This is a genomic window from Bacillus sp. PPSBB_2 (genome assembly GCF_045291115.1).
GTDB classification, from domain to species: domain Bacteria; phylum Bacillota; class Bacilli; order Bacillales; family Bacillaceae_G; genus Bacillus_A; species Bacillus_A cereus.
Map to the genome: position 1 here is coordinate 2,202,751 of NZ_CP147983.1, position 115,343 is coordinate 2,318,093.

The following is a 115,343-nucleotide window of genomic DNA, read 5'->3' on the forward strand; positions in this document are numbered from 1 at the left end:
CCCTTTTCACGAAACCAAGTACCTACACGTGAAAAAGTAGAAACGTGAGGAACGAAATATAAACCACAAGATACACGAAATGAAGGATATTGATGCAAAAAACGTGTTAATTTGCGTAAAGAGTCAATTTGAAATACAGTTTTCAAGAAAAAGCATTTCAGTAAGGCTTTTCTACAGATTGGTGGGCGACCTGTTACAGGCGGAACGCCTTCAATAGTTAAACTGTCTACGTATGCAAATAAAATCTGTAAAATGGATTGATTTTCATCAAATTTGGTTATCATACTAGTAAATCCGTCCTTTCTGGAGATAGTTTCGGTTACTATCATTTTTCCAGGAAAACGGATTTTTTTATGCATTCATTTTTGGATATTTATGAGTTTTGCAACACCCTCAATATGGAATATTTAGCACAGCTTTCAGTAGATATGAATCTTCAGGAAGAATTGCTGACTGAACTAGAACAATTAGCGGACGAAGTACCTGAAATATGGCGTTTAGATGCGATTGCATATGTGTACGGAGCGATGAATGAAATAGATAAAGAACAAGCACAGGTTGAATACGCACTACAATTAGATGGTGAGCATATAGAAGTTCTATATCATTATGCAAAAGTATTAGTGAAAAAAAGAAATGTAAAAGCAATTGAAGTTGCAATGAAAGTAATACAAAAAGATTTTGATAATGAACGTATATTTGATGTTTATGTAAAAGCAGTAGAGCAACATAAAAAATTGTCTAACATACGAGATTTTCTTCATACGTTAAAGGTGAAAAAAGCAGAAAGGAGTACAGCATTCATGTATGCTGCAGCTGCGGTTACGGAAATATGGATTGAACGCCAGCTGCATGAACAGCCAAAACGATCTATCATTACGAGAGCTTTTTATCGTATGAAAAATCGTGCGAAAGAAATTTCAATGGTTACTATGATAATTGATTTATATGAAATCTCTTTAAAGTTAAATCCGAAAAATAGTATGGCAGCACAGCGATTTGCGCTATTTTATGAGAATGTAGAGATGGATAAAGAAACAATAGAGATTCTGCACACGTCACTAGAAAATAAATGGGATTATGACGTAGCGAAGCAACTTGTAAATCTTTTCGTTGAGTGCGAGGAAGAAGATATGTTAAGAGATGCTTTGGAATTAACGAAACAAATGGTTCGAGAACTACCAGATGATTATGATACTCTTCTTCTGCAAGCACAAGTATTCTTTAAAGCAGGGGAAGAAAGAAAAGCAGAAAAGATTATCTTACAATTAACAGAGCAAACACCGTTTGTAAGTAGAGCATTTCTTGCTTTAGGAGAAATATATCAAAGTCAAGAAAGGTTTGAAGAGGCAATTCATGTATTAGAAAATGCTTCTATACATCATCCAAATGAAACAGCAATTCTTCTTTCTTTAGCATCTTCATATCATGGTGCCGGCCAAACGATACAGGCAGAAAAAATAACAAATGAAGTATTAATAATTGACGCGAGTGATTTGTTAGCAAGATATGATCGTGCTTGTTATTTAGCGCAGTTAAATAGAAATGAAGAGGCGAAGGAAGAGCTTGAATTTGTCCTTCGTGAGGATGAATCGGGATTCTTTGCTGAACTTATTGAGGATGATGAAAATTTAGCAGCATTGCGAGAATTTGAAAAGTAATTGTATAAGAATAGGGAAAAAAGATAAGGATATATTTTGAATTAGTTGACAATTAGTTGCTAAATGGCATAAAATAACTCTTAACAAAGTATACAAATCTGAAGACGAGAAAGAGTAAAATAGTGAGCTGTTCTCCAGAGAGCCGGTATATTGCTGAAAGCCGGTGTGCAGACGTTATTTGAAAATCATCTCCGAGGAGCCGAGGCTGAAAGTAAGTAAGCCCGGACGGATGTCTACCGTTACAAAGAACACGTATGATAGTACGTTGCTAAGTGCTATTAGTGAAAATGCTAATAGAATTAGGGTGGTATCGCGGGTAAACCCGTCCCTACTTTATAGGGACGGGTTTTTTGTGTGCTTTAAAATATTCAAAGGAGTGATTGTATATGGAAAAAGTAGATGTAAAAGAATCAGCTGTAGGAAGAGAAATGCGAATTCGCAAACAGTGGAACGAACAAAATATTTTCGAACAATCAATTCAGAATCGAGAAAGCGCACAGTCTTTCGTATTTTATGAAGGACCACCAACGGCGAACGGACTACCGCATGTAGGTCATGCACTTGGACGAACAATTAAAGATTTAGTAGCAAGATATAAAACGATGGCTGGTTATAAAGTGTTAAGAAAAGCGGGATGGGATACACATGGTTTACCTGTAGAATTAGGCGTTGAGAAGCAACTTGGTATTTCTGGTAAACATGAGATCGAAGAATATGGTATTGAACCATTTATTCAAAAGTGTAAAGAGAGTGTTTTCACATATGAGAAGCAGTGGCGTGAATTCACTGAAAGTATTGGTTATTGGGTAGATATGGATGATCCATATGTAACTTTAAAGAATCCATATATCGAAAGTGTATGGCATATTTTGGGGACAATCCATGAAAAAGGATTGTTATATAAAGGACATAGAGTTTCACCATACTGCCCAAGCTGCCAAACCTCATTGAGCTCACATGAGGTTGCACAAGGGTATAAAACAGTAAAAGATTTAAGTGCAACTGTGAAGTTTAAAGTGAAAGATAGTGAAAATGAGTATTTCTTAGGTTGGACCACAACACCTTGGACACTTCCAGCAAACGTTGCGCTTGCTGTCCATCCAAATATGGAATACGTTAAAGCAAAACAAGAAAGTCATGTATACATTGTTGCGAAAGAACGTGTACAAGAAGTATTAAAAGAGAACTATGAAGTATTATCTGTTCATAAAGGCGAAGAATTATTAAACACATCTTATACAGCGCCATTTCCGATGAAAGAAGTTACAAATGGTTACCGCGTTATTGCAGCAGATTTTGTAACGGGAGATAGTGGTACAGGACTTGTTCATATTGCTCCAGCATATGGAGAGGACGATTATAGAGTTGTTCAAAGTGAAGGATTGTCATTCTTGCACGTTGTAGATGAAAAAGGTGAGTATACAGAGGCAGTACCATTTTTGAAAGGGAAATTTGTAAAAGATTGTGACGTGGATATCGTTCGTTATTTAGCGAAGGAAGGTTTACTGTATCATAAAGAAAAATATGAACATAGCTATCCGCATTGCTGGCGTTGTGATTCACCACTACTTTATTATGCAGGAGAAAGTTGGTTAATCCGAACAACTGCAATTAAAGATACATTTTTACAAAATAATGATTCTGTTACTTGGTATCCGGATCATATGAAACATGGGCGCTTTGGTAAGTTTTTAGAAAATATGGTGGACTGGAATATTAGCCGAAATAGATATTGGGGAACGCCATTAAACGTGTGGAAATGTGAAAGTTGTGATCATCAGTTCGCACCGAAAAGCATTGCCGAATTAAGAAAGCATAGTACGAAAGAAACACCGGAAGATTTGGAATTGCATAAGCCGTATGTAGATGAAGTGCAAGTCTGCTGCGAGAAATGCGGAGGCACAATGAATCGTACACCAGAAGTAATTGATGTTTGGTTTGATAGTGGTTCTATGCCATTTGCACAATATCATTACCCATTTGAAAATAAAGAGTTATTTGAAGAGCAGTTTCCAGCGGATGTTATTGCAGAAGGAATTGATCAAACACGCGGCTGGTTTTATAGTTTATTAGCAGTCTCAGCACTATATACAGGAAAAGTACCGTATAAACGAGTGTTATCATTAGGGCATGTCTTAGATGAAGAAGGACAGAAAATGTCTAAAAGTAAAGGGAATGCACTAGACCCAGTTGATTTAGTAGATAAGTTTGGTGCAGATGCGCTAAGATGGGCTTTACTTGTTGATAGTGCCCCGTGGAATGCGAAGCGTTTTTCTGAAAGAACAGTACTGGAAGCGAAATCTAAATTTGTAGATACATTAGTCAATGTGTATAGCTTCTACGTTTTATATGCAAATTTAGATGAATATAATCCGAAAGAAACGTATGATGTAAGGCTTACAAAATTAGACGAATGGGTATTATCAAGATTGCATAGTACAACGAAAAAAGTAAGAACTGCACTTGATGATTATCAATTTACGAATGCAGCTCGTGAAATTGCAGCACTTGTAGATGAAGTGAGTAACTGGTATGTAAGACGCTCACGTAATCGTTTCTGGGAATCTGGTATGAACGCTGAGAAAGCAGCTGCGTATGAGACACTTCATGAAGTGCTTGTAACAATTAGTAAATTAATTGCACCATTTACACCGTTTGTCGCGGAAGACATTCATCTAAATTTAGAAGGAGGCAGCGTTCATTTAGCTGATTATCCAGTTGTAAATGAATCACTACTTCAACCGAAATTAGAAGCGGAAATGGATGCTGTTTTACAAGTTGTTGAACTTGGAAGAAGTAACCGTAATCAGCATTCTTTAAAAGTAAAACAGCCGCTAGCAGAACTTGTATTACTTGAGCATAACGAGAATGATATGGATTGGGAATCTTATCGTGATATCGTTATGGATGAGTTAAATGTAAAAGCATTCCATGTTGAACTCGATGAAACAAAATACACATCATATCAATTGAAGCTTAATTTTAAAACAGCGGGGCCGAAATTCGGTAAAAATGTGAATGCAGTGAATGGTTGGCTAAAACAATTATCACAAGAAGAAGTACAAAACTTTGTATCAACAGGAAGAGCAGTTTACGAAGCAACGCCAGGAGAAGAAGTAGTTGTAACTGCTGAAGATGTGTTAGTTGAGAAAGTTGCAAAATCAGGATTCTCTAATACGACTAACGGACAATATACGGTTATGTTAGATACGAATGTAACGGAAGAATTGTTGCAAGAAGGAGTAGCGCGTGAATTCATTCGTGCGGTTCAAGAATATCGTAAACAGTTGAATTTACCAGTTAATTTACGAGTGGATGTTATTCTTGATACAGAAGTAGAGCTACAGCGAACGTTAACGAACCATAAAGATTTATTGGAAGAAAACTTACTCGTTAAACAATTTACATTTGGTCACTTAACGAACGAAGACGATGAACTTTCTTTAGGTGAAACGAAAGTTCGAATTAAATTAAGCGCGGCTCATTAAAGGAGAAGGAAGTTGGAATGATTCCAACTTCCTTTTTGTATGATGGAAATTTATCCGGCTAATTTCCTCATAATCCATTCGATAGGACCTCTAGAAAATTTCTTTCTCCATAACACACTAATTAAAATGCTGAAAATGAAAAATGCAGTAGCAAATAATAAAACGAATAGTAGTGATTGATTTTCCATTCTATTTAATAGAATTAATGTCCCAATACCGATAAATACATGACTGACATAATGAGTTAATGTTAATTGTCCTGTTTGTACAATGGAAGTGACAAACCAATTATTTCTATATTTTTCAGCGATATAGAGGCAAATGATTAATATAGCAATAGAGGATCCTGTAGCAGATAAAATATATAATACATTTGGTAAGATGGGTCCTGTATTAAATAAAAATGTGGCGGCCTCTCTGCCGATGTATGGAATAAAAAAGTGTGTAAGTCCTTTTGATAAAAGTTCTGTCAATATTGTGATTGTAATACCGAGTAAGAGTAATCTTTTTTTTATTTTTTTATTATGAAGATCTAACCTGCCAATTAACATACCGATTAAGAAGAACGAGAACCAAGGGAAAATAGGGTGATAGCCATTAAAGAATAAGTTGCGAAGAAAACCCTTTATTGTCCAGAAGTCTACATAATTTATAAATGGAGTTGGACCTACCCAACCCTCGAAAGTATTGAAAGTAAGCTGAAGAGATTGTGCGAACAATAAAATAATGATAGAAAGAAAAAGTAATAGTTTTTTGCGTACTGTCATGAGTAATGCAGCAACGAAAAGGTAAACACCATAGTAGTGTAATATATCCCCAGTCCACTCCATTACATATAGTAGTAATCCTAAAATAAATAAGAAAAGTGATCGTTTCCATATGGTCTTTCGGCTATTAGAAATTTTTATTTGTTCATTGCTAGCAACGGCTGACCTAGTCATTAAAGTTATACCGATTCCAGCAAGTATAACAAACAAAGCAGAGGCTCTACCTTCAAATAGTGACATGAAGGTTATTAAAAAAGGGGGACCATTTCCTTCTGCACCTGTTATCACCATGAAATTAACAAGTAGCATACCAAACATCGCCCAAGCTCTAGCAAAATCTAAGCCGATAATGCGTTTTTTTATATTCACTTCAACCCCTTCTTTCAAAAATGTTATTTACAGCTTCAATCCAAATTTGTTTATAATCTATCTTTGCATCAATCATCATAAAATTTCCGATATTATCAAGCACTAATGCTAACATATGAGCTTTTGAAACTAGATTTTTATTTTCAATTAATTGAAGTTCATTTGCTTTTGTAAGGAGTAATTCAAATCCATGTAAATATTCTGTTTGCACAGTTAGTAATCGATCTTTGTACATCTTGTTTCTTGAAGATAGTAATACATATTCTTGTAGCACTCGGTTAAAATAAGGGTCGTTTCGCTGTTCATCAATTATTTTAAGGCCAATTGCAATACATTTTTCAATAAAATTTGATTTTGTAAACTCTTCTGTATGGAAATACGAAGAGAACTGCATAGCTTTACATAATTCAGTAAAAATACATTCAATTAAAGCATCTTTAGACTTAAAGTAGTAATATATAGATGGTTTTGCGATACCAACCTCCTCACCAATCATTGTATAAGTTGTTTTAACAATACCGTACGTAGCAAAAAGGCGATAACTTGCTTCCATTATTGAAGAGAGTGTTTCTTCACTTTTACTCATATAGATCCTCCTAAAAAAAGGTTATTTAAATCGTATCATTTACAAGTGATTTTTTCAACCTACCGTTAGGTAAAAAATAGCCTGTTTTTTTAAACAGTAATATGAAAAGCTTTAGGGATAAGGAATGGATTTAGAAATTTCTTTCTAAAGTATTGTGTTCACTTTACACATAAATATTGAGAAAATTTCACTTACCCTAAATGGAAAGGTAATAGAAGTGTTCATAGAGAATTACTCGTAGATTCAATTTTTATCCATCCGTTTTGCGGGGAATCATTGCCTAGTGGTAATGGGATAAGGTTGAGCTACTTTATTAGGGGGAGTGGTTCTATGTTTAATAAAAAAATGGTGGCAATGGCAATGACTGTGCCGTTAGTAATGGGGACAATTTCTACGGTTTCGGCATTGGAAAAACAACAGCAAGTAAAGTTAGAAGCTTATTCGCCACAGAAAAAAGCAACTGAATATTTAAAAGAAAATGCTGCGCAGTATGGATTGAAAACAGATCTTTCAGACTTGCAATATATTTCTACAACAGAAACGTCAGTAGCTTCATATGTTAGGTTCCAACAAGTTGTTAATGGTGCACCTGTATTTTCAAAACAAATAACAGTTACGCTTAACGGAGAGGGAAAGGGAGTACTCGCTGTTTCTGATTATCAGCCTGTTACAGGTGTGAAGGAAGTAACGACAAAAATTAGTGAAAAAGATGCAATACAAAAATCAATGGCGTATGTTGGAGAAGCAAGTGAGCAAAATTTATGGGCTCCTACAGATAAAGAGTTCGGATATATTGTTGAAGAAGGAATTGCTCGTCCAGTATATAAAGTTGTAGTCCATTCTAATAATCCATTTGGTGCATGGGAAACATTTATTGATGCAGAAAATGGAAAGTTAATTAAAAAGGTTGATATAAACCGAAAAGCTGAAGGGTCAGGAAAAGTATTTTTACCTAACCCAGTCGTATCTAGCGGTAGTAAAGTAGGCTTAAAAGATAATAACGATGCAGATTCAACAGCTCTAACGAACCAACTGAAAACTGTTACGTTAAAAGGTTTAGATGGAACAGGATTTTTAATTGGAGAATATGTAACGATTTCTTCAAAAGCGAAAACAAAATCTACGAATTTACAATTTAACTATACACGCGCAAATGATAGCTTTGAAGATGTTATGTCGTACTATCATATCGACACATTGCAACGTTACATTCAAAGTCTAGGTTTTAAAAATATTAATAACCGTTCGATAAAAGTGAATGTTAATGGTACAACTGATGATAACTCATTCTATTCTCCATCAACAAAAGCTTTGACTTTCGGTACTGGCGGTGTTGATGATGCAGAAGATGCTGGTATTATCGCACATGAATATGGGCATTCGATTCAAGATAACCAAGTTCCTGGCTTTGGTAGTTCAGCAGAAGGTGGAGCGATGGGAGAAGGATTTGGCGACTTCTTAGGTGCTACATATGAAGATGCAGTATCGACTACTGGATATGGTAAAGCATGTGTTGGAGAATGGGATGCGACAGCTTATTCTAGTTCAAATCCAACATGCTTACGCCGATTAGATACGAATAAAGTATATCCGAAAGATATAACGAATGAAGTGCATGATGATGGTGAAATTTGGGCTCAAGGTCAATACGAAATGGCACAAGCTTTTGGCCGTGATGTAGCAACAAAAATCATTTTACAATCACACTGGTCATTAACACCAAACTCTAAATTCAGTGATGGAGCGAAAGCGATTAAGCAAGCGGATGCTCTTTTATATGGCGGACAACATGCTGCTGATATCGATCGCATTTGGGCAGCGAGAGGCATTAGTACGAATTAATATAAAAAGTCGTGGCATTATAAGCCACGACTTTTTAATTTGCTTACGAACTGGTACTAGTAAATAAAGCTATATCAATGATAGTGTGAATATATCCGTATCCCATTTACTTTTTAGCTTCTTTAAAAACAAAATGCTCTTTAAATTTTCTAGATTCAACTTTTTGACCATTTCGCATCGATTGGAATGGGTGTTCTTGCCATGTAATAATAACATCAACTTCATCTGCTTTTGTAGCAACGGGTAAATTAGCGTGTTCAAATCCAGTTTTTCCACTTGCCAAACGACTTTCCTTTAGGGAAAAGAGTTCATATTTCGTTTTCTTATTTGGTTCGTTGCGGAATACTTCGACGTTTACATTATATACTTCACTATTCCCGACATTCTTTACTGAAAAATGATATGTTTGAAATTCATCTTTTTTAGCTTGAAGCATATTCTTGTTTGTTTTTTTCGGTTTATCAATATTCACTTGCCATTGATCAGAGTTTTGAGAGATTGGTAAAGATTTTGGTGAATAGGCATACGTTTCGTTTACTACAATTAAGCAAAACAAAAGGAGAAAGAAACTAATTGCTTTTTGCATATACACACCTCGCTTTAAAATTTTTATTAATATGCGTAAATGAATTAGTTTTTATGTAAAAATTGGAAAATATTAAAGGTGTAATTTTGGATTTAATACATAAGAATATGTATTACAAAATTAACTTTTCACAATTTAGAAGAAGTTAGGAGTTATAAAACCAGAATGTTTCAAAAAAAGCTTGCGTTTTATAAGGTGAGGAGTTAGAATACTCTGTAAATATAAAAAGTGATGATCAGGAAAAGTACATGGTGCAAAGGTCTACAGAGAGCAGCCGATTGCTGGGAAGGTTGCGATACCGCATGATGGAAAGACACCTGTGAGTGTTGCTTTGAACGTGATTATTAGTAAAAGCAAACGGTACCTACCGTTATCAGGGCTAAGATGGTCAATATGACAATTTGGGTGGTACCGCGGAAAAAATCCGTCCCTATTTATAGGGGCGGATTTTTGTATTCTTTGAAAGGGGGTGAGTGACCGTGGATGATGACGATGACAACAATAACGTAAATAAATATAAAATTACTGGAGGGAAAAATAATGGATTCAATAATGAAGCGTTCACTCACAAAAGAATGTACAAAGCAAAGTGGAAAGGTTGTATTACTTCAAGGATGGGTAAAAAAAATTCGGCACCTTGGAAATGTTAGTTTTTTATTATTACGGGACAGAACAGGAGTAATTCAATGTGTATTAGAAAATGAATTGGCCGGATATAAAGTTGATGTAGAAAGTGTTGTCCATGTAATCGGTGAGATAGTCGAGACGTCGAAAACGGAATTGGGTGTTGAAGTACTTGCTCATGAAGTGAAAGTAATAAACGGTGCAGAGCCACTTCCATTTGAAATAAATAAAAAGAAGTTACAAGTTGGCTTAGATCAACTACTTAATGAGCGGGTAATATCATTAAGGCATGAGCGAACTGCAGCGATTTTTAAAGTGAAATCTACACTCGTTCAGAGCTTTAGTGAATTTCTAATAGAGAACGATTTCACACGTATATTTACTCCGAAAATTGTTTCGCAAGGGGCAGAAGGAGGAGCAAATGTTTTTAAGCTTCCATACTTCCAAAAAGAAGCTTATTTAGCACAATCACCACAGTTCTACAAACAAATGATGGTAGCGGGTGGACTAGAACGAGTTTTTGAAATTGCACCTGTATATAGAGCGGAACATCATAACTCTTCCCGTCATTTGAATGAATATATCTCGTTAGACGTAGAACTTGGATTTATTCATGATTTTTATGAAGTGATGCAACTAGAAACGGATGTTTTACGATATATATTTCAACAAGTAGCGAAAAAATGTGAAATAGAACTACAACTATTACAAATAGAAGTACCTGTTATTACTGAAATACCTAAAATTACATTGTTAGAAGCACAAGAAATTTTGAAAAGTAAGTATCGTAAAGAATCTCCTGTAGGGGATTTAGATACAGAAGGTGAAAAGTTACTAGGGAAATATGTAAAGGAAACATATAATAGTGAATTTGTTTTCATTACACATTATCCGAAAGAAGCGAGACCGATGTATACGATGCAAAATAAAGAGAATCCAGCTATTACTGATTCATTCGACTTATTATATAAAGGGTTAGAAATAACGTCAGGGGCACAGCGAATTCATAATTATGAAATGTTACTCGCTTCGTTTAAAGAAAAAGGATTACACCCAGAGAAATTTCAATCTTATTTAAATACATTCCGATACGGTTGTCCCCCGCATGGAGGTTTCGGAATTGGGTTAGAAAGGATTGTATATAAACTATTAGAATTAACAAATGTACGAGAGGCGAGTGCTTTTCCGAGAGATTGTACTCGTCTTATACCGTAAAAAGAATCTTCGCGATTATCGCGAAGATTTTTTTTTATAGTTCGTTTGAAAAGGTGAAAATATAGACTCTTTCTTTTTATAATAAGCTTAGTAAAAGTCAGTTGAAATATGAACCATTTCGACAAAAAAATAATATACCCCTTGACAGTTACAAATATAACAGATATACTTCATATTAATTTCAAAAGAAAATATATTCTAAATATTAAAATGTGTTGAATAGGAGTAGTAAGGTCATGTATTTGTACAGAGAGCTATGGGTTGGTGTGACATAGTCAAATGACATCCTGAACTCGCCTAGGAGCAGTAAGGTGGAACGGAATTACATTCTTAGTAAATCTTAACGGTTAACCTTCGATATTAGGTTTGTAATCAAACGATTACTACTAAGGTGGATTCATAATGGAATCAATAAGGGTGGTACCGCGTTAAGTAAATGGCTTAGCGTCTCTTTATATAGAGATGCTAGGCCATTTTTTTATTATATGGAAGAAGAAATGGAGGGTATATTTGGATAGGTCTATAAAATTTATTTATTTATATAAAAAGATTTAATTAGGAGGAAAATGAGATGAAACAGACGGAGCAATGGACTTCGAAATTAGGTTTTATAATGGCAGCAGCCGGATCAGCAATTGGACTTGGTGCGATATGGAAGTTTCCTTATATCGCTGGGAAGAGTGGGGGAGGAGCGTTCTTTTTAATCTTTATATTATTTACTGTTTTAATTGGACTACCGCTACTTATAGCTGAATTTATGATTGGACGCAGTACGCAGAAACAAGCAGTTGGAGCATTTAAAAGCATCGCACCAAATACAGGATGGCACTGGATCGGACGCCTTGGCGTTGGAACGTGTTTTATACTACTTTCGTTTTATAGTGTTGTAGGTGGATGGGTATTAATTTATTTATTCAGAGGAATAACTGGACAACTGATTACTCCAGGACAAAATTACGGTGCGTTATTTACTGAAACAATTGGGAATCCTGCTTGGGCTATTATGGGACATTTCGCTTTTATGTTCATTACGATATGGGTTGTATCAAAGGGTGTACAAAACGGAATTGAAAAAGCAAGTAAATATATGTTGCCAGCATTGTTCGTTTTATTTGTCGCTCTTATTGTTCGTTCGTTAACACTTGATGATGCAATGAAAGGTGTGAAGTTTTTCTTACAACCAGATTTCTCAAAGATTACTTCGGAAAGTATTTTGTTCGCAATGGGGCAATCATTCTTTGCAATTAGTATCGGGATTTCAATTATGGTTACGTATAGTTCCTATTTAAATAAAAAAGAAAGTTTACCAAAATCAGCAATAACAATTGTTGGATTGAATTTATTTGTTTCTTTATTTGCGGGTCTTGCCATTTTTCCGGCCGTATTTTCATTAGGAATGGAGCCGACAGAAGGACCTGGATTACTATTTATCGTATTACCATCTGTATTTAGTCAAATTCCATTTGGTGGGTTTTTCTTAACAGTATTCCTTGCACTATTTACATTTGCGACATTAACATCGGCATTTTCTCTACTAGAAACTGTTGTTTCAGCATTAGCAAATGGTGAACAAGAAAGAAGAACGAAACTATCATGGATCATTGGTTTCTGTATTTTCTTAGTAGGTATACCATCTGCGTTATCATTTGGAGTATGGAGTGATATTACGATTTTTGGAAAGAATATTTTTGATGCGGTAGACTTTTTATCTAGTAATATATTAATGCCACTTGGAGCACTATTTATTAGTATTTTCGTTTCATTCAAAATGGAGAAGAAGGTACTAGAAGCAGAGTTTTTTGTAGGTGGTAATTATGGAAAGAAAGTATTTACTTGTTGGGCATTTTTACTTCGATTTGTAGCACCACTTGCAATAATTATCGTCTTCTTAAATGTAATAGGGATTATTTAACATTAAATGTTATAATATTCAGTAAAAAAGGGGAGGTGATGATCATAAAGGCAAATTTGATAGAAGCAGGGAGATACATGAATATTAGAGGGAAAAAGCTATACGTTGAAACGCATGGAAATCCTAAAGATAAACCAGTCTTATATTTGCATGGTGGACCAGGAGAGAGTTGCTATGATTTTTCATTTCATCAAGCGGAACGTTTAAAAGATTCTCTATATGTAATTATGATAGATCAAAGGGGTGTTTGTCGCTCAGAAGAAATTACTGAGGATGAAGCTTTTGGATTAAATGATTTAATTGAAGACTGTGAGGAACTAAGAAAAGCATTACAAATTGAAAAGTGGTCTGTAATTGGACATTCTTTCGGTGGCTATTTAGCATTGTTATATGCGTCGATATATCCAAGTTCAATAGAGAAAATAATATTTGAAGGGCCAACTTTCGACTTTGCATTAACAAGTAGAGCTTTATTACAAAAGACAGGGCATTTATTAAAAAAGCATGAAAAAGAAGAAGTAGCAAAAGAGTGCTTTGCTTATTCATCTAGCTATGCTAGTTCAGAAGAGTTGTTAGAAGCCTATATAAGATTAAGCGCTGAATTAGAAGAAAAAAGAATGGAGATTTACAATTATAAGGAAGATGAGACAGACTATAGTTTATATAGCGATGAAGAGTGGGAAGTATTTTCAAATCGCTCTCAAATTCATTTTGATAGATTAAAATTAGAGGGTGCATGTCATAAATCATTATTATATAAAATAAAAGAAGTACAGAATCCAATGTTATTAATTGTAGGAAAACATGATGTAGTAACGTGTGAAGAACAAATTAAAACATTTAATAAAGATGCCCGAAACGGCAAGTATATCGTATTTGAAGAGAGCGGTCATTCACCTCATTATGAGGAAGCAGATAGGTTTGCAGAAACAGTCATACATTTTTTGAAATGAAGAAAAGGGTGCTTCTATAAATGAGAGGCACCCTTTCTATATTTCTGGATATGTGATTGTGATGTTAGGCCACTTACTTTGCCAATTCTTTTTTATAACTCTGTTTTTGTACATATGTAATCGTTCTTTCGATTCAAGAAAATGAGCTGTTGGTCTCACTTGTAAGGAAAGGACATCTTCAATACCACATGGGGCTGTTAATATGACGTTGTTTAGTTCATCAAGTGTAACTCCTAATGCCGTTGCTGTTTCAGGAAATTTAGAAATAGCATCAACAGAAGAAGAATATGGTGGCATATTATTCACTACATGCATACGAGCTTGATTTTTTACAGACCAAGGGATAGTAGCATCAATATTCATTAATTTCGTTTCTAATGATTGTTCGTATATCTCATCTTGATGTAGACTATCATAATAAATTACATCAACATCAGGCATAGCCGTTTTAGCTTCATAGTCATGTAAAGTATCCCAAATTTTAGAACGAACAAATCCGGCACAAATCCACCAATCAGGTAACTCTAGTGATTTTGCCATTTGTAATACATTCATCATCCATTCGTCGTTTTCTATTAAGCGAATGATATCTTGTTCTGTTTGTATAGTCATTTGTTATCTCACCTGCTTTTTTTTAGAGAGTAAATTTAATTCATAAGCTTTATAATCCATGTAATCCAGTAAGCACCTGGTATGAATAACAGTTGAGCAAGTAATGTACCAAAAAGTCTAGAAATCATTAGCCAAGCATACATTTTACTCATTGCTTCAGCACCTTCTTCTGATTGAAGAGCTCGCTCTGTTAAAAGAGCAATACGTGGATCTAGTAGCACTGTTAATAAAATAGTAGCAAAACCATTAATAAGACCAGAAGCTGTAGTGGCTTTTGTTGCGAAAGCTGGAATTAAAAAAGAAGCATATAGTGCGGAAAGAACTCCCGCTGTATAAATTGCAGTAGCGAACATGTTAATAAGCATTATACGCTTTGGAATACCGCCGATACGCAGTCTATGAATCATTTCTAACTTTGGAAAGCGGACATATTTTTTTGTGTACTTTAATTTTTGAATGTTATTCGTTTTCATCATTCGAATGAAAGAACCGTCTGTTTCAAAGTTTTGAATGACATATCCAAATAGTTTTGTCAAAGTTGGATACAGTATAATCGCAAGCAATGTACCGATAGAAGCAGATAATAGTACAAGACGTATAATATGCTCTAAATCAATAGAAGGATCTAGTTTTGCTTCGTCCACAATCCCGCCAAGTAAAAAGGCTTGTAGTAAGTTTGACGTTCTTGAAATGAGTAATACGATTCCTACGACGGATAATGCGACAGCAATCTTCTTTAAACGAACCCCCGCTAATCGAATACTATAAGAGCTTGTTTCAACTGCGTGGATTACAATTGTGAAAGCCATTATAAAAATTAACGTAATTGACATTTGTTTCACCAGTTTCTATTAAAATAATTGTAACTTTTTTACTGTATCATATCTATCGTATTTTGTAACTGAAAGTATGTGACATATGGAAATTGATTTTTCGAAAAAATAGATAATGATAGTATAATAGGGAGAAGTGGAAGAGATGTTAGCAGTTATTTATACAGCAAATTAAGTGGAGGAATGAAACATGTATAAAACATTTCTATTTGATTTAGATGGAACTTTAACGGATCCGAAAGAAGGGATTGTAAACTCGGTTTTATATGCGTTAAAAAAAGTAGGAATTGAAGAAGTACATGTAAGTGAGTTAGATTCATTTATAGGTCCTCCTATTCAGCAATCATTCATAGAGAGATATAATATGAGTGAAGGAGAGCTTGAACGTGCTGTTTTTTATTTCCGTGAGTATTTAAAGCAGCGTGGATTGTTTGAAAATAATGTATATGAGGGGATTCTGAAGCTCTTGCAACAATTAAAAAGTTCAGGGAATCGCATATTTGTAGCAACTTCAAAGCCCACTGTATTTGCGAAACAAGTTATAGAGCATTTTCAATTGACGAATTATTTCGAAGATATCATTGGAAGTAATTTAGATGGTACAAGAATAAAAAAAGATGAAATAATTACTCATATTTTACAAACAAATGAAGAACTAAATAAAGAAGAAATGATAATGATCGGTGATAGAAAGCACGATATAATAGGTGCGAATCAGAATGGAATTGCTTCAATTGGTGTTTTATATGGCTATGGCTGTGAGAAAGAACTGACTGAAGTTAGTGCGACTTACATAGTGAAAGATGTTGAAGAACTGTATCATTTTTGTGTAGAAAAAAGTTTAATAAATTAGTAAATATAGATTCTAGCAATCCCTTTATAACGTATGACGATGAATTCGTTTCTGTTTAAAGGGATTTTTCATATGTAATCGAATAATTATAATTAGACATTTTTAGCATAAAAATTTGTATGAATAAGAGGAGGGATGTCAGAATTAAAAGGTTAGTAGAAATTTATCAATAAAATTTAGAATATTCTGTTTAATGGAGGGGTAAAATTGGAGTTAGTTATTATATTATTAGCACTAAGTTTACTTATGTTCGTAGCATACAGAGGTTTTTCTGTTATTTTATTCGCGCCGATATTTGCATTATTTGCAGTATTTTTGACAGAACCTAGTTATGTATTACCTTTCTTTTCTAATATCTTTATGGAGAAAATGGTTGGATTTATAAAATTATATTTTCCTGTGTTTTTATTAGGAGCAATATTTGGGAAAGTAGTGGAAATGTCAGGAATTGCAGATTCTATCGCAAAAACGATTATTGAGTTAGTTGGTGAAAAACGTACTATATTAGCGATTGTATTAATGGGGGCTATTTTAACGTATAGTGGTGTTAGTGTGTATGTAGTAGTGTTTGCTGTTTATCCGTTCGCAGCTAAGTTGTTTCGACAAGCTAATATTCCAAAGCGTTTAATCCCTGGAACGATTGTTCTTGGAGCAGTAACGTTTACAATGGATGCGTTACCTGGATCACCACAAATTCAAAATGTAATACCTACAACATTTTTTAAAACGGATATTTATGCTGCACCGATACTTGGGATTGTAGGAGCAATTTTTGTTCTTACATTAGGTTTACTATATTTAGAGAGTAGACGTAAGAAGGCAAAAGCGGCAGGTGAAGGATACTTTGGTTTTAATGATGGAAATACTGAAATGGCAGCATCTTTGCAAGTAGAAAAAAAAAATATGCCATTAATTAATAACATTGAAATCACAAGAGCACAACAACTTATTGCATTTATACCACTTATTTTAGTAGGTGTAATGAATAAAGTGTTTACTATTATGATACCGAAGTGGTATCCAAGCGGTTTTGATTTTTCTGCAATTGGTATGAAAGCATTTGGAAAAGTAGAATTAAGTGCAGTAGTAGGAATTTGGTCTGTAGAATTGGCACTTATTATAGGGATCTTAACAACGTTATTATTATATTGGAAGCGAGTAGTAACAGGTTTCCAAGCTGGATTGAATACAAGTATTGGTGGAGCGCTACTTGCAACGATGAATACAGGAGCTGAGTTTGGATTCGGTGGTGTCATTGCAGCACTTCCAGGTTTCGCAATTATGAGAGATGGCATCTCTGCTACTTTCACAAATCCGTTAGTGAATGGTGCAGTAACGACGAATATTTTAGCTGGAATTACAGGCTCGGCATCAGGAGGAATGGGAATAGTATTAAGTGCAATGGGAGATAAATTTATTGCAGCGGCCAATCAATTTGATATTCCATTAGAAGTTATGCACCGTATCGTATCAATGGCATCAGGAGGAATGGATACACTACCACATAACGGGGCTATTATTACTATTCTTACAGTAACAGGATTAACACATAAACAGTCATATAAAGATATATTTGCTATTACAATTTTGAAAACGGTTGCTGTATTTTTAGTTATCGCATTCTATACTTTAACAGGACTCTATTAAAAAATTTGAATCGTAAAGATTCATCAAATCGATAATTTATGTTATAAAATATTAATTAGGATAAGAAGGGGTGGGGGACTTGCAAGAGGTTTCTGAGTTTCGTATGCCAAAGTCGGTATTATATGGAAGGAATTCGCTTGAAAAACTGGGAGAACAATCAAAAAAGTTAGGGAAAAGAGCTTTTATAGTTACTGATACAATTATGGAGAAATTAGGATATGTTGAAAAGTGTATGCAACAATTAAATAAGAAAGGTATTACTGTTAGTACATATAATAAAGTGGATGCTGAGCCTACAAATATACACGTATTAGAAGCGTTATCTCTTTGTAAAGAGGAAAAGTGCGATTTTATTATCGGTATTGGTGGTGGAAGTTGTATTGATGCTGCGAAAGCGGTAGCGGTTTTATATACAAATGGTGGAGAAGTTGAGGATTATGTCCAAAAGGATATTAAAATAGAAAACAATCCACTACCACTTATTGCAATTCCAACAACTTCTGGTACTGGATCGGAAGTTACAAGTGTAGCAGTAATTACGAATAAAAAAACAGATGTAAAAATGATGATGAAGCATCCTAGTTTTATACCGAAAGTAGCAATTATAGATCCAGTTTTGACAAGTTCGTTACCCCCACAAATTACGGCAGCAACAGGAATAGATGCGTTATGTCATGCGATTGAAGCGTATATTTCTAAAGTTTCACAACCACTTACAGATGTACTTGCTCTTTCAGCTATTGAAAGTATTATGAAATATTTACGTATAGCATATGAAGATGGACGTAATATGGAGGCAAGAGAAGCGATGATGATTGCTTCCTTACAAGCTGGAATTGCATTTTCTAATGCATCAGTTACATTAGTTCATGGAATGTCAAGGCCAGTGGGAGCATTATTTCATGTACCGCATGGAATATCAAATGCCATACTATTACCTACAGTGTTAGAGTTTACAAAAACAAGTGCAATGAAAAGGTCAGCAAAAATTGGACGTAGTTTAAATAAGGATTTGTATTCGAATTCTGATGAGGAAGTAGCAGACTACACACTTGGTGAAATAAAAAAACTTTGCTTTGATCTTCGTATTCCAAATTTAAAAGAATACGGAATCGATGAAATTGAATTTGAAAATGCTATTTCTAAAATGGCATCAGATGCAATTGAAAGTGGTAGCCCAGCTAATAACCCACGTGTTCCATCATATGATGAAATCAAAGAGTTGTATCGAGAGTGTTTTAATTATAAGTATAAAGAATTTATAAAAACATCAGATTGTTAATTTCAGAATATTCTATAAAAATTTCCTTGGAAATGAAAGTAGAATTATTCTTTATTATTCCGTTAAAACAAGACTTTATATTCCAAACTTAAAGTCTTGTTTTATTATGTATAATATACATAATAAAACATTGTTATTAGTTTTATAAAAATAGTTTAGGTAGGTGTTTGTTTATATGAAAACGATAGGTCTTATAGGTGGTATGAGTTGGGAATCAACTTCTGAATATTATCGAATTATTAATGAAGAAATAAAAGAGAGATTAGGAGGGCTACATTCAGCAAAATGTTTGATTAATAGTGTGGATTTTGAAGAGATTGAACGATGTCAGTCTAGCGGAGATTGGGATGGTGCTGGAGAAATTCTAGGGAATGCGGCATATTCATTACAAAAGGGGGGAGCAGACTTTATAATCATTTGTACAAATACAATGCATAAGGTAGTTGGAAAAATAAAGGCGAAAATTGATATTCCAGTCTTACATATTGCTGATGCAACTGCAAAAGAAATTAAAAGAAAAGACATTCAAAAGGTTGGTCTGCTTGGAACTAAATATACAATGGAGCAAGATTTCTATAAGTCACGTATTGAAGAGCATGATATAAAAATAATAGTACCATCAGGAACAAATAGAGAAAAAGTAAACGAAGTAATATATACAGAATTATGTTTAGGAAAAATAGTAGTTCAATCTAGAGAGTATTATAAAAGGGTTATAGAAGAATTAGTACAAGAAGGAGCACAAGGAATTATATTAGGTTGTACAGAAATAGGTTTATTAATAAAGCAAGAAAACGTATCAGTCCCGATATTTGATACGACCCATATACATGCAATTGAAGCAGTCAAGGTAGCTTTAGATAAATAGATTATAATTATATTATGTAAACTTAATTCGTATATCTGGAAAACATTCAGAAAATATTTTATAATGTAAGTGGTTACATTTAAGGGGGAATGCGTATGTTTTCAGTTCAACCAATCGCATTTGTACATAATGAAAGAAAGGAAATAAAAGATGATGAGTGGGGAGAAGTAAGATCCCGTATAACTTTAACTGAAATGTATGCAGAAGAAAGTATACAAGGGATTGAAGATTTTTCTCATATTGAAGTTGTTTTTTATTTTCATAAAGTAACTGACGAGCAAATTCAGTATTTTGCTAGACATCCTAGAAATAATAAGGATTATCCTGAAGTAGGTATTTTTGCACAGCGCGGGAAAAATCGCCCAAATCGCATAGGTGTAACAATTGTAAAGGTGATCAAAAGAGAAGGTAAATCAATTATTGTTGAGGGATTAGATGCTATTGATGGCACTCCTATATTGGATATAAAACCAATAATGAAAGAGTTTATGCCGAAAGAAGAAATACACCAGCCTAAATGGGCAACGGATATAATGAGACAGTATTGGAAGGGGAATGGAGTAAAATGAGAATATATGAGGCAACAATTGCAGATTTAGATGGACTAGCATCAGTTTTTAATAACTATCGCATGTTTTATAGGCAGGATTCTGATTTAGAAGGTGCAAAAGTATTTTTACGAAATCGAATTGAGAAAAAAGAGTCCGTTATTTTCGTAGCAGTTGAAGGCGGCGAATATATTGGATTCACGCAACTATATCCATCATTTTCTTCCATTTCAATGAAAGAATTATGGATTTTAAATGATTTATTTGTACAAGCGGCGAAGCGTGGAGCCGGAACAGGTAAAAAATTATTAGAAGCTGCTAAAGAATACGCATTAGAAAATGGAGCAAAAGGTGTAAAATTGCAAACAGAGATTGATAATTTATCAGCACAACGATTATACGCTGAAAATGGCTATTTGAGAGATAATCGTTATTTCCATTACGAATTAACGTTTTAAAAAATTAAGTTGAAAGAGGCATTTTCAAGAAAAAGAATTTCTTTGTAATGAGAAATTCTTTTTTATTTTTGCCTAAATTAAAAAACATGACAAAAATAAAACGATATTTATTTATTGTTAAACAATAAATGTTGTGATAAAATTATGTTGCCATTAAATAAGTGAGGTATTGTAAATGAATCTTAAACGAAGTTCAACAACGTTCTTAAAAGTAATTATTTTTCTTGCTGGAATTTCAGTACTTGCTTTATGCATATTTTTAGTGCCGGAAATGGCGAATTTCGCAGCAAATTTGTATCCTAATATTGCTCCGATGAAATATCTTGTTTTCATTGTGATGTATGGAGCAGCTGTGCCTTTTTACGTTGCTCTTTATCAGGCTTTCAATCTTTTACAGTACATTGATGAGAACACAGCGTTCTCGGAATTATCAGTAAAGGCGTTAAAGAATATAAAGCGCTGTGCAATTACAATCAGTGGTTTGTATGTATTAAGTTTGCCACTTTTTCATTTTATAGCGAAAAAAATGGACCCTCCTATTGGGCTAGTGGGACTCATTATCGTTTTTGCTTCGCTCGTTATCGCCGTTTTTGCTGCTATCCTCCAACGACTTCTACAAGAAGCAATTCACATAAAATCAGAAAATGATTTGACGGTCTGAGGTGGCGGATATGACAATCATTATTAATATTGACGTCATGTTAGCAAAACGAAAAATGAGTGTAACGGAGCTTTCGGAGAAGGTTGGAATTACGATGGCGAATCTTTCTATTTTGAAAAATGGGAAAGCAAAAGCGGTTCGTTTTTCAACATTAGAAGCGATATGTAAAGCTTTGGAGTGTCAGCCAGGGGATATTTTGGAGTATAAAAACGATGAGAATACTCAATAAAAACAGATAACAAATGTAAATAATAGAAGTCAATAAAGAAGGGATAGCCACTAAGCTATTCCTTCTTTACGTTAATTGCTGTTACTAATAAAAAATATAATTTGAATTGCAATGTTTGCGTATCAAAAGGGAACTTGCTACCTTTTGAGGTGATCTGTTTTGTGGAATACAATTATTTGCCAAAAAGGCTATTTTAACTATGTTTTAAATTATTTCGGGTGAATCAAAATTTTCATTTGTATTATAGTTGATTTAAAACCCAGTTTGTTGCATCTTCAAAGTTATCTGCAATGTAGTTTGGTTCAATATGTGCCCATTTGTCTCGGTACGTATGCAAAGCATCATACCCAGCGCCTGTTCGGACTAGAATCGTAGTCGCATTTACTTTTGCTCCTGCAACAATATCAGTCCAACGATCACCAACTACAGCACATTGTGTTAAATTAAGTCCATGTTTTTTTGCTGCTTTAAGCAGCATGCCTGTACTTGGTTTACGGCATTCACAACCATCACCATGTTTATGAGGACATACATAAATATCATCAAAACCGAAGCCTTCTAATTCTTGTACAAAATCGGCTACAGTTGCTATTCCATCTGCGATACCGGGTTGATTTGTGAAAGAGAAAATTTTTATATTTTTAGCTTTTAGTTTTTGCAAGGATGTTTTTGTGAATGGAAATAATGTAAAGGATCCTGGATAATGTATTGTAGTGTCACCACCAATTGTACCGTCACGATCAATGAAAATTGCTTTAATGTTTGTCATAGTTATAGTCCCTTCACTTTATAAAGTAGTTTAAAAATATTTTACAAATCGGTAGCCATTTACTTCATAACCTAATTTTTTGTAAAAAGGATGAGCTTCTACTCTTTTTGTTCCACTAACTAGCCATGTGCCAATGCAATTATGTTTCTTTGCTAATTGCTCGGCATAATCCATCAAAACTTGTCCAATGCCTTTCCGTCGTATGTTAGAATCAACGCTAATAATTGAAATCTCTCCATAACGTGTTACATCTTCTAAATTTTCACGTATACGAAATCCAAGTAATCCAAATATAGATTCTTCTTCCTCGTAAACATATAAAAAATCAAACGGACTCATTTGTACGAATTGTAAGCGGTTGTTCATATCTTCATAGGAAATAGAGGAACCTTTTAATTCTTTCGTTAAAGAACAAAGTGCGTCTATATCATCTATCGTTGCTTCACGAATTTGAAAAGACATATTATCAACTCCAATAAAATGTAATCAAACATTTAATATTCTGTTAAAAAATGTTTTTTCCTGCTATGAAAATAAATATTTTATAATAATATATAGATAATTATATGTTATTATTTCCCTTGATTGTATTAGAAATGGAAAGAGGGGAAATACATGTTAGAAGTAAATATCCGCTCAGCTGGATATGAAATAGGCGAAAAAACAATTCATGATATAGCTTTTTCTATCGAAAAAGGTGAACTAGTTACTCTTATTGGAGCGAATGGTGCTGGGAAAAGTACGACGATTAAAACGATACTCGGATTACTTGTAAATATGGACGGTGAAATATCATTCGGTGAAAAGAAAAATCCATATGCATACGTACCAGAACATCCAACATACTATGATTACTTGACGCTCTGGGAACATATTGAATTATTAATGGCAGCTCGTGGAAGTGAAATGGGAAGTTGGGAAGAACGAGCGGAACAATTATTACATACTTTTCGAATGAATAAGCATAAACATGAGTATTTATCAAAGTTTTCAAAAGGCATGAAACAAAAATCTATGCTAATATTGGAGTTTTTAACTGAGCCAGATTTTTATATCATTGACGAACCTTATATCGGTTTAGATCCAGTAGCTACGAAAGAGTTTTTAAATTATTTATATAAAGAAAAAGAGCGCGGGGCAGGAATTTTACTTTGTACGCACGTATTAGATACTGCTGAAAAAATTTGTGAAAGATTTTTACTCATTTCACAAGGTACATTAGTCGCAGATGGACATTTAGAATCTATTCAAATATTAGCGGAAATGCCGGGTAGTTCATTATTAGACTGCTTTGATGTAATTGTAAGGCGTGAACAACATGATTAAACAACAATTTTATAAGAGATTACGCCATGAACTCCAGCGGAAATGGAAGTCTATATGTTCGGTAACAGATTGGACAGTCGCATTATATATTATTATTCCAGCACTTATATTTATGGGAATCTATTATCGATCGCTATGGATAAATGAATTATCAACGGAAGAGACGATGTATTTCGGATTAGGATTACTCGCATTTTATTTAGTAACATATCCAAGAGGAGTTCGTTCATTTTTTGAGCAAGCGGATAGTTTATTTTTAATTTCGTATGCAACACATATGCGAAAATTAGTCCAGTATGGCATGATGTACACAGTTGTTCGAATAGCGATAACGAATATAATAGTAGTCGTTATTATGTTACCGGTGTTGATGAAAAGTATCGAAGTAACAGAGATACAAGTCCTATTATTTTGGGTATTCTTTACTATATTTCGATTTATGTTGTCGTTGTTAACGAGATTTGTTCATGTACATGTGGGGAAACGATGGATTTTATGGATTGTAAAAAATGTAGTATTTTCTATGAGCGTGTCCTTTTTTGGAATTAGTTTATTTTTTATTTATAAAAATCCGTTGTATTCAATTTTATTTATCGGTCTAGTAATTTTCTTAAGTAGTGTATTAGTAAAAGAGAAAATGAATTATAAAAAGTTCTTTTTTAAAGAAATCGAGAAAGAAAAGGAGGAAAGCATGCGCTGGACGAGCGGAATTATGCAAGTTGGTGGTCATGCGGCTAAATCGAGTAGTTCGAATAAAAAACCGTGGATGTTTCCGCGCTCTAAAAGACTTTTAGGGAAAAAAGCTGATTCTCGTACTGTCGAATCTTTTTTGAAAGAATTTTTCCGTACAAGTACTGCACGAATATTTTATATTCAAATTGTATGTATCAGTACTGCAAGTATAATTATGACTCCAAGGTGGATTGCAGCTATTGTTCTCGTATTTGCTGTAGTTGCAATTTCTCGCTATGCACGTGATTATTGGAATGAATTTACGAATAAGATGTTTCTTCGTTTATATTGTGATGAAGGGAAATTACTATTGTTAAGATGGAAGGCAGATCGTTATTTATTACTACCAGCAATACTTTTATATGGAATAGTTATACTTTCACAGTTTTATTTATTGCCAGCTGTGGTAGGCAGCGTTGTTTTTATTTTATTAATTGTATGGATTGTATTTGTACCATTAAAAAAGAGCCATTGACGGCTCTTTTTCTAGTCTGTAACACATTGATAAATAAAATATACTAAAACGAGTATACTTGCGGCGGAATACATGACATCTAAAGTCATCTGATCGCCTCCTTATTGTTGTTGTATTTTTATTGTATGAAATCTTACAATTTCATATTCAAGTGAAAAATATGTGAACGTTAACAAAAATGTAAAGTGCAAAAATTACAATCATTTTGTATAATAGAAGAAACCACCGTTATATAAAAAATAATGAGTGAAAGGGGAGGGAACATAAATGCCAAATTGGTTTAGAAAAACCTTAGTCGCATTAATTACCGTGTTTACATTTGGTTTAGTGACGCCTCCTTCCATATTACTTGATAATGCCAAAGCTGCGGACAAGCCTACGAGCACAGCTGGGCAACAAAGTTTGGAGAGCACGTCCTATACATATGAAGAAACGAATGACAGGTTAACCACCGATACTTTTATTACTTATGCAATGCAAGAAGCAGAGAAGCAGTCGATGCAAAAGTTTGGTACTAAAATTGGTCCAGTAATTGAAGATGAGTTTAAAGATGTAATATTACCGAAAATTGAAGAGGCAATTGCTGAGCTTGCTAGTGATGTACCAGAAGATTCACTACAATCATTAGCGATTTCTCAAAAACCAGCTGGTGGAAATAATGAGAAGATTTTTCACGTCTACGATACGAAATCTGGAAATGATTTATTGCGTTTCCATGTAAGAAGAGATCATCCACCGCAAGATGGTTATTATTTTAATTTCCATTACCACCGTTTTGATGATGGATACTCTGGACATCATGAGTTAGGAAATATTTATTGGAATACGAATGTACCACCGAAATGGTTGTCTTAAAAAGAACAAGAGAAAATCTTGTTCTTTTTTATTTTTATAGAAGGGACAGACAACTATGTTGTTGAATAACATAGGTTTAGAAAAAAGAAGCAAAGGGAGTATGGGAATGCAAAAATATATTGTTTTTGACTTTGATGGCACATTAGTAGATTCACAAAATATATTTGTACCGATTTATAATCAACTTGCTGAAAAACATGGGTATAAAGCAGTAAAGGAAGACGAAATTGAACATTTACGTAAATTAACGATGCCAGAGAGATGTAAACAACTTAATGTACCACTGTATAAACTACCGATATTAGCGTTGGAATTTTATAAATTATATCAGCCTACTATAAAAAATCTCGTTTTGTTCCATGGGATGAAAGAAGTATTAGATGAACTACATAAAAAAGGCTACGGAATTGCAGTCATATCATCGAACTCAGAAGAGCATATTCGGGCGTTTTTACACAAGAATGGTATCGAAAATATTCAAGAAGTGTATTGTTCTAAAAATTTGTTTGGTAAAGATAAAATGATAAAAAGATTTTTGAAATCAAAAAAAATAACAGAGAAAGATATGTTATATGTCGGTGATGAACAGCGAGACGTAGCAGCGTGTAAAAAGGCTGGAGTGAACGTAATTTGGGTATCTTGGGGATATGATGTTATTGAAACAGTGAAAAAAGATGCACCAGATTACATGGTTCATAAGCCGATGGAAATTGTGCAAGTAGTACAAGGAGCGTATTCTTAATATGAATACACTGCGAGCAGGCATTCATCATATTGAATTTTGGGTAGCAAATTTAGAGGAATCCATTTCTTTTTATAATAAGTTGTTTTCCATAATTGGGTGGAGAAAGTTAAATGAAGTAGCATATAGCACAGGAGAAAGTGAAATATACTTTAAAGAAGTAGATGAGGAAATTGTAAGGACGTTAGGGCCTAGACATATTTGTTATCAAGCTATTCATAGAGAAGTAGTTGATGAAGTAGCAGATTTTCTTTCTAGTACGAAAGTCAAGGTAATACGTGGTCCAATTGAAATGGATCATTATTCGGAAGGTTATTATACGATTGATTTTTACGATCCGAATGGATTTATTGTAGAAGTTGCCTATACACCAAATGCAGAAATGTAAGGGGAATAGATATGAAGATAATTACAGCATGGCAAAATAATATACAAATAGTAAAAGATGCAGTGGATATTAAAGAAATTTCTAAAGGTTTTTCGCCTGATAAGAAATATATAATTACGAGTACGAATAATGAAAAATATTTATTGCGGACAGGCGATATAAAAGAGTATGAAAGAAAGAAAATAGAGTTTCAAATTTTAAATGAAATGCAAAATCGTAGTGTGCAAGCACAAAAACCAATTGAAATGGGTTTGTTGGCAGAAGAAGGTTTATGCTATGGCATTTTTTCATATTTAGAAGGGGAGGATGCGAAGAAGCTATTGCCTACGTATTCACCAAAAGAACAATATGATATTGGTATAGAGGCAGGAAAAGATTTAGCAAAAATGCATACATATGAAGCTCCTAATAATATACTTCCATGGTATGAAAGAGCAATGAAAAAACATAGTAAATATTTAGAGGCATATAAAACATGTGGAATAAACATAAAAAATGATGATAAAATCATAAAGTTTATTGAAGAAAATGAAATATCTTTAAAGAACCGCCCAAATCGATTTCAACACGATGATTTTCATTTAGAAAATATAATTGTACGGGATGGAAAATATGTAGGTGTTGTTGATTTTAATGGCTACGACTGGGGCGACCCACTTCATGATTTTGTGAAAATTGCACTGTTTGCAAGGGACATTAGTATTCCGTATTCAATCGGACAAATAGAAGGATACTTTAATAGGAAAATACCAGAGGAGTTCTGGAAATTATACACAGTGTACGTTGGCATGACAGTTTTCTCCTCAGTTGTCTGGACATTACGAGCAACACCGCATATGTTAGAGGATATGTTAGAGCGTCTTACTATAGTTTTAGAGGATCATAATAACTTTGAGTTATCGAAGCCAATTTGGTTTCAACCAGATAAGATTGATATGAAATAGAAAAGGTAGGTGTGATTCGCACCTACCTTTATTTTTTACCATCAAAATACTTATTTAATTTTCTTAAATGTAAGCGGCTGAGTACTTAATGTAGCTGGTACATGTAACTGAAGGGATGGGAATTCACCACTTACATTCATTTCATAAGCGAATAATAAGCTCATTTTCATTTGGAATAAGTCAACTTTTGCAGAGAAGATGTCGTAATGATGATGCCCTAATTGAATATCCATTTCCATAAATTGTGCATATAACGAATCATCTCGTTTGTATACTTGTAATGTTCCGTATGCAGGATGTTCAAAAGTACCAGTATAATCCTCTAACTTGTGCGAAGGTGTAGTCCCTTTAATTTGTTCAGGGAGGGATTCAGTTGCTTCTTTCATCATTTCCTTCATTTTTTTAGTATCTTCTACAGCACGTTTATGCCAATCAATGGATTCTAATTCAAGTAGTTCGTCATAAATTTGATTAGCGAGATAAGTAGGAAGTAATGTTCCTCCAGCATTCGTTAAAATGACAAGGCCTATGTTTTCTGTTGGTATGAATGAAACAAGCGCTGAAAATCCATCGATATTACCGCCATGATGAATCACTTTTTTACCACGATAAGCGCTAATAAACCAACCAAGACCGTAACTATTTAATGGAGATTCAGGGAGTGATAAAACCGGTTGGTCTGGAATTGAATTGTGTGGTGTATACATTTGTTGTAATAATTCAGAGGAGATTAATTCATGATCTCCAAATTTTCCTTCATTTAAGTGGAGAAGTACCCAATGTGCCATATCTTCAATTGTGGAATTAATACACCCAGCAGCGCCAACTGTATCGATGTTACGGAATGGAACTGCTTTTATTTCACCGTCATTTTCAATGTAAGGTAAAGCATAATCATCTGTAGTTTGTGAATCGTTAACAGAGAAGTTTGTATGTCTCATATTTAAAGGTTCTAAAATATGTTCTGTAGTGTACTGCTCCCACGTTTGATTTGTAATGTTTTCAACAATGTAGCTAATTGTTGCATACATTAAGTTGTTATATAGAAATGCAGTCCGGAACGGTGCATCAAGTGGTAAATGTTTTATTTTTTCAACGAGATCTTTTCGAGATAAGGAAGAACTGTACCAAAGAGCCTCATGACGACTCACTCCAGTTCGATGAGAAGCTAAATCCCGTCCTGTAACTTGTGAGCTAGCAAGTAGTTCAGATAAAGTAAAGTTAGGTATATAAGACTGGATAGGGGTATCCCAATTAAACTTTTTTTGCTGTGCTAACAAGCTTAATGAAAGTGTGCCAAATGCTTTCGTTGAGGAACCGATTGCGAATCGAGTATTCGGTGTAACAGCCTCTTTTGTTTCTATATTACGATAGCCAAAACCTTCTGAAATAATAACTTCACCGTCTTTTATAACAGCGACAGCAGCACCAGGAACATTTAAATCCTTCATCAGTTTTTCAACCGTTGTTTGTAAAGAAGTCATAACAGGCGTTTCAATTTTAGACATACTTCTAACCTCCAAATATAAATTTTGTTCTACCGCACTATACTTTCGGTAATAGAAAATGAAAACCTTTTTATATTCGGAAAGTTAATAATTTTGTAAGAATTAGCGCAAGAAATTTTATTAATTAGGATTATTAAATTTATCATTTTTCATGTTATGATAAATTGCATATACGATTGAAAGAAGGTTTTCCTACATATGAAACATGCTGAAAATGAATACTTAAATTTATGCCGCCATGTAATGGAACATGGTACGAAGAAAGAAGACCGTACAGGGACAGGCACTGTATCTGTATTTGGATATCAAATGCGTTTTGATCTAAGTAAAGGTTTTCCTTTATTAACAACAAAGAGAGTACCGTTTCGCCTTGTAGCAAGTGAACTGCTTTGGTTTATGAAAGGTGATACAAATATTCGCTATTTATTGCAGCATAATAATAACATTTGGAATGAATGGGCTTTTAAGAGCTGGGTAGAAAGTGATGAGTATACTGGTCCTGACATGACTGATTTTGGTCTTCGCTCACAACAAGATGAAGAATTTAAAGTACAGTACGACGAGCAAATGGAATTGTTTAAAAAGAACGTTTTAGAAGATGATGAGTTCTCAAATAAATATGGTTATTTAGGAGACGTTTATGGTAAACAGTGGCGTGCTTGGAAAACGACAGCTGGTGAGACACTTGATCAATTAAAAGATGTAATTGAAATGATTAAAAAAACACCAGACTCACGTCGTTTAATCGTTTCTGCTTGGAATCCAGAAGATGTACCAAGTATGGCCTTACCGCCTTGTCATACGCTATTCCAGTTTTATGTAGCAGATGGAAAGCTTTCTTGTCAGTTATATCAAAGAAGTGGTGACATATTCCTTGGAATTCCATTTAACATTGCAAGTTACTCACTACTAACACATTTAATTGCACATGAATGCGGACTTGAAGTGGGAGAATTTGTTCATACAATTGGTGATGCACACATTTATACAAATCATTTTGAACAAGTAGAAAAGCAATTGGCACGTGAACCACGTCCATTCCCGAAACTTACATTAAATCCAGATGTGAAATCTGTTTTCGATTTTGAAATGGAAGATTTAACGATTGAAGGATACGATCCGCATCCAGCAATTAAAGCACCGGTTGCAGTATAATTGTAGAGGAGATGAAAAAATGATTGTTTCATTTATGGTCGCTATGGACGAAAATAGAGTAATTGGTAAAGATAATAATTTACCTTGGCGTTTACCGAGTGAATTACAATACGTGAAGAAAACAACGATGGGTCACCCGCTTATTATGGGAAGAAAGAACTATGAAGCGATTGGTAGACCACTGCCTGGAAGACGTAATATTATTGTAACTCGTAATGAAGGGTATCATGTTGAAGGCTGTGAAGTTGTTCATTCTGTAGAAGAAGTGTTTGAACTATGTAAAAATGAAGAAGAGATTTTTATTTTTGGTGGAGCGCAAATTTACGATCTCTTTTTACCTTATGTAGACAAGTTATATATAACAAAAATCCATCATGCATTTGAAGGAGATACATTCTTCCCAGAAATAGATATGACAAATTGGAAAGAGATTTTTGTAGAAAAAGGTTTAACGGATGAAAAAAATCCATATACGTATTATTACCATGTATATGAGAAACAACAATAATAAAAAAGATTGATGTGAGAATTCGCATCAATCTTTTTATTTATATTCACCAATATAAGTTTATAGATGAGATTCGATAGTGCTATAATGATAGGTAGCATGTAAAAATGCTAAAATTTTCAAAAGTACTAATATAGAAAGAGGAGGAGAATCGATTGAGAAAGATATGGGGGATTCTTTTTCTTTGCTTAACATTCATGTTAGTTGGATGTGGTAAAGAAGAAAAACCACAAGAAGCGTTTGATACATATGTAAAAGCGTGGAATAAACAAAAATTTGCAGATATGTATGATCAACTATCAAAAAATGCAAAAAAAGATATTTCAAAGAAAGAGTTTACTGAGAAATATGAAAAAATTTATTCTGGTATCGAAGTGAAAGACTTAAAGGTAGAAACAGGGGAAGTAAAAGAAGATAAAAAAGATGAAGGCCCTGTTCCTTTTAAAGTAAGCATGGATACAGTTGGTGGTAAAATTACATTTGGTCATGAAGCAAAAATGGTGAAAGAAAAAGATGGAGATAAAGAATCTTGGAAAATAGATTGGACTCCTGATTTTATTTTCCCAGGCATGACGAAAGATAGTAAAGTGCGTATGCAGACAACACAGCCAAAACGTGGTGAAATATACGATCGTAATGGAAAAGGTCTTGCAACGAATGGGAAAGCTTCTGAAATCGGATTGATTCCTGAAAAGTTAGGCGATACTGCTCCGCAAACGAAAGAAACAGTAGCGAAGTTATTAAATATGTCTGTAGAAGAAATTGATCAAAAATTAGCTGCTAAATGGGTAAAACCAGGGTATCTCGTACCAATTGGAATTTTGCCTGAAGGGGCAACACAAAATACGTACATTGATTTACCAGGTGTTTCAACAAAACCTGTAAATGTTCGTACATATCCGTTAGGGGAAGCGGCAGCTCATCTGACTGGTTATATTGGAAAGGTAAATGCTGAAGATTTAAAAACGCTACAAAAGAAAGGCTATCAAGCTGATGACCCAGTTGGGAAAGCTGGTTTAGAGCAAGTATTAGAGGAAAAGTTACGCGGTAAAAAAGGTGGCCGTGTCTTTGTAGAAGATGCGCAAGGAAAAGAAATTAAAAACTTGGCAAAAACAGATGCTGTTGATGGAGAAAATGTAACTTTAACTATTGATAGTGCTGTTCAAGAAAAAACGTATAATGAAATGAAGGGTGAAGCTGGTTCAAGTGCAGCAATTAATCCGAAAAGTGGAGAAACAATTGCACTAGTAAGTAGTCCAGCATATGATCCTAATATAATTGCACGAGGGACATCGAAGGCACAACGCGAAGCTTGGAATAATGATCCGAAAAAACCAATGACAAATCGCTTTACACAATTGTCGGTACCAGGTTCTGTATTTAAACCTATTACAGCTGCAATTGGTCTTGAAACGAAAACGATTGATCCAAAAGAAGAGTTGAAAATTGAAGGATTAAAATGGACAAAAGATTCTTCTTGGGGTAATTACTATGTAACGCGTGTGAAAGATGCAAATCCGATTGATCTTGATAAGGCGATGAAATACTCGGATAATATTTACTTCGCACAAGAAGCTTTGAAAATCGGAAAAGACAAGTTTATGAGTGAAGCAAAAAAATTCGGATTCGATGAGAAACTACCAATTGAATATGGATTCCCTGCTTCTAAAATTGCAAATGACGGCATTAAAAATGATATTCAAATGGCAGATACGGGATATGGACAAGGACAAGTATTAATGACTCCTCTTCATTTAGCTTTAACGTATGCGCCAATTGTAAATGATGGAACGATTCCGTCACCGTATATTATTAAAACAGATAAACAACCAAAAGCTTGGAAAGAAAATGTAATTTCTAAAGGAAATCAGGATATATTAAAAACTGCAATGACGAAAGTAATTAATGATCCAGATGGTACAGGGAAAATTGCTAAAATTGATGGCATGACTCTTGCTGGAAAAACAGGTACAGCGGAATTAAAAGTATCAAAAGAGGCCGAAGGAAAAGAACTAGGTTGGTTCGCTGCATTTGATTTAAATTCCCCAGATATGGTCATTACAATGATGATTGAAGATGTAAAAGGTAGAGGCGGAAGTAATATTCCAGCTGAAAAAGTAAAACATGTATTTCAAAAATAATATGTAATAGTAGGCTATCTCTATAAGTTGTAGAGGTAGCCTATTTATATGAAAGAGTTTGTAATATCCGTATACTAAATTTTAAGGAAACAAAGTAAATCATTAACTTACGAAAAAAAAGTAGCTATTTTTTATTGACATTGATTAAAACTTTTTGTATTATACTTACATAAGGTAAGTCATTAACTTTTGAAAAATAAATCTTGAATTAAAGATAAAGAGAAAAAAGGGAGAGAATACAATGACAAAAGTACTATTTATCACAGCAAATCCAAATTCAGCAGAAGGTTCTTTCGGAATGGCAGTAGGGGAAGCTTTCATCGAAGCTTATAAAAACGAACATCCACAAGACGAAGTTGTAACAATTGATTTATTCAACACTACAGTACCAGCAATTGATGCAGATGTATTTGCTGCTTGGGGTAAATTTGCAGCAGGTGAAGGCTTTGAAGCTTTAACTGAAGTTCAACAACAAAAAGTAGCAGCAATGAACACAAACTTAGAAACATTTATGAATGCAGATCGTTATGTATTCGTAACTCCAATGTGGAACTTTAGCTATCCACCAGTAGTAAAAGCATACTTAGATAACGTAGCAATCGCAGGTAAAACATTCAAATATACTGAAAATGGTCCAGTCGGCTTATTAGAAGGTAAAAAAGCGCTTCACATTCAAGCAACAGGTGGCGTATATTCTGAAGGAGCATACGCAGCTGTAGACTTCGGTCGCAATCACTTAAAGACTGTATTAGGATTTGTCGGTGTAAATGATACTGAATATATTGCAGTTGAAGGTATGAATGCAAACCCTGAAAAAGCACAAGAAATTAAAGAAGCAGCAATTGCTAATGCTCGTGAATTAGCAAAACGTTTCTAATATAGAATGCTTAAAAAGTCCGAACACTTGCTGTTTGGACTTTTTTTCTTCTTTTTCCTTCGTTTGTCTAGTATAATGAAGGTCGGAATGATAATAGGTGGGGGTTCTGTATGATTCAAACGTTTTTTAAAATCTTTTATTTAATTTTAATCGTAATTGCGATTACACCGAGAATGTGGCGTCTTAAAAGACAAGTAAATACGATGGCGCCAAAAGAAAAAGACAATGCTGTGTATAAAACGACAAATTGGTTTGGTAAGAAAATGGTACGTGTAGCTGGAGGGGCAGTAGAAGTGAAAGGACTTGAAAATGTTCCGAAAGACAAGCCAGTACTAGTTGTAAGTAATCACCAAAGTAATATGGATATCCCTGTTTTACTAGGTTACTTAAATAAACCAATTGGATTCGTTTCAAAAGCAGAGATTAAAAAGTTCCCAGTTGTACCAACTTGGATGGAACTGATGAATTGTGTATTTATGGATCGTAGCGATCGTCGTCAATCTCTTCAAGCGATTAAAGATGGAATTGAACTATTAAAGAATGGACATTCTATCGTAATTTTCCCTGAAGGAACGAGAAGTAAGGGTGGCGAAGTTGGAGAGTTTAAGGCTGGTAGTTTTCATCTGGCAGTAAAGTCAGGTGCAGCAATTTTACCTGTAACATTAGATGGTACATATAAGATGTTTGAAGCGAATGGAAATCGTATGAAGCCAGCTCATGCAACAGTAACAATTTCTAAGCCGATTACACCTGAAGATTATGCGAATATGGATATTAAAGAATTAACGAAGCATACACAGGAAGTTATTGCCTCACAATTACATAAGTAATAAAAAAGGATTCAGCTTATCGTAAGCTGAATCCTTTTTTATTATGCTGTAGGTAAGACATAAAAGAGTACACAGAAGAACATCATCGCACTACCACCTAAAACGAACAGGTGCCATATGGCATGGTTGAAAGGTAGCTTTTCCCAAAGGAAGAATATAGCTCCAACAGAATATAAAATTCCACCTGCTAAAAGTAGTGAAAAACCATGTCCAGTTAGATTTTCATAAAGTGGTTTAATAGCAACGATTATGAGCCATCCCATAATGATGTAACATAAAGTTGAAGCCTTTATAAAGCGACGTACAAAGAAAATTTTGAAGACGATACCTCCGATTGCTAGTGTCCATATTATAGCAAGCAACGTCCATCCTAATGGGCCACGAAGTGTAATAAGTAGAAAAGGAGTATACGTGCCAGCAATCAATAAGTAAATGGCTGAATGATCTAAAATAGTAAATATTTTTTCTACTTTAGGATGATGAATGCTATGTAGCAATGTTGAAAACAAGTACAGTAAGAACATACTTACACCATAAACAGTAAATGCAACTACGGCTGATGCGGTACCGTGCTTAGAAGCATGAATAATCAATATGATTAAGGCAGGGATGCTTAAAATGGCACCGATACCATGTGTAATTGCATTTGCAATTTCTTCTTTTACAAATTGGGTCATTCGTGTCATTTTTTCAGTCATAATGCAAATCCTTTCTACTATCATAAAATAATATGTCATTTCCCTTACCATATCATACACAAGAGCAATAGAAAATGAAATTTGTATAATTGATTATATTTTTGAATTTTTTTGACAAAAGACAATGGATTTGTTGACGTTTTCAAACTTTTTTGACAAAATAAAATTATGTAATAGTAGGACAAGGAAACTACTAATAAAGGGGATGGGGAAATGTTTTCAAATATTGGCTTTCCAGGGTTAATTTTAATTTTAGTAGCAGTACTCATTTTATTTGGACCTAAAAAATTGCCGGAAATCGGGAAGGCTTTAGGGGAAACGTTAAAAGAGTTTAAAAAATCAACGAAAGAATTGACAGATGACGCATTTCAAGAAAAGGAAAAGAAAGAAAAAATGTAGTGTATTTTCCTTGTAATGGATAAATAAAGTGTGGTGAACGAGATGGAAAATCGGGAAATGAGCGTAGTAGAACATATTGTTGAGCTTCGAAAAAGAGTAATATATACGGTGTTATCCTTTGTACTATTTTTAATTATTGGATTTACTTTTACAAAGGATATTTATTTTTGGCTTGTAAAAGATTTACCAATGAAATTAACTGTTCTCGGTCCAAGTGATGTATTGTGGATTTTTTTCTCGATTGCTACAGTATTTGCTATCGTTTGTACAATTCCTTTTGCTGCTATACAAATTTGGTTATTTGTAAAACCGGGTTTACATCCAAATGAACAAAAGATGACAATAATGTATATACCGGTATTGTCTATATTATTTATCGCAGGTTTATGTTTTGGATACTTTATTGTAATGCCGTTTCTATTTCACTTTTTAACTACGATAGGTAATGAAATGTTTAATACGATGTTTACGACAGAAAAGTATTTTCATTTTGTACTTAATTTAACAGTTCCATTTGCTGTGATTTTTGAATTGCCAGTCGTTGTAATGTTTTTAACTAGTATTGGAATACTTACGGCGGAATTTTTAATAAAAATAAGAAGGTATGCTTACGTAGCATTAATTATCATTGCATCTTGTATATCACCGCCAGACTTTTTATCTCATAGTTTAGTTGCAGTGCCGCTTATTTGTATTTATGAAGTAAGTATTGCGTTATCAAAGGTTGTTAGTAAGAGGAAAAAGAAAAGAGAAGAAATGCAGTCGAAAAGTGCCTCGTTATAAAGGCACTTTTTTATTTATTTGTTATACTATAGCTATAAACGTATACAATATATAGAAGAAAAAAATTATAGAATCTCCAAAATTTAGACAAACTTTGCGCTTTTATAAGCTTATACTAAATGTATTAAACAATTGATGGATAATGAGATTCCCGTCTCAGAGATATTTAGAACGGGAAGGTGAATTAGGTGGAGATGAATAGAGTATAAATCTTCTAGCCATAAGGACTACAGAAATCATATAAGTCTGATTTTACTCCACTTTAAACAACGTGTTACAGCGCAAAGTAGAGGAAGTTCAAAAATCCAATGAAAAAGAGGATTGATATTGTGATTACGAAAAGTTTTTATTTCACTCATTCAACAGGGGATTGCATTAAAATATTTGAAATCCCTGTCCTACAGGCACAGCATCCATTATCGTTTCTAATTCAGTCTCGTCTTCAATTATTTATTGCAAAAATTCAAAAACAAAAACACCCAAGATTTTCGTATTCTTTCCGTGAATATTTACAAAATTGTTTGAAGTGGAATGATTATTTAAATGTATATAAAACAAATACCCTTGAAAAAAATGCATGATACGAAGTACGGACAGGGTTAGTAAACTCTGTCTTTTTCATTTTAGATATGAAAATATAATTAATTTGATGAAATTTCGTTCCAAATTGTTGAAAGCAATGGGAATACTAGTATAATAACAAGGAGAGCGTATTGGAAAGGGAAGAAGTATAGTATGCAAAAAATTAAAATTGTAACAGATTCAACGGCAGATTTATCACAAGACGTAATCGAAAAGTATGACATTCATGTTTTACCATTATCAATCTCTGTAAATGGACAAACATATTTAGATCGCGTTGATTTACAACCTGACGAATTTATTGAAGAAATGATTAAATCAGAGGAATTACCAAAAACATCACAACCAGCTATGGGTACATTTGTAGAAATGTATGACAAGCTAGGGGAAGATGGAAGCGAAGTCCTTTCTATCCATATGACAAGTGGAATGAGCGGTACTGTAGCAACTGCAAATAGCGCTGCATCAATGACTGATACAAAAGTAACAGTTGTTGATTCTCAATTTATTACACATGCTTTAGCATATCAAGTAATTGAAGCTGCAAAAATGGCAAATGACGGACGCTCACTAGAAGAAATTTTAAAACGTGTAGATGAAGTAAGAAAGAATACTCGTTTATATGTAGTAGTGGATACATTAGAAAACTTAGTGAAGGGTGGACGTATCGGTAAAGGAAAAGCGTTTATCGGTTCGCTACTTAATATAAAGCCAATTGCTAGTCTTGAAGACGGTGTTTATAATCCTGTAACGAAAGTTCGTAGCCAAGGCCAAATTGTAAAAACATTAGCTAAGTTATTTGAGCAAGATACGGCTGGAAAAGTCGTAAAAGCTGTTGCAATTCCGCATGCGAAAGCAATTCCTTTAGCTGAAAGTATGAAAGCGGCGGTTGAAAAAGTGAGTGGATTTGCTCAATCAGAAATTTTCTATACAACGCCTATTATTAGTACTCATACAGGTCCGGGCGCAATCGGATTTATGTATTTAGCAGAGTAATAAAAAAGCTACTTGAAAATATATTTCAAGTAGCTTTTTTATGTAAATAGAAAGTAAGAAATAAGAAGAGCTACACAGGCACTACCGCTAATGATATAGCGAGTCTGTAAATATTCATTCATAGAAAACACCCTTTATCCCGCTATTTGCGGACAGTAAAACTCTCTACCTCAAATTTAGCTGGAGCAAAGAGGTTAGGTAGCGGGCTGCCCGTAAAAGCTTGATTGGTGAAGGCAAATAATCAGTGGGGATGAAGAAAACCCACTAATTAAATTTTCACTATAGGATTTTCTATATTATATGTTGGATATAGAAAATCAGTCATTACGTTACACATGTAAAGTTTCAATTTTTTCGTTTATTTGCTTATTATTTGTTGCGTTACTATAAATAAAAGTTTGACCTAAAAAGAGTACATGCAGTTGTTCCCACGGTAACATGCGCAAATTCCAATTATTTCGAAGTCTAGTTATTGCTTCACGAGGTGTTTCATCGGCGAGTGCAAAAGCTCCGTAATGCATTGGTATAAAATGCGTAGCGTTTAAATCTAAATAAGCTTGCACGGCCTCTTCAGGTGAAACATGAGATACTTTCATAAACCATTCTGGTTCATAAGCGCCAATGGGCATAAGAGCAATATCAATTAAAAAGCGTTCACCAATTTCTTTGAAACCTTGGAAATAGCCACTGTCACCACAAAAATATATGGTTTCCATAGTCGTTTCATTATCAATAATCCATCCACCCCAGTGAGATGTATTCATATCAAATAAGAATCTTCTCGTCCAGTGCTGAGCAGGTACGAAGTGAAAAGAAACTTCGTTAATTATCGTACTTTCCCACCATTTATACTCTTCTACATGTTTAAATTTCTTACGAGTAAATAATTTTTTTAATCCAATAGGTACAAGATATAGAACATCATCATTCAACTGACGAAGAGTTGAAAAATCTAAATGATCATAATGACCATGTGAAATAAGGACAATATCAATTTTAGGTAGTGCTTCTATAGAGAGTCCAGGTTCTGTAAGTCTTGGAACTAGCTTTAATTTATTAGCCCATACTGGATCTGTTAATATATTAAGTCCATTCGTTTGGATAAGAAAAGTGGAATGCCCAATCCATGTGATAGTCGTTTTTTCAACATTACTTTGCAAAAATGCACTTTGTTTAACGGGTGATTGTTCTACTAAGAAAGAAAAATCTTTTTTGTTTTGCTTTCGTTCTTTACGCCAGCGTAAAAAAGAGCGAATTGATTTTTTTGTACTAACATTATCCATATTTTCATAGCGCTTTGCCATGAACATCACCTCATTTAAAATCGTTGTATTTGTATTGTACCGAAATGTTGTTAAGGAATACAGTGTAAAACATGGATTAATGTTTAAGGAATTGTTAAAAAATAGGGAGAGGTATTTACAAAAGTAACAATAAAATTAGTTTTATCACTTTTATTTATAGAAATAATAGTAAAAAAATATATTTTGTCTAGTAATTCGCTTGAAATAAAGAAGTAACATACGTAAATTCGTACGATTTCGTGAACAAATGTAGTAAACAATTTTCTCGTAGTGTTAACTTTTGTTATTATAAACATAACCTATTTAAATTTAGGATAGAGAAAAGAGGTTTATAAATGAAGCGTTATCAAAAAATAATTGGTCTTATGGTTGTATTTTGTCTCTTTGTACTTGCTGGATGTAGTGAATCAGGTTCAAAGCTTCGTAAACCATTAAATTGGGATTTAGAAACCTTCCAATTTACAAATCAAGATGGAAAGCAATTTGGTACAAAAGATTTAAAAGGGAAAGTTTGGGTTGCAGATTTTATGTTCACAAATTGTCAGACAGTTTGTCCACCAATGACTGCAAATATGGCCAAGCTTCAAAAGATGGCAAAAGAAGAGAAATTAGACGTTCAGTTTGTTTCATTTAGTGTAGATCCAGACCTTGATAAGCCAGAAAATCTGAAAGCTTTTATTCAAAAGTTTACAGAGGATACTAGTAACTGGAATTTATTAACGGGGTATTCGTTAGAAGATATTACAAAGTTTTCAAAAGATAATTTCCAATCACTTGTAGATAAGCCGGAGAACGGTCAGGTCATGCATGGTACATCATTTTATTTAATTGATCAAAACGGAAAAGTAATGAAAAAGTATAGTGGCATTAGTAATACGCCATACGAAGACATTATACGTGATATGAAGCGATTAGTGGGTTAAAAATAAGGGTGCATAGCACCCTTATTTTTTTGCATTAGTCTATCGATAAAATGTCATGTTGCTGGGGAAGTTTCGGCGCCCGAATTTCTAATACGCCGTTTTGATAAGAAGCTTTTGCCGCTTTTTTATTAATTGAATACGGCAATTTAATCAATCTTGATGCTTCTGAAATGGAACGTTCTCGGCGATAATAGTTATGGGATGTTTGTTCTTCTTCCTCTTCAAGTATCTCTTCTTTTACAGAGACTTTTAAGTATTCACTTTGTATTTCAATTTGGATTTGTTCTTTTTGTATACCTGGTAGTTCAGCTGTAACAACGAGTTCTTCACCAACTTCATATAAATCTACAGGGAATGTTAATAAACGGTTTCCTTTTTGGAAAAAATGATTTAAATCAGCGATTACATTGCGAAGAGGTGTTTGCTCGAAGAAATCATCAATTTGCTTTAAGTAATTACGAACCGGTGGGCGAGAAGAATCTTTTTTTTCTTCACTCATGGTATTCCCTCCTAGAAATCAATTTGCAATATCATATGACAAAAGCGGAGAAAGGTGAGTGCCTAGTTTTCATGTTTTCATAAAAAATTGTTAAAAATGTGAAATGGAGTGATTTTTTTATAGTTTTTGGTCGCCATATTCAGTTGATTATGCTAGTATAAATAGGGTTGATATAGTAGTATAGAGACAGAATGAAAACTGAAAGAGGGTAAGAAGTATGTGTGGTTTTGTAGGATGTTTATGTGAAAACCCTAGAGAGTTTTCAGAAACAGAAAAACATCAATTTGAAAATATGAACACGATGATTTTCCACCGTGGTCCAGATGACGAAGGATATTTTCGTGATGAACATGTACAATTTGGCTTCCGCCGTTTAAGCATCATTGACTTAGAGGCAGGACATCAGCCGCTAACTTATGAAAATGATCGATATGTAATTATTTTTAATGGTGAAATTTACAACTATGTAGAATTACGTGAAATGTTACTTGAAAAAGGTGCAACGTTTGCAACGCAATCTGATACAGAAGTTATCATTGCATTGTATGCACATATGAAAGAAAAATGTGTAGATTACCTTCGTGGTATGTTTGCATTTATGATTTGGGATCGTGAAGAAAAGAAACTTTTCGGTGCACGTGACCACTTCGGTATTAAACCTTTATACATCGCACAACAAGGTGATACTACATTCTTCGCATCTGAGAAGAAAAGTATTATGCATGTGATGGAAGATAAAGGCGTTAATCCAACGTCACTACAACATTACTTTACGTACCAATATGGTCCAGAGCCAGAAACTTTAACAATTGATGTTAATAAAATCGAGCCTGGTCATTATTTCGTAAAAGAAATCGGTAAAGAGATGGAAATCCATCGCTACTGGAAACCTTATTTCAACGCTTCAAGTGCAACGAAAGAGGAGCATATCCAAGCAATTCGTGATGTGTTATATGATTCAGTAAAAGTGCATATGCGTAGTGATGTACCAGTAGGTTCATTCTTATCTGGTGGTATCGATTCATCTATCATCGCTTCTATCGCAAGAGAAATGAATCCAAATCTTTTAACATTCTCTGTTGGTTTTGAGCAACGTGGTTTCAGTGAAGTTGATGTTGCGAAAGAAACTGCTGAGAAATTAGGCGTTAAAAACCATAACGTATTCATTTCAGCGAAAGAATTTATGGATGAGTTCCCAAAAATCATTTGGCATATGGATGATCCTTTAGCTGATCCAGCAGCTGTACCATTGTACTTCGTTGCGAAAGAAGCACGTAAACATGTAACAGTTGTTCTTTCTGGTGAAGGCGCAGACGAGCTATTTGGTGGTTATAACATTTACCGTGAGCCAAATTCACTAAAAATGTTCTCTTACATTCCTAGCCCAGGTAAGAGCGTTCTAAAAGCATTAAGTGGTGCTCTTAAAGAAGGATTTAAAGGTAAGAGCTTCCTAGAGCGTGGATGTACACCAATTGAAGAGCGTTACTATGGAAATGCTAAAATCTTCCGTGAAGAAGAAAAAGCTGAATTAATGAAGTATTACAATGAAAGTGTTAACTATATGGATATCACGAAACCATTGTATAACGAGATTAAAGATTATGATGATGTAAGTAAAATGCAGTACATTGACATGTTCACATGGTTACGCGGTGACATTTTATTAAAAGCTGATAAAATGACAATGGCAAACTCATTAGAACTTCGTGTACCGTTCTTAGATAAAGAAGTATTCGATGTTGCATCTAAAATTCCAACTGAATTTAAGATTGCTAACGGAACTACGAAAGCTATTTTACGTGAAGCAGCACGCGGAATCGTTCCAGATCACGTATTAGATCGTAAAAAACTTGGATTCCCAGTACCAATTCGTCACTGGTTAAAAGACGAAATGCATGATTGGGCTATAAATATTATAAACGAAAGTAAGACAGAGCATTTAATCGACAAACAGTATGTATTAAACTTACTGGAAGCACATTGTGCAGATAAAGGCGATTATAGCCGTAAAATTTGGACTGTACTTGCGTTTATGGTATGGCACCAAATTTATGTTGAGCATAAATACGATACGAATAAGTTCCATGAAGAAACAAAACGTGCGTATAGCTTAGTTTAATTAGAAAAACCTTAAGATCGCATACGGTCTTAAGGTTTTTTTCATAAATAGGAAGTATTATTGATACAATAATAGTAAAAGGATGGACAACATATGATTACGTTTGAGAAAGTTACTGTAGAAAATGAAAGCGTTGTTAAAGAAATGTTTAAATCGCATAGTTTAGGTGAGAAAAAGGTACAGTACTGTGTGAAAGTTGATGATACATATATTGGTGTAATAGATTATAGTGTACAAGAGGAACGGGCTGTTTTATCACAGCTAATTATTCATTTTGATTACCAAGGTTACGGTTATGGTACAAATACGTATTTTACATTTGAAGAAATGATGAAACAAAGAAATGTGAAAGAAATAAAAGTGCTACAAGAGAAATTAACAGAAAAGGCGAAGTCTTTCATAGAGAGTTTTGGTTTTACTTCAGAAGATGAAGAGTATGTAAAGAAAATATAACGATGATTATTTATGCGATACAATAAATATAAGGCAGGTGGATGTATGACGATGACTTCTGGTCTTGTATTAATTGGAGGGTGCTTTATAGTAGCAGAATTATGTCATATAATCATTCGGAAAAGAATGATTAAGAAAAAAAAGCCGTATGAATTACAATACGTCCCTGTCTTTTTCATTATGTTTTGTATGCTTAGTGCATTGCAAAATCTAACAAACTTTCCACCACTTGTAAATGTTTTTTAAAAGTTCGGTTTACTTTATAGTGGTGTTGGAATAGCACTTTTATTTATTTTATTTTGCATACGTTATGTTCACTATCAATCGTATATATTTATTTTAAATTGGTTAAAGCAAGATGATAGAAACCGCCTTACATAAGGCGGTTTTTTTATTTGCAATTGTAACAGAACTTGTACATTTCACATAAAATAGGACGAGTAGAAATGCAAACATATTACAAGAAAGGGGCGGGGCAATAAAATGAAACTTGTTATAGACGCAGGGCACGGTGGATATGATTCTGGTGCTGTTGGTAATGGTTTAGTAGAAAAAAACTTAACACTTCAAATTGCTAGACGCGTTCGAGACATTTTAACGGTAAATTACCCAATTACAATTAAAATGACACGTGATAGTGATGTGTTTATTTCTTTATCTGAACGTGCTAATATTGCTAATGCTTTCAGTGCGGATTATTTTATTTCATTTCATATTAATAGCGGCGGGGGTACAGGTTTTGAAAGTTATATTTATAATGCGTTATCCAATAGCAGCACTGCATATGCAAAGCAACAAAAAATGCATACAGCTGTCAATCCTGTATTAACAAAATATGGTCTTCGTGATCGAGGAGCAAAAAAAGAAAATTATGCGGTATTAAGAGAAACCGCAATGGATGCAATTTTAACTGAGACTGCTTTTATTGATACAGCTTTTGATGCAAATTTATTAAAAAATCCACAATTTATTGAAGATCTAAGTCAAGCGTATGCAAATGGAATAGCAGCTATTTTTGGAGTAACTCCAAATCCACAACCGGTACCTCAAACGAAGGGAATCGCTTATGTTCTTGGGAAAAATGTAAATTTAAGAAATGGTCCATCAACTTCTTCCTCAGTTATTCGTCAATTAAATTCTCCAGAATCTTACGTTGTATATCAAGAAAGTAACGGATGGCTAGATTTGGGGAATGGACAATGGGTGTATAATGATTTTTCTTACATTAATTTTGTAAAGACAAGCAATAGTGATGGAAGCCCGATTGGGGTTGCATATATACAAGGGATGAATGTAAATTTAAGAAGTGGTCCATCAACTACATCTGCAGTTATCCGCCAATTAAATTCTCCAGAATCTTATTTAGTATATATAAATGAAAATGGTTGGTTAAACCTTGGGGGAAATCAGTGGGTATATAATGACTCAGCGTATATTAAGTATACTCAATATTAGGAATTAAAATGATAGTGCAATATGGATGCGTATCCTTGTTATGTATAACAAGGGTACGCATTTTAATAACAACATTTTTTTTCATACTTATGCACTATGTTTTAAAAAGAAACATTAGAAAAGCGGATAGAATCTAAATAGTATATATTAAAAAAGTTTTCTGATATACATTGACAATGTATGTAAGATACATTAATCTTTAAATGTTAATGATAATCGATTTCATCTAGGGAGGACATATGATACATACTAAAAAACTAATTATGTTCTGCATTATGATACTCATGGTTGTAATTGCAGGATGTAGTAAAGAAGAGAAAAAAGAAAATAATATATCAGCGAAAGCAAAAGATTCATATACGGTAAAGCATGCAATGGGTGAAACGACAGTAAATGGTACACCTAAAAAAGTTGTTGTTTTAACAAATGAAGGCGCAGAGGCTCTCCTAGCTGTGGGCGTAACGCCAGTGGGGACTACGAAACCACGTGCTGGTGATGAATGGTATCCTCATTTAGCGAAAGAGTTAAAAAACACGGAAGTTGTAGGAACTGAACGTGATATTAATTTAGAGGCTGTAATGAAGCTTAAGCCAGATTTAATTATCGGAAATAAAATGCGTCATGAAAAAATATATGATCAGCTAAAAGAAATCGCACCAACTGTTTATGCAGAAACATTACGCGGTGATTGGAAAGAAAACTTTACACTTTATACAAAAGCTGTAAATAAAGAAAAAGAAGGGCAAAAAGCTCTTGATGATTATAAAAAACGCATTGAAGGAATGAAAGAGAAGTTGGGCGATAAATTGAATTCTAAAGTTTCTATTATTCGTTTCGTGCCAGGTGATGTTCGTATTTATCAAAAAAACTCATTCTCGGGCGTTGTTTTAAATGATATTGGATTTAAACGACCACCATTACAAGATAAAGATGATTTTGCGATAAAAGGAATTACAAAAGAGCAGATTCCAAATATGGACGGAGACTACTTATTCTATTTCACGTCTGATAAAGATGCAGATAAGAATAATGAAGGAAATTCGTTAGCGAAGGAATGGACAGAAGATCCACTCTTTAAGCAACTACAGGCTTCTAAAAATAATAAAGTATTCCAAGTAGATGAGGTAATTTGGAATACAGCAGGCGGTATTAAAGCTGCGAACCTTATGTTAGATGATATTGAAAAATATTTCCTTAAATAAATGATAAAATACATCACTTTTACGAAGTGATGTATTTTTAGTTTGTAAAAATACAGAAAATTCCTTCTTTCAGGGTGTCATAAGTTGTACAATAAAATCAATCATGTGATAAAGGAGTGGGGAAGAATGAAAGCTATTCATAAAGATTGGATCTTGTTTAATGGGAGAATGATTAATACGAAAGAAGAACAGCCGATGGTAGCATTAGAAGAGCGAGGCTTCCAATTTGGTGATGGGATTTATGAAGTATTTAGACTATACGATGGCAAGCCTCATTTATTAGATTTACATTTGGAACGATTCTTTAACTCTATGGCAGAAATAAAACTAATTCCACCGTTTACGAAGGAAGAATTAGTAGAAGAGTTATATCAAATGATTGAAAAAAATCAATTTCAAGAAGATGGGAATGTATATTTACAAATATCAAGAGGTGCACAACCGCGCAATCATTTATATGAATCAGATTTACAACCGACATATTTTGCAAATCTTGTTTCGTTCCCAAGACCAGTTGCTTCAATGGAGGCAGGGATTAAGGTGACAGTAGAAGAGGACATCAGGTGGAAGTTTTGCCATATAAAATCTTTAAATTTGCTTCCTAATATCATGATCAAAAACAAAATAAATGAACAAGGGTATCAAGAAGCAATATTAGTACGAGATGGTATTGTGACTGAAGGGTGTCATTCCAATTTCTTTATCGTGAAGAATAATAAGTTGATTACACATCCAGCGGATCATTTCATTTTACATGGTATTACACGTCACTATGTAATTACATTAGCGAAAGAGTTACATATCGATGTAGAGGAACGAGAGTTTTCATTACAAGAAGTATATGACGCTGAGGAGTGCTTCTTTACAGCGACGCCACTTGAAATATTCCCAGTCGTTCAAATTGGTGATGAACAGTTCGGGGCTGGTGAAAGAGGACCAATTACGAAAAAACTACAAGCTGCATACGAAGAGAGTATTCGTTTGTTGAAAGTGACAAATTAATCATGAAGAAAAAAGCTGGTATTCTTCCAGCTTTTTTTCATGATATAATTCAAGCATAGGACAAGTTTTGAAAACGCTGTAAAAAGTCTAGTGGTAATAAGTCAAGAGTAAAACAAGACTGATTTTTTCTAGGTGCGATTTTTTCAGCATACGGAAATAGACCCGACCAAAAATGAAATTTTTTCGGGCCGTTTCCAAGATTGCGTCAATAACAAAGTGTTATTTTTCTATCACGCTCCTTGGTGGCGTGTAGAGTTGATGGTTACGTAGTAGCGTATCCACCAGACGCACAAATTTTCTTGCGGTTAAGACGATGGCTCTTTTGTGTTGATGTTTGGGTGTTTCTTTGTATTTCTTTTGATAAAATGCTTGATATTCAGGCAAATATCTTCTTACTGAATTGGCAGCCTCAACTAAGTAATAGCGAAGATAACGATTGCCTTGTTTGGTTAAGGGCGTATTTTCAGACTGATAATTTCCAGATTGCTTGATTTTCCAGCTTAATCCGGCATATTTAGCTAGTTTCGTTTGGTCTTCAAATCGTTGGATTTGTCCGATCTCAGCTAGTAATCCAGCAGCATACACTTTTCCAACACCAGGAATACTCGTCAAGCATTGGTATTCTGGTAGGACCATTACGAGCTGTTCAATTGCCTTATCAAGGTCTTTGATACTGGCTTCGAGTGCACGAATTTCGCGAGCAAGAATACTCAGGATAATATTGATGGATTCTTGAGCGACTTCTCCTAAACGATAAGACATAGTAATGGCTCGTTGAATCGTTTTCGCTAATCCTTCTGGATTTTTAAACCGGCCGTTACCTTTTTCTTGAAGCAAAGAGGCGAAATCTGTTAAAGGCATTTGAGCTAATTCTTCTAACCCATAATCTTCTGTCATTAAAGCGATTAAGGTAGCTCCAAATACAGAAGAAGGAGTTTCGCTATTCTTTAACTCACGCGTGAGCGTGTTGCATTTGTAAGTTAAATTTTCGAGAAAATGTTGTTTCGTTTCTACAAGTTGTCCAATTAATTGGTAACGTGTGCGAGTTAAACGTTGAAGAGCCATATATTTCTCTTCTTTAATGGGAGACGTAGTGAATCTTTGGATTCTTAAAAAGTCAGCGATTCGCATCGCATCATTTTTATCTGTTTTATCTTCATCAAATATTCGACTGAATTGCTTGATGCGAAAAGGATTTTCGATGGTAACGACGGTATTTATACGCTTTAATTCTCGATCCTCATTAAAAAATGTAGCAGGATGAAAGCTGTACATAGAAGTTGACTCCATGCCTATGACGATTTGAGAAAACGAGTACACATTTTGAAATTCTAAAATTTTTTGTTTAATTTGATGAGCGCCTTTCACGTCATTTCCGAGACTCGCTTCAAGAAGAATTGTCAATTGGTTATCGTCTGATAAAAAGCACACATCTAGTTTCTCAGAGCTGACATCTAATCCGACAAATAAGTTCATTTGGAAGGACCTCCTTTCATTGGTTATTTGGAATATGCTTCGATACTATGGGATTTCCCAGAAGCTCATTGCGTAACCACAACCTCGCCTACGAGAATACAATGACAACTTTTGGGGGCTACCTTTTGAACTACTATCCAAAAGCCCAATCAGTTATCGAAACAGCTAGTGTGTTGGTAGTGATAGCAATGGCTCGGGTAACAGACTTTTTATCGTAGACAGAGCTACAGGGGAAATGAGCAAATTCCCGATGGATCCTTTCCATACATCCATTGTATCTGGGAAATTCAATAATATCGAAACAAATTCCGTAAGGAATCTTGTTATCTATTTTTTTTAAAATCAGGGTAATTAGAAAGCAGAAATACTGATCTAAACTATATTCTACGAGNTACTGAATTGGCAGCCTCAACTAAGTAATAGCGAAGATAACGATTGCCTTGTTTGGTTAAGGGCGTATTTTCAGACTGATAATTTCCAGATTGCTTGATTTTCCAGCTTAATCCGGCATATTTAGCTAGTTTCGTTTGGTCTTCAAATCGTTGGATTTGTCCGATCTCAGCTAGTAATCCAGCAGCATACACTTTTCCAACACCAGGAATACTCGTCAAGCATTGGTATTCTGGTAGGACCATTACGAGCTGTTCAATTGCCTTATCAAGGTCTTTGATACTGGCTTCGAGTGCACGAATTTCGCGAGCAAGAATACTCAGGATAATATTGATGGATTCTTGAGCGACTTCTCCTAAACGATAAGACATAGTAATGGCTCGTTGAATCGTTTTCGCTAATCCTTCTGGATTTTTAAACCGGCCGTTACCTTTTTCTTGAAGCAAAGAGGCGAAATCTGTTAAAGGCATTTGAGCTAATTCTTCTAACCCATAATCTTCTGTCATTAAAGCGATTAAGGTAGCTCCAAATACAGAAGAAGGAGTTTCGCTATTCTTTAACTCACGCGTGAGCGTGTTGCATTTGTAAGTTAAATTTTCGAGAAAATGTTGTTTCGTTTCTACAAGTTGTCCAATTAATTGGTAACGTGTGCGAGTTAAACGTTGAAGAGCCATATATTTCTCTTCTTTAATGGGAGACGTAGTGAATCTTTGGATTCTTAAAAAGTCAGCGATTCGCATCGCATCATTTTTATCTGTTTTATCTTCATCAAATATTCGACTGAATTGCTTGATGCGAAAAGGATTTTCGATGGTAACGACGGTATTTATACGCTTTAATTCTCGATCCTCATTAAAAAATGTAGCAGGATGAAAGCTGTACATAGAAGTTGACTCCATGCCTATGACGATTTGAGAAAACGAGTACACATTTTGAAATTCTAAAATTTTTTGTTTAATTTGATGAGCGCCTTTCACGTCATTTCCGAGACTCGCTTCAAGAAGAATTGTCAATTGGTTATCGTCTGATAAAAAGCACACATCTAGTTTCTCAGAGCTGACATCTAATCCGACAAATAAGTTCATTTGGAAGGACCTCCTTTCATTGGTTATTTGGAATATGCTTCGATACTATGGGATTTCCCAGAAGCTCATTGCGTAACCACAACCTCGCCTACGAGAATACAATGACAACTTTTGGGGGCTACCTTTTGAACTACTATCCAAAAGCCCAATCAGTTATCGAAACAGCTAGTGTGTTGGTAGTGATAGCAATGGCTCGGGTAACAGACTTTTTATCGTAGACAGAGCTACAGGGGAAATGAGCAAATTCCCGATGGATCCTTTCCATACATCCATTGTATCTGGGAAATTCAATAATATCGAAACAAATTCCGTAAGGAATCTTGTTATCTATTTTTTTTAAAATCAGGGTAATTAGAAAGCAGAAATACTGATCTAAACTATATTCTACGAGGGGATTTAATATATGAATTATGAAGATTTTAAAGAAGTAATTCACGGAAGACGAAGTGTTAGAAAGTTTACAGATCAAGAAGTATCTACTAATGATATAAAAGAAATAATTGATTGTGCTCGTTACGCACCAAGTGATACGAATTCACAAACGTGGGAATTCTTAGTTATCATGAATCGAGAGAAGATTAAAGAAATTGAACAAATGACATGGGATGCATTACATAAACTTGCGGCAAAAGCAGCAGAAAATGGAGAAGAGAAAGCAGGGAAATTACTTACACGTTCTTTCGGACCATATGCAACAGCTTTCTCGGAGGCACCAGTATTAATCGTATGTTTGGCAACACCATATGAATCAAAGTTCCGTGAAAAGATATTTGATCCAATTGCTTTTGTTCCAGATTCAGTTTGGGAAGAAGAAGGCATTAAGAGTAGCTGTTTAGCGGCACAAAACTTAATGCTAGCTGCACATGCAAAGGGACTTGGTACTTGTCCAATGACAGGGCCAGTATTGCTAGCTCAAGATGAACTGCGCCAATATTTACAAATTGAGCCTGAAAAACAAATAAATATGGTTATTTCACTCGGATTTCCGAAAGATAAACCGAAGAAACTTCCAAGAAAAGAAGTAGATGAGATTACAACGTTTGTTTTTTAATTGCTGTATAGAAAAGACATTGAATTAACAATGTCTTTTTATTTTTGAGGGTATGTAATTCATATGTTGGGCTAAAATGATAGATAAGAGGGAATTACTATTTATTTCATAAAAAAAATTAATGTTCTATTAAGGAAAGTATGATACATTAATCGTGAGCAGGATTCTATTTGTTCATGAAAGTGTTGAATGTAGTCTCAAAATTTAAAAGTTATTTTTGTATAATAAATTATAATGAAGTTACAGGGGGGATGAATTTTGAAAAAATTCATAATCACTGGATTGTCTGTATTGTTATTAGTTGGTTGCGGTGCTCCACAGGAAAAAGAGGACGCGCAATCAAAACAGGAAGAACAAGTTGTAAACGCAAGTGATGAGAATATGGTTGTATTTCCTGAAGGAGCAATGTCAATTGGAGAAGGGAAAGTAAAAGTTATTACTCCAGATGGTACTTCTGAAAACGGCAATATACCGACTGTATTCATCAAAAAGGATACGTTAATTCAGCAAGTTGAATTAGAACTTTCTAATTTTCAAAGTGATAAAGAAACATTCGTATTTGTAGATCAAATGTATACAGATAAACATCAAGTAACTAGTACAACGCAGACAACAGTGCAGTTAAAAGAAAAAACGCTGGAAACAGGTAGTCATACAATTACTGCAGTTCAGTATGAAAACAATGATCCGAAAGGAAAGGTTATTAGTTTTAATCAAGCAACATTTGAGACAAAACCTGCGTCTTAATAAGAATAAAAAGTACATTACTCAAAAAGTAGTGTGCTTTTTTGTTTGGACTAGAGTGTGCAAGAGTGAATAACTTATTTCATTTTCTAATACGATTAAATAGGAAGTAATCACTTGTTACTACTATGACAGAGAAAGAGGTTGAATACGTGAATTGGTGTATTCGTATCATTTTGATTAGCCTAATGATGGCAGTAATTTGGTTTACGATACAAGAGTTTATGCAAATAACGCTCAATTATCAAATTCATGACTTGTTAATAGGAGTTATTTGTTTTACCATTGTTTATCTATTATATGATAAACTCGGACTAAGGTAAGTTTCAGAAGAAAAATGTAGGTATTTCATTTGAAATGTCGAATAGTACATACGATGTCGTAATAACAAATTTTCTATTGTTTACTGTGAAACAGAAGAAGGAGAGATAGTGGTTATGAAACGAGCTCTTATTAATATTGATTATACATATGATTTTGTAGCGGAAAAGGGGGCTTTAACTTGCGGGAAACCAGGACAGGAAATTGAGAAGGAAATTGTACATATAACGAAGCAATATATTGAAAATGGAGATTACGTTGTCTTTGCTATTGATAAACATGAAGAAAATGATGTATATCATCCAGAATCAAAGTTATTCCCGCCCCATAATATAGCTGGTACAAGTGGAAGAGATTTGTTTGGTGAATTACAAGATGTGTACGAAATATATAAAAATGCAGAGAATGTATATTATATGGATAAAACACGGTATAGTGCATTTGCTGGAACGGATTTAGATATGAAGCTAAGAGAAAGAGGAATAGAAGAAGTTCATCTTGTAGGTGTTTGTACCGATATTTGTGTTCTTCATACAGCAGTAGATGCTTATAATAAAGGGTTTAAAATTGTTGTTTATGAAAAGGCGGTTGCATCTTTTAATGCACAAGGGCATGAATATGCACTTGGACATTTTAAGTCATGCTTACATGCAGAAGTGAAGTGAAAAAAGAGGCCTTTAAAAAAGGTCTCTTTTATTTGTCCTTGTTCATTGAAAACAGCTACAGCAACTCCTGCTAGATTGAGTGGTCTTGATCCGACAACTTTTCTAAGTTCTTCAATATATCCCATTGTATGTAACCTCCGTAAGAAAAAATAAGAGCAAATAAACTATTCGTTATTATGTAGATATATTCCTCTTTATAAGGGGAGAGATGACATATAACTTATTTGTTTTATTTGGTAAAATATACATCAAAAAAGGTCAAACAAAAACTTTGACCTTTTTTGACCAAATGTTATAATAAAGGCAGAAAGAGATAATCTTTCATTCATAAATAATAAGGAGGAAAAAATATGCGTAATTTATTTCCAGAGATAACAAAACGTCAAAATGGCATTTTTGATTTTGGGCCTTCTTTATTAGAAGGGATGACAGATGCTTTCTTTAAGCCACTGAACATGGATACTTTTAAAGTAGATGTTCATGAGCAATCTGATAAATATACTGTGAAAGCAGATTTACCAGGTTTTCAAAAAGAAAACATTCAAGTTGATTTTGAACAAGATGTATTAACGATTCAAGCAACTAACCATAATGAAGTAGAAGAAAAAAATGAGAATGGCACATATATTCGTAAAGAACGTTCTATAGGTTCTGTAACTCGACGCTTTAGTTTTAAACAAGTTGAGGAAGAAAATGTTAGAGCAAATTATAAAGATGGCGTACTGACAATTGAATTACCAAAATTGAAAGAAGAAAAGAGCAGTAAGACAACAATTAATATCGAATAAAAGAGCTGATAAATTCAGCTCTTTTTTTACGTAGTTAATGAATAAATGAGTTGAAATCGTAATGACATGAATAAAGTTTTAACGTATAAAAAAATTTCACGATTTGCTCCCCCCTTAGGTTATTAAAAAGGGTATATTTAAAGGGAAAGGAAAAAGAACACCTAGACATACTGTTTAAGGTGAATTAGTAATAGAGTCAAAATACATAGTAAGGATAGTGGCATTTTAGATTAGGATAATAGATTTTTCTGGAACAAACTTAGGCGATTATGAATTTTTTAATTAGTAAGGAAGTGGTTAAATGAGCTTATTAACGTATACTGAAGAATTTTTTAATTATGTAAGAGAGTTTTTACTTTTAAGATTTTTACTATTTGCTTTAGTTTTAATCATTATTTCTTTTGTAATAAACCGTATTATTGATTGGTTTTTTAGGAAATCAAGCTTTTTTGATGAAGAGATAGAGCAGACGATTCAAAGTGTAATTCGATCTATTTTTAGATATATCATTATCATCAGTCTTATCATATATTTAATTAGCCAATTTGTAGATATAAAAAGTATTATTGCAGGTGCAGGGATAGCTGGAGTTGTCATCGGTTTTGCTGCACAACAGATGCTAAAAGATGTTATATTAGGCTTTGCAAGATTAGCGGACAAAGAGTTTCGGGTTGGTGATTTTGTAACTTTTAACGGAACAAATTCAGGAACTATTGAAGAGATTAGTATTCGTTTTATGCAAATTCGTGAATGGTCAGGAAAACTACTTACCATCCCGCACGGAGAGATTAGAACGATACAAAATTTTAATAAAGGATGGATGCGTGTAATTGAACGCATCACGGTAAGTTATCAGGAAGATCCAACAAGAGTGAAGGAATTGTTAGAAGAAGTATGTATTATATGTAATGAAGAATTGAATCAAACTCTTTATAGAGTAGAGGATGAGGCTGTTGAACCATTTAAATACGTCGGTGTTACAGACTTAAATCCTAACTTGAAATATGTTGGCTATGAATTTTGTATTACAGGTTTAATAAAGCCAGAAGATTATTTTGAAACTTCTAGACAAGTAAGATTTGAATTAATGTCTATGTTCCATAAGAATCAAGTGCAAATGCCAGCAGCGAATATGGTTGTTACTACTGAAGGTTTACAGCATATCCATGGTGGACAATCTTTATCGGACAGCTAAAGTAGAATCGTTTGTTAACAAAAATTCTGCTTCCAACATTGGATAGAATAACAATAATAAAATGATTGATATAAAGAAAGGGCTGAAGGAATTCGGTTCTTTTTTTATTTATAGAATTTAGAAATTTCTTAATGTTATAATTGTAGTTGGTGATGAGAATGAACTTTGAAGAAAAAGAGATGCGTCGTTTAGAAGCATTAAAAGAAATTGCTGAATTATTAAATGAAGCAACAAACTTACAGCATATGTTGGAAAAAGTGTTGCATACATTGTTACAAGTAATGAATTTACAAACAGGGTGGATATTCTTTATTGATGAAAGTGGAAAGCACAGCATGCTTGTAGACGAAAATTTACCAGAGGCTCTTACGTGGCAAAAGAAGAAGCCGATGTGTGAAGGAAACTGTTGGTGTGTAGAACGTTTTGTGAATGGGAGATTGGAAAAAGCGACTAATATTATTGAATGTAAGCGAATAGAAGATGCAATTGAATGTAATTGGGGAGAGACAGAAGATGTTACACATCATGCGACAATTCCGCTTAGGTCTGGATCAGAAAAATTTGGTCTACTAAATGTGGCTGCACCTCATAAGACTCATTTTTCTGAGGAAGAGTTAGCCTTATTAGAATCAATTGCATTTCAAATTGGAACGACAATACAACGTATTCAATTAGTTGAGAAAGAACGTAAATATGTAGTGGTAGCGGAAAGAAATCGACTTGCACGTGATTTACATGATTCAGTAAAACAATTGTTATTTTCTATTATGCTAACGGCGAAAGGTACTCTGAATATGACGCAAGATAGAGAATTGCAAGAGATGTTAAGTTATATTGGGGAATTATCACAAGAAGCATTACAAGAGATGACGCTATTAATTTGGCAATTAAGACCTGAAGGATTGGAGAAAGGATTAGCAGAAGCAATTCAAAATTACGGGAAGTTATTAGGAGTTCAAGTGGAAGTTCGAATTGATGGGATGGTTTCAATTGGGGATGAAATAGAAGAAGTTTTATGGCGTATTAGCCAAGAGGCGCTACATAATTGTAAAAAGCATGCTTCGTGTGAAAAGGTACATATTCTTTTGAAAATAGAAAATAACCAGTTACATTTTTACATAGAAGACAATGGAATAGGATTTATACAAGAACAAGTAAGGGAATCAGCACTTGGCCTGAAAAGTATGAAGGAACGTATTCAGTTAATGAAGGGATCGTTTCAAATTATAACAGAGCTGAAAAAGGGTACAAAAATAGAAATTCAATTGCCGATTTGAAGGGGAGAATAAGGTTGAAGATTAAACTGCTACTAGTTGAGGATCATCATATCGTTCGAAGAGGACTTGTATTCTTTTTGAAAACGAGAGAAGAATTTGAAATTATTGGGGAAGCGGAAAATGGCGAAGAGGCATTACATTTCGTGCAAAAAGAAAGACCAGATGTCGTACTAATGGATGTATCGATGCCGAAAATGGATGGAATTGAGGCAACAAAACGTCTAAAGCAATATGATGAGACAATAAAGGTACTTATATTAAGTAGTTTTTCAGAGCAAGATTATGTTATACCAGCACTTGAAGCTGGAGCAGATGGTTATCAATTAAAAGAAGTACAACCTGAGCAACTTGTCGCTTCTATTATTGCAGTACATCAAGGAAATGCGAATTTTCACCCGAAAGTAACACCTGCATTAATGGGGCGTTCTGCAGTAAAGAAGGAAGTAGAAAATCCTTTTTCAATGTTAACGAAAAGAGAGCAAGAGGTACTTCGCGAAATTGCGAAAGGAAGAAGCAACAAGGAGATTGCAGCAGAACTTCATATTACAGAACAAACTGTGAAAACACACGTTTCAAACGTTTTAGCTAAATTGGGAGTGGATGATCGTACGCAAGCCGCATTATACGCAGTGAAACATGGAGAGAATTATTCATAAGCATGAATAATTCTGTTATATCGTATGACAGAATACATAGGAGCAATTAAAATTTATAGTAATCCCTAATATAGGTTTTTCTTCTTTCGATAATTAGGTACAATAAAGTGAAACTCTCATCAGTGGGGGACCATCCCCACTGATGATTAGTTTAACTAATCGGTTTTTACAGGATAAAGCTACGATGGAAGGGGAGGATATGCTATGCCTGGTACAAGAAGTGGGATTGGAAAGATTCAGGCTTCGTTAAATGGTTTATCACCGAAATTGCGAAGTATTGCCGAACATATTTTGAAACATCCACAAGATGTTGTACATAAATCTATTACAGAATTAGCTGAAGTTACGAATAGTTCCGAAGCTACGATATTCCGCTTATGTAAAAACCTTGGTTTGCAAGGTTTTCAAGATTTAAAGATTACATTAGCTCGTGAAATTGTACATACACCGATGCAAAATATCCATGAAGAGGTATCAGCAGAAGATAGTATGGTAACTGTTGCTAAAAAAGTTTTTCATTCGCATATTACAGGACTGCAAGATACTTTACATTTGCTTAATGAAACGGCACTTGAGCAGGCTGTACGAGCCTTACAAAAAGCAAGTCGAATTGAGTTTTATGGAAATGGTGGCTCTGGTATTATTGCAATGGATGCGTATCATAAGTTTATGAGAACGGGTATTTCTTGTATCGCCCATACTGATTCGCATTTTCAAATTATGGGAGCAGGTTTACTCTCGGAAAATTCAGTTGTTATTGGTATTTCTCATTCTGGTAGCAATAAAGGATTACTTGAAGCGTTAGAAGTAGCGAAAGCAAGAGGGGCCAAAATTATTGCGATTACGAGCTATAAGAAATCAGCATTAAGTCAACTTGCTGATATAACGTTATATACATCAACACGTGAGACTGAATTCCGCACAGAAGCAAGTTCATCACGATTAGCACAGTTAAGCTTATTAGATACTTTGTATGTAGGGTTGTCGTTGCAGCGACAAGAGGAAACTCTAAAAAATTTACAAAGTATACGTGAAACGATTTCGATGAAGCGAATATAAAAAAAGCTCTTCAAATGAAGAGCTTTCAGACTGTAGACAAACTATTTTTGGAGAGTTCAAATGCTAAAAATAGTTTGTTTCTTATTTTAGGGATAATTTATCCAATGGAATTTATATGTAGTGCTTTCTATACTATAATTTACTATAAGTGAGGAAGATGTCTTATGAAAATATCTGTTTATGTTGCAAGTGCATTTAGCAAGGATCATAAAGGCGGAAATAAAGCAGGAGTGGTATTTATTGAGAATACAAATACATTGACCACTACTCAAAAAATGGAAATAGCCAAACAACTGGGTTATGCGGAAACCGCATTTATATCAGAATCTGAACTTGCTGATTATAAATTTGAGTATTTTACTCCAAAAGAAGAAGTTGATTTATGTGGTCATGCCACAATTGGCTCTTTCGCGATACTGATGCATTTAAATAAACTTTTCAGGAATCGCTATACGATTGAAACGAACAGCGGTGTTCTTACTATTACTATAACAGATGACATCATATTCATGGAACAAAATAAACCGATATTCTATGATGTTGTATCTCCAAATGAGTTCACCGACTGTTTTGATAGTAAAGATATAGACAATAAATACCCAATTCAAATTGTCTCCACGGGCTTAAAAGATATTTTAATTCCTATAAAAAGCGAAATACAATTACATGCACTGCAACCTAATTTTGAAAAAATTAAAGAAATCAGCAAGTATTATAATGTTGTCGGGATGCATTTATATACTTTTAATGACAATCGAATTATATGCAGAAATTTTGCTCCGCTATACGACATCAATGAAGAAGCAGCGACTGGAACTTCGAACGGTGCATTAGCTTGCTACCTTTATGAACAGGACTACTTGAAAAAAGAAGTCTATGTATTTGAACAAGGTTATTCTCTACACTCGCCTTCTGAAATATTAGTTAAATTAGCAACCAATAGCAAAAATAAAATAGAAAAAGTTTATGTTGGTGGCAAAGGATATTACTGTGAAACTAAGTGTTTACATGTAGAAAATATTGAGTGAAGAGCTTTTTTATCGGTGAGAAGTTTGTTACTTTATTTTGTTTTAGAAATATGTGACTTACTTATAGTCAATGATAAACTCTCATTTTTAAAAATTTAAAATAAAGACCGATTTGTGTAATAATTCAAATATTGTTCATAATTTCACAAGTTGTTTATGAAGTGTCATGTTATGATGAAGATGTAATGATGATTGAACACTTAAATTTGGTACAATAACTAGCCAAAGTAGTGAAGAAAGTAGTTGTGAGATAAACTCATTAAAATGCTAAAACACTAAAGTCTAGTGGTAATAAGTCAAGAGTAAAACAAGACTGATTTTTTCTAGGTGCGATTTTTTCAGCATACGGAAATAGACCCGACCAAAAATGAAATTTTTTCGGGCCGTTTCCAAGATTGCGTCAATAACAAAGTGTTATTTTTCTATCACGCTCCTTGGTGGCGTGTAGAGTTGATGGTTACGTAGTAGCGTATCCACCAGACGCACAAATTTTCTTGCGGTTAAGACGATGGCTCTTTTGTGTTGATGTTTGGGTGTTTCTTTGTATTTCTTTTGATAAAATGCTTGATATTCAGGCAAATATCTTCTTACTGAATTGGCAGCCTCAACTAAGTAATAGCGAAGATAACGATTGCCTTGTTTGGTTAANTCGCCTACGAGAATACAATGACAACTTTTGGGGGCTACCTTTTGAACTACTATCCAAAAGCCCAATCAGTTATCGAAACAGCTAGTGTGTTGGTAGTGATAGCAATGGCTCGGGTAACAGACTTTTTATCGTAGACAGAGCTACAGGGGAAATGAGCAAATTCCCGATGGATCCTTTCCATACATCCATTGTATCTGGGAAATTCAATAATATCGAAACAAATTCCGTAAGGAATCTTGTTATCTATTTTTTTTAAAATCAGGGTAATTAGAAAGCAGAAATACTGATCTAAACTATATTCTACGAGGGGAGATCACATATGAAAGCAGTAGTGGTTAATAAAAACAGCAAAGCAAACATCGAAGTGATTGAAAAAGAATTACGTCCGTTACACTCAGGTGAAGCGTTAGTAGATGTAGAGTATTGTGGAGTGTGCCACACTGATTTACACGTTGCGAATCATGATTTTGGTAACACTGATGGCCGTATTCTTGGTCATGAGGGTGTAGGTATTGTTACGAAAATAGCTGATGATGTTACTTCACTAAAGATAGGTGACCGTGTAAGTATTGCATGGATGTTCCAATCTTGTGGACGTTGTGAATATTGTGTAACTGGTAGAGAAACATTTTGCCGTGAAGTTAAAAACGCTGGTTATTCAGTGGATGGTGGTATGGCTGAACAATGTATCGTTACAGCTGATTATGCGGTAAAAGTACCAGAAGGATTAGATCCTGCTCAAGCATCATCAATTACTTGTGCTGGTGTAACTACATATAAAGCTATTAAAGTATCAGATATTAAACCTAGTCAACCTATTGTAATCTATGGCTGCGGTGGATTAGGTAACTTAGCTATCCAATATGCTAAAAATGTATTTGGTGCAAAGGTAATCGCAGTAGACATTAATGACGACAAATTAGCCTTAGCGAAAGAAGTTGGTGCTGATATGACTATCAATCCAATTTCTCAAGGTCCTGCTGATAAAATTGTGCAAGAGGAGTTTGGTGGCGCTTATGCTGCGGTAGTAACAGCAGTCTCTAAAGTAGCCTTTAACTCAGCAGTTGATGCAGTACGTGCTTGCGGTAAAGTAGTTGCAGTAGGGCTACCAGTAGAAACAATGGACTTAAACATCCCACGACTTGTACTGGATGGAATTGAAGTAGTTGGTTCTCTAGTTGGTACTCGTAAAGATTTGGAAGAGGCGTTTATGTTCGGGGCAGAAGGAAAAGTAGTGCCAGTTGTTCAAACTTGTTCTCTAGATAAAGTACAAAATGTATTCGAAGAAATGGAACAAGGTAGAATTCAAGGGCGTATGGTAATTGATTTTAAAAAACATAATTGTGATTGCAAATAATTCACTTTAAATATAAAAAGCATGAGTCTAGCAAAGGACATGTAAAAAAGCTAGACAGCATAAGAAGATGATCCCTGTATTTAATAGGGATCATCTTCTTTATTTTCTACTAATATCGATGCCAATTAATACTTGATTAATGAGAAATGATTAAAGGTTTACTTTATTGGCAAACGAAAAGGAATCTTTATGTTTAACAAATTTTTTATGATCTGGAACGTTTTGAATTGCTACAATTTGCGAATCTCTTGCTTTCAGTGCATCTTGAATCCCGATGGTCATAAGCTTAATAAATAGAATCGTAATAAAGAATGAAGCGAGAGTATAAAAAATAATCCACCATGAAAGATTCATTTCATTACGATTTAATCCAATAAGACCTGCCCAATCATTAGATAGAGAAACAGGTTTGAGCACTCCGTCATAGAGTTCACGCATTTGTATGCCGCCAATTACAATGTTAAGCAGCGCTAAATGGATAACGAGTATGAGTGTTTGGACGATATGTTCCATAAATAATACAAATAAGCGGTCAAGTAATAAGACTCGTAAGTGTTTTTTAATAATATGAAAACGACTAGCCCCCAGTAATTGTGAACTTAAGATGTAATCTTGTTTCATAAATTCATCAACCTCTGAGGATATGTATAAAGAAAGTGTAGGCAGAGCGACGAAAATAAGTACGAGTACTTGATAAAACGTAAATGAAATATTTGGATCTACCCCATCAGCATTTGATGTGATTATAATATTAACGGGCGTGATGAGTATGAATGCGATAAATAGAGTTGGAATATAATAAAAAACTTCTGAGCATGACTGGAAAAATCTTTTGAGTTTTGGAGCAAATAAACTTAAGAGGATTCCTATACATGTTCCGCATAAAATTCGAAAGAAGCTAATTGCCATGGCTAATAAAATAGTGAATTTTGCTCCTTCTACAATTTGTAAGAAAACAGACTCTCCAAAACGATCAGATCCAAAAGGTGGAATTAACGATGGCGGAAAGGGGGCCTTTCCAAGTAATTCGTTATTGTCATTGTAAAGTAACTGAGGAGGTTTTGGGATGTTATCTTTAAAGAACCAACTATAAATAAAACTAGCTGAAATAAGTATGAATAGATAAGTAAAGCCGATTAAAAAGCGTTTTGATTTCCAAATAGATTTCATAATGATACTCCTTTCAATTGCTTTTTCCATCTATTCATCATGAATGAGACTATTTGGAAAATAGCATAAAATGGTAAAATAATCATAACAAGTATGATAAATGCAGCTGGAGGTGAAACAAACGCCTTATTAAATAAAAATTGAATAATGCCTTCCATATTAAAAACAAATTCTAAAATGAATAAATTAGAAAGTAAGAAAACAAAAATCGTTTTTAAATGGTGGAAGAAGTGGATAGATATATTTTTGAATAAATGAATGCATAGTATATAACTTGATGAAAGGCCTTTTCCATATGCAACCTCTACGTAATGTTTTCCTTGCTCTTCTTTTATGTATAACACCATCATCCGAAACATTTGTAATGTAGGTAAGACAGCTAATGATAAAATAGGGAGTAAATAAGCTCGATTTTCATTAAAGGAAATAATAGTGACGGGAGATTCCCCAAATTTCTGAAGTACCCATATGAAAAAAATTTGCAAACAAATCATCATCATCATATCAGGGACAGCTTCTAATATGAACACAATTCGGTTTATCCATTTTTTTATATAATCTTTTGCTAAAAAATAAAAAAATGCCATGCTAGATGATAAAAAGAGAGCAAGAAAAAAGGCTAAAAATAATATAGTAAATGAATATAGGTAAGGTTCTAAAACAGTTGGAAATAATGGTGTTTTTTTGAAATGGCCAAACTTCGGGTCTGATCCTATAATCACTAATGATTCAGGGGAAAAAACCTGTTTTAACATAGTAACGGTCTGATTAAAAAAATAAATTGGTTGAAAGGTAAATCCTTGTTGAGTAATAAATAAATAAGGTAAATTTAATAATAGTAAGAGTGATAAAAGAATTGATGAAAGCTTAATTGTGAATTGAGATATTTTATTTAACATTAAATCCCTCCGACATCTTTTTACAACATTATACAATAAATTTCGTGTTATTGTTTTTATTTTTCTGAAAAATAAAAATACTTTTCGATTTTATAGTATGCAAGATATATTTACAAGATAAAAAAGTGATAATAGGGGGTCACGCTCTATGTTTATCAAGATAAAAGACTAGTGAACCTAAAACAATAAATAAGAGTAAAATGCACAGAATTCTCATTCTGCGGTTAGTTACTTTTCTTGGTTTGATGGTGATGTTACGTGACCGCTAAAAATAAATATTGCTTTTCAACTCTTTCTTCAAGCAAATAAGTAGAACGTATGGAGGACTATGTATGTGTTGTTAATGAGAGAAAAGAGTGTATTGCGTAACGAATATAACGTAATTTTACCGCATGGAAAAGCTAAATTTAGTATATAAGTGAAATGGAATGAGGGGATTTATTTTTTGATATGAAAAAAAATTTCTTTTTATAACTTGATAAACGAAAAAATATTTTATATACTAATTCATGTAAACGGTTTACTAAATCGTATTTTGCTAGAAATGAAGGGAAGATTCGCATGGAAACAAGGGGGAGAGTAATCGGGATTGATATCGGTACCACAAGTACAAAAACGGTTGTGTTCACAGAAAAAGGAAAAGTCATTGCATCACATGCAATCGATTACCCAATTATTCAACCGAATGTAGGATGGGCTGAGCAAGATCCTGATGTAATATGTGCCGCTGTATACAAAAGTGTAAGCGTTGCCATTGAAAAAGGTAATGTATTACCAGAAGATATTTCTTCAATCGGTATTAGTACAGCTATGCACGCATTAATTGCAGTAGATGAAAATGGTGCGCCATTAACGCGTTCTATCATTTGGGCAGATAATCGAAGTACGAAGCAATCAGAAAAATTATTACAACAAATGAATGGGCATGAAATTTATAGACGTACAGGTACACCGATTCACCCAATGTCACCACTTTCTAAATTGTTATGGATGAAAGAAGAGGAACCAGAGTTATATACAAGTGCCTATAAATTCATTTCCATTAAAGAGTATGTGATTTACCAATTATTTTCACGCTACGTAGTTGATTATTCGATTGCTTCTGCTACAGGGTTATTTAATTTAGAAACATTAAACTGGGATGAAGATGTTTTAACTATGTTACATATGTCACCAGAACAATTATCAACCCCTGTACCAACTACATATATTTTATCAGGTATGAAGCCAGAATTAGCACAGAAGATGGGGATAAGTGCAGAAACACCAATTGTCATCGGAGCAAGTGATGGGGTTCTTGCAAATGTAGGAGTTGGTGCGATATCACCGGGTGCGGCTGCAATTACGATTGGAACGAGTGGTGCGGTTCGAACAATCTCATCAAATATAAATACAGATGAGAAAGGGAGAACGTTTTGTTACGCATTAACAGATGAGCACTGGGTAATCGGTGGTCCAACGAATAACGGCGGAATATTACTGAGATGGTTACGTGATGAATTTGGTAGTCCAGAGCAAGAAGTAGCAAGAAAGCTCGGCATTGATCCTTATGATTTATTAATTAAATATGCAGAAAGCGTACCAGCTGGAGCGGATGGGCTATTGTTCTTACCTTTCTTATCTGGAGAACGCGCACCTTACTGGAATGCAAATGCTCGTGGTACATTCTTTGGAATCAATCTTCAACATAAGCGAGAACATTTTATACGTGCAGTGATGGAAGGTGTTTGTATGAGTGTATATTCAGTAGCACTCGCAATCAGGGATTGTACAGGGCCACTTACTGAAATACGAGTTTCAGGAGGGTTTGCAAAATCTGCATTTTGGAGACAAATGTTGTCCGATATGATGGGAAAAGAATTGCTTGTACCTGAAAGTCATGAAGCATCTGCGCTTGGGGCAGCGGCAGTTGCTTTATATGCTGTAGGAAAAATTGATTCTCTTGAAGAGGTAAAGGATTGGATTGATATTGTCCATCACCATGTACCGAATAAAGAAAATACGGCTATATATTTAGAAATGTTTTATATGTATGAACGACTTTACAATCGCTTGAAAGAAGAATTTGATTGTATAGCTGCTTTCCAACGTAAACAATAGGGGGATTGGGAGAAATGGTAGTTGGGATCGTACTAGCGGCAGTTGTCATACTACTTTTACTTATTACGGTAGTAAAATGGCATCCATTTGTCGCATTAATTTTAACAGCAATTGGTGTAGGATTAGCAATGGGAATGCCTTTAATTGGAACTTCACCAAAAGATCCAGGGATTATTGATTCTATTAAACTAGGGCTTGGTAATACGTTAGGGTTTTTAGCAATAGTTTTAGCACTAGGAACGATGCTTGGAAAAATGATGGCCGAATCTGGTGGTGCTGAACGTATCGCTAACACATTAATTAATCGTTTTGGGAAGAAACGAGTTCACTGGGCGATGATGTTCGTTGCATTTTTAGTAGGAATTCCGGTATTTTTCCAAGTTGGATTTGTACTATTAATTCCGTTAGTATTTACAATTGCGTTAGAAACTGGGGTATCACTTATTACAATTGGTATTCCGCTAGTAGCAGGACTGTCAGTCGTACACGGACTTGTTCCACCGCATCCAGCGGCAATGGCGGCAGTTGGTATTTTTAAAGCAGATGTAGGGAAGACAATTTTATATGCGTTAATTGTCGGACTTCCAACTGCAATTATTTCAGGTCCACTTTACGGGAAATGGATTGGTGCTCGTATACATAAGGAAGTACCATTAGATATAGCGGAGCAATTTGTTGAAAAAGATAATAAAAAAGAGCTTCCTAGCTTTTGGAATACATTGTTTACAATTTTACTTCCCGTATTTCTTATGCTTGGTGCATCAATAGCAGAAGTTGCATTAAATAAAACGAGTCAACTAGCACAAGTATTACACTTTATTGGAGATCCGATTGTGGCTTTATTAATTGCAACCATTTACTCTTTCTTTAGTCTTGGATATGCAAAAGGTTTCTCAAAAGATAAAGTGTTACAATTTACAAATGATTGCCTTGGACCTATTGCAAACATATTGTTAGTGATTGGTGCAGGCGGCGCATTTAATAAAGTATTATTAGATTCTGGAATTGGAACGACAATTGCAGATATGGCGAAAGAATCACATATTTCACCGATATTATTAGGGTGGGGAATTGCGGCACTAATCCGAATTGCAACTGGATCGGCAACTGTTTCTATGATGACAGCAGCTGGTATTGTTGCGCCGATTGCAGCAAGCACACCAGGTGTAAATGTTGAATTATTAGCACTTGCAACTGGTGCAGGGTCATTAATTTTATCACACGTGAATGATTCAGGATTTTGGATGATTAAAGAGTATTTCGGAATGACTGTGAAAGAAACATTATTAACATGGACTGCAATGGAGACTATATTATCTGTAGTAGCACTTGGGCTAATTTCGATATTAAATATATTTGTATAGAATAGGAGATTGATTAATATGAAACTAGGTTTAATTGGATTAGGAAAAATGGGATTCCCATTAGCTGAACACTTATATGAAGACAAGCATGAAGTAGTTGTATACGATGTAAATAAAGAGCTTGTTGAAAAGGCAGGAAAACTAGGAATTACTGCACGTCATACATTAAAAGAAATGATTGCTGAACTAGAAGCTCCTCGTACAATTTGGGTAATGGTGCCTGCAGGAGAAGTTGTAGAGTCAGTATTAAAAGATGTGTATCCGTTATTAGATGAAGGTGATATCGTTATTGAAGGCGGAAATTCATTCTATAAAGATACGTTACGCCGTGCTGAAGAAGCAAAAAGCTTCGGATTACATTATGTAGATATCGGTACATCAGGCGGTGTAGAAGGAGCTAGATACGGTGCTTGCTTAATGGTTGGTGGAGAAAAAGAAATTTACGACCAATTAGAATCTTTATTTAAAGATTTAGCAGTAGAAAATGGCTATTCTTATGCTGGCCGTGTTGGTAGTGGTCATTTCTTAAAAATGGTTCATAACGGTATTGAGTACGGCATGATGCAAGCAATCGCTGAAGGATTTGAAGTACTAGATAAGAGTGACTTTGATTTCAATTATGAAGATGTTGCAAAAGTATGGGCGAACGGATCAGTTATCCGTGGTTGGTTAATGGACTTAACTGAAAAAGCATTTGCAGAAGATCCGAAACTAGATGGCATTAAAGGTGTAATGAACTCTTCAGGAGAAGGAAAATGGACTGTTGAAACTGCACTTGAACTTCAAGCTGCAGCACCAGTAATCGCTATGTCATTATTTATGCGCTATCGTTCTCAGGAAGATGATACATTCCATGGAAAAGTAGTTTCAGCACTACGTAATCAGTTCGGTGGACATGAAGTTGTGAAAAAATAAGGATGTTTTTGAAAAGAAACTTGTGCATAAGCGCAAGTTTCTTTTTTATAGTTTAAGAAACTACTAATTTAAAAATACCAATCAATCATCGTTTTTTTGTCACAAATGATAGCTTCAACGTTCATTGAATGAACAATATATTCTATATTTTCTTCTTTAGCTAATAATAAGGTTGTAAAGGAATCGTATATACTCATAAACGCATACTCATTATCTTCGCCAGTAATAATTAACTCATTATTGCTAATGTCCCAAATATCTAATGGAGTAGTATTATTTACCTGTAATAATCCGTTTGTATCAAGAATTGGTTCAGAGAAATATAGATTTTTTGCACCTTTAGAACCGAGGAGTTTAAGTAATTTGTGTAATAAAAATATAGACGTATAATCTTCTGTTGGATAGTAAAGATCTTTTTTTAAGTTTGAATGTAGCTTTTCAGCTAAATCCTCTCTTTTATATTCTTCTGAAAGGGCACTAATGGAAGTCAACATGGCCATTGCTAGGTCTGCGTATGAATGTAATCCACTACAAGACATCATTTCCTTCCAAGAAACGGATTTCCCATTATAAATGATTTCTTCAGCGCTAGGATAGATGTGCTCATATGGTCTTTTTCTCACAGACTTTTCCCATTCTAAAAGCATTTGGATAAAAGGATGTAGCAATATAGCTGCAAATTTAAAGTTTCTTGGTAGTTGTTCTAAAATTGGTGATTTGTCATCTAGCCAAATGTAATCCAACAAAATATAACCTCCTCTTAGACTTTGAAATGTACGGATTCCCGTATTATGTTTTTTGTATTGATTGTATCAAATATAAAGCGAAGCATGAAATATGTCCCAACATAAAAGTAAGAATAAATAAAATGAAGTTTTCATAAATAGTAAAAGGGTGCTTATGTCATCAGTATAGCTAAGAAATGTTGTTACATATGAGAAGAGCGTGTTAATAAAATATGAGGTGGTTAAATGGGAAATGAGCAAGTGAAGTCTGTAAAGGAAGAAAAAAAGTTATGTCTTTGTATGATCGTCAAAAATGAGTCTAGAATTATGGAAAGATGTTTAAATGCAACAAAATCAATTGTAGACTTTGTTTCTATTTGTGATACTGGATCGACGGATAATACGCCTGAAATTATTGAAAATTGGTGTAAGGAAAATGAGATACCTGGGACGGTTCATCATGAGCCGTTTAAAAACTTTGGTTATAACAGAAGCTTAGCTGTTTCGTTAGCGCAAAAAACATACCCAGAAGCAGATTATTTATTAATATTAGATGCGGATATGATTTTAGAGGTTGATCCGAATTTCGATAAAACGAGCTTAACGGAAGATCATTATCTTACATTACAATATGATGTTCATATTAAATATTGGCTTACACGTCTTTTGAAAGCTTCTTTACCATGGAAATCTGTCGGTGTTACTCATGAGTATTGGGATATAGATCGTTCAAAAGTTGGAGCGAATTACAATACGAGGGTAGCTCGGTTAGAGACTCTTGTCGTGAATGATCCCGGAGATGGCGGGAGCAAAGCTGATAAATTTGAAAGAGATGAGAGGTTGTTGTTACAGGGAATAAACGACCCAGAAACAACGCCAGATTTGCATATAAGATATTTATTTTATTTAGCTCAGACTTATTTTCATTTAAGCCAATTTGAGAATTCAATTAAATGGTATAAAAAACGAGTGGAAGCAGGAGGATGGGTTGAAGAGGTATTCTATTCGTTATTGCGAATAGGATTTTGTTATGAGCAGTTAGCAAATCGTTCAGCAAATAAACAAAATGAAGTGACAGATGCTGATGAAAAAGAAACTGTTAAAGGGCAAGAAGAGCAATATTTAGCATTAGCTGTTTTTTATTTTCAAAAAGCGTGGGAATATAGACCAACCCGGGCTGAACCATTATACCAACTTGCAAGGTTGTATCGATTACGATCTCAAAACAATATTGCTTTGATGTATGCTCTGCAAGGGAAGGAAATTCCTTTTCCAAAGGATGATCTACTATTTGTAGATTATCATGTGTATGATTACTTATTTGACTATGAAATTTCTATTAGTGCTTTCTATATACCTCATAAAAAACATTTAGGGGCGGTGTCGCAAAAGTATTTGGAATCGATAAAAGAAAAGATTCCATTTCATATAGCAAATATAGTAGAGAATAATGCGAAATTTTATTAAATACATTTTCGATTAAAGGAGTAGTGGAGTAATCATGGAATTAATGCGATGGGCGATTGAACTAGGAGAATCGGTGCATGGAAATACGTATGAAGAATTGATGCCACTACTAGACTATTATTATGATCGTGATCATTTAAAAGCGTACTGTATCGCAAATCTTCTTTTAAACATGGATGTATTAGATGAAGATCGGGAAAGAATCGAATTAAGAAGATGCATCGCTGCTTATTATGCTGGATTATATAAAGTAGCAAGAAAACATGCAAATGAGTTGGTACTTAAACATCCGGATGTAGATCTATATAAAAATAATTTAAGATTAATGGAAGTTTATTTGAATAAAGAATATGATTATTGTCTTTTTATATGCCCAAAGACATACGGTAGTTTCATAGATGTTGCGCGAGCTTTAAAGTGGCGGTTGGAGCAGGAGGGAAATACAGTAATTATATCAGAAACAATACTGGAAAATGTAAAGAATACAGTTGTTTTTGGAGCCCATACATACGCATATAACCCGAACCTTCTTCCGAAAGATGCAATTATTTATAATTTAGAACAGCTATACGAAGGAAGTCCATATGCGCATCCCCTTTATTTAATATTATTAAAAGATAGAGTGATTTGGGATTATAGTAAACAAAATATAGAATGGCTTAAACAAAAAGGGGTAGGAAAAGAAATAAAACATGTAGAAATGAACTATGCTCCAACTTTGGAAATAAAAAAAGATGCGTTTGAAGATGAGATTATTGAAGATATTGATATTCTGTTTATAGGTGCTCTTAATCCGAGGCGACAAGCTATTTTTGATCATCTAAAAGCGATTGCCCCGAATTTAAATATAGTTTTTAAAAATAATGCGTGGGGAATTGTTCGAAATGAATTGATTGCTAGAGCTAAAATTATATTAAATATTCATTTTTACTTATCAGGAATTCTTGAAACACCTCGCGTATCTTATGCAGTCGCAAATAAGAAATTTATTATTTCCGAAAATAGTAATCCAGAAGATGAGGTAGAGTGGCCAGGAATTGTATTTACTCCGTACGAAAAAATAATTGAAAACGTAATGAAATATATAGAATTACCAGAAGAACGGAAAAGATTAGCGGAAAAAGCATATAATCATTTTGAAGCAAATGAAAGTTTAGGTACATTGAGCATGAGAGATGAATCAAAGTAATTGTACGAAACTCATACGAAAGTATGAGTTCTTTTTTGTTTATCATACTATTTTATGAAACAAGTTAACTCTTTATATTGTGTTTTGTATAGAAATTTCTGATAATATATAAGTAGAACTTGAAAACAAAGGGGAGAAATAATCATGAAACTAGTCGTTATTAACGGTACACCAAGAAAATTTGGTAGAACTCGCGTGGTGGCAAAATATATTGCGGATCAATTTGAAGGGGAATTATATGATTTAGCAATTGAGGAGTTACCTTTATACAATGGAGAAGAGTCGCAACGTGATTTAGAGGCAGTAAAAAAATTAAAAACGTTAGTGAAAGCTGCGGATGGGGTTGTATTATGTACACCAGAATATCATAATGCGATGAGCGGTGCGCTGAAAAACTCTTTAGATTACTTAAGTAGTAGTGAATTTATTCATAAACCAGTTGCGTTGTTAGCGGTTGCTGGTGGCGGTAAAGGTGGAATAAATGCATTAAACAGCATGCGAACGGTCGCTAGAGGTGTTTATGCAAATGCAATTCCAAAACAAGTTGTGCTTGATGGATTACATGTGCAAGATGGTGAACTTGGGGAAGATGCAAAACCATTAATTCATGATGTAGTTAAAGAATTGAAAGCATATATGAGCGTATATAAAGAGGTGAAAAAACAACTAGGAGTGGAGTGATATGTCCTCACTTTATCATGATTCTCGCTTGTATTACATTCTAGGAGCCAATAGTCTATCTGCTATTGGTTCCGGAATTGTTATGATAACGATTCCTTGGCTGTTAATTAAAGAGAGTGGAGGAGAGACAACATTTGGTTATGTTTCTATCATTGCAACCCTCATTATGTTTTTATTAACACCATTCATTGGGCAAAGTATTGATCGTTTTTCAAGAAAATCTTTATTGCTATGTAACGAAGGAATCGGAATAGCCGTAATCGGAATAATGGTTATATGGGGATTTGCTGGGCAACCTTATCATTCTATTCACTATATTCTTATTTATATAGCCGGATCATTCTACTATTTATTATTTTATCCTACAATATTTGCGTTCAACCAAGAGATATTTCAAGCAGAACATTATAAAAGTTTAAGTGGAACGATGGAAATACAAGGACAGTTAACACAAGTTATTTCTGGAGCGGCCGCGAGCTTCTTAATTGAAATTGTATCTTTGAAGTGGATTTTGTTAGTAGACATGTTAACTTTTGCTGGAGCATTTTTTCTTTTCTTATGTATACCGTACGTAAAGAAAAAAGAAGTGAAAAGAAAAATAACATTTAAGAAGCAATTGTTTGAAGGAATTCACTTTATGAAAAAACGTCCTAAGCTCTTTTGGTTCTTACTGGCCACTTATATGCCGTTTATAGGTGTTATGATGGCAAATTATTTAATACCAGTTTATATTTCGGATATACTTAAAGCCAATGCCTCTGTATACGCAATAGAGGGGATGATGTACGGGGTTGGAGCGGTTGTTGCAGGAATCTGTATTCCACTCATAATGAAATATATCAAAACAGAAGTTTCAATCGTTATGACGATGTTCATTTATGTAATTTCAATTACCGCAATGATTATTGAACCTTCCGTAATTTTCTTATATGGACTTGCAATTTTTCATGCAGTTGGAAATGCGGGTACAAGAGTGGCGAGAAATGTATTGATGATGGAGGAAATTCCAAACGAAGTAATGGGACGTGTAGACAGCTTATTTCGCCTAATTGGTACTGGAATACGAATTGTATTATTAATGCTGTTTACAGCGGGTGTATCTAAAGCCGGAGTAATGCTTCCGTTTTACGTATTAAGCTGCATATTGATCTTCTCATTAGGAATCGCTATTTATTATGTACTATCACAACGTAAAGTAGCGGCGAATGTTTCTAATAAATCAATCGTTTAAAAAAACACTTCTGCCGCCCTTTCTTTTTCTGTATAATAAAAAGAAAGGGAGTGCAAACTTATTTATGAACAAATGGATCTTTCTTATCATTTTATTATTACCGCCACTATACATCATTTATATGACGTTTAGAATGAACAAAGTTGCTCGTGAAAAGTTGAGCTATCACTCTCCGTACGTTCTTATACTGGGTGCAAAGTTATTTGGAGATAGACCGTCTTTATCTCTTCAAAATCGTTTGGATGTAGCGTTGGAGTATTTATTTTCATATCCTGAAGCGAAAGTAATTGTTTCAGGTGGTCAAGGAGAAGATGAAGATATACCGGAAGCTCACAGCATGAGAAACTATTTAATGGTACACGGTATAGATGAGAGTCGTATTTTAATAGAAGATCAATCTACAAATACGTATGAAAACTTAAAGTTTAGTATGGATTTATATAATGTGAAACATGCGGTAGTTGTAAGTAATACGTATCATTTATATCGAACGAAAATAATTGCAAAGCGTTTAGGCATGAAGATGGAGGCACTAGCTGCTGAAACGCCAATTCGTTCTAAGAGAAAAATGTATGTTCGCGAATATGCTGCTATTATGAAAACAATATTGTTCGACCGTTAGAGCTCAAATGTGAGCTCTTTTTTAATTTAAAAGCGTATCATTTGAAATGAATGCCATATTCCATCAAAATAAAGGAAACAACATTAAAGGAGTTGTATTTGTGATTCAATTTAATCATGTGTCAAAATCGTATGAAGATGGCACGAAAGCAGTGGATTCATTGCATTTAGAAATTAAAAAGGGAGAATTTTTTGTTCTCATCGGTCCGAGTGGATGCGGGAAAACAACGACAATGAAGATGATTAATCGTTTAATCGAAACGACTGAAGGATCGATTTTAATCGATGGAAAAGATATTCAACAATATAATATAAACGAATTACGTTGGGATATAGGATACGTGTTGCAACAGATTGCTTTGTTTCCTCATATGACAATTGCTGAAAATATTGCAGTTGTTCCTGAAATGAGGCAATGGAGCAAAAAAGAAATTAAAGCACGCGTCGATGAATTGTTACATATGGTTGGATTAGATCCGGATATTTATCGAAATCGTATGCCTGATGAATTGTCAGGAGGACAAAAACAACGTGTCGGTGTCGTGCGAGCATTAGCTGCAAACCCGAAAATCGTTCTTATGGATGAACCATTTAGTGCGTTAGATCCATTAAGTAGGGAACAGCTTCAGAAGGATATTGTACAGTTGCAAAAAAAGATTCAAAAAACAATCGTATTCGTAACACATGATATGCAAGAAGCATTATCACTTGGAGATCGCATTTGTATTATGAAAGAAGGAAAAGTTGTTCAACTAGATACACCAGAAGGAATTATACATAATCCGAAAAATGAATTTGTAGAGGAATTCATTGGAAATCGTGGGCGAACTTGGTATGAGGGGAAAAGTATAGCAGATGTATTGCCGCTCGATCAAAGTGTGCAATTAGAAGGGCAGGCGCTATCATTACATTCTTCTTTACAAGAAGCGTTAGTTCGTGTGCGTGATGAGGAGGTCGTTCCAGTTGAAAAAAACGGTCAATATATTGGAACGTTAACAAGTCGTCATATTGTCAATTACATTGTTGAACAAATGAAGGAAAGAGGCTAAACAGTGACTAATTTTATACAAACGTTCCAAGAACGAAAAATAGAATTACTAACTGCATTAAGTGAGCATTTACAAATATCGCTTATTTCATTATTTTTTGCAGTAATTATAGCGGTGCCACTTGGCATCTTATTAACAAGAAAAGAACGAATGGCTGAATTTATAATAGGAACTTCTGCAGTAATGCAGACAGTGCCATCACTTGCATTACTCGGACTATTAATTCCATTAGTAGGAATCGGAAAACTTCCAGCGATTATCGCATTAGTTGTGTATGCACTATTACCTATTTTACGAAATACATATACAGGAATAAGGGAATTAGATGAATCTCTAATAGAAGCCGCGAAAGCTATGGGGATGAATAGTTGGAGAAGATTGTGGAAGGTAGAACTTCCTCTTGCATTGCCTATCATTATGGCTGGTATTCGTACAGCTATGGTATTAATTGTTGGAACGGCTACATTAGCAGCTCTCATTGGTGCTGGTGGGCTCGGTAAGCTTATACTATTAGGTATAGATCGAAATGATCATGCACTTATCATTTTAGGGGCCGTACCAGCCGCGTTACTCGCTTTATTCTTTGATATAGTACTTCGCATACTTGAACGACCGAAACGCTCTTCTAAGCGTGTTATATTGACGATATGTATTGTTTGTATAATGATTGCTTCTCCATTTCTTTGGAGTACAGAAAAGAAAGATATTGTTATTGCGGGCAAACTTGGATCAGAACCTGAAATTTTAATTCAAATGTATAAGCAGCTTATTGAACAAGATACAGATTTACACGTACAATTAAAACCAGGTCTTGGAAAAACAGCATTTGTATTTGAAGCGTTGAAATCAGGGGAAGTAGATATATACCCAGAATTTTCAGGAACAGCTTTATCTACTTTCGTGAAAGAAGAACCAAAGAGTACAAATCGTGATGAAGTATATGAGCAGGCTCGCATTGGAATGGAAAAGAAATATAATATGATTATGTTGAAGCCAATGGAGTATAACAATACATATGCACTAGCTATGCCGAAAAAAATAGCAGATCAAAAGAATATAAATACAATTTCTGATTTAGGGAATGTTGCGCAGGAAGCCAAAGTAGGATTTACATTGGAATTTGCTGATCGTGAAGATGGTTATAAAGGAATGCAAAAATTATATAACTATAAGTTCTCGAATGTTAAAACGATGGAGCCGAAGCTGCGTTATAGCGCAATTGAATCTGGAGATGTTAACGTAATTGATGCATATTCAACAGATAGTGAATTGGAGCAATACGGACTGAAAGTGCTGAAAGATGATAAAGGGTTATTCCCACCTTATCAAGGAGCACCATTATTAAGAAAAGAAACGTTACAGAAATATCCTGAACTTGAAAAGGTATTAAATAAATTATCTGGAAAGATTACAGATGAAGAAATGCGAAAAATGAATTATGAAGTTAACGTAAATGGTAAAAGTAGTGAAGAAGTCGCAAAACAATTTTTACAAAAAGAGAAGTTACTTCGTTAAATTTACAAGAAATATACAAATTTATATGTTTGAAATGACCGTTCATTACAAAATGAGCGGTTTTTTTGTGCATACTTATACATTTTTTCAAAAAAGTATTCCATTTTTGCTCATTTTCTTTTAGAATAAGTAATGTTTTCCTGAAAAAATATAAGAGAAACGTCTATTAGAGAAAAAGGTGACTTTAATAGTTGAACGAACATAACACCTAGAATGACAGATGGGGTGGTACAAATAGAAAAGAAGTTAGGATTTTTTCCATTAATCGCATTAGTAGTTGGAACAATGGTTGGTGGCGGTGTTTTTAGTTTACCGCATGATTTAGCAGTAGGAGCAAACAGTGGTGCAATAATAATTGGCTGGTGTATTACAGCGATGGGAATGATTCCACTTGCGCTCGTATATCAAACGTTAGCAAGACAAAAACCGGAACTTGAAGGTGGAATTTATAGTTATGCACGTGCTGGTTTCGGTGAATACATTGGATTTAATAGTGCTTGGGGATATTGGCTAGCAGGAATCTTAGGTAATGTCGCAACAATTATGTTACTGTTTAGTACATTAGGTTATTTCTTTCCAATTTTCAAAGGAGGGAATAATGTTGCGTCTATCGTTGGGGCATCACTTTTATTATGGACACTTCATTTTTTAATTTTATTTGGAATCCGTGAAGCTTCTATTATGAATGTGATCGCAACAATAGGGAAGTTAGTTCCAATCGTTTTATTTATTGTTGTAATGGTAACAGCCTTTCGCTGGGACACATTTACACATGATTTTTGGGGAGAAGGAACGATCTCACTTTCCGCTATACTTGGTCAAGTGAAAAATACAATGCTTGTAACACTTTGGGTTTTCATTGGAGTTGAAGGAGCGGTTGTATTATCTGGAAGAGCGAAGAATAGTCGAGATGTTGGTAAGGCAACAGTATTGGGACTTATTTTAGTAATGTCCATTTATATTTTAATTTCTGTCCTGTCAATGGGTGCTATGACAAGAGGCGAACTTTCTGTGTTAGAAACTCCGTCAATGGGACATGTATTAGAGCACGTTGTTGGTCCATGGGGTGCAGTTGCGATTAACATCGGATTAGTTGCTTCACTTGTCGGTACATTAATTGGCTGGTTTTTACTTGTTTCTGAAATTTCTCATGTAGCAGGAAAAGATGGCGTATTTCCGAGAGTCTTTACGAAAACAAATAAGAAGCAAACACCGCACATGGCATTATGGATTTCAAATGGTGTTGCCCAAATTATATTTATCATCGTTTTGTTTTCGGAATCAACATATCAAATTATGTATTTCATTGCATCAACATCAATTTTATTACCATATTTATTATCAGCGTTATTCCAATTTAAATTAGTCATTACAAACGAGTTAAAAGACGCTAAATTAAAAAACGGAGCGTTAGCTTTAATTGCTTCTATTTACTCTGTATGGCTTCTTTATGCAGCTGGTTTAAAGAATTTACTACTCGTTTCAATTGTGTATGGAATTGGAATTATTGTTTACACGTTTGCAAGAAAAGAACAAGGGAACCGTTGCTTTGTAGGTGCAGAGAAGTATGTGATGTGGGCAATTATTGTTGCGGCTATCACATCCATATATATGTTATTAACTGGAAATATAAAAATGTAAAAAGTCCTTTTCATTTAAAGGGCTTTTTTCTTTGTTTAGAGAATATTTACTACATAAGATATTCAGGAGGGATGAGAATGGAAGAAAAAGAACAGTTGTCTAGAATAATTGATTTAGCTAGTGAGTTAAGGAAAGTATTAGTGCAAGAATCTTTTTTTAATCATCATCCTGAACTAAGAGGAGTCATTGAAAATTTAGCAAGTTCTGTTGAAAATTTGGCGGAATTACAAATAAGTAAAGATGAAAACGCTGAAGATCGATTACGTTACGTACTTGCGAAAATGAAAATTGCTCATAATGCAATTTTACAAGAGAAAAAAGCATTTCCTTCTCATTAATATAAGTTTTTATTTTGAACCTGGCGGATAACGTCAGGTTTTTTATTTCTAGTTTTTCGTTTCTTTCATACACTAAGAATAGTATGAAAAAAGAAGGTGACTAAGGTGAAATTACATAAAGCTCTTCAGCCAAGTTTTATAAAACGAATGTACTATATGAGATTTTTAGGGAAATTTACAAAAGCTGAGAAAGAGAAGAGTGGAGAGAATTTTTTTGTACAATGCTTATCGCCAATACCATTCACTTTACAGGAACAATTTATAAATGAACCATATGTATTTGAAGGGTTATGTAGCAATAAAAAGAATGAAAAAATCTTTTCGGAATTAAAGAAGAGGAAATTAGAAAAGCAATTAGTAATGTTTCGTCTTTATTATGAAAGAGGAAATGTATACGTGGAGTTAATATGTACAGAAGAACCGAAAGAAATAGCAAGCAGCTATAAAATGATTCCGGCACCTAAAGTTACAAATCATAAAAAAAGAGAATCTTTAGAGCGAAAACTTAGCAACGGTTATTTATCATTTCTTATGCCAAAATTTCCGAAAGACTTTGAGCCTCCTGAATTATTGTGGCACGATGGAAGACTGTACGGAAACATATCCCTAAAGTCATCAATTAGCTCAATCGCCTATTTTGAACAGAAACGTGAATGTAAATATATAAACTGCAGTGACTGGACGAAGTATGTAGAAATAGCGGTAGAAGATCAATTATATTTTGTAAGTGATTATGTGTATGAGCAATTAAAAAAACGAATGCATGAAGAAGGTAAGCTAGTTGAAGTAGAGGATATAAAAATACAAAAAGATGAATGGGAATGGGATGAGCGTGAATCGTCCTTTTTACAGTATGTACAAAGTATGGTGCATAATAAAGGGTTATATTTGGATGAAACGGATATTTATAATTTCCATATAAGTGTAAAAACAAATATGTTAACGATTCTTGGTGGTATACCGGGCGTTGGAAAATCACGTTTTGTGCAAACTTATGCAGAAGCATTAGGGTTACAGTATGGGGAAGAGTTGGTTTGGATTCCAATTTCGCCATCGTATCAAGAACCACATGATTTACTTGGTTACCTTCATCCAAATGGTACTTTTATTGAATCTGAAGCGAAGTTAGTTAGGACGTTAATGAAGGCGAAAGAAAATCCAAATCAACTGTATATAATCGTTTTTGATGAAATGAACATGTCTCATATTGAGCATTGGTTTACTCCGTTTCTATCTGTTCTTGAACTTGAAACAAAAAATCGTATTTTAAACTTGTATGAGGGTGTACAGGACATAGAGAATTCAATTCCATCAACAATTGAAATTGGAGAAAATATTATATTTGTAGGTACTGTAAATTTTGATGAAACAACGAAAGAGCTCTCTGATCGATTATTAGACCGAACGAACCTAATAACGTTACAGAAAATTCCGTTTTGTGAGATGGGCATGGAACAGGGGAAAGTCGTATTACATCCACCTTTGAAAGTAACGGCGGGAGAATTTCGGATAAATTGGATGAGAAATAAAGCGATGATTGAAGTGTTTTCTGAAGAAGAATTAGAGCTATTAGATAAGTTGCATGTCGTATTGTCATCACATGACGCGTCTAAGGGAATTTCTTTCCGATGTGCAAATGCAATTGCGACTTATTTGCAAAACATACCGTTTCAAAATAACCATACCTATATGATTAGTAGAGAAGAGGGGTTTGATTTACAAATAAAGCAGCGTGTATTGACGAAAATCAGAGGGACCGAAATGATGGTTGGGCCTTTACTTTCTGAAGAAGCAAAAAGGGGGGCGACCTTAGTACCTCTTTTGCAATCTACACTTGCAAACAGAGTATCTACATTTGAACACTCTTTAGCATATATACGAGAAAAACGTAGAGAACTGGAGTTGTATGGATATGCAAAATGAAGGGCGTTATGAAACAAAAATCGTTGATACGAATGAAACGCTCCCTTTTGTATTAAAGTTAATCATTGGAAATGAAGGGAAAGGAGATTATATTTTATTAAATCGTCTTTGTACATCTACTACAGCATTAGTTCAATGTATTTATAAAGTACAAGAATTAAAACCAATAAGATTACAGTACAATTATGAAATCCCAATGAATATTACTTTTATATGGAATAAAGTATATGAGGGACAGAAAAATATAAAAGAGGCTCAATATGAAATAAATGAAAAAAAACAAAGAGTATTAATATATGAACATGGGAAAACAGAATTCTTTTATCCATGGCGCTGTGGTCTATACCATTTTGAAGTGCGTATAGAAGATACAACGTATTATGGCGCATTTCAAATCGTACCGAAAAACTTTTTTGATGATCAATTTGAAATGATTCAAGACTATGTGAAGTCAATTTTAAATGAGTTGATTTTGGATAGAGGTTACTATAAAAAGACCTTCTCTGCACTTAGCGATATTGAGGATTCTTCTTATTTAGTGTTACTTAGAAAGTTACCGCAAAAAATGAAAATGATAAAGCAAATCTTTAAGAAAATAGAATCAAGCTCAACTTTTATAAATGAATATAAATGGGAAGGAAAAGAGCGAAAGCCAACAAGAAAAGGAACTATAGTGGCAGAACGAAAACCTTATGCCAAACATTATAATCGTAAGTTTATGGAACAAAAAAATAGTAAGGAAAATGCATTTCTTAAATATAAAGCGATGCAATTTTATCATTATTTAATTGAAGCTAAAAGTTTTTTACGTCAAACAATTGAAATCTTAGAAAGAGAAAAAAAGAAAAAATCAGAAGAGTTTCAAGCTGTAAAAACGATTATACAAACAATTGAGCGTAATGGATCAGTAACCGATAGAGAGAAGCAAAAATATAAAAATATACATTTACTAAAAGAAGCCGATTTACGAAAGAGCTCAATGAAAATACAAGAATATAAAATATTGGCGCATATTGTGCATGAAAATGTACAATACTTTCAAATGTTAATGCACTCTTCATTTTGGAGGGAAGTTACTGAAACAAGTAACATGAACTTACATGATTTACCGATACCACATCAACAATTACTACATCATTTAGAAGTACTCCCGCAATATACGGATCAATCTCCATCATTATTATTTGTTTATAAGCCAACGTTTTTAGTGTATGAATATTACGCTTTTTTTATCGTTATTTCACTTTTAGAGCAAATTGGTTTTGAGGCTAGAAACTCCATCCGTGAACAAATACAAGAACATTTTTATGTAGATGGATTACAAGATGGAACGACAGTAGTTTTAGAACGAGATGATATAAAGGTGCATGTCGCATTTAATGACTTAATTGAAACACATCCTCTTATTGCATTAAGTAAAGGTAGTAATTTTTACAATGGTGAGGATACGAAGAAGCCAGATATTCGCTTAGACTGTTATGTAAAAGAAGATGGGAAATACGTATATAAATCTTCTATTATTATTGAAGTGAAGTATAGTCCAATGTACAATATTTTTCAGCACGTCGGAAATACGAAAGCAACTGAGCAAATGTATAAGTACTGGTCTATAAAGTATGTAGAAGAACAGGATGGAAAGCGAGTCTATTATCGAAGGTCAATTTATGAAGTCATTTGTGTATATCCAGGAAGCCATATGCATAGTAAAAAAATTGAGTCTGGATGCGGTGTTTTCTTGCAGTTATATCCATATAAGACGAAACAAGGGGAAGAGAAATTAGCTGGAAAACATGGGATGGTACAAATTTTTGAAAAATGGCTAAAAAGCATTAAGAAGTAAAAGAAATCCTTTTTCATAAAGGATTTCTTTAGATTAAGAAGAATTATATGCTGTATGGAAAGAAACGTAGTGTAATTTAGATTTGAAAAGTGCTACAAATGTGTTATTAAAAGGAATGTGAGCGCGGGATAAAAGTCGATTAAATTGGAATCTAATTCATTTTGCAGAATATAATAAGTCATAAATATTTTTAGTTGCATACGAAGATTTGTTCTTATATGATAGATGGTGAAAGCGTTATCAAAAAAACAGAGCGGCGATGGGAAAGGCGGTTAAATATGTTCCAGCGTGTTCAAACAAAGGAAGAACATTTTGGGTTCGAGCAACTATGGGGAGATTTTTGTGAAGAAAGAAACTTAATGTTCGTAGAACGTAATTTAAATCCATCACGATTTTTATTAATAGAAGATGAACATCCTATTGGTACAGTAGAATGTATTAAGTATACGGTACCTGAACAATCGAATTCTGAGTTTTTCTATCCGTTTTCTAAAAATGATTTAGTAAAAGATTTGAAGAATGTATATGAAATAGGAAAGTTAAGTATTTCGAAAACGTCTCGTGGAAGAGGACATTTCAAAAGGCTAACAGCTATTTTATTTATACATGCGTTAGAAACAAAAGCTGAATGGTACATTGCAGCAGTAACAAAAAGAATGTATATGTATTTACTTACACTTGGTTTTCCAATTGAACCAATAGATAATCCTTTTCAGTTTCATGATACTTTACAAGGTGTACCAGTAAGAATTCATGCTCGAAAAGGGGTTACGCATTTGTATTCTTTAAAAGAATTTCGTGATGTGATTCAAGGGAATGCTCATGCACAGGCATTAATTACAGAATACAGTAAAAATATTATGTTAACGAAATAAAGCGAAGTGAATATGTATAATAAAGAGAATAATATTTGTATAGGATATAACTCTTCATTAAAAAAGACCCTTATTATTTTAATAAGGGTCTAAAAATTATAATCCAAATATACTAAAAATCATTTTGCGGCGCTTCGGTTTCTTTTCTCGTTCATATGTTGGTTTTGAATCCGGAGTAATATAAATGGGTTCTTCTTTCGTTAGGGCAGCTTCTAACTTTTGAATTCGCTCTAACATTTCCTCCATTTCACGACGGTGTTGTAAAAGTTGGTACGTGACGACATCATTTGCCTTATCTTGCATTTGTTCTTCCATTCGATCAAGTCTTCTCGTAATAGTGTTTAATTGATTAGCTAATTGCTCAAAATCATTCGATGATATGTTTTGAACAATTGTATTAACTTGAGTTTTTAATTCCTCAACTTCATTTGAGGAAGCCTTTTGAGTAGATTGAGAATTTTGAGATTGCTCTATTTGAAATCGATGGTGTTCTAACATTTGATCGACATCCTCTTGTGTGAATATAAAGTGGCCATATTTGTTTTTCTCTATCGTAAGATTTAATTGTTGCGCGATCCGGACAACAGCCTTTGGGCTAACACCTAATTTCTTTGCGATAAATGGTGTTTTATATTCCAAAATAATCCCTCCTATATATATCCTGTTGAATGATTTCGAGCTATGAAGTAAGTTCCCTTCTAGTGCGACAAAAGAAGTGTGGAATCGGCAAAGAAAGTGTTTTTTCACGAAATTGAGTTGAGGAGAATAGTTCTTTTAAATAAAAATGTCTTATCGTAACATTTAGAATAATTTGACGAGTGTAAATGAATTAGATTATCATAATGATAAATATCTTTTTTATGTATGCATATAATATATAAAAAGGTGGTTGCTAATGTAGAATTTTGTTAGAGTATTAGAATGCTTACTTCACTTGAATAAAATTAAGTAGGAGGTGGCTTCCTTGCTTACAAAGTAAGTAAGGAAAAGTATTTGGACATATATAGTATAAGTATAGTGATTGTTTTAATTGCCTTAACGGCATTTTTCGTTGCAGCAGAATTTGCAATTGTTAAAGTGAGAAGTTCACGAATTGACTATTTAATTGCAGAAGGAAATAATCGTGCAACATCGGTCAAAACAGTCATTACAAACTTAGACGAATATTTATCTGCTTGTCAGCTAGGAATTACTGTTACAGCTTTAGGAATTGGGTGGTTTGGTAAACCTGCGTTAAAGCAAATGTTTGATACGCTTTTTGCAAATTGGAATATCTCTACTCAACTAGCAGACATTTTTGCTGTAATTTTAGTATTTTTGTTAATTACTTTTTTACATGTTGTAATAGGGGAATTGGCCCCAAAAACATTTGCAATTCAAAAATCTGAACAAGTGAGTTTGCTTGTTTCTAAACCGTTAATTTTCTTTTATCGTATTGCATTCCCATTCATTTGGCTATTAAATGGTTCAGCTCGAATCATTACGAAGCTGCTAGGGCTGAAACCGCCGAAGGGGCATGATGAGGTTCATTCAGAAGAAGAATTACGGTTGTTAGTTTCAGAAAGTTATAGAAATGGTGAGATTAATCAATCTGAATATAAATATGTGAATAAAATTTTTGAATTTGATGATCGGATTGCAAAAGAAATAATGGTACCTCGAACTGAAATGAATATTATAAGTAAAGAGATGCCTGCTGAAGAAGCTTTGCAAAAAATGTCTCGTGAAAAATATACAAGGTATCCAGTTGTTGATGGCGACAAAGACCACGTAATAGGTTTTGTGAATTTTAAAGATATTTTTACTGAATTTGTACAACATAAAGCTGTTAATAAGAAGACAGTAGAGCAATATATGAGACCAATTATTTTAGTTATCGATTCTATTCCAATTCATGATTTGTTTTTGAAAATGCAAAAAGAAAGAACACATATTGCTATATTGATAGATGAATATGGTGGAACATCTGGACTTGTTACTGTTGAAGATATTCTGGAAGAAATTGTTGGAGATATTCAGGATGAGTTTGATACGGATGAGCAGCCAGAAATTCAACAAGTTAGTGAAACGAAGACGATACTAGAGGGAAAAGTACTTGTTAGTGAAGTGAATACGTTATTTGGTTTAGGGATTGATGATGATGGTGTTGATACAATCGGTGGTTGGATTTTAACGAAGAATATAGAGATTGCTGAAGAGGATTCCATTGAAATTGAAAATTATAAGTTTTGTGTGAAAGAATTAGATGGACATTATATAAAAAGATTAGAAGTTACAAAGATAGTAGAATCGATTGTTATTTTAGAAGATGAAAAACAAATTTCGTTACAAGAGCAAATTAGCTCGTAAACTCTGCTATATAGCAGAGTTTTTTTTGAGCATAATGTTTTTTGAGGGATAAGGGCTATGATACAATGACATAAGTCAAACCTTTCACTAGGTGAAGTATTGTTGTATACATATATTCGGAAGGAGCAGAAGTATGAAAAAGCATTTATATATAAATGGAGATTGGAAATCTGTAAACACGTATAAACCATTATACGCACCATATTCTGAAGAAACATTAGCGGAAATTGCACAAGGCACGGAAGAAGATGTAAAAGAGGCTGTTACCGCTGCAAAAAATGCAATGACAAAAATGAATACATTATCTGCATATGATCGTGCGACTATTTTAGAGAAAGTTGCACAAAAAATGGATGAAAGAAGAGAAGAATTTGCAGAGATTATTGCAAAAGAAGCTGCAAAACCAATACGTGCTGCAAGGGGAGAAGTAGATCGTACTGTTCAAACATACAAATTTGCAGCTGAAGAAGCGAAGCGTATATATGGTGAGACATTGCCATTAGACGCCGCACCTGGTGCAGATGGGCGTATTGCATATACAATCCGAAAGCCGATTGGGGTTATAGGGGCTATTACACCATTTAATTTAGTAGCGCATAAAGTTGGACCAGCAATCGCTGCCGGAAATACAGTTGTATTAAAGCCAGCTGATCAAACGCCATTATCATCTTATGCATTAGTTGAGTTATTTGAAGAGGCAGGATTGCCAAATGGAGCTTTAAATATCATTTCTGGCCCTGGCTCCACGGTTGGTGAGGCAATCGTCAAAAATGATTACGTTGCTTCTATTACTTTTACCGGAAGTCCAAAAGTTGGAATCGGAATAAAACAAAAGGCTGGGCTAAAACGAGTTACGTTAGAACTAGGCTCAAATGCTGCTGTTATCATTGATGAAGATGTAGAGTTAACAGATGAAATAATTGAACGTGTAAAATGGGGAGCATTTGTTAATAATGGGCAAGTTTGTATTTCAGTACAACGTGTTTTTGTACATGAAACGAAAATGCATGAATTTCTTTCGAAGCTAAAGAAAGCGATGGAATCAGTTGTTGTTGGTGATCCACTGCTTGAGGAAACGGATGTATCAGCTTTAATTTCAAAAAGAGATGTAGAGCGAATTGATATGTGGGTTCAAGAAGCAATTAAGGAAGGAGCAACTGTTTTATGCGGTGGTAAGAAGCGGGATGCAAGAATTTTTGAACCGACTGTATTAACAAATGTTCCAGATCATGTATCTGTGCAGTGCCAAGAAGTATTCGGTCCACTCATGACAGTAAATACATTTAAAGAATTTGATGAAGCGATTGGGCAAGTAAATAATTCGCGTTACGGCTTACAGGCAGGAGTATTTACAAATAATTTATTTAAAGCAATGCGTGCAATTGATGAGCTAGAGGTTGGTGGTGTCATGATTAATGATATTCCAACGTTCAGAGTAGATCATATGCCTTATGGTGGTGTGAAAGAAAGTGGCACGGGACGCGAAGGAATTAAATATGCAATAGAAGAAATGACAGAAATGAAATTAGTATGTATTAAAAAATAAAGTGGAAAAACTTAAAACTTGCACTAAAAAACGAGTAGGAAATGTTTACGATTCCATACTCGTTTTTTACGCTTCTAGTAACTATTTAATTAAGTGTAACTTTTACTTCATTTCTTGTTTGAAAATAGTATCTTCTACATAAATTTGTTCTTTATCTATAGCAGTAGCATGAGTTAATACTAAACCGATTGGTGTTTTTGTATCTTTATTTTGAACAATTGTAAAAGGAACATTTTTTTCGTTTGCTAATTTAATGTATTTTGATAAATGTGGGTAAGCAATGCCACCATTTAGGAGGAGTTGTAATGATTGAGAAGAGCGCATGCTACCCGCTACTTCAGAGTATACATTACTTTGCATTACTTGACCGATTGTTAAAGCGATTTCCACACGCTCACGTAATGTAGTTAAATACATATTACGTTCTTCTGGTTTGTTTTGCTTTTGGCCGTAAATGCCTTCTTGGAGATAATCTTCCACATTTTTATTTACCATATTTTTCACACCTTTCATTTTCTATTGTACGCAAGAATTAAAAATGATGCAAAAAAAGTCGTTTTGATTACGGAAATAATGAAAATATGTGAAGGAAAAAGGGGATTTGTATACAATTAGTTAAATAAGAAAGAAAAAATAATTTTATCAACAGAAATTAACAAAATGTGACAAAAATCTATTAACGAATCGTATTTTTTGTGTTAATATTCAAAATATAAAGGGTATTCGTCGTATGGAAATGGAGGGAATGGAGGTTTTTCCAATCGATAAGGATATTAAAGAAATATTTTGTTCACACTTGAAAAACAATAGGCACCAATTCGTAGAGAACTGGAAAAACAAAATGATAATTTCCGAAAAAGATCCATTTAAACTAGAAGTAGTTCAAAATGGAGAGGATTTACTAGAGTTAATTATCGAACTTACTATGGAAGATAAAGATATAAATTATCTTCAACCGTTATGTGAGAAAATTGCTATTGAACGTGCTGGAGCAGATGCGAATATTGGAGATTTTGTTTATAACGCAAACGTGGGAAGAAATGAACTTTTCGAAGCGATGTGTGAATTAGATGTTAGCGCTCGTGAATTGAAACCAATTATGGCAAAAATACATACTTGTTTTGACAAATTAATTTATTATACCGTTTTAAAATACTCGGAAATTATATCGAAGAATTTAGAGGAAAAACAGCAATATATTAACGAAACACATAAAGAAAGGCTGACGATTTTAGGGCAAATGTCAGCTAGTTTTGTACATGAATTTCGTAATCCGCTTACTTCCATTATGGGGTTTGTTAAATTATTAAAGGCGGATCATCCGAGTTTATCGTATTTAGATATTATTTCGCATGAATTAGATCAATTAAATTTTCGTATTTCGCAATTTTTACTCGTATCGAAAAAAGAAATGTGGAATGAATCGGAACGGTTTTGGCTTAATGACTTGTTTCAAGACATTATACAATTCTTATATCCGAGTTTGGTCAATGCGAATGTTTTGATTGAAAAGAATTTACCGTATCCAATTCCGCTTGTTGGTTATCGGAGTGAAGTGAGGCAAGTATTTTTAAACATATTAATGAATTCAATTGATGCTCTTGAATCAATGAAAGAAGAACGAAAAATTATCATTGATGTATTTGAAGAAGATCAAGCTATTCGAATTGTGATAAAAAATAATGGACCAATGATTCCAGCTGAAAATGTAGAAACGATTTTTGAACCATTTGTAACTACTAAAAAGTTAGGAACTGGTATTGGATTATTTGTATGTAAACAAATTGTGGAAAAACATAATGGATCCATTATGTGTCGATCAGATAACGATTGGACAGAATTTCAAATTGCATTTCAAAAATAAACAGTCTACACCAAATGAATGGTGTAGACTGTTTTAATTTGTGAGTATAAGGGCTTCTAATTTAGGATCTTTAGTTGAATAACCTACTATTGAAATTGTATAAATAACATTTGGTTCAACATTGAATTTCGGTATAGTCAATAAAACGTTTTTATTATCTGCGAGTGAAATTTCAATATCTGCTGTACCAGGGCTAACTTGCAAAAAATCTGTTATTTGTTTAAAGAGTACATTTTCAAATAAATGATCCCCATCTTTTAAATCTACGTTTACAACAGGGGTATCTGGAGAGAAATGTGCAAACCGTATTTTGGCTTGACCAGCTGGTAAATGTGTATTATCAAGTATAGGCTGTAATTGTAGGTGATTATCACTATTTATTGCAGCGAGAGTATAAGTATGATTTCCCATTATTGGTACCAACGCTGAAAAGATTGGAGTTTCATTTCCGACAGGAACAATATCTATACGGTATTTACCTTGCACTAATGATAAATAAGGGCTGAATTGCTTAAATGAAATATTTTTAATAACCGTTTGTCCGTTTACTAAAATGTCAACCGCTGGTATATTTGGATCGGCATGAAAAATTCTTATATGTGACGGTAAAGCAGCTTCTTGTGAGTCTCTTGTTTCATAAGCCTGTACAAGTTTTGATAGTGCATCGTAATATTTCATATATAATTCTATATATTTTTTAGGATTACGAAACTGATAGTAACGTGCGAGTTGTTCGTATTGTGTAACTTCTTGTCCATATTTTTCGATTTCAGATTGAGACATGAACATTCCTCCTTTGTCATCATTAAAACTATATGCGAAGCAAGAAAGCGGTTATGCAAAAAAAATGATTTTATAAAGGGAAAATTAAAAATTGACAACAAATATGTTTTCATAAAGAGGTGCTGGTGCTTACGAGAATTTCGCAGAGTAAAGCAGTACATATGACTGTACGAAAGTAAAATAAATGCCAAGTTGAAAGTGCATTTCAATTAACATATTGAATACATGTCCAAAAATCGCTAGAAAACTAGGGATTTTTTTAATTATAGGCAAATACACATACAAAGTGATAATTGTCCTACATAAATTATAAAGGAAAGATACTTTGAATCTGAGGAAAGGAGTGCCACTTCGGGATAGGGATATCCCGATAGTAATTGTGAATGAAGTTATGAAAAGGTTTTGTGTTATAGGCTGTAGGATGAATTTGTAAACTTCATTTTTCTATTTATTTTAGCAATTGACAGTATTAACCCATAAGAGAGCGTCATGACGAACTGATTAGTGTGGTTAATCGGTTCTTTTTTTATAGTTTAAAACTGAAAAGTTTACATAATGAATAGGAATCTGAATTGATTAGTAAGGTGGGTGTCGAAATTTGTTTTAAAATATGCAATTTAAAGTAGGATAATAGGAAGGAGTTTAACGGGAGTTCCGTCGAAGTGTACAGAATGTCGGCATTTAAGGACAGCTGGCATTATGCTATAAAAACATTTGGTGATGTACTCATTTCATATAAAAGGGAGGGGTATTTGGGCGTATAGAAAAGGGTTGGTCTTCGTTTTTAGTTCTGAATTTTCTGTTTTATAAAAATTTTTAAGCACTCATTTGTATATTTTATAATAGTTTTTTGATAAATTCACTGCTTTTGCAGAGGATTCTTTTTTATGAAAGAAACGTCAATTTTCTTCATATATATATACAAATTGGAGAAATGGGGGAGCGCTATGCGCGATTACTTAATTAAACCACTTGTTGGTCAGCCGTATCCAATGATTTCACATGGAAAAGGTGTTTATTTGTATGATCAAAATGGCAATAAATATTTTGATGGTTCGTCAGGAGCAATTACGGCAGGTATTGGGCATGGCGTAAAGGAGATTGCAGACGTTATTAAAAAGCAAGCTGAGGAGATTGCTTTCGTTTATAGATCACAGTTTACGAGTGAACCAGCTGAAAAATTAGCGAAGAAGTTAAGTGATTTAAGTGTAGGAGATTTGAACTGGAGTTTTTTTGTAAATAGTGGTACGGAAGCGAATGAAACAGCTATGAAAATTGCAATTCAGCATTTTCAAGAGCGAGGTATTCAAGGGAAACATAAAATTTTATCAAGATGGATGAGTTATCACGGTATTACGATGGGTGCTTTATCGATGTCTGGGCATCCACTACGTAGACAACGCTTCGTATCTATTTTGGAAGATTATCCGACTATACCAGCTCCATATTGTTTCAGATGTCCTGTTCAAAAGGTATATCCAACTTGTCAGCTGGCATGTGCGACTGAACTAGAAAGATCAATTGAAAGAATTGGTGCAGAGCATATTGCTGCTTTTATTGCTGAGCCGATTATCGGAGCAGCTGGAGGCGCGGTTGTTCCGCCGAAAGACTATTATAAAGTCATTAAAGAGATTTGCGACCATTACGATATTTTATTTATTGCGGATGAAGTAATGACTGGGCTCGGTCGTACTGGAGCATGGTTTGCGATGGAGCATTGGGGCGTAGAGCCGGATATTATGACACTTGGTAAAGGGTTAGGAGCGGGATATACACCGATGGCAGCGACAGTTGTAAGTGATCGTGTTATGGAACCAATATTACGTGGATCACGTTCAGTAATGAGCGGTCATACGTTAAGTGCAAATCCATTGTCTGCAGCAACGGCTTTAGCTGTTATTGAATATATGGAGAAACATAATCTTCCTGAAAAAACAGCAGAAAAGGGAGAGTATTTAATAAAAGGCTTACAGAAAGTTCAGCAACAATCGACAATCATTGCTGATGTGCGCGGAAAAGGGTTGCTAATCGGAGTAGAATTGCAACCGTTTACAAAAGCGTCAGAGCTTATTTCAGTTGCAGCTAAAAATGGTCTGCTTTTATACCAAGCAGTTTCAGGGCAAGCAGGAAAAGAAGATAGTGCACTGCTTGTAGCACCGCCAATGACAACTACATATTCCGAGTTAGATGAATTACTTTCAATTTTCTCTAAAAGTGTGGAAGAGATGATGCAAAAAGGAGGGCATAGTATCGCATGACAACTATTACAAATACATTCGGTAAATTAAAAGAAATTGAGGAAGTAATTTCTTTGTTCCATGATGATATGACATTGATGTTTGGGGGATTTGGAGGGATTGGATCCCCTCCATCTTTAATACAGGAAATTTTAGAAAAAGGCGTTACAAATTTAAATTTAATTGGAAATGACACTGGATTTCCTGATGTAGGTATCGGTCGTCTTGTTACAAATGAAAGAGTTAAATCAATAATTACTTCTCACATTGGCTCCAATCCAAATGCAGGAAGGCAACTAAACGAGGGAAGATTACAAATTGAGTTTTCTCCGCAGGGAACATTAGCAGAGCGTATTCGCGCTGGTGGCGTTGGTCTTGGTGGTGTTTTAGTTGATGTTGGTGTTGATACGATTGTGGAAGAGGGAAAACGAACAGTTGAAATGAATGGTAAGACCTACTTAGTTGAAACAGCATTAACTGCTGAAGTTTCAATTGTATATGCGAAAAAGGCAGATCCGTTTGGTAATCTTGTATTTGACAAAAGTGCACGAAATATGAATCCCCATGTAGCTATGGCTGGGGATATAACAATTGTAGAAGCAGAAGAAATAGTCCCGCTTGGAAGTTTAGATCCAGAGGAAATTGTCGTTCCAGGTGTTTTCGTAAATTATATTGTACCGTCGGAAGGAGTGAACTGGAAATGGGTATGGGCGTAGAAGTGAGGGATAAGATTGCTAGGCGTGCGGCGAAAGAAATACAAAATGGTATGATTGTAAATTTAGGTATTGGCATACCATCGCTTGTACCAAATCATTTGCCTGACGACATAAATGTTATGTTTCATGCGGAAAATGGAATCGTCGGCATGGGACCAACGCCAAGTAAAGGGAATGAAGATGAAAATTTGTGTAATGCAGCAGGTTTACCAACTTCTCTTATAACAGGAGCGAGTTATTTCGATAGCTGCACAGCGTTTGGGATGATTCGAAAAGGTTTGCTAGACATAACGATTCTTGGTTCATTACAAGTAAGTGAAAATGGTGATTTAGCAAACTGGATTGTACCTGGAAAACGTGTTCCAGGTATTGGTGGAGCAATGGATTTAGCACAAAAAGCGAAGCGGGTCGTTGTTGTAATGAATCATGTTGATAAGTACGGAAATGCAAAAATTGTTTCAGAGTGTACATTGCCATTAACTTCAAAGAAATGTGTAGATTTAATTATTACTGATATGGCAGTCATGGAGGTAACTCCGAGTGGACTTATATTACAAGAATTAATGAGCCCATACACAGTAGAAGATATAAAACGACATACAGAAGCTGATTTTCAAATTAGTTCTAACTTACTAGTAATTGAATGAAGGGAGATGTAATATATGGAGCAATTAAAAAAGCAAGTTTGTGATTATATTGAGAGCCATGAAGAGGAAAGTGTGAAATTTTTAAAACGATTAATTCAAGAAAAGAGCGTATCTGGTGATGAAAGCGGTGCGCAGGCAATTGTGATTGAAAAATTACGTGAATTAGGTTTAGAGCTCGATATATGGGAGCCTTCTTTTTCTAAAATGAAAGATCATCCTTATTTTGTATCACCCCGTACAAGTTTTTCAGATAGCCCAAATATTGTAGCAACTTTAAAAGGAAGTGGCGACGGGAAATCTATGATATTGAATGGGCATATTGATGTAGTTCCAGAAGGGGATGTGAATCAGTGGGAACATCATCCTTATAGCGGTGAGAAAATCGGAAATCGTATATATGGCCGTGGAACGACGGATATGAAGGGCGGAAATGTCGCACTTATGCTTGCGATGGAAGCGATTATTGAATCTAACATTGAATTAAAAGGAGACATCTATTTTCAAAGTGTAATAGAAGAGGAAAGTGGCGGAGCAGGGACATTGGCAACTATATTACGAGGATATAAGGCAGATGGTGTCATTATTCCGGAGCCTACTAATATGAAGTTTTTCCCGAAACAACAAGGTTCTATGTGGTTTCGTCTACGTGTAAAAGGGAAAGCTGCACACGGTGGAACGCGCTATGAAGGGGTTAGTGCAATTGAAAAAAGTATGTTTGTTATAGAACATGTAAGAAAGCTAGAGGAGAAAAGAAATAGTCGAATTACAGATCCGTTATTTAAAGAAATTCCGATTCCAATTCCAATTAACATTGGGAAAATGGAAGGAGGGAGTTGGCCAAGTTCTGTTCCCGATGAATTAATTTTAGAAGGAAGATGCGGTGTTGCGCCGAATGAGACTATAGAGGCGGCAAAAGAAGAGTTTGAGAATTGGATTGCTGAATTAAATGATGTGGACAATTGGTTTGTTGAAAATCCAGTAGAAGTAGAATGGTTTGGAGCGAGATGGGTTCCTGGTGAACTAGAAGAGAATCATGAACTCATTACGACACTTCATCACAACTTTGTTGAAATCGAAGGGAACGAACCAATTATTGAAGCATCTCCGTGGGGGACTGATGGAGGTTTATTTACACAAATTGCAAACGTACCAACAATAGTATTTGGTCCAGGAGAGACGAAAGTAGCACACTATCCAAACGAATATATAGAAGTTGATAAAATGATAGCTGCCGCAAAAATTATTGCATGTACATTACTAGATTGGTGTGAGGTGAAAAAATGAAATACTATGAATCTTTTAGAGAACAGACGAATTGTTATACAGTAGAAGGTGTTTTAGATTATTTTAATAAGCGTATTCGGGTAGATCACTATACAGGAAATGTTGAAAGTATTATACAGACAATTGACGAACTAGCAGAGAAACATTCTTTCACTAAATGTATTATTAAAGGAAAGGGAGAGCATGTTTCAACATGGCTCTCTTTCGGTTTTTTGTTGGAAGCAACGATACCTCATTATTTTCAAGGACACGATGCATACTTTTTTGTGAAATATAATAATGATGAAAGACGAAATAGTATGCATTGGATTGAGGAAGATACTATATTAAGCGGTGTAAAAGGAAAAGAAATAAAAGAAAAAGTAGTTCCAGAGAAATTTTTGCTGAGAAAAGCGACTGAAGAAGATGCAGAAGAATTAGCAACTGTATTCGGAAAAGTATTTGAAGTGTATCCGACACCTTTAAATGAAGCGAGTTATGTATTACAGACGATGAAAGAAGACGATACAATTTACTACGTGTATGAATTTGAGGGGAAAATTATTAGTACAGCATCTGCAGAAATGAACATAAAGGAAGGGAATGCAGAATTAACGAATTGTGCTACTTTACCTGAATACCGTAAACATGGATTTATGAAAAGTTTACTAATTAAATTAGAGGAAGAACTTCAAGAAAGATCTATTTTCTGCTCCTATACAATTGCTCGATCGCTTTCTTTCGGAATGAATGCTGCCTTTCATCAATTAGGCTATACGTATACAGGAAGACTGGCGAATAATTGCTACATTTTCGATAAGTTGGAAGATATGAATATATGGGTGAAAGATCTATCTAGCTATTCGAAAGCAGTAAAACTTCCACCTCAAAATTTGGCTGTAAAGCAAAACAGTTAGGTGGAGCTGGGTGTTTGAAAAAGCCGTACTAATTAGAGTTTCGAGTTATCTAATGAAAATATAAAATTGATTAAAATTATAGAACGGAATCGTCATGCTTACAATCGCACATAGGTGTGCCGAAAATTCGGCATGTAATTGCTGGATTTTCGGCAAGAGGGGGGATGACATTGCTAGCAGTTTCGACACAAGAAGTCATTGAAGCGATTTTGGGCAGTATTGATGAGGCTATACACGCTGTAGATGAAAATGGAATTACAATATTTTATAATTCTGTAGCTGCAAAACACGATGGATCGAAGATTGAAAAAGTGTTAGGGAAACATCTGTTAGAAGCGTTCCCGTCTTTATCAAGGGAAACGAGTACATTGATGAAAGTACTAGATACAAAAAAACCTATCGTACATCAGGTACAACATTATCAAAATTTAAATGGTGAAGATGTTTGTACAGTAAATACGACGTTACCTATTTTTATAGATGGGAATATTGCTGGGGCTGTTGAAATTGCAAAGGATTACTCTACAATTCAAAAGCTTACTGACACAATTGTTGACTTACAGTCGAAAATAAAGCGATCATCTAGAAAAAAAGTGATTAAAAAGCACGCTGCATTTGAGACGATAGTGACAAATGATACGCGGTTTAAACAGACGAAAGAGTTAGCACAAAAAGTAGCACCAACAGACGCGAATGTTTTAATATATGGTGAAACAGGAACAGGAAAAGAACTGTTCGTACAAGCAATTCATGAAGCTTCTAAAAGAAAAAACAAGCCATTTATTGCACAAAATTGTGCAGCTTTACCAGAGTCGCTATTAGAAAGTTTATTGTTTGGAACGACAAAAGGAAGCTATACGGGAGCGATTGAAAGAGCTGGGCTATTTGAACTTGTTGATGGTGGTACATTATTTTTAGATGAACTGAATTCAATGCCTCTTGATTTGCAGGCAAAAATGTTACGAGTGTTAGAAGATGGAGTCATTAGAAGAATTGGTGATAATAAGACGAGAAAAGTAGATGTTCGTGTTATTACCGCGATGAACCAGCCTCCAGAAATATGTTTACGAGAGAATAAAATTCGCACTGATTTATATTATCGCTTAAACGTATTTTCATTATATATCCCACCGCTTCGTGAAAGAACTGAGGATGTACTATTATTAGCATCTTATTTTTTGAAAGAATATAATAAAAGTTATAAAAAAGGTGTACTTCAAATTGATGAGGAAGCGAAAGATAGACTGCAAGCTTATCAGTGGCCTGGAAATGTACGGGAGTTAAAACATACGATTGAACATGCTGTTATTATTGCAGAAGGGAATACATTAACAGCCAATTGTTTACCACGTACATTTCGGAAAGAGAAGTTTTCGAAGAAGAAGGGTATAATGCCACTTAGAGAAGCACTTCATCAAACAGAAAAAGAATTAATAGATCAAGCGTTGATTGAAACGGAAGGGAATATATTACAAGCCGCAAAAATGTTGGGTATCCCTCGTCAAACGCTTCAATATAAACTGAGCAAGTACGACAAAACCGCCGAATAATCGGCGGTTTTTGTGTGTTTGCACCAATAAAAGAGCGTTTACATATATAAAAAGTAATGAATATGATGTTAAGTATTGATTTCATACAACGCTTAAAAATATTTTTTCGCTTATGTAATAGGGTTCTCCGCACATTTACTTATCAACAATGTAAAGTTGGCATAACTATTGCTTATATAAAGGATGAGCGTATAAAAAGGGGGAATAGCAATGTTACATGATGTATACAAACCAAATCGTCACTGGAAGGATATCGAATTATGGAAAGATGTTACTGAAGAGCAATGGAATGATTGGGTTTGGCAATTAACGAATACGATCAAAACGTTAGATGACTTAAGAAAAGTGATTAACTTAACACCTGAAGAAGAAGAGGGCGTTAAAATTTCAACGAAAACGATCCCGTTAAACATTACACCGTACTATGCTTGGCTAATGAATCCTGATGATCCACGCTGTCCGATTCGGATGCAATCAGTACCGATTTCGGAAGAGTTATATAAAACAAAATATGATTTAGAAGACCCACTTCACGAAGACGAAGATTCACCAGTTCCAGGGCTAACACATCGTTATCCGGACCGTGTACTATTCTTAGTAACAAATCAATGTTCTATGTATTGTCGTTACTGTACACGTCGTCGTTTTAGTGGACAAATTGGAATGGGTGTACCGAAGAAACAATTAGATGATGCAATTGCTTATATTCGTGAAACGCCACAAGTACGAGATGTATTAATCTCCGGTGGTGACGGACTTCTAATTAACGATAAAATTTTAGAATATGTATTAAAAAATTTACGAGAGATTCCGCATGTTGAGATTATTCGTATCGGAACGAGAGCACCAGTAGTATTCCCACAACGTATTACAGAAAACTTATGTAACATTATTAAAAAATACCATCCAGTATGGTTAAATACACATTTCAATACATCTATTGAAATTACTGAAGAATCGAAAAAGGCATGTGAAATGTTAGCGAATGCTGGTGTTCCAGTCGGAAACCAAGCAGTAATTTTAGCTGGTATTAACGACAGCGTTCCAATTATGAAAAAACTTATGCATGACTTAGTAAAAATCCGTGTACGTCCATACTACATTTATCAATGTGACTTATCTGAAGGTATCGGTCACTTCCGTGCACCAGTATCTAAAGGTCTTGAAATTATTGAAGGTTTACGTGGACACACATCTGGTTATGCTGTTCCGACATTCGTTGTTGATGCGCCAGGTGGAGGCGGTAAAATTGCACTTCAGCCAAACTATTTAATCTCACAAAGTGCAGATAAAGTTGTACTTCGTAACTTTGAAGGTGTTATTACGACGTATCCAGAGCCAGAGAGCTATATTCCAGGAAGAGCGGAAGGATACTTTAAAGAGATTTATCCGAACTACGAAGAAAAACGTTCAGATGTTGGTATCGCAGGTCTTATGAGCGATAAGAAATTTAACCTCGTTCCAGACGACTTACAGCGTATGAACCGTCGTAAAGACTACGAAGATAATGATACTCATGCATCTTTAAAAGATAAACGTGATAAGCGCGATCAATTAAAAGATAAAAAATATCAAGCACAAATGGCTAAGTTAGAAGAAAACGACAAAAAAACTGAGGGTGATGCAGTATGAATTGTATGTGGTGTGACAGTACAGAAGCGAAAGAAAGCTTGAATACTGTATATTGGGAATTACCAGATGGTACGAAAGCCATTGAAATCCAAGAGACACCATGTATTTCTTGTTCCTCGTGCGGGATGGACTATCAATCAGACCATACAGTAAAAGAAATTGAAGATCAATTATTCTTAATTTACACGAAAGATTTACCAAAACAACTAACATATGAAGAATTAATGGGAAGACCGCGTCTATTAAAAAGAAATTATTTCGACTTTTAACCAGCTTTTATGCTGGTTTTTTTCTTTTTTGCCTTGTATAATGTACCCAAGTTAGAAAGGTAGGGAATATTTTTGAAAAAGACATTTTACCATTATATGATGAAGCATCGTGCAGCTTTATTTAGAAATGAAATTTCAGATTTAGCAGAGGCGATGTATGATGATTTAAGTTTTCCGAAGCAATCTGAAGACTATGATGAAATTAGTTCATACTTAGAGTTGAGCGGAATGCTAGAAAGTATGTCTATATTTGATGAAGCCTGGGATTTATACATACAAGATAGATAAAAACTATTTGAAAACATACAGAATACATTACTTTATTTAAAGTGAAGTATTCTGTATGTTTTTTATTATGAAATTTGTTGATTTGAAGCTAGTCTAGTTACTAGCTTTTTTTTGAGTGCAATGTAAATTTTATAAGATTATATTTTTTATTGAAAAAATTTATGAATATAAGCTTCTGTGATAAGCGTTTTTATGTAGGTTGCATATACTGATATCAAAATCACGACGTCAAAAAAAGGAGAGATAGAGATGGCAAGAAAAAAACAACCTAAATACAACGTAGGGGACATAGTCGTGATTACGCTATATGGAACCGTTGGGAAAATCACAAATATGAAGGTTTTAGATGGAGTTTATGTATACGAAGTCAATAATCATGATGGATTTTACGTAGAGCAAACATTGCAGCACGTTACAGAGCAAGATATGAAAAAGGGCGATACGGAGTGGATTGAATTAAATTATAATTTCACGTTTGGTGATCTTGTGCAAGTAACTGGATATGATAAAGATGTTTTCCGTATTGTTGGTTTTCGTACAGAAGTATGGAGATATAAGAATGACGCATGGGAAGATACAATTTATGAATTGTCACGGATTACGGATGGTGAATGGTTAGAAGCGGATGAATCAGATTTAACGTTACTCGCCAATGCTCAAACGGCAAATGCAATTTTGAAGAAAATGAAACAAGATAAAGCCGGTATGAATAAATTAGATTTAGGAAAGTTAAAGTCAATTAACAACTCGAAAAAAGTGAGTGTTAAGACGAATCGTCAAGAAATCATTGATGGATTACTTGATATTTATAACGATTATCAATTATTGTTCGATACATTTAAAGATGAAGAATATAAAATTGTAATGGATGTTGTTCATAATTATTTAGTTAAATTGACAGAGAAAAAATAGTTAACTAGAAAGAGAGAATAAATTGAACAACAACATATGCAGTATAAGGTATGCCTACAACTATTAAAAAAATAAAAAGCCACTTTATAAGAGAGTCTGCCCATTGATCTTCATGCATGAACTCTTCTTTTGTTTGTCCTACTTCATATTGATTTTCCATTATTATTTCCCCCTCGTAGAATATAGTTTAGATCAGTATTTCTGCTTTCTAATTACCCTGATTTTAAAAAAAATAGATAACAAGATTCCTTACGGAATTTGTTTCGATATTATTGAATTTCCCAGATACAATGGATGTATGGAAAGGATCCATCGGGAATTTGCTCATTTCCCCTGTAGCTCTGTCTACGATAAAAAGTCTGTTACCCGAGCCATTGCTATCACTACCAACACACTAGCTGTTTCGATAACTGATTGGGCTTTTGGATAGTAGTTCAAAAGGTAGCCCCCAAAAGTTGTCATTGNAAAATCAAGCAATCTGGAAATTATCAGTCTGAAAATACGCCCTTAACCAAACAAGGCAATCGTTATCTTCGCTATTACTTAGTTGAGGCTGCCAATTCAGTAAGAAGATATTTGCCTGAATATCAAGCATTTTATCAAAAGAAATACAAAGAAACACCCAAACATCAACACAAAAGAGCCATCGTCTTAACCGCAAGAAAATTTGTGCGTCTGGTGGATACGCTACTACGTAACCATCAACTCTACACGCCACCAAGGAGCGTGATAGAAAAATAACACTTTGTTATTGACGCAATCTTGGAAACGGCCCGAAAAAATTTCATTTTTGGTCGGGTCTATTTCCGTATGCTGAAAAAATCGCACCTAGAAAAAATCAGTCTTGTTTTACTCTTGACTTATTACCACTAGACTTTGAATAGCTTGTACTACAATCGTATGCATCTCGTCCAAAGCTTATGACCTATAAAAAAATAAAATCTATTTTTCTAATCTCATATACATAATTTTGAGATTTTTTCATAAAACAGAAATAAAGGAGTGATGCTCATGAAGGAAATTGAAGTCGTGATTGATACGGAAGAGATTGCGGAGTTTTTTTATGAGCAACTAATTGAAAGAGGGTACGTCCCAAAACGAGAAGAAATTGAAGATCTCGCAGATATTACATTTGAGTATTTATTAGAGAAATGTATGATTGATGAAGTTTTTGATGAAGAGGATGAATGAAAGTAACGACGGGCATAACTCGTCGTTTTTTACTCTTTACAAACCTGTCACAAATATAGTCAATAATTATTGGTATAATGAAAAGGAAATTTTACTCAAGAGGTGAAGGAATGTTCAAAAAAATTATTGATTCTTTATTAGGAAAGAAAAAATATCGTTCGTATTCAAGTAGTGATTATCGTCGTAGAGGGCGCTCGTATTCAAGTAGCGACTATAAACGACGTTCATCTGGTTATGGACATCAACATTATAAAAGAAAACGTAAAAGCCGTAGCTTCTTTTCAAGTAGCTGATGAAATGGTGTCGTGTACTAGCATTATTTGATAGACCACTGCGAAAAAATACAATTGTTGCAGAACGTTATAAAATTGAATCAGTAATTGGAATGGGCAGTTATGGGGTTACATACGTCGTTAATGATTTACAAACAAATAGATATAAAGTCTTAAAACAATTAAGACAAAGTAAACAAAGATATGAGTCTGGTAGAAAATCATTTGAACAAGAGAAAATGATTTTACAAACATTAAATCATTATGCAATTCCTAGTCTATATGATCATTTCATATGGGAGAAAAAGAGCTTCTTTGTGATGGAGTACATGCCTGGTGAAAATTTTGAAGATTATATTTTCATAGATGGGTATGTATATACAGAACGTGAAGTTTTTAAGATTTTATATGAAATATTAGAAATTGTATCGGTGTTTCATAGTGAAGGCATTATTCATCGAGATTTACGCATTCCAAACATACTAATGAAAGAAAATCAAATTAGTATTATTGATTTTGGATTGGCTAAATGGAAAGGTGAGGATGATGAGCGAGCTACAACTTACGAAGGTGAACAAGCTTTGATGCGAGAAGTTCACTTTCGTAGCGACTTTTATGCGCTCGGTCATTTCTCATTATTTTTATTATATGCAGGATATGAATCTAATGAAAAACAGGAAAAACCATGGTACGAAGAATTAACTTTGGAACATTATAATCGCGAAATTCTTATGCGAATGTTACAAATAAAAACGCCGTACTATGAGAATGTACAAGATTTAAAACAAGATGTAGCTTCTGCTTTAGAAAGGATGGAGACTCCATGTTTCAAAAGTTTTTAGCAAGCGTTGGTATTGGAAGTGCAAAGGTAGATACTGTTCTTGAAAAAGATGAGTATATTGTTGGGGAAGAAATAGTTGGAAAGGTTCATATAACTGGAGGTTCAGTTAGCCAACAAATTGAAAGCATTTACTTAACATTATCGACGTCGTATGTACGAGAAGTGGATGATAAAAAAGTAACAGCAACATATGATTTAGAGCGAGTACGCTTAACAGAACCTTTTTCTGTAGAACCGAATGAAAAAGTTGAAATTCCATTTTCTTTTCCAATGCCAATTGAAGCACCACTTACACTTGGTATGAAAACGGTTTGGATTCATACAGGTCTTGATATTAAACGTAGTATAGACCCAAGTGACCGCGACTACGTTCAAGTGTTACCCAATGCATTATTAAGTAGTGTTTTAGATAGTGTAAATGAATTAGGGTTTAAAGCACGTCATATAGAATGTGAAGAATTACCGCACCGATTACGTAAGCAAGTTCCATTCGCACAAGAATTTGAGTTTATTCCGGTTTCTGGAGAGCACTATGGGAAATTAGATGAATTAGAATTATTAATCTTGCCACGTGCATACGACCGACTAGAAATTATTATGGAAGTAGATAGAAAATCCCGTGGTTTAGCTGGATTATTCGCTGAGGCGCTTGATCTTGATGAGAAGGTGATTCGTTTTACCGTAACAAGAGAAGATATCCCTGAGATGAAGCGGAAAATTAATAATTATATTTTTTAATAAACTATGCATAAAAAAGAAATGGAGAGGAAAACTAAAACAACCGCTCCATTTTTTTGCATAGTGAGGTTATGTATGTGAAACGATATCGACATTTATACTTGCTAAGTTTTACGTTACTCATTTGTTTTGTCGTATTATCACTTTCGTATCATACCGCTTGTATTGAGAACTTTGACAATATAGTCGCACATTTTATTCAAAGCTTTCGAAATGATTATTTGACGACCTATTTTACTTGGGTGTCTTTTATCGGTTCCAAAAGAATATATTTTCCATTACTCATTATTCTTGTAATGTATTTTCTCGTTAGAAAAAAGTTGCTTAGTGCGTTACTTCTAACAATTAATTACTACGGATCTCGTTATTTAAACAGTATGCTTAAACTATGGTATGAACGAGCAAGACCTGATGTTACGCAGCTTGTTACTGCAACTGGATATAGTTTTCCGAGCGGTCATACGATGAATGCTACTGCTTTTTTAGGATTTATTGCATACGTCACAATTACTGAAGAGCGTATTTCGTTGCATAAAAAATTGTTAATTATTCTTATAGCAAGCTTTGTTGTATTATCTATTTCAGTTAGCCGAATATATCTTGGCGTGCACTATCCATCTGACATATTAGCAGGATGGGCAGCTGGCGGTAGCTGGCTCGTTTTATGTGTTATATTCCATAAAACGTTCATAAAAAAAGAACCTATGTCATAATAGGTTCTTTTTTCATTGGCTCAACATGAATGTGTGCATGGTAAATTCCAAATTTTTTGCGCAGCATAGCTTCGATGTTGTCGGTAATACAGTGACTTTCTCCAACATCCATGCGAGCATCTACTTCAATTGTAATATCAACGTACGTTTGATTCCCATACATACGTGCTCGAATATCTACAATGTTTTCCACACCGCCAATATGCTCAATAGCATCAGCGTATTCTTCCATTTTATCAGGATCAATTCCATCTGTTAGCATATGAGAAGATTCTACGAAAATCTCCCATGCAGTTTTACAAATAATAAGACCGACAATTAAAGCGGCAATAGGGTCTAAAATAGGCATTTGGAACTGAGAACCGACAATACCTACTACGGTACCAATACTTACGAGTGCATCTGATAAATTATCCTTTGCAGCGGCTTCTAATGATTTACTTTTTGTTCGTGCTGCAATTTTTTTCGTATACAAATACACGCAGTACATAACGACAGCAGAAAATAAAGCAACCCATGCAGCGAGTACATTAGGCGCTGCTTGTTTCGGATTTAAGAAAGATTGAATGGCACTAATAACAACTTCTAATCCGACTGTTGCCATAATGAAGGACGCAACAAGTGATGCGATTTGTTCGGCACGCGAATGCCCATACGGATGATCTGGGTCACGAGGTTTACGAGATATTTTTAGACCAATTAATATCGCTAAAGAAGCACCGATATCCGTTAAGTTATTTAAACCGTCAGCGCGTAATGCGCTAGAGAGGGTAATATAACTGATGATGATTTTCATAGAGGATAAAAATATGTAGGCCATAATGCTGACAATAGCACCTTTATCAGCTTCTTTATGAGAAAGAGTATCCATTTTAATCACTCACCTTTCTTTAAAGGAATTTCTTTCTATAAATAGAGTATCAAACGAAAGTCGTGTGGGTCTATACAAACATTGTTGACGTTTTATAGCTTTTTAAGAAGGGGATAACAAAGTTTCGTAAAGGAAAAATATGTTGAAAAGTACAAAGTCAAGGTGTGAACCTAATTGGAGTTTATTTACTAAAGAGATAGGAGGGTAGATGGATGAGGAAACGAATACTTTTCTTACTACGTATTATTCTTATCATGACAAGGTGTAATTCATTAAACGATGAAAAACTTCAAAAGATAATTGTGAAAATAGATGAAAACCCTCTGAAAAATATTTTCCAGAGGGCTTTCATTTTAGTATGCTTCTAAAAACTCAGTAACTTGCTCTTCTGTTTTTGCATTAGCACTATGTAAGTGGCCTAGCTTCTCACCGTTTTGGTATACAAGTAAACTTGGAATACCCATTACTTGATACTCTTCAGCGATACTTGGAAACTCATCTTTATTGATAGAGTACCATTCAAATTTATTGAACTCTTCCATTACATCTCCGATAAAGTTGTCCATACGTACGCAATCTGGGCACCATGTAGTAAAGAACTTAACAACTACAGGCTCCTCGCTTGCGATGATGTCTTTGAATTCTTGTTCTGTTTTAATTTCTTTCATAAGTAAAACTCCTTTCAATATCACACGAATTTATATGCAAAATTCGTATTTGCAAACATGTTGCAAACTTATTATTTGTTTTTTAGTTTTGTAGTTCGTTCACACTTATAAAATTATATGTAACATGACTGCGCTACTAAGTGTGAAAATAATGGAACCTCACTTTTCTTTATAAGCTTTTTCCAGGATTGTGTCAAACTTTTGAATTTTATACAGAAATTAAAGAAGCCCACACTTTGATTGAGTATGGGCAGAGTGACTAAAATTAATCGCTTATTAATTTCGAATAGATATTTAAATCGATAAGCTTTCCAGCTGATTTTTCGCTCTTTCTCAGAATCCCTTCTAGATTAATTAACTTTTATTATACAAGAAAATTACTACATTGAACAAAGGCGTTAATTGGAGGTAACGAAATGACAAACTCATCAATTGAATATTGCGTTCAGTGTGATTAAGAAAGTGGTGTATAAAGATGGGAAGAGATGAGAGTTACTTCCAAACTAAAAAAAGAGTAGATAATTTAAAAACATTTTACATTCATTTAACCATCTACATACTAGTCAATCTGATGCTTTTTTTACTTTTTAAGTAGTGAATTAGCTATTTTTTATTTTAATTACAAAAATTGAATAAGGTTAGAAATTATATGGTTGTAATGGGAATTGAGGGATATGAATAAAAAAATTTTATCCCGCTATTTGTCGGGCAGTAATACCCCCACCTCAAAATTCAGCGGAAGCAAAGAAGTTAGGTGGGGTCGGGCTGCCAGTAAAAGCCCGATTGGTGAGAGCTGATTAAAGTTTCACTTTATTAGGGATTTGCCTTAAACATTTATTACAGTCAAGAATATTTATAATAATATGAACTAAAAAAGGTCCAATTTTTGTAATGTTGGAGGGGATTATTGTGGACATAACTCAAAGTGTATCAAGAATAGTGGTTAATGGGAAAGACCTTTCTTTCACTTCAGTTCAAACCTCTGCATGGAATCATGGACCTGTAAATGATTTAATCGTTACGACGAATCAGAGAGTGAATGAGCTTTATCAATTCATGTGGTCGCAAGTACCGGTTACGATTTCGGTATATTTCCTTCAAGGAGCGGATTTACTGAGGTTCGTTAGGGTTGCGGGAATTAATGAGCGTGTAACAGGAGAATATGTATATCATTTCATTTGGTGATAAGAAGGAGTCAAAGTAGTCTAGCAACTACTTTTTTATTTTGTCATTTGAATATAAGCGAGCGGACTAGCTTTATAGTACCCACTGAAATAAAGAATCATAATATAATTTGTAATAAATTATACGGGAAGGGAGCTGAGAATCATGTTTTATTCATATTTTAATTCTGAAACTGGTATGCGACCAGCATATGGTACATCTATAACGTATAGTGGAGCACAAAGTACAGTCCAAGCTATTCAACAAGCATTGCAAATGCAACAACAAATGCAAATGCAGCAGCAAGGAGTACAACCATATTACTCATCCGTAGAGTATTTTTACCCAGTACATCATGTTACACCGTACGGAAGTTCTTTTCTTACTATTCCATATGGAACTATATACAACTTATAACTAGTAAGGAATGAAGTGGTGTATATAAATAAGGGTGCAGATTAATAGCGCCCTTATGAATAATAAAAATAGCTAGTCCAAACCTTATAAATCAATCTTACATAATATATAGTAATAAGTTTGAAAGGGGAATCAGTATGTCTTGTTATTACTACTGTAAGTATTGTAAGGAGTATAAAAATAAGCATCATGATTGTTGTAAGAACACTAGTAAGTGTCATGATAACAAGGACAATCTTGTTAGAGCATCGGCATTTAGAGCTAGAAATACTGTGAATCAAAATGTTCCTGCTAATACTTTTGTGAAAGTGTTATTTCAAAATGAACAATTTGATTTAGCGAATGAGTATAATCCAGCAACATCTATTTTTATGCCGAAGACTAAAGGTGTATATTCTATTATTGGAACGATTGGTTTCTTTCCAAACGATCCAACTTTAAATTATAGAGCGCGTGTAGAAATTCGTGTGAATGGAAACGCAGCGATAGCTATAGATAATGACTTTTTTGGTCCAATAAGTTTTGGAAATGTCGTAAGTGTTTCGACGATTGTTCAATTGAATGCAGGGGATGAAGTTGAGATTTATGCACAAAGTAGTATAGATGGAGTTTTAAGTCCTTTAGAAGATGGTGCACATTTTGAAGCAGCAAGATTTCCTTCTCCAACTAAATAAAACTGATCATTAAATGTTTTTTAGTAGGTTTAGTTAATTCCCTTACCAAATGGTAGGGGATTATTATTGTTTTTCTAAAATATATAAGTAAATAGGTAAAGCGTAGTTTAATTTGTAGGGGCTTCAACCTTCTTCAGATAATAAACAGAATAATAAGTAACATGCTTGTAAAAACGCATTGTTAGTAAGTTTACTAGTTTTCTTATAGAACAAGAAAGACGGAATACATAAAAAATCGTATCATTATGTTTTTTCTTTACTATATAGAAATTATATATTGAACATAGATTTGTGTAGGGAATGCTAATACACTGAAAAGAATAGCATAAAGGCGATTACACTATATAAAAACAAAATTAATCCTAAGATGAGTAGTATTGGATGCAACTTGAACATATTTGACCTCCTTGAGTATATAAAGAATTTTAATATATTGTTGGTCAATTTAGAAGGGGGACGGTTACATAAAAAAAGAGCATACATAAAAAGTACGCTCCAAAGAAAGATAGGTTTTATGAGTGGATAATCTCCATACGATAATATATGTTCTTTTCATAAAAACGTGTAAAAAATCAATGAATTATCAATGGAATATCATAACATGAGTAATTTTAGTCTAGGAATGCAGTTATTTTCTTTCTCGGTTATTTTAGGTAATAAAGTTGTGAAAATCGTGCATTATGCGGACTAACAACGGGATAGCGATCGTACTTCCGTTACATATTTCTTAAAGTCTGGGTATTGCGTGATAGTTTGACATTTAGGGGTGCATAGTTGATTAATTATAGACACATTTGTAATTACTTCGTTACAAGGACCGAAAAATGTAATTTTTAGCTTTGAATTTGGTGGGATTTTGAACACGATAGGTTTTTTTTCCATGAAATCAGCTCCTAATATTGAGTATTATAATTTAATGGATATAGAGTCGTATTAGTATAATATGAAATTTCAGTGGATTTGCTTATAATAAAGAATTTTATAGTAGTAAAAGTGCTTAAAGATGTAAAGTCTAGTGGTAATAAGTCAAGAGTAAAACAAGACTGATTTTTTCTAGGTGCGATTTTTTCAGCATACGGAAATAGACCCGACCAAAAATGAAATTTTTTCGGGCCGTTTCCAAGATTGCGTCAATAACAAAGTGTTATTTTTCTATCACGCTCCTTGGTGGCGTGTAGAGTTGATGGTTACGTAGTAGCGTATCCACCAGACGCACAAATTTTCTTGCGGTTAAGACGATGGCTCTTTTGTGTTGATGTTTGGGTGTTTCTTTGTATTTCTTTTGATAAAATGCTTGATATTCAGGCAAATATCTTCTTACTGAATTGGCAGCCTCAACTAAGTAATAGNCTCGCCTACGAGAATACAATGACAACTTTTGGGGGCTACCTTTTGAACTACTATCCAAAAGCCCAATCAGTTATCGAAACAGCTAGTGTGTTGGTAGTGATAGCAATGGCTCGGGTAACAGACTTTTTATCGTAGACAGAGCTACAGGGGAAATGAGCAAATTCCCGATGGATCCTTTCCATACATCCATTGTATCTGGGAAATTCAATAATATCGAAACAAATTCCGTAAGGAATCTTGTTATCTATTTTTTTTAAAATCAGGGTAATTAGAAAGCAGAAATACTGATCTAAACTATATTCTACGAGGGGAAATTGAGAATGGGAAATAAAATGTTTAATTAATATAATCAATAAATACGCAAATGGTTAATATAACTAATGCATTTTTTTGTTTGTTACATATTATGTTAGTAAGAATGGTATAAGGAGGTAGTATAAAATAGTGGAAGAAAATGTACAAGCTCAGCTTTCGCCACCGTGGATCACATATTTTAATGAATTAAAAAATTCAATAGGTGCTGATCCAACTGTTACAGTTGGGCCGCTTATTCCTGTTGGTGGTAATTATATTATTTTAGTGCATGCGTTAAGCAACGAAAAAGCGAGAGCATTAGCAACGCTTTTAAAATCTTTTGTACAATTTGGGAATGTAAGTGTGACAGTTATTGTAACGAATAATGAGAATGAAATTGTAAATCCATTTCCTTGTCCACTAGATGCATTTGAAATAGCTCATTTATTTCAAGTAGCACTAGAAAATAATCCTTATTTTGAACAAGTTGTGGTACAGCCTCAGTTCCCTGGCGGACCGAATGTTGTTTTTCCGGTTTTCGCTGCGGAAGTCATTCAGTTTTTCAATGACGATATTTCTAACTTATGTCAAACGTTTACAGGTGTTGCTGCCAATGTGTTTCGTGATGTAATGAATGATGAGGTTTGTGGTATCCCAATTCTATTTTCCACAAGTTGTGTTATGAGCAGTGAAAACTCACAATTACAAAATACAGATTTAGCACCAAAGTTGTTTTATTAAACTGTAAAAAGACATTTTCAGTAATAGAAAATGTCTTTTTTATGCACCAATAGTGTTCAGGTTGGAAAATAGCAATTTAATAGGAGTAAACTTCAATTAATTAAAATTTTTCTAAATCTCAAATTTCATGTAGAGGTAGTAATTTTGACTTAAGAGTATATAGAAAATGAGGGATGAAATTTTTTAGTTGAAAGGAAATCGATACTGAAAGTTATAATTTAATAATACAGGGAATTTTTTTTTAATATCTGTAAAAATGATTGATAGGACGAGATTACATAATAAATGAATAGTAGGGTATATTTCGAATGTTTTATGTGGCATACATGTTAAAGTTGATAGAAATATTTCTGAAAGAGAATATATTTTGAAAAACAGTAAAGATTCTTTTTATTTATATTATAGATAGCTAGTTTTAGAGAGAGGAGGCTTACAATAAAACAAGCTATGAATAAGACATTCAAAAGGAGCTGGAATGTATGGGGTATATTGTAGATATTTCAAAATGGAATGGAACTATTAATTGGGATATTGCAGCATCTCAGCTAGATTTAGTGATTGCTAGAGTTCAAGATGGCTCTAATACGGTGGATTTTATGTATCAAAATTATGTTAGTGAAATGAAAAAGCATAGTATCCCATTCGGTAATTATGCTTTTTGCCGTTTTATATCTATTGCTGATGCAAAGAAAGAGGCACAAGATTTTTGGAATCGTGGTGATCAATCTGCTAAGTTTTGGGTAGCGGACATAGAAGTTCAAACGATGGTAGATATGCAAGGCGGGACACAGGCATTTATTGATGAATTACGCCGTTTAGATGCGGAAAAAGTAGGATTATACGTAGGGCATCACACGTATTTATCATTTGGAGCATGTAATATTGAAGCTGATTTCATATGGATCCCTCGTTATGGAGGGAATAAGCCAGCATATCCATGCGATATGTGGCAATATACGGATTCAGGGAATGTTCCTGGTATTGGGAAATGTGATCTGAATCGATTAGTAGGAAATAAGTCACTTTCTTGGTTTATAGATTCCAACAAAGCAAATCAATCTAACATAGTGTATACACAGCAACCGAATGGCATTGGTATTGCAGTTTCGAAATATCCTGATGGATACGGAATAAATTTATATGAAACTCCCATGACCCCTCAATTTACAGGTGCACTCACTCAGAAAATTCCATATTTAATCTTAACAAGTTATTGGGGAGGCGGTGAGCAAGATATGATTTGTTTAGGGAACGATAAGCAGTGGGCATATTTAAAACATTTTAATGTGAAATGGTTTTATGGAACTTCGAAATATCCTGTCGGTTACGGAGTAAATTATTATGAAGAGCCTGAATGTATGAATTATAAAGGGAATATAGATGGATCGACATCTTTTCGAGTGTGGGGTAGAGTGGGAAATGCGATAGATATCGGGCAGAATAGTTGGATACCTGAAAAACATGTAATTATTAAGTAACTATAGCGGCAGTATTGTTTTTAAGGAGTATGTAAAGAGTCTTCTTACTATACATAATAGTAAGAAGACTCTTTACGTTTAAAAATGAAAATACATGATACATAGTCTACTCATATGAAATGAATTACATGTAGAAAACACACTGTTTTCACAATGACTGTGTATAGTTAATTTGCATAATGATAAAAGTGAGGTATTTGAATTGAAAAAGAAAAAAATATTTATTGGAACAATTATTTCATGCGTGATGCTAGCATTATCTGCATGTGGTTCCTCAGACAACGTAGTAACATCAAAAGTAGGGAATGTTACAGAGAAAGAATTAAGTAAAGAATTACGACAACAATATGGAGAAAGTACTTTATATCAAATGATGTTAAGTAAGGCATTGTTAGATAAATATAAAGTTTCAGATGAGGAAGCAAAAAAGAAAGTAGAAGAAGCAAAAGATAAAATGGGTGAGAACTTTAAATCGACTTTAGAACAACTTGGGTTGAAAAACGAAGATGAATTAAAAGAAAAAATGAAGCCAGAAATTGCATTTGAGAAAGCGATTAAAGCAACAGTTACAGATAAAGATGTGAAAAATAACTATAAACCAGAAATGAAAGTAAGTCACATTTTAGTGAAAGATGAAAAAACGGCTAAAGAAATAAAGGAGAAAGTAAATAATGGTGAAGATTTTGCTGCCTTAGCAAAACAGTATTCAGAGGATACTGGTTCAAAGGAACAGGGCGGGGAAATATCTGGTTTTGCTCCTGGGCAAACAGTGAAAGAATTTGAGGAAGCTGCGTATAAATTAGATGCAGGCCAAGTAAGTGATCCGGTTAAAACAACTTACGGTTACCATATTATTAAAGTGACGGATAAAAAAGAATTGAAGCCATTTGATGAAGTAAAGGATAAAATTCGTAAAGATATAGAACAACAAAGACTACAAGATACGACAGGTAAATGGAAACAACAAGTAGTCAATGATTTATTGAAAGATGCTGATATTAAAGTGAATAATAAAGAATTTAAAGATACATTTAAATTTCTAGAAAAGAAATAATGACTGTAATCATAATTAGAAAAGGGAACTCATATAGAGTTCCCTTTTCTAATTAGTGTGTGAGTTATAAATAGATAGTAAGACAATACAATATTACATTTAAATATTAAGAATTACAATGGAAAATTATGGTTTATAATTATTTCAACGAAAGTGGATATTCTACGGTTTTCATTATGCAAGTTTATTACATATATTTACTCTTTAATAATGAATATCGAACATAATTTAAAAAATAATACATATAATGTTTTTGAATAAATATTTAACATGGATAATTAGTAAAAAGCTGAGCATTCGATTGGAAAGGATGCTCTTTTTGTTGTGAAAATTTTAGGATAAAGAATGAATCGTTTTAAACGCATCATTTACCACATCAATAAATTAAGGTGGGGAGAATATATGAAAGTAATCTTTCAAGGAGAGGGCGGAGCGAAAATTTTTGAGTCATATGATGAAAATATAAGTGATTTATTAGCTATATTAAAAGAAACGAAAGGGATTAAAATCGGAATTGTTGAGTATAAAGTGTTAAAGTACGAACTTAATTATTTTCGTCATCCGAAAAAAGCGGATACAGAGAGAGAGTTACATATAATAGTACAACCTAAGTATATGTAATGAAATATAATAATAAAAATCACTGATTCAGTTTTGTAAAGTTCCATAGAGTATGTAAGAAAAGAGAGTGTTGTAAATGCTCTCTTTTCTTATGCTTTGTGAGTTCGTTCATCATAGTATATGTGTTCAGTTATAGATGGTTAATAAACGAAAAAATTTAAAACTTTTTTGTTTAGGCAGGGATTTTATATTTGAGTAAATAAATATACTATGAAGTATTTTTTATACGAATATTGGAGGAGTATAAAATGAGTTTAGCAAGTTACATAGGCTGTAATGTAGAAATTCCGTTAACGGAGCCCGATTCTAATGATGTAATTGTTTTTGGACCATGTTTTGCAGATGAAAGTATGCTTGAAATTGTACAAGAGTATCAATTCCAAAAAAATTACATATATGAGGTTTCAACTAGTTGGGGAATTGAACTTGTCGAGTGGCAAAACGTAAAGGAAAAAAAAGAAGCGAAAGAAAAACTTTTAACTTTATGCAAGATTATGGAAGGTTATTTGGAAGATGGAGACTATTTTGAATTATTCAGTTGTTGGGTTGGTGATGAAGATAAGGAACGAGTAGGGGAATTGAAATTAAAAATAAATCATTTTAATATAGATGAATTATGTATTCCAGAAAGAACATTAGTTAGGATAGAAAAATAAGCTTTGAATATTTTTTAGAAAAAGGCGATTTCACTTTGTATGAAGTCGCCTTTTAGTTTTTATATGCATTTTATATAAGAAATGAAAAGTTTATTTGATAAAGGAAAAAATATGGAGATAAATAAAATTATGTTTTTTGTTAAGAAATAATAAGTATAGCTCTTCTCAAAGGAACGTAAGTTCGTGTATAATAAGAACGAATGTTCTTTTAAGAGGTAACCTAATTATAGTTTAGAAGTAAATTCGAGTTTAGTAAGTATTAAAAATAACTAAGGGATAGCATGAATAAATAAATGTATAAATGATCAAGGAGATAAAAAATGAACGATGTAAAGATACAAAAAGAAGAAAGAGAGTGGGTTCCGTTTACAGTAATGTCCGAACAACTTTTAAATATGAGAAAGATTATTGGAGAGAAATTAAAAGTACAAAAACCGCTTTTAACAAATGAAGCAAAAGAGAGGATTTCTGATAAATTATTAACGTCATTACTGTCTGAGAAAGAAATATTGGTAACATATTTTGAAGATGGTTACATATTAACAAGCTACATGACTGTTGTACATATCAATCCGGTAAAACAAATTGTAATTTGTACAGACGCCTTTTATAAAACTTACGTATTTAACGCTATGGATATTATTGAAATAATGTAAAAGAAGCTGAATATTAAATGGCAGCTTTTTTTATTTCTGATTTATGAGACAAATAATATAAGAAAAAGCAGCTAGCTTTGTGCTAGCTGCTGAGCCCCAGGGAAAGGGAGAAAAAGATAGGGTACTCCAAAATCGATAAGAGCTGTCAAACAGCCTGATTATAGTATAGACAAATTAAAATTTTCTATACAAAAAGTTGAACATAAGATTAGGCTGTACCCACTTGGTTTTGATCTGCAAGGTCAGAATCAAATGTATTGGTCGCGCTAACACCGCTAAAAGTATTAACAACAAAACCAACGTTTGATGCGCCGGAACCATTATAAGCTTTCGTATTTTCTTTCGGAGAAACGTTGTAGAAATCACCTAAGTTAAATGATCCATTACTATTTTGTACAACTAAATTTCCTACAACTGATGGCATAATTTTCACCTGCTTTATAATAAGTTGTTAACATTACTATATGGAGTTATAGTCCAGATGGTTCATATAATAAAAATTGTGGAATAGTAAAACGTTTGGAGCATGGATTTCAATAAAAGTGTGTTAAAATTAATATAATAAAGTTGAGTAATTTTTTAAAAAAATTTGTATAATTGATATATATGAAAATAAAGGAGGCAAAATGTAATGAAAGATATTATGAAAAAAGTTGATTTAACAGATGCCAAATCAAGTAATCTTGTTGCACTAATTTATAGTAATGAAGTTATATTAGTTGAAGACGCATTTTGTCCAAATGAAATAAAATTAAAGTTTAATGAAATTGCAATTTTATCTGCAATTAAAACAGCTCATATTGCGAAAGTGTCTATTAGGAAAGAACTTGAAGCGCTTTTTCATGATACGGGTGTTATATTAGTGAAACAAAATGTTGATTATGGTAGTAGCCAATCTATTACCATGCATTTTGAGCAATTTAAAAAGTTGCAAGATGAGATTGAACATTTAAATAAAAGTATGTAATAAAGCAGCTAAATAAAGGTTCTATCATAAAGGTGGAATGTGTTGTGTTGAAAAAGTGGTT

At 34.0% G+C, this 115,343-nt stretch carries 114 protein-coding genes, 7 pseudogenes and 3 other annotated features (1 of these 124 running past the window's edge); of the genes and pseudogenes, 93 read left to right on the forward strand and 28 right to left on the reverse strand.

Annotation, left to right across the window (positions count from 1 at the left end):
• Nucleotides 1-284, reverse strand: a 284-nt coding sequence (locus V6946_RS11075) for a transposase (protein WP_406622057.1), incomplete at its 3' end; no start/stop codon positions are given.
• Between the two features lie 108 nt (nucleotides 285-392).
• Here V6946_RS11075 and V6946_RS11080 point away from each other — a divergent pair.
• Together V6946_RS11080 and ileS are read left to right on the forward strand one after the other, a co-directional pair.
• Nucleotides 393-1,661, forward strand: a pseudogene (locus V6946_RS11080) (tetratricopeptide repeat protein); the annotation flags it as partial.
• A gap of 92 nt (nucleotides 1,662-1,753) precedes the next feature.
• Nucleotides 1,754-1,994, forward strand: a binding site (T-box leader).
• Nucleotides 1,995-2,047: 53 nt separating this feature from the next.
• Complete coding sequence (ileS, locus tag V6946_RS11085) at nucleotides 2,048-5,149, forward strand: isoleucine--tRNA ligase (protein ID WP_366981820.1); 3,102 nt, start codon at nucleotides 2,048-2,050, stop codon at nucleotides 5,147-5,149.
• Nucleotides 5,150-5,199: 50 nt separating this feature from the next.
• Here the strand turns inward: ileS and V6946_RS11090 are convergent, their stop codons facing one another.
• Both V6946_RS11090 and V6946_RS11095 read right to left on the reverse strand, forming a co-directional pair.
• Complete coding sequence (locus V6946_RS11090) at nucleotides 5,200-6,285, reverse strand: DUF418 domain-containing protein (protein ID WP_001022158.1); 1,086 nt, start codon at nucleotides 6,283-6,285, stop codon at nucleotides 5,200-5,202.
• Nucleotide 6,286: 1 nt separating this feature from the next.
• Complete coding sequence (locus V6946_RS11095; RefSeq protein ID WP_366981821.1) at nucleotides 6,287-6,871, reverse strand: TetR/AcrR family transcriptional regulator; 585 nt, start codon at nucleotides 6,869-6,871, stop codon at nucleotides 6,287-6,289.
• A gap of 330 nt (nucleotides 6,872-7,201) precedes the next feature.
• Here V6946_RS11095 and V6946_RS11100 point away from each other — a divergent pair, with 330 nt between their 5' ends.
• Entirely contained in the window at nucleotides 7,202-8,713 is a 1,512-nt protein-coding gene (locus V6946_RS11100) for a M36 family metallopeptidase (protein WP_366981823.1), read from the forward strand.
• A gap of 106 nt (nucleotides 8,714-8,819) precedes the next feature.
• On the opposite strand, the gene V6946_RS11105 is transcribed toward V6946_RS11100, so the two are convergent.
• Complete coding sequence (locus tag V6946_RS11105; protein WP_001167910.1) at nucleotides 8,820-9,299, reverse strand: hypothetical protein; 480 nt, start codon at nucleotides 9,297-9,299, stop codon at nucleotides 8,820-8,822.
• Between the two features lie 222 nt (nucleotides 9,300-9,521).
• Nucleotides 9,522-9,734 (forward strand) — a binding site (T-box leader).
• A 105-nt stretch (nucleotides 9,735-9,839) separates the two neighbouring features.
• Between V6946_RS11105 and aspS the strand changes: the two genes are divergently transcribed.
• The 3 genes from aspS to V6946_RS11120 all read left to right on the forward strand — a co-directional run bounded on the left by aspS (nucleotide 9,840) and on the right by V6946_RS11120 (nucleotide 14,003).
• Nucleotides 9,840-11,138, forward strand: coding sequence for an aspartate--tRNA(Asn) ligase (gene aspS, locus V6946_RS11110; RefSeq protein WP_000377342.1), 1,299 nt, complete (start codon nucleotides 9,840-9,842; stop codon nucleotides 11,136-11,138).
• 206 nt (nucleotides 11,139-11,344) lie between these two features.
• Nucleotides 11,345-11,593: a binding site (T-box leader), on the forward strand.
• A 116-nt stretch (nucleotides 11,594-11,709) separates the two neighbouring features.
• On the forward strand, nucleotides 11,710-13,050 hold the full coding sequence (locus V6946_RS11115) for a sodium-dependent transporter (protein WP_366981825.1): 1,341 nt from the start codon (nucleotides 11,710-11,712) through the stop codon (nucleotides 13,048-13,050).
• Nucleotides 13,051-13,127: 77 nt separating this feature from the next.
• Nucleotides 13,128-14,003, forward strand: coding sequence for an alpha/beta fold hydrolase (locus V6946_RS11120; protein ID WP_006922720.1), 876 nt, complete (start codon nucleotides 13,128-13,130; stop codon nucleotides 14,001-14,003).
• A gap of 36 nt (nucleotides 14,004-14,039) precedes the next feature.
• Here the strand turns inward: V6946_RS11120 and V6946_RS11125 are convergent, their stop codons facing one another.
• Both V6946_RS11125 and V6946_RS11130 read right to left on the reverse strand, forming a co-directional pair.
• A complete protein-coding gene (locus V6946_RS11125; protein ID WP_006922721.1) occupies nucleotides 14,040-14,615 on the reverse strand; it encodes a nucleotidyltransferase family protein in 576 nt (191 codons plus the stop codon).
• A 35-nt stretch (nucleotides 14,616-14,650) separates the two neighbouring features.
• Nucleotides 14,651-15,448, reverse strand: coding sequence for a lipid II flippase Amj family protein (locus V6946_RS11130; RefSeq protein ID WP_000028911.1), 798 nt, complete (start codon nucleotides 15,446-15,448; stop codon nucleotides 14,651-14,653).
• A gap of 190 nt (nucleotides 15,449-15,638) precedes the next feature.
• Between V6946_RS11130 and V6946_RS11135 the strand changes: the two genes are divergently transcribed.
• From V6946_RS11135 to V6946_RS11170, 8 genes are all read left to right on the forward strand, one after another.
• Nucleotides 15,639-16,301 carry an HAD family hydrolase gene (locus V6946_RS11135; RefSeq protein WP_006922722.1) on the forward strand — a complete coding sequence of 221 codons (663 nt, stop codon included), beginning with the start codon at nucleotides 15,639-15,641 and terminating at the stop codon, nucleotides 16,299-16,301.
• Nucleotides 16,302-16,508: 207 nt separating this feature from the next.
• Nucleotides 16,509-17,948: a GntP family permease gene (locus V6946_RS11140; protein ID WP_088363739.1), complete on the forward strand. Its 1,440-nt coding sequence runs from the start codon at nucleotides 16,509-16,511 to the stop codon at nucleotides 17,946-17,948.
• A 79-nt stretch (nucleotides 17,949-18,027) separates the two neighbouring features.
• Nucleotides 18,028-19,230 carry an iron-containing alcohol dehydrogenase gene (locus V6946_RS11145; protein ID WP_366981826.1) on the forward strand — a complete coding sequence of 401 codons (1,203 nt, stop codon included), beginning with the start codon at nucleotides 18,028-18,030 and terminating at the stop codon, nucleotides 19,228-19,230.
• 175 nt (nucleotides 19,231-19,405) lie between these two features.
• On the forward strand, nucleotides 19,406-20,098 hold the full coding sequence (locus V6946_RS11150) for an aspartate/glutamate racemase family protein (protein WP_000848568.1): 693 nt from the start codon (nucleotides 19,406-19,408) through the stop codon (nucleotides 20,096-20,098).
• Nucleotides 20,099-20,193: 95 nt separating this feature from the next.
• A complete protein-coding gene (locus V6946_RS11155; protein WP_000493250.1) occupies nucleotides 20,194-20,667 on the forward strand; it encodes an SAM-dependent methyltransferase in 474 nt (157 codons plus the stop codon).
• Nucleotides 20,664-21,104 (forward strand): GNAT family N-acetyltransferase, encoded by a 441-nt coding sequence (locus tag V6946_RS11160; RefSeq protein ID WP_006925117.1) that lies wholly within the window; start codon nucleotides 20,664-20,666, stop codon nucleotides 21,102-21,104. The genes V6946_RS11155 and V6946_RS11160 overlap by 4 nt, the downstream gene beginning before the upstream one ends.
• Nucleotides 21,105-21,279: 175 nt before the next feature.
• Nucleotides 21,280-21,765 carry a DUF2975 domain-containing protein gene (locus V6946_RS11165; protein WP_006925119.1) on the forward strand — a complete coding sequence of 162 codons (486 nt, stop codon included), beginning with the start codon at nucleotides 21,280-21,282 and terminating at the stop codon, nucleotides 21,763-21,765.
• A gap of 10 nt (nucleotides 21,766-21,775) precedes the next feature.
• Entirely contained in the window at nucleotides 21,776-21,994 is a 219-nt protein-coding gene (locus V6946_RS11170; protein WP_000152534.1) for a helix-turn-helix transcriptional regulator, read from the forward strand.
• 241 nt (nucleotides 21,995-22,235) lie between these two features.
• Here the strand turns inward: V6946_RS11170 and V6946_RS11175 are convergent, their stop codons facing one another.
• Both V6946_RS11175 and V6946_RS11180 read right to left on the reverse strand, forming a co-directional pair.
• Nucleotides 22,236-22,763 carry an HAD-IIIA family hydrolase gene (locus tag V6946_RS11175; RefSeq protein WP_000181785.1) on the reverse strand — a complete coding sequence of 176 codons (528 nt, stop codon included), beginning with the start codon at nucleotides 22,761-22,763 and terminating at the stop codon, nucleotides 22,236-22,238.
• A 30-nt stretch (nucleotides 22,764-22,793) separates the two neighbouring features.
• Nucleotides 22,794-23,225, reverse strand: a complete 432-nt coding sequence (locus tag V6946_RS11180) for a GNAT family N-acetyltransferase (protein ID WP_006925122.1) — start codon at nucleotides 23,223-23,225, stop codon at nucleotides 22,794-22,796.
• Nucleotides 23,226-23,378: 153 nt separating this feature from the next.
• Here V6946_RS11180 and V6946_RS11185 point away from each other — a divergent pair, with 153 nt between their 5' ends.
• The 6 genes from V6946_RS11185 (at nucleotide 23,379) to V6946_RS11210 (ending at nucleotide 28,225) form a co-directional block, all read left to right on the forward strand.
• The gene (locus V6946_RS11185) at nucleotides 23,379-24,089 is read left to right on the forward strand and encodes an ABC transporter ATP-binding protein (RefSeq protein WP_006925123.1); all 711 of its coding nucleotides are present in this window, start codon (nucleotides 23,379-23,381) and stop codon (nucleotides 24,087-24,089) included.
• On the forward strand, nucleotides 24,082-25,296 hold the full coding sequence (locus tag V6946_RS11190; protein ID WP_366981827.1) for an ABC transporter permease: 1,215 nt from the start codon (nucleotides 24,082-24,084) through the stop codon (nucleotides 25,294-25,296). The genes V6946_RS11185 and V6946_RS11190 overlap by 8 nt, the downstream gene beginning before the upstream one ends.
• A gap of 267 nt (nucleotides 25,297-25,563) precedes the next feature.
• Nucleotides 25,564-26,151 carry a YpjP family protein gene (locus tag V6946_RS11195; protein WP_001134421.1) on the forward strand — a complete coding sequence of 196 codons (588 nt, stop codon included), beginning with the start codon at nucleotides 25,564-25,566 and terminating at the stop codon, nucleotides 26,149-26,151.
• A 106-nt stretch (nucleotides 26,152-26,257) separates the two neighbouring features.
• Nucleotides 26,258-26,893, forward strand: coding sequence for an HAD family hydrolase (locus V6946_RS11200; protein ID WP_033692691.1), 636 nt, complete (start codon nucleotides 26,258-26,260; stop codon nucleotides 26,891-26,893).
• 1 nt (nucleotide 26,894) lies between these two features.
• Nucleotides 26,895-27,281, forward strand: a complete 387-nt coding sequence (locus tag V6946_RS11205; protein WP_001094666.1) for a VOC family protein — start codon at nucleotides 26,895-26,897, stop codon at nucleotides 27,279-27,281.
• Between the two features lie 11 nt (nucleotides 27,282-27,292).
• On the forward strand, nucleotides 27,293-28,225 hold the full coding sequence (locus tag V6946_RS11210) for an aminoglycoside phosphotransferase family protein (RefSeq protein ID WP_366981828.1): 933 nt from the start codon (nucleotides 27,293-27,295) through the stop codon (nucleotides 28,223-28,225).
• Between the two features lie 50 nt (nucleotides 28,226-28,275).
• Here V6946_RS11210 and V6946_RS11215 read toward each other — a convergent pair whose 3' ends face one another.
• Complete coding sequence (locus tag V6946_RS11215) at nucleotides 28,276-29,733, reverse strand: serine hydrolase (RefSeq protein WP_006925126.1); 1,458 nt, start codon at nucleotides 29,731-29,733, stop codon at nucleotides 28,276-28,278.
• A gap of 198 nt (nucleotides 29,734-29,931) precedes the next feature.
• Here V6946_RS11215 and V6946_RS11220 point away from each other — a divergent pair, with 198 nt between their 5' ends.
• The 5 genes from V6946_RS11220 (at nucleotide 29,932) to V6946_RS11240 (ending at nucleotide 35,244) form a co-directional block, all read left to right on the forward strand.
• Nucleotides 29,932-30,888: a thymidylate synthase gene (locus V6946_RS11220; protein WP_000679609.1), complete on the forward strand. Its 957-nt coding sequence runs from the start codon at nucleotides 29,932-29,934 to the stop codon at nucleotides 30,886-30,888.
• Between the two features lie 19 nt (nucleotides 30,889-30,907).
• Complete coding sequence (locus V6946_RS11225; RefSeq protein WP_000637205.1) at nucleotides 30,908-31,396, forward strand: dihydrofolate reductase; 489 nt, start codon at nucleotides 30,908-30,910, stop codon at nucleotides 31,394-31,396.
• Between the two features lie 155 nt (nucleotides 31,397-31,551).
• Nucleotides 31,552-33,537, forward strand: a complete 1,986-nt coding sequence (pbpC, locus tag V6946_RS11230) for a penicillin-binding protein 3 (RefSeq protein ID WP_001227243.1) — start codon at nucleotides 31,552-31,554, stop codon at nucleotides 33,535-33,537.
• 241 nt (nucleotides 33,538-33,778) lie between these two features.
• On the forward strand, nucleotides 33,779-34,414 hold the full coding sequence (locus tag V6946_RS11235) for an FMN-dependent NADH-azoreductase (protein ID WP_000170025.1): 636 nt from the start codon (nucleotides 33,779-33,781) through the stop codon (nucleotides 34,412-34,414).
• Between the two features lie 110 nt (nucleotides 34,415-34,524).
• Nucleotides 34,525-35,244 (forward strand): 1-acyl-sn-glycerol-3-phosphate acyltransferase, encoded by a 720-nt coding sequence (locus V6946_RS11240; protein WP_006925127.1) that lies wholly within the window; start codon nucleotides 34,525-34,527, stop codon nucleotides 35,242-35,244.
• A 41-nt stretch (nucleotides 35,245-35,285) separates the two neighbouring features.
• Here V6946_RS11240 and V6946_RS11245 read toward each other — a convergent pair whose 3' ends face one another.
• On the reverse strand, nucleotides 35,286-35,942 hold the full coding sequence (locus V6946_RS11245) for a hemolysin III family protein (RefSeq protein WP_000136889.1): 657 nt from the start codon (nucleotides 35,940-35,942) through the stop codon (nucleotides 35,286-35,288).
• A 213-nt stretch (nucleotides 35,943-36,155) separates the two neighbouring features.
• On the opposite strand from V6946_RS11245, the gene V6946_RS11250 reads away from it, so the two are divergent.
• The 4 genes from V6946_RS11250 to V6946_RS11265 all read left to right on the forward strand — a co-directional run bounded on the left by V6946_RS11250 (nucleotide 36,156) and on the right by V6946_RS11265 (nucleotide 38,702).
• Nucleotides 36,156-36,341, forward strand: coding sequence for a twin-arginine translocase TatA/TatE family subunit (locus V6946_RS11250; RefSeq protein ID WP_000492443.1), 186 nt, complete (start codon nucleotides 36,156-36,158; stop codon nucleotides 36,339-36,341).
• Between the two features lie 42 nt (nucleotides 36,342-36,383).
• Complete coding sequence (gene tatC, locus V6946_RS11255) at nucleotides 36,384-37,124, forward strand: twin-arginine translocase subunit TatC (protein WP_000431523.1); 741 nt, start codon at nucleotides 36,384-36,386, stop codon at nucleotides 37,122-37,124.
• Nucleotides 37,125-37,453: 329 nt separating this feature from the next.
• Nucleotides 37,454-37,705 (forward strand): DUF2535 family protein, encoded by a 252-nt coding sequence (locus V6946_RS11260; protein WP_000629012.1) that lies wholly within the window; start codon nucleotides 37,454-37,456, stop codon nucleotides 37,703-37,705.
• A gap of 154 nt (nucleotides 37,706-37,859) precedes the next feature.
• Complete coding sequence (locus V6946_RS11265) at nucleotides 37,860-38,702, forward strand: DegV family protein (protein ID WP_001169470.1); 843 nt, start codon at nucleotides 37,860-37,862, stop codon at nucleotides 38,700-38,702.
• 329 nt (nucleotides 38,703-39,031) lie between these two features.
• Here V6946_RS11265 and V6946_RS11270 read toward each other — a convergent pair whose 3' ends face one another.
• Nucleotides 39,032-40,006 carry an MBL fold metallo-hydrolase gene (locus V6946_RS11270; RefSeq protein WP_001129630.1) on the reverse strand — a complete coding sequence of 325 codons (975 nt, stop codon included), beginning with the start codon at nucleotides 40,004-40,006 and terminating at the stop codon, nucleotides 39,032-39,034.
• Between the two features lie 335 nt (nucleotides 40,007-40,341).
• Here V6946_RS11270 and V6946_RS11275 point away from each other — a divergent pair, with 335 nt between their 5' ends.
• Complete coding sequence (locus V6946_RS11275; protein WP_000833335.1) at nucleotides 40,342-40,929, forward strand: SCO family protein; 588 nt, start codon at nucleotides 40,342-40,344, stop codon at nucleotides 40,927-40,929.
• A gap of 34 nt (nucleotides 40,930-40,963) precedes the next feature.
• Here V6946_RS11275 and V6946_RS11280 read toward each other — a convergent pair whose 3' ends face one another.
• Complete coding sequence (locus V6946_RS11280) at nucleotides 40,964-41,428, reverse strand: Hsp20/alpha crystallin family protein (protein WP_001288085.1); 465 nt, start codon at nucleotides 41,426-41,428, stop codon at nucleotides 40,964-40,966.
• Between the two features lie 217 nt (nucleotides 41,429-41,645).
• Between V6946_RS11280 and asnB the strand changes: the two genes are divergently transcribed.
• From asnB to dat, 6 genes and pseudogenes are all read left to right on the forward strand, one after another.
• A complete protein-coding gene (asnB, locus tag V6946_RS11285) occupies nucleotides 41,646-43,547 on the forward strand; it encodes an asparagine synthase (glutamine-hydrolyzing) (protein WP_000333816.1) in 1,902 nt (633 codons plus the stop codon).
• A gap of 93 nt (nucleotides 43,548-43,640) precedes the next feature.
• The gene (locus V6946_RS11290; protein WP_000627523.1) at nucleotides 43,641-44,000 is read left to right on the forward strand and encodes a GNAT family N-acetyltransferase; all 360 of its coding nucleotides are present in this window, start codon (nucleotides 43,641-43,643) and stop codon (nucleotides 43,998-44,000) included.
• 51 nt (nucleotides 44,001-44,051) lie between these two features.
• Nucleotides 44,052-44,381 (forward strand): annotated as a pseudogene (locus tag V6946_RS11295) (hypothetical protein).
• Nucleotides 44,382-44,483: 102 nt separating this feature from the next.
• On the forward strand, nucleotides 44,484-45,455 hold the full coding sequence (locus V6946_RS11300; protein WP_006925141.1) for an N-acetylmuramoyl-L-alanine amidase: 972 nt from the start codon (nucleotides 44,484-44,486) through the stop codon (nucleotides 45,453-45,455).
• A gap of 239 nt (nucleotides 45,456-45,694) precedes the next feature.
• Nucleotides 45,695-46,657 carry an ABC transporter substrate-binding protein gene (locus tag V6946_RS11305; RefSeq protein WP_000581989.1) on the forward strand — a complete coding sequence of 321 codons (963 nt, stop codon included), beginning with the start codon at nucleotides 45,695-45,697 and terminating at the stop codon, nucleotides 46,655-46,657.
• A gap of 126 nt (nucleotides 46,658-46,783) precedes the next feature.
• Entirely contained in the window at nucleotides 46,784-47,659 is an 876-nt protein-coding gene (gene dat / locus V6946_RS11310; protein ID WP_006925143.1) for a D-amino-acid transaminase, read from the forward strand.
• A 219-nt stretch (nucleotides 47,660-47,878) separates the two neighbouring features.
• On the opposite strand, the gene V6946_RS11315 is transcribed toward dat, so the two are convergent.
• Together V6946_RS11315 and V6946_RS11320 are read right to left on the reverse strand one after the other, a co-directional pair.
• Nucleotides 47,879-49,135 (reverse strand): IS110 family transposase, encoded by a 1,257-nt coding sequence (locus tag V6946_RS11315; protein ID WP_256426878.1) that lies wholly within the window; start codon nucleotides 49,133-49,135, stop codon nucleotides 47,879-47,881.
• 377 nt (nucleotides 49,136-49,512) lie between these two features.
• Complete coding sequence (locus V6946_RS11320; RefSeq protein ID WP_406622312.1) at nucleotides 49,513-50,610, reverse strand: IS110 family transposase; 1,098 nt, start codon at nucleotides 50,608-50,610, stop codon at nucleotides 49,513-49,515.
• Between the two features lie 403 nt (nucleotides 50,611-51,013).
• On the opposite strand from V6946_RS11320, the gene V6946_RS11325 reads away from it, so the two are divergent.
• The 4 genes from V6946_RS11325 to V6946_RS11340 all read left to right on the forward strand — a co-directional run bounded on the left by V6946_RS11325 (nucleotide 51,014) and on the right by V6946_RS11340 (nucleotide 53,391).
• Nucleotides 51,014-51,661, forward strand: a complete 648-nt coding sequence (locus V6946_RS11325; RefSeq protein WP_001105284.1) for a nitroreductase family protein — start codon at nucleotides 51,014-51,016, stop codon at nucleotides 51,659-51,661.
• 258 nt (nucleotides 51,662-51,919) lie between these two features.
• Nucleotides 51,920-52,408, forward strand: a complete 489-nt coding sequence (locus tag V6946_RS11330) for a hypothetical protein (RefSeq protein ID WP_000713496.1) — start codon at nucleotides 51,920-51,922, stop codon at nucleotides 52,406-52,408.
• 125 nt (nucleotides 52,409-52,533) lie between these two features.
• A complete protein-coding gene (locus tag V6946_RS11335) occupies nucleotides 52,534-52,728 on the forward strand; it encodes a hypothetical protein (protein WP_033686798.1) in 195 nt (64 codons plus the stop codon).
• A gap of 114 nt (nucleotides 52,729-52,842) precedes the next feature.
• Nucleotides 52,843-53,391 (forward strand): cysteine hydrolase family protein, encoded by a 549-nt coding sequence (locus V6946_RS11340; protein ID WP_061113273.1) that lies wholly within the window; start codon nucleotides 52,843-52,845, stop codon nucleotides 53,389-53,391.
• Nucleotides 53,392-53,420: 29 nt separating this feature from the next.
• On the opposite strand, the pseudogene V6946_RS11345 reads toward V6946_RS11340, so the two are convergent.
• Nucleotides 53,421-53,516, reverse strand: a pseudogene (locus V6946_RS11345) (DNA mismatch repair protein MutT); the annotation flags it as partial.
• Between the two features lie 225 nt (nucleotides 53,517-53,741).
• On the opposite strand from V6946_RS11345, the gene V6946_RS11350 reads away from it, so the two are divergent.
• The 6 genes from V6946_RS11350 to V6946_RS11375 all read left to right on the forward strand — a co-directional run bounded on the left by V6946_RS11350 (nucleotide 53,742) and on the right by V6946_RS11375 (nucleotide 59,394).
• Nucleotides 53,742-54,179 (forward strand): Hsp20/alpha crystallin family protein, encoded by a 438-nt coding sequence (locus V6946_RS11350; protein WP_001245053.1) that lies wholly within the window; start codon nucleotides 53,742-53,744, stop codon nucleotides 54,177-54,179.
• Between the two features lie 301 nt (nucleotides 54,180-54,480).
• Nucleotides 54,481-55,374, forward strand: coding sequence for a mechanosensitive ion channel family protein (locus V6946_RS11355; RefSeq protein ID WP_006925149.1), 894 nt, complete (start codon nucleotides 54,481-54,483; stop codon nucleotides 55,372-55,374).
• A 179-nt stretch (nucleotides 55,375-55,553) separates the two neighbouring features.
• Complete coding sequence (casK, locus tag V6946_RS11360) at nucleotides 55,554-56,651, forward strand: two-component system sensor histidine kinase CasK (protein ID WP_170871709.1); 1,098 nt, start codon at nucleotides 55,554-55,556, stop codon at nucleotides 56,649-56,651.
• Nucleotides 56,652-56,665: 14 nt separating this feature from the next.
• Nucleotides 56,666-57,307 (forward strand): two-component system response regulator CasR, encoded by a 642-nt coding sequence (gene casR / locus V6946_RS11365; RefSeq protein ID WP_006925150.1) that lies wholly within the window; start codon nucleotides 56,666-56,668, stop codon nucleotides 57,305-57,307.
• A gap of 204 nt (nucleotides 57,308-57,511) precedes the next feature.
• On the forward strand, nucleotides 57,512-58,366 hold the full coding sequence (locus tag V6946_RS11370; protein ID WP_406622314.1) for a MurR/RpiR family transcriptional regulator: 855 nt from the start codon (nucleotides 57,512-57,514) through the stop codon (nucleotides 58,364-58,366).
• Between the two features lie 164 nt (nucleotides 58,367-58,530).
• Complete coding sequence (locus V6946_RS11375; protein ID WP_000704323.1) at nucleotides 58,531-59,394, forward strand: PhzF family phenazine biosynthesis protein; 864 nt, start codon at nucleotides 58,531-58,533, stop codon at nucleotides 59,392-59,394.
• A gap of 414 nt (nucleotides 59,395-59,808) precedes the next feature.
• Here the strand turns inward: V6946_RS11375 and V6946_RS11380 are convergent.
• A pseudogene (locus V6946_RS11380) lies at nucleotides 59,809-60,042 on the reverse strand (IS110 family transposase); the annotation flags it as partial.
• A gap of 320 nt (nucleotides 60,043-60,362) precedes the next feature.
• Here V6946_RS11380 and adhP point away from each other — a divergent pair.
• Nucleotides 60,363-61,400 (forward strand): alcohol dehydrogenase AdhP, encoded by a 1,038-nt coding sequence (gene adhP, locus V6946_RS11385; RefSeq protein WP_000649119.1) that lies wholly within the window; start codon nucleotides 60,363-60,365, stop codon nucleotides 61,398-61,400.
• Nucleotides 61,401-61,550: 150 nt separating this feature from the next.
• Here the strand turns inward: adhP and V6946_RS11390 are convergent, their stop codons facing one another.
• Both V6946_RS11390 and V6946_RS11395 read right to left on the reverse strand, forming a co-directional pair.
• Nucleotides 61,551-62,570, reverse strand: a complete 1,020-nt coding sequence (locus V6946_RS11390; protein ID WP_000836565.1) for an ABC transporter permease — start codon at nucleotides 62,568-62,570, stop codon at nucleotides 61,551-61,553.
• The gene (locus V6946_RS11395) at nucleotides 62,567-63,469 is read right to left on the reverse strand and encodes an ABC transporter permease subunit (RefSeq protein ID WP_000932683.1); all 903 of its coding nucleotides are present in this window, start codon (nucleotides 63,467-63,469) and stop codon (nucleotides 62,567-62,569) included. The genes V6946_RS11390 and V6946_RS11395 overlap by 4 nt, the downstream gene beginning before the upstream one ends.
• 561 nt (nucleotides 63,470-64,030) lie before the next feature.
• On the opposite strand from V6946_RS11395, the gene gntK reads away from it, so the two are divergent.
• From gntK to gnd, 3 genes are read left to right on the forward strand one after another with little or no spacing between them, the layout of a single operon-like run.
• Nucleotides 64,031-65,569: a gluconokinase gene (gene gntK / locus V6946_RS11400; RefSeq protein WP_000449999.1), complete on the forward strand. Its 1,539-nt coding sequence runs from the start codon at nucleotides 64,031-64,033 to the stop codon at nucleotides 65,567-65,569.
• A 14-nt stretch (nucleotides 65,570-65,583) separates the two neighbouring features.
• Nucleotides 65,584-66,933: a GntP family permease gene (locus V6946_RS11405; RefSeq protein WP_000260208.1), complete on the forward strand. Its 1,350-nt coding sequence runs from the start codon at nucleotides 65,584-65,586 to the stop codon at nucleotides 66,931-66,933.
• A gap of 18 nt (nucleotides 66,934-66,951) precedes the next feature.
• Nucleotides 66,952-67,848: a phosphogluconate dehydrogenase (NAD(+)-dependent, decarboxylating) gene (gene gnd, locus V6946_RS11410; protein WP_006925155.1), complete on the forward strand. Its 897-nt coding sequence runs from the start codon at nucleotides 66,952-66,954 to the stop codon at nucleotides 67,846-67,848.
• A gap of 68 nt (nucleotides 67,849-67,916) precedes the next feature.
• On the opposite strand, the gene V6946_RS11415 is transcribed toward gnd, so the two are convergent.
• Nucleotides 67,917-68,594: a DUF2711 family protein gene (locus tag V6946_RS11415; protein ID WP_406622315.1), complete on the reverse strand. Its 678-nt coding sequence runs from the start codon at nucleotides 68,592-68,594 to the stop codon at nucleotides 67,917-67,919.
• Between the two features lie 225 nt (nucleotides 68,595-68,819).
• On the opposite strand from V6946_RS11415, the gene V6946_RS11420 reads away from it, so the two are divergent.
• The 12 genes from V6946_RS11420 (at nucleotide 68,820) to V6946_RS11475 (ending at nucleotide 82,943) form a co-directional block, all read left to right on the forward strand.
• Nucleotides 68,820-70,040 carry a glycosyltransferase gene (locus V6946_RS11420; protein ID WP_000526219.1) on the forward strand — a complete coding sequence of 407 codons (1,221 nt, stop codon included), beginning with the start codon at nucleotides 68,820-68,822 and terminating at the stop codon, nucleotides 70,038-70,040.
• 34 nt (nucleotides 70,041-70,074) lie between these two features.
• On the forward strand, nucleotides 70,075-71,229 hold the full coding sequence (locus tag V6946_RS11425; protein WP_000422328.1) for a hypothetical protein: 1,155 nt from the start codon (nucleotides 70,075-70,077) through the stop codon (nucleotides 71,227-71,229).
• A gap of 144 nt (nucleotides 71,230-71,373) precedes the next feature.
• Nucleotides 71,374-71,910, forward strand: a complete 537-nt coding sequence (locus V6946_RS11430; RefSeq protein WP_000780355.1) for an NADPH-dependent FMN reductase — start codon at nucleotides 71,374-71,376, stop codon at nucleotides 71,908-71,910.
• Between the two features lies 1 nt (nucleotide 71,911).
• On the forward strand, nucleotides 71,912-73,141 hold the full coding sequence (locus V6946_RS11435) for an MFS transporter (protein WP_000097159.1): 1,230 nt from the start codon (nucleotides 71,912-71,914) through the stop codon (nucleotides 73,139-73,141).
• Between the two features lie 64 nt (nucleotides 73,142-73,205).
• A complete protein-coding gene (locus tag V6946_RS11440) occupies nucleotides 73,206-73,763 on the forward strand; it encodes a YdcF family protein (RefSeq protein WP_006925163.1) in 558 nt (185 codons plus the stop codon).
• A 100-nt stretch (nucleotides 73,764-73,863) separates the two neighbouring features.
• A complete protein-coding gene (locus V6946_RS11445; RefSeq protein ID WP_000614085.1) occupies nucleotides 73,864-74,811 on the forward strand; it encodes an ABC transporter ATP-binding protein in 948 nt (315 codons plus the stop codon).
• Between the two features lie 3 nt (nucleotides 74,812-74,814).
• Nucleotides 74,815-76,326, forward strand: a complete 1,512-nt coding sequence (locus V6946_RS11450; protein ID WP_000181014.1) for an ABC transporter permease/substrate-binding protein — start codon at nucleotides 74,815-74,817, stop codon at nucleotides 76,324-76,326.
• A 213-nt stretch (nucleotides 76,327-76,539) separates the two neighbouring features.
• Nucleotides 76,540-77,967 (forward strand): basic amino acid/polyamine antiporter, encoded by a 1,428-nt coding sequence (locus tag V6946_RS11455; protein WP_000129451.1) that lies wholly within the window; start codon nucleotides 76,540-76,542, stop codon nucleotides 77,965-77,967.
• A gap of 77 nt (nucleotides 77,968-78,044) precedes the next feature.
• Nucleotides 78,045-78,305 (forward strand): hypothetical protein, encoded by a 261-nt coding sequence (locus V6946_RS11460; protein ID WP_000391445.1) that lies wholly within the window; start codon nucleotides 78,045-78,047, stop codon nucleotides 78,303-78,305.
• Between the two features lie 105 nt (nucleotides 78,306-78,410).
• The gene (locus V6946_RS11465; protein WP_000766194.1) at nucleotides 78,411-80,228 is read left to right on the forward strand and encodes an AAA family ATPase; all 1,818 of its coding nucleotides are present in this window, start codon (nucleotides 78,411-78,413) and stop codon (nucleotides 80,226-80,228) included.
• Nucleotides 80,218-82,068 carry a hypothetical protein gene (locus tag V6946_RS11470; RefSeq protein ID WP_001178737.1) on the forward strand — a complete coding sequence of 617 codons (1,851 nt, stop codon included), beginning with the start codon at nucleotides 80,218-80,220 and terminating at the stop codon, nucleotides 82,066-82,068. Before V6946_RS11465 ends, V6946_RS11470 begins: the two co-directional genes overlap by 11 nt.
• A gap of 278 nt (nucleotides 82,069-82,346) precedes the next feature.
• Nucleotides 82,347-82,943, forward strand: a complete 597-nt coding sequence (locus tag V6946_RS11475) for a hypothetical protein (RefSeq protein WP_000487796.1) — start codon at nucleotides 82,347-82,349, stop codon at nucleotides 82,941-82,943.
• A 96-nt stretch (nucleotides 82,944-83,039) separates the two neighbouring features.
• On the opposite strand, the gene racA is transcribed toward V6946_RS11475, so the two are convergent.
• Complete coding sequence (gene racA, locus V6946_RS11480; protein WP_000456023.1) at nucleotides 83,040-83,582, reverse strand: chromosome-anchoring protein RacA; 543 nt, start codon at nucleotides 83,580-83,582, stop codon at nucleotides 83,040-83,042.
• A gap of 354 nt (nucleotides 83,583-83,936) precedes the next feature.
• On the opposite strand from racA, the gene V6946_RS11485 reads away from it, so the two are divergent.
• On the forward strand, nucleotides 83,937-85,292 hold the full coding sequence (locus V6946_RS11485; protein ID WP_000356250.1) for a hemolysin family protein: 1,356 nt from the start codon (nucleotides 83,937-83,939) through the stop codon (nucleotides 85,290-85,292).
• A 133-nt stretch (nucleotides 85,293-85,425) separates the two neighbouring features.
• Nucleotides 85,426-86,838 carry an aldehyde dehydrogenase family protein gene (locus tag V6946_RS11490; RefSeq protein ID WP_366981944.1) on the forward strand — a complete coding sequence of 471 codons (1,413 nt, stop codon included), beginning with the start codon at nucleotides 85,426-85,428 and terminating at the stop codon, nucleotides 86,836-86,838.
• A 102-nt stretch (nucleotides 86,839-86,940) separates the two neighbouring features.
• Here V6946_RS11490 and V6946_RS11495 read toward each other — a convergent pair whose 3' ends face one another.
• The gene (locus tag V6946_RS11495; protein ID WP_000247558.1) at nucleotides 86,941-87,333 is read right to left on the reverse strand and encodes a YueI family protein; all 393 of its coding nucleotides are present in this window, start codon (nucleotides 87,331-87,333) and stop codon (nucleotides 86,941-86,943) included.
• A 235-nt stretch (nucleotides 87,334-87,568) separates the two neighbouring features.
• Between V6946_RS11495 and V6946_RS11500 the strand changes: the two genes are divergently transcribed.
• Nucleotides 87,569-88,702, forward strand: coding sequence for a BA2291 family sporulation histidine kinase (locus V6946_RS11500; protein WP_000425086.1), 1,134 nt, complete (start codon nucleotides 87,569-87,571; stop codon nucleotides 88,700-88,702).
• A gap of 33 nt (nucleotides 88,703-88,735) precedes the next feature.
• Here the strand turns inward: V6946_RS11500 and V6946_RS11505 are convergent, their stop codons facing one another.
• Nucleotides 88,736-89,485, reverse strand: coding sequence for a DUF4397 domain-containing protein (locus tag V6946_RS11505; RefSeq protein ID WP_000083285.1), 750 nt, complete (start codon nucleotides 89,483-89,485; stop codon nucleotides 88,736-88,738).
• 947 nt (nucleotides 89,486-90,432) lie between these two features.
• Here V6946_RS11505 and V6946_RS11510 point away from each other — a divergent pair.
• The 10 genes from V6946_RS11510 (at nucleotide 90,433) to V6946_RS11555 (ending at nucleotide 99,916) form a co-directional block, all read left to right on the forward strand.
• The gene (locus tag V6946_RS11510; RefSeq protein WP_001205882.1) at nucleotides 90,433-91,743 is read left to right on the forward strand and encodes an aspartate aminotransferase family protein; all 1,311 of its coding nucleotides are present in this window, start codon (nucleotides 90,433-90,435) and stop codon (nucleotides 91,741-91,743) included.
• Nucleotides 91,740-92,438: an acetate CoA-transferase subunit alpha gene (gene atoD / locus V6946_RS11515; protein ID WP_006925176.1), complete on the forward strand. Its 699-nt coding sequence runs from the start codon at nucleotides 91,740-91,742 to the stop codon at nucleotides 92,436-92,438. The genes V6946_RS11510 and atoD overlap by 4 nt, the downstream gene beginning before the upstream one ends.
• Nucleotides 92,423-93,085: a CoA transferase subunit B gene (locus V6946_RS11520; RefSeq protein ID WP_000525277.1), complete on the forward strand. Its 663-nt coding sequence runs from the start codon at nucleotides 92,423-92,425 to the stop codon at nucleotides 93,083-93,085. The genes atoD and V6946_RS11520 overlap by 16 nt, the downstream gene beginning before the upstream one ends.
• Before the next feature lie 15 nt (nucleotides 93,086-93,100).
• The gene (locus V6946_RS11525) at nucleotides 93,101-94,369 is read left to right on the forward strand and encodes a peptidase (protein ID WP_006925185.1); all 1,269 of its coding nucleotides are present in this window, start codon (nucleotides 93,101-93,103) and stop codon (nucleotides 94,367-94,369) included.
• Nucleotides 94,366-95,265: a putative beta-lysine N-acetyltransferase gene (gene ablB, locus V6946_RS11530; RefSeq protein WP_000878594.1), complete on the forward strand. Its 900-nt coding sequence runs from the start codon at nucleotides 94,366-94,368 to the stop codon at nucleotides 95,263-95,265. The genes V6946_RS11525 and ablB overlap by 4 nt, the downstream gene beginning before the upstream one ends.
• A gap of 164 nt (nucleotides 95,266-95,429) precedes the next feature.
• Nucleotides 95,430-96,815 carry an arginine utilization transcriptional regulator RocR gene (rocR, locus tag V6946_RS11535; protein ID WP_011110073.1) on the forward strand — a complete coding sequence of 462 codons (1,386 nt, stop codon included), beginning with the start codon at nucleotides 95,430-95,432 and terminating at the stop codon, nucleotides 96,813-96,815.
• Nucleotides 96,816-97,025: 210 nt separating this feature from the next.
• Nucleotides 97,026-98,447, forward strand: coding sequence for a lysine 2,3-aminomutase (gene ablA, locus V6946_RS11540; protein WP_000902142.1), 1,422 nt, complete (start codon nucleotides 97,026-97,028; stop codon nucleotides 98,445-98,447).
• Complete coding sequence (locus V6946_RS11545; protein ID WP_000995763.1) at nucleotides 98,444-98,716, forward strand: YokU family protein; 273 nt, start codon at nucleotides 98,444-98,446, stop codon at nucleotides 98,714-98,716. Before ablA ends, V6946_RS11545 begins: the two co-directional genes overlap by 4 nt.
• Nucleotides 98,717-98,788: 72 nt before the next feature.
• On the forward strand, nucleotides 98,789-99,004 hold the full coding sequence (locus tag V6946_RS11550; RefSeq protein ID WP_000750717.1) for a YozE family protein: 216 nt from the start codon (nucleotides 98,789-98,791) through the stop codon (nucleotides 99,002-99,004).
• A gap of 249 nt (nucleotides 99,005-99,253) precedes the next feature.
• Nucleotides 99,254-99,916, forward strand: coding sequence for a hypothetical protein (locus V6946_RS11555; RefSeq protein WP_000101499.1), 663 nt, complete (start codon nucleotides 99,254-99,256; stop codon nucleotides 99,914-99,916).
• Nucleotides 99,917-99,920: 4 nt separating this feature from the next.
• On the opposite strand, the gene V6946_RS11560 is transcribed toward V6946_RS11555, so the two are convergent.
• Nucleotides 99,921-100,076 (reverse strand): DUF3930 family protein, encoded by a 156-nt coding sequence (locus V6946_RS11560; RefSeq protein WP_000431486.1) that lies wholly within the window; start codon nucleotides 100,074-100,076, stop codon nucleotides 99,921-99,923.
• A gap of 314 nt (nucleotides 100,077-100,390) precedes the next feature.
• Here V6946_RS11560 and V6946_RS11565 point away from each other — a divergent pair.
• The 6 genes and pseudogenes from V6946_RS11565 to V6946_RS11590 all read left to right on the forward strand — a co-directional run.
• Nucleotides 100,391-100,657, forward strand: a pseudogene (locus V6946_RS11565) (transposase); the annotation flags it as partial.
• Nucleotides 100,658-100,927: 270 nt separating this feature from the next.
• Complete coding sequence (locus V6946_RS11570; protein ID WP_000658451.1) at nucleotides 100,928-101,107, forward strand: YozD family protein; 180 nt, start codon at nucleotides 100,928-100,930, stop codon at nucleotides 101,105-101,107.
• A 110-nt stretch (nucleotides 101,108-101,217) separates the two neighbouring features.
• Complete coding sequence (locus V6946_RS11575) at nucleotides 101,218-101,400, forward strand: hypothetical protein (protein WP_000473371.1); 183 nt, start codon at nucleotides 101,218-101,220, stop codon at nucleotides 101,398-101,400.
• Nucleotides 101,400-102,221 carry a protein kinase domain-containing protein gene (locus V6946_RS11580; RefSeq protein ID WP_006927693.1) on the forward strand — a complete coding sequence of 274 codons (822 nt, stop codon included), beginning with the start codon at nucleotides 101,400-101,402 and terminating at the stop codon, nucleotides 102,219-102,221. The genes V6946_RS11575 and V6946_RS11580 overlap by 1 nt, the downstream gene beginning before the upstream one ends.
• Nucleotides 102,203-102,958 carry a sporulation protein gene (locus tag V6946_RS11585; RefSeq protein WP_000486626.1) on the forward strand — a complete coding sequence of 252 codons (756 nt, stop codon included), beginning with the start codon at nucleotides 102,203-102,205 and terminating at the stop codon, nucleotides 102,956-102,958. The genes V6946_RS11580 and V6946_RS11585 overlap by 19 nt, the downstream gene beginning before the upstream one ends.
• Before the next feature lie 77 nt (nucleotides 102,959-103,035).
• Nucleotides 103,036-103,671, forward strand: a complete 636-nt coding sequence (locus tag V6946_RS11590) for a phosphatase PAP2 family protein (RefSeq protein WP_000833370.1) — start codon at nucleotides 103,036-103,038, stop codon at nucleotides 103,669-103,671.
• Here the strand turns inward: V6946_RS11590 and V6946_RS11595 are convergent.
• Nucleotides 103,661-104,542: a cation diffusion facilitator family transporter gene (locus V6946_RS11595; RefSeq protein ID WP_000380385.1), complete on the reverse strand. Its 882-nt coding sequence runs from the start codon at nucleotides 104,540-104,542 to the stop codon at nucleotides 103,661-103,663. The two genes, V6946_RS11590 and V6946_RS11595, sit on opposite strands and share 11 nt — an antisense overlap.
• Before the next feature lie 353 nt (nucleotides 104,543-104,895).
• Complete coding sequence (locus V6946_RS11600; RefSeq protein WP_000658787.1) at nucleotides 104,896-105,210, reverse strand: co-chaperone YbbN; 315 nt, start codon at nucleotides 105,208-105,210, stop codon at nucleotides 104,896-104,898.
• A 475-nt stretch (nucleotides 105,211-105,685) separates the two neighbouring features.
• Here V6946_RS11600 and V6946_RS11605 point away from each other — a divergent pair.
• The 4 genes and pseudogenes from V6946_RS11605 to V6946_RS11620 all read left to right on the forward strand — a co-directional run.
• Nucleotides 105,686-105,796 (forward strand): annotated as a pseudogene (locus V6946_RS11605) (2TM domain-containing protein); the annotation flags it as partial.
• Nucleotides 105,797-106,119: 323 nt separating this feature from the next.
• Complete coding sequence (locus tag V6946_RS11610) at nucleotides 106,120-106,395, forward strand: hypothetical protein (RefSeq protein WP_000355695.1); 276 nt, start codon at nucleotides 106,120-106,122, stop codon at nucleotides 106,393-106,395.
• A gap of 144 nt (nucleotides 106,396-106,539) precedes the next feature.
• The gene (locus tag V6946_RS11615; RefSeq protein WP_000500100.1) at nucleotides 106,540-106,791 is read left to right on the forward strand and encodes a DUF3947 family protein; all 252 of its coding nucleotides are present in this window, start codon (nucleotides 106,540-106,542) and stop codon (nucleotides 106,789-106,791) included.
• A 137-nt stretch (nucleotides 106,792-106,928) separates the two neighbouring features.
• The gene (locus V6946_RS11620; protein ID WP_016122449.1) at nucleotides 106,929-107,465 is read left to right on the forward strand and encodes a C1q-like domain-containing protein; all 537 of its coding nucleotides are present in this window, start codon (nucleotides 106,929-106,931) and stop codon (nucleotides 107,463-107,465) included.
• A gap of 687 nt (nucleotides 107,466-108,152) precedes the next feature.
• On the opposite strand, the gene V6946_RS11625 is transcribed toward V6946_RS11620, so the two are convergent.
• A complete protein-coding gene (locus V6946_RS11625; RefSeq protein WP_000412555.1) occupies nucleotides 108,153-108,347 on the reverse strand; it encodes a hypothetical protein in 195 nt (64 codons plus the stop codon).
• 262 nt (nucleotides 108,348-108,609) lie between these two features.
• A pseudogene (locus tag V6946_RS11630) lies at nucleotides 108,610-108,828 on the reverse strand (IS110 family transposase); the annotation flags it as partial.
• Between the two features lie 431 nt (nucleotides 108,829-109,259).
• On the opposite strand from V6946_RS11630, the gene V6946_RS11635 reads away from it, so the two are divergent.
• From V6946_RS11635 to V6946_RS11660, 6 genes are all read left to right on the forward strand, one after another.
• Nucleotides 109,260-109,850 carry a hypothetical protein gene (locus tag V6946_RS11635; protein ID WP_000392281.1) on the forward strand — a complete coding sequence of 197 codons (591 nt, stop codon included), beginning with the start codon at nucleotides 109,260-109,262 and terminating at the stop codon, nucleotides 109,848-109,850.
• 479 nt (nucleotides 109,851-110,329) lie between these two features.
• Entirely contained in the window at nucleotides 110,330-111,328 is a 999-nt protein-coding gene (locus tag V6946_RS11640; RefSeq protein ID WP_336455859.1) for a glycoside hydrolase family 25 protein, read from the forward strand.
• Between the two features lie 202 nt (nucleotides 111,329-111,530).
• A complete protein-coding gene (locus V6946_RS11645) occupies nucleotides 111,531-112,382 on the forward strand; it encodes a peptidylprolyl isomerase PrsA (protein WP_000727348.1) in 852 nt (283 codons plus the stop codon).
• Between the two features lie 402 nt (nucleotides 112,383-112,784).
• The gene (locus V6946_RS11650; RefSeq protein WP_000864271.1) at nucleotides 112,785-113,003 is read left to right on the forward strand and encodes a hypothetical protein; all 219 of its coding nucleotides are present in this window, start codon (nucleotides 112,785-112,787) and stop codon (nucleotides 113,001-113,003) included.
• 248 nt (nucleotides 113,004-113,251) lie between these two features.
• Nucleotides 113,252-113,659, forward strand: coding sequence for a hypothetical protein (locus V6946_RS11655; protein ID WP_006925988.1), 408 nt, complete (start codon nucleotides 113,252-113,254; stop codon nucleotides 113,657-113,659).
• A 320-nt stretch (nucleotides 113,660-113,979) separates the two neighbouring features.
• Nucleotides 113,980-114,315 carry a YolD-like family protein gene (locus V6946_RS11660; RefSeq protein WP_002024004.1) on the forward strand — a complete coding sequence of 112 codons (336 nt, stop codon included), beginning with the start codon at nucleotides 113,980-113,982 and terminating at the stop codon, nucleotides 114,313-114,315.
• Between the two features lie 208 nt (nucleotides 114,316-114,523).
• On the opposite strand, the gene gerPF is transcribed toward V6946_RS11660, so the two are convergent.
• Nucleotides 114,524-114,739 (reverse strand): spore germination protein GerPF, encoded by a 216-nt coding sequence (gerPF, locus tag V6946_RS11665; protein ID WP_001141569.1) that lies wholly within the window; start codon nucleotides 114,737-114,739, stop codon nucleotides 114,524-114,526.
• 207 nt (nucleotides 114,740-114,946) lie between these two features.
• Here gerPF and V6946_RS11670 point away from each other — a divergent pair, with 207 nt between their 5' ends.
• On the forward strand, nucleotides 114,947-115,282 hold the full coding sequence (locus tag V6946_RS11670) for a hypothetical protein (protein WP_000651907.1): 336 nt from the start codon (nucleotides 114,947-114,949) through the stop codon (nucleotides 115,280-115,282).
• 44 nt (nucleotides 115,283-115,326) lie between these two features.
• Nucleotides 115,327-115,343: the 5' portion of a hypothetical protein gene (locus V6946_RS11675; RefSeq protein WP_000915146.1), read on the forward strand. Its footprint extends 184 nt past the window's final position; the window shows 17 of its 201 coding nt (coding positions 1-17); the start codon lies at nucleotides 115,327-115,329; its stop codon lies off the right edge, out of view.

Bases quoted from the DNA above. Each gene is read 5' to 3' on its own strand.
- V6946_RS11420 (WP_000526219.1), top strand. From the start codon at position 68,820: ATGGGAAATGAGCAAGTGAAGTCTGTAAAGGAAGAAAAAAAGTTATGT.
- V6946_RS11430 (WP_000780355.1), top strand. From the start codon at position 71,374: ATGAAACTAGTCGTTATTAACGGTACACCAAGAAAATTTGGTAGAACT.
- V6946_RS11620 (WP_016122449.1), top strand. From the start codon at position 106,929: ATGTCTTGTTATTACTACTGTAAGTATTGTAAGGAGTATAAAAATAAG.
- V6946_RS11435 (WP_000097159.1), top strand. From the start codon at position 71,912: ATGTCCTCACTTTATCATGATTCTCGCTTGTATTACATTCTAGGAGCC.
- V6946_RS11570 (WP_000658451.1), top strand. From the start codon at position 100,928: ATGAAGGAAATTGAAGTCGTGATTGATACGGAAGAGATTGCGGAGTTT.
- V6946_RS11395 (WP_000932683.1), bottom strand. From the start codon at position 63,469: ATGTTAAATAAAATATCTCAATTCACAATTAAGCTTTCATCAATTCTT.
- V6946_RS11275 (WP_000833335.1), top strand. From the start codon at position 40,342: ATGAAGCGTTATCAAAAAATAATTGGTCTTATGGTTGTATTTTGTCTC.
- V6946_RS11580 (WP_006927693.1), top strand. From the start codon at position 101,400: ATGAAATGGTGTCGTGTACTAGCATTATTTGATAGACCACTGCGAAAA.
- V6946_RS11655 (WP_006925988.1), top strand. From the start codon at position 113,252: ATGAGTTTAGCAAGTTACATAGGCTGTAATGTAGAAATTCCGTTAACG.
- ablB (WP_000878594.1), top strand. From the start codon at position 94,366: ATGAAATACTATGAATCTTTTAGAGAACAGACGAATTGTTATACAGTA.
- V6946_RS11525 (WP_006925185.1), top strand. From the start codon at position 93,101: ATGGAGCAATTAAAAAAGCAAGTTTGTGATTATATTGAGAGCCATGAA.
- V6946_RS11490 (WP_366981944.1), top strand. From the start codon at position 85,426: ATGAAAAAGCATTTATATATAAATGGAGATTGGAAATCTGTAAACACG.
- V6946_RS11660 (WP_002024004.1), top strand. From the start codon at position 113,980: ATGAACGATGTAAAGATACAAAAAGAAGAAAGAGAGTGGGTTCCGTTT.
- V6946_RS11180 (WP_006925122.1), bottom strand. From the start codon at position 23,225: ATGTCTTTTCAAATTCGTGAAGCAACGATAGATGATATAGACGCACTT.
- V6946_RS11375 (WP_000704323.1), top strand. From the start codon at position 58,531: ATGAAAATATCTGTTTATGTTGCAAGTGCATTTAGCAAGGATCATAAA.
- V6946_RS11425 (WP_000422328.1), top strand. From the start codon at position 70,075: ATGGAATTAATGCGATGGGCGATTGAACTAGGAGAATCGGTGCATGGA.
- V6946_RS11505 (WP_000083285.1), bottom strand. From the start codon at position 89,485: ATGTCTCAATCTGAAATCGAAAAATATGGACAAGAAGTTACACAATAC.
- ileS (WP_366981820.1), top strand. From the start codon at position 2,048: ATGGAAAAAGTAGATGTAAAAGAATCAGCTGTAGGAAGAGAAATGCGA.
- V6946_RS11615 (WP_000500100.1), top strand. From the start codon at position 106,540: ATGTTTTATTCATATTTTAATTCTGAAACTGGTATGCGACCAGCATAT.
- aspS (WP_000377342.1), top strand. From the start codon at position 9,840: ATGGATTCAATAATGAAGCGTTCACTCACAAAAGAATGTACAAAGCAA.
- V6946_RS11130 (WP_000028911.1), bottom strand. From the start codon at position 15,448: ATGTCAATTACGTTAATTTTTATAATGGCTTTCACAATTGTAATCCAC.
- adhP (WP_000649119.1), top strand. From the start codon at position 60,363: ATGAAAGCAGTAGTGGTTAATAAAAACAGCAAAGCAAACATCGAAGTG.
- V6946_RS11205 (WP_001094666.1), top strand. From the start codon at position 26,895: ATGAATACACTGCGAGCAGGCATTCATCATATTGAATTTTGGGTAGCA.
- V6946_RS11185 (WP_006925123.1), top strand. From the start codon at position 23,379: ATGTTAGAAGTAAATATCCGCTCAGCTGGATATGAAATAGGCGAAAAA.
- V6946_RS11500 (WP_000425086.1), top strand. From the start codon at position 87,569: ATGGAAATGGAGGGAATGGAGGTTTTTCCAATCGATAAGGATATTAAA.
- V6946_RS11240 (WP_006925127.1), top strand. From the start codon at position 34,525: ATGATTCAAACGTTTTTTAAAATCTTTTATTTAATTTTAATCGTAATT.
- V6946_RS11210 (WP_366981828.1), top strand. From the start codon at position 27,293: ATGAAGATAATTACAGCATGGCAAAATAATATACAAATAGTAAAAGAT.
- V6946_RS11325 (WP_001105284.1), top strand. From the start codon at position 51,014: ATGAATTATGAAGATTTTAAAGAAGTAATTCACGGAAGACGAAGTGTT.
- dat (WP_006925143.1), top strand. From the start codon at position 46,784: ATGAAAGCTATTCATAAAGATTGGATCTTGTTTAATGGGAGAATGATT.
- V6946_RS11560 (WP_000431486.1), bottom strand. From the start codon at position 100,076: ATGGAAAATCAATATGAAGTAGGACAAACAAAAGAAGAGTTCATGCAT.
- casK (WP_170871709.1), top strand. From the start codon at position 55,554: ATGCGTCGTTTAGAAGCATTAAAAGAAATTGCTGAATTATTAAATGAA.
- V6946_RS11225 (WP_000637205.1), top strand. From the start codon at position 30,908: ATGATTGTTTCATTTATGGTCGCTATGGACGAAAATAGAGTAATTGGT.
- asnB (WP_000333816.1), top strand. From the start codon at position 41,646: ATGTGTGGTTTTGTAGGATGTTTATGTGAAAACCCTAGAGAGTTTTCA.
- V6946_RS11175 (WP_000181785.1), bottom strand. From the start codon at position 22,763: ATGACAAACATTAAAGCAATTTTCATTGATCGTGACGGTACAATTGGT.
- atoD (WP_006925176.1), top strand. From the start codon at position 91,740: ATGACAACTATTACAAATACATTCGGTAAATTAAAAGAAATTGAGGAA.
- V6946_RS11280 (WP_001288085.1), bottom strand. From the start codon at position 41,428: ATGAGTGAAGAAAAAAAAGATTCTTCTCGCCCACCGGTTCGTAATTAC.
- V6946_RS11135 (WP_006922722.1), top strand. From the start codon at position 15,639: ATGTATAAAACATTTCTATTTGATTTAGATGGAACTTTAACGGATCCG.
- V6946_RS11470 (WP_001178737.1), top strand. From the start codon at position 80,218: ATGCAAAATGAAGGGCGTTATGAAACAAAAATCGTTGATACGAATGAA.
- V6946_RS11095 (WP_366981821.1), bottom strand. From the start codon at position 6,871: ATGAGTAAAAGTGAAGAAACACTCTCTTCAATAATGGAAGCAAGTTAT.
- V6946_RS11475 (WP_000487796.1), top strand. From the start codon at position 82,347: ATGTTCCAGCGTGTTCAAACAAAGGAAGAACATTTTGGGTTCGAGCAA.
- V6946_RS11335 (WP_033686798.1), top strand. From the start codon at position 52,534: ATGACAGAGAAAGAGGTTGAATACGTGAATTGGTGTATTCGTATCATT.
- V6946_RS11315 (WP_256426878.1), bottom strand. From the start codon at position 49,135: ATGAACTTATTTGTCGGATTAGATGTCAGCTCTGAGAAACTAGATGTG.
- V6946_RS11600 (WP_000658787.1), bottom strand. From the start codon at position 105,210: ATGAAAGAAATTAAAACAGAACAAGAATTCAAAGACATCATCGCAAGC.
- V6946_RS11270 (WP_001129630.1), bottom strand. From the start codon at position 40,006: ATGGCAAAGCGCTATGAAAATATGGATAATGTTAGTACAAAAAAATCA.
- V6946_RS11650 (WP_000864271.1), top strand. From the start codon at position 112,785: ATGAAAGTAATCTTTCAAGGAGAGGGCGGAGCGAAAATTTTTGAGTCA.
- V6946_RS11640 (WP_336455859.1), top strand. From the start codon at position 110,330: ATGGGGTATATTGTAGATATTTCAAAATGGAATGGAACTATTAATTGG.
- V6946_RS11520 (WP_000525277.1), top strand. From the start codon at position 92,423: ATGGGTATGGGCGTAGAAGTGAGGGATAAGATTGCTAGGCGTGCGGCG.
- V6946_RS11265 (WP_001169470.1), top strand. From the start codon at position 37,860: ATGCAAAAAATTAAAATTGTAACAGATTCAACGGCAGATTTATCACAA.
- V6946_RS11220 (WP_000679609.1), top strand. From the start codon at position 29,932: ATGAAACATGCTGAAAATGAATACTTAAATTTATGCCGCCATGTAATG.
- V6946_RS11165 (WP_006925119.1), top strand. From the start codon at position 21,280: ATGAATCTTAAACGAAGTTCAACAACGTTCTTAAAAGTAATTATTTTT.
- V6946_RS11340 (WP_061113273.1), top strand. From the start codon at position 52,843: ATGAAACGAGCTCTTATTAATATTGATTATACATATGATTTTGTAGCG.
- rocR (WP_011110073.1), top strand. From the start codon at position 95,430: ATGACATTGCTAGCAGTTTCGACACAAGAAGTCATTGAAGCGATTTTG.
- V6946_RS11115 (WP_366981825.1), top strand. From the start codon at position 11,710: ATGAAACAGACGGAGCAATGGACTTCGAAATTAGGTTTTATAATGGCA.
- V6946_RS11585 (WP_000486626.1), top strand. From the start codon at position 102,203: ATGTTTCAAAAGTTTTTAGCAAGCGTTGGTATTGGAAGTGCAAAGGTA.
- tatC (WP_000431523.1), top strand. From the start codon at position 36,384: ATGGAAAATCGGGAAATGAGCGTAGTAGAACATATTGTTGAGCTTCGA.
- V6946_RS11235 (WP_000170025.1), top strand. From the start codon at position 33,779: ATGACAAAAGTACTATTTATCACAGCAAATCCAAATTCAGCAGAAGGT.
- V6946_RS11595 (WP_000380385.1), bottom strand. From the start codon at position 104,542: ATGGATACTCTTTCTCATAAAGAAGCTGATAAAGGTGCTATTGTCAGC.
- V6946_RS11440 (WP_006925163.1), top strand. From the start codon at position 73,206: ATGAACAAATGGATCTTTCTTATCATTTTATTATTACCGCCACTATAC.
- V6946_RS11545 (WP_000995763.1), top strand. From the start codon at position 98,444: ATGAATTGTATGTGGTGTGACAGTACAGAAGCGAAAGAAAGCTTGAAT.
- V6946_RS11575 (WP_000473371.1), top strand. From the start codon at position 101,218: ATGTTCAAAAAAATTATTGATTCTTTATTAGGAAAGAAAAAATATCGT.
- V6946_RS11625 (WP_000412555.1), bottom strand. From the start codon at position 108,347: ATGGAAAAAAAACCTATCGTGTTCAAAATCCCACCAAATTCAAAGCTA.
- V6946_RS11555 (WP_000101499.1), top strand. From the start codon at position 99,254: ATGGCAAGAAAAAAACAACCTAAATACAACGTAGGGGACATAGTCGTG.
- V6946_RS11195 (WP_001134421.1), top strand. From the start codon at position 25,564: ATGCCAAATTGGTTTAGAAAAACCTTAGTCGCATTAATTACCGTGTTT.
- V6946_RS11150 (WP_000848568.1), top strand. From the start codon at position 19,406: ATGAAAACGATAGGTCTTATAGGTGGTATGAGTTGGGAATCAACTTCT.
- V6946_RS11370 (WP_406622314.1), top strand. From the start codon at position 57,512: ATGCCTGGTACAAGAAGTGGGATTGGAAAGATTCAGGCTTCGTTAAAT.
- gntK (WP_000449999.1), top strand. From the start codon at position 64,031: ATGGAAACAAGGGGGAGAGTAATCGGGATTGATATCGGTACCACAAGT.
- V6946_RS11300 (WP_006925141.1), top strand. From the start codon at position 44,484: ATGAAACTTGTTATAGACGCAGGGCACGGTGGATATGATTCTGGTGCT.
- V6946_RS11355 (WP_006925149.1), top strand. From the start codon at position 54,481: ATGAGCTTATTAACGTATACTGAAGAATTTTTTAATTATGTAAGAGAG.
- V6946_RS11405 (WP_000260208.1), top strand. From the start codon at position 65,584: ATGGTAGTTGGGATCGTACTAGCGGCAGTTGTCATACTACTTTTACTT.
- V6946_RS11100 (WP_366981823.1), top strand. From the start codon at position 7,202: ATGTTTAATAAAAAAATGGTGGCAATGGCAATGACTGTGCCGTTAGTA.
- V6946_RS11245 (WP_000136889.1), bottom strand. From the start codon at position 35,942: ATGACTGAAAAAATGACACGAATGACCCAATTTGTAAAAGAAGAAATT.
- gnd (WP_006925155.1), top strand. From the start codon at position 66,952: ATGAAACTAGGTTTAATTGGATTAGGAAAAATGGGATTCCCATTAGCT.
- V6946_RS11160 (WP_006925117.1), top strand. From the start codon at position 20,664: ATGAGAATATATGAGGCAACAATTGCAGATTTAGATGGACTAGCATCA.
- ablA (WP_000902142.1), top strand. From the start codon at position 97,026: ATGTTACATGATGTATACAAACCAAATCGTCACTGGAAGGATATCGAA.
- V6946_RS11460 (WP_000391445.1), top strand. From the start codon at position 78,045: ATGGAAGAAAAAGAACAGTTGTCTAGAATAATTGATTTAGCTAGTGAG.
- V6946_RS11510 (WP_001205882.1), top strand. From the start codon at position 90,433: ATGCGCGATTACTTAATTAAACCACTTGTTGGTCAGCCGTATCCAATG.
- V6946_RS11670 (WP_000651907.1), top strand. From the start codon at position 114,947: ATGAAAGATATTATGAAAAAAGTTGATTTAACAGATGCCAAATCAAGT.
- V6946_RS11170 (WP_000152534.1), top strand. From the start codon at position 21,776: ATGACAATCATTATTAATATTGACGTCATGTTAGCAAAACGAAAAATG.
- V6946_RS11190 (WP_366981827.1), top strand. From the start codon at position 24,082: ATGATTAAACAACAATTTTATAAGAGATTACGCCATGAACTCCAGCGG.
- V6946_RS11455 (WP_000129451.1), top strand. From the start codon at position 76,540: ATGACAGATGGGGTGGTACAAATAGAAAAGAAGTTAGGATTTTTTCCA.
- gerPF (WP_001141569.1), bottom strand. From the start codon at position 114,739: ATGCCATCAGTTGTAGGAAATTTAGTTGTACAAAATAGTAATGGATCA.
- V6946_RS11120 (WP_006922720.1), top strand. From the start codon at position 13,128: ATGAATATTAGAGGGAAAAAGCTATACGTTGAAACGCATGGAAATCCT.
- V6946_RS11305 (WP_000581989.1), top strand. From the start codon at position 45,695: ATGATACATACTAAAAAACTAATTATGTTCTGCATTATGATACTCATG.
- V6946_RS11290 (WP_000627523.1), top strand. From the start codon at position 43,641: ATGATTACGTTTGAGAAAGTTACTGTAGAAAATGAAAGCGTTGTTAAA.
- V6946_RS11390 (WP_000836565.1), bottom strand. From the start codon at position 62,570: ATGAAATCTATTTGGAAATCAAAACGCTTTTTAATCGGCTTTACTTAT.
- V6946_RS11495 (WP_000247558.1), bottom strand. From the start codon at position 87,333: ATGGTAAATAAAAATGTGGAAGATTATCTCCAAGAAGGCATTTACGGC.
- V6946_RS11250 (WP_000492443.1), top strand. From the start codon at position 36,156: ATGTTTTCAAATATTGGCTTTCCAGGGTTAATTTTAATTTTAGTAGCA.
- V6946_RS11350 (WP_001245053.1), top strand. From the start codon at position 53,742: ATGCGTAATTTATTTCCAGAGATAACAAAACGTCAAAATGGCATTTTT.
- V6946_RS11125 (WP_006922721.1), bottom strand. From the start codon at position 14,615: ATGACTATACAAACAGAACAAGATATCATTCGCTTAATAGAAAACGAC.
- V6946_RS11105 (WP_001167910.1), bottom strand. From the start codon at position 9,299: ATGCAAAAAGCAATTAGTTTCTTTCTCCTTTTGTTTTGCTTAATTGTA.
- V6946_RS11200 (WP_033692691.1), top strand. From the start codon at position 26,258: ATGCAAAAATATATTGTTTTTGACTTTGATGGCACATTAGTAGATTCA.
- V6946_RS11215 (WP_006925126.1), bottom strand. From the start codon at position 29,733: ATGTCTAAAATTGAAACGCCTGTTATGACTTCTTTACAAACAACGGTT.
- V6946_RS11155 (WP_000493250.1), top strand. From the start codon at position 20,194: ATGTTTTCAGTTCAACCAATCGCATTTGTACATAATGAAAGAAAGGAA.